Source organism: Bradyrhizobium sp. HKCCYLRH3099, from assembly GCF_051167855.1.
GTDB lineage: Bacteria > Pseudomonadota > Alphaproteobacteria > Rhizobiales > Xanthobacteraceae > Bradyrhizobium.
Window position 1 is genome coordinate 1 of record NZ_JBNPTW010000010.1, and the last position, 112,780, is coordinate 112,780.

Below are 112,780 nucleotides of genomic sequence, written 5' to 3' on the forward strand. Positions count from 1 at the left end.
GCGTCTCAAGCTCAAGCGCGCCGGTTGGAGCGATGACTTCTTTTTCGAACTCCTCAGTCACGTGCGATAGCCCTGCCGCAAGGGGGAGGGGAGCGCACCGATCGCATGGCGAGATCGTGGCTCAATCGGCCTAGTAAGCTATTGCGATCGTGGCCGTCTACGACTTCACCGGCGCCGGCGGCCCATATGCCTCGCGCTCTGCCGCTGGCGCCTTCTCCCGATCGCCCGCCAGCACGCGCTGCACCGAGACGAAGAACACCGGCACCATCAAGAGCGCCAGGATCACCACCGCGATCATGCCGCCCATCACGTTGGTGCCGAGCGCCTGCTGGCTAGCGCCGCCGGCGCCTGTGGCCATCGACATCGGCAGCACGCCGCAGACGAAGGCGAGGCCGGTCATGATGATCGGACGGAAGCGCAGCGAGCACGCCTCGACGGTCGCCTCGACCAGCGGCTTGCCATGGGCGCGCAGATCCTTGGCGAACTCGATGATCAGGATCGCGTCCTTGGCGGCGAGGCCGATGATCGTGATCAGCGCGACGGTGAAGTAGACGTCGTTCGAGAGCCCGCGCAGATTGGCCGCCACCACGGCGCCGAGAATGCCGAGCGGCACGGTCAGCAGCACGGCGAGCGGAATCGTCCAGCTCTCATACAGCGCGGCGAGGCAGAGGAACACGACCAGCGCCGACAGGCCGAGCAGTAGCGGCGCCTGCGAGCCCGACAGCTTCTCCTGCAGCGACTGTCCGGTCCATTCGTAGCCGAAGCCGCGCGGCAGCTTGGCGGCGAGACGCTCCATCTCGTTGAGGGCATCGCCCGAGGTGAAGCCCGGCTTCGCCTCGCCGGAGATGCGGATCGCCGGGTAATAGTTGAAGCCCGCGATCTGGGTCGGTCCCTTCGCCCACTGGATGGTCGCGAACGACGAGAACGGCACCAGCTGGCCCTTGGCGTTCTTGACGCTGTAGTTGAGGATGTCGTCCGCATTCATGCGGCTGATGCGGTCGGCCTGCACCACGACGCGCTGCATGCGGCCACGATTGGGGAAATCGTTCACGTAGTTCGAGCCGAGATTGGTCGAAATCGTGTTGTTGATATCCTCGAAGGTGACGCCGAACGCGCCGGCCTTCTCGCGGTCGATCATCAGGTTGACCTGCGGTCCCTGCGGCAGGCCCTCGACATAGACCTTCTGCAGCACCGGGCTGGCATTGGCTTCCGCGATCAGCTGATCCGCAGCCGCAACGAGCGCGGTGTAGCCCTTCTGCCCGCGGTCCTGCAGGCGGAAGCTGAAGCCGGAGGAGTTGCCGAGATTGTCGATCGGCGGCGGCTGCAGCGCGGTGATCTTGGCGTCGCGGAGCGAGGCGAGATCGCGGTTGATGTCGGCGACCAGCGCCGCGGCGCTGTCGTGCTTGCCGCGCTCGGACCAGTCCTTCAGCGAGATGAAGGCCTGCGCGGTGTTGACGCCCTGGCCGGCATAGCTGAAGCCGGTGAGGAAGGTGACGTCCTCGATGCCGTCGCGCTTGGCCAAGTACTTCTCGACCGCCTCGACGGCGGCTTGAGTCCGCGCGTAGGATGAATCCGCCGGCGTCTGCACGTCGGTGGTGATGAAGCCCTGGTCGTCGACCGGCAGGAAGCCGCCGGGCAACTGGATGAAGGCGTAGCTGAGACCGGCCAGGAAGATCGCGTAGATCAGCATCAGCCGTCCGGTCCGGCGCAGGCCGCCGCGCACCACGCCGACATAGCGGTTGCGGCTGCCATCCATGAAGCGGTTGAACCAGCCGAACACGCCGGTCTTGGCATGGCCGTGACCCGCCTGGACGGGCTTCAGCAGGGTCGCGCACAGCGCGGGGGTCAGCGACAGCGCCAGCAGCGCCGAGAAGCCGATCGCGGCGACCATGGTGACCGAGAACTGCCGGTAGATGATGCCGACGGAGCCGGGGAAGAACGCCATCGGCACGAACACCGCCATCAGCACCAGCGTGATGCCGATGATGGCGCCGGTGATCTGGCCCATCGCCTTGCGCGTCGCCTCCTTCGGCGACAGCCCCTCCTCGGTCATGATGCGCTCGACGTTCTCGACCACGACGATGGCGTCGTCGACGAGGATGCCGACCGCGAGCACCATGCCGAACATCGTCAGCATGTTGATGGAGTAGCCGACCAGCATTAGCGTCGCGCAGGTGCCGAGCAGCGCCACGGGCACGACGATGGTCGGGATGATGGTGTAGCGGATGTTCTGCAGGAACAGGAACATCACGACGAACACCAGCACGACCGCTTCGACCAGCGTCATCAGCACGCGCTTGATCGAGGCCTTCACGACGGGCGTGATGTCATAGGGGATCTCGTAGGCGATGTTCGAGGGGAAAAAGCGCGACAGCTCCTTCATCTTGGCCTCGACCGCATTGGCTGTCGCCAGCGCATTGCCGGTCGGCGACAGCAGCACCGAGAGACCCGCGGTCGGCTTGCCGTTGAGGCGGGTGTTGAACTGATAGCTGAGGCCGCCGATCTCGATGCGGGCGACGTCGCGCAGCCGCACGGTGGAGCCGTCGGCATTGGCGCGCAGGATGATCGCGCCGAACTCGTCCGGCGAATCGAGCTGGCCCTTGACCAGCACCAGCGCCGAGGTGCGCTGCACGGTCGTGGCCGGCTCGGCGCCGATGCTGCCGGAGGCGACCTGCGCGTTCTGCGCGCCGATCGCCTTGGTGACATCATCGGCTGTCAGGCCGTAGCCGATCAGCTTGGCCGGATCGAGCCAGACGCGCAGCGAGCGCTCGGTCGAATACAGCGTGGCGCGGCCGACGCCGGGGATACGGCGGATTTCACCGAGCACGTTGCGGATCATGAAGTCGCCGAGGCCGACCTCGTCGAGGCTGCCGTCGGTCGATTGCAGGGTGATGATCTGCAGCACCGCGGCCGAGGCCTCCTCGACCAGGATGCCCTGCTGGATCACGGCGCGCGGCAGCCGCGCCTCGACGCGCTTGAGGCGGTTCTGCACCTCGACCGAGGCGTCGTTGGTCGACGTGCCCGGCACGAAGTTCGCGGTGATCTCGACCTGCCCCAGCGAGTCGCTGGTCGATTCGAAGTTGAGGATGCCGGAGGCGCCGTTGAGCTCCTCCTCGATCAGCCGCGTCACGCTGTTGTAGAGATTCTCGGGCGAGGCGCCGGGATAGCTGGTCGAGATCGAGATCGAGGGCGGCGCGATGATCGGATATTGCGCCACCGCCAGCAGCGGGATCGCGATCGCGCCGATCAGGCAAATGAACAGCGCGACGACCCAGGCGAAGATCGGCCTGTCGATGAAGAAACTCGGCATCGGGACTTACCGCGACGCTGATTTGGTTTCGAGCTGCGTCGCCGTGCTGACCTCTGTCCAGGCCTGCGGCGTGACCTTGTCGCCGGCGGCAAACTTCTGGAAGCCGTCGACGACAACCTTGTCGCCGGCGCGCAGGCCGTCGGTGATCAGCACCAGGCCATCCTGCACCGGACCGGTGCGGATGGGCCGCGCGATCGCGCGGTTGTCGTCGCGGATCACATAGACCTCGGAGCCGCCGGCGGCATTGCGCTGCACGGCCTGCTGCGGCACGCCGACGGAATCGCTGTCGATGCCCTGCTCGATGCGGACGCGGACATACATGCCCGGCAACAGCTCACGCTTGGGATTGGCGAACTCGCCGCGCAAGGTGACCTGGCCGGTCGCGGCATCGACCTTGGCGTCGGAGAACAGCAGCTTGCCGGGGATCGAATAAGGGGTGCCGTCGTCGAGCACGAGGCGGACCTTGATCGCGTCGGGCGCGATCTGGTCGAGATCGCCGGATTCGAAGGCGCGCCGCAGACGGTTGAGCTCGCTCACCGACTGGGTGAAGTCGGCATAGATCGGATCGAGCTGCTGGATCGTCACCAGCGAGGTCTCGTTCTGGACCGCGATCGCGCCCTCGCTGAGCTGGGCGGCGCCGACGATGCCGTCGATCGGCGCACGGACGGTCGCGTAGTCGAGATTGAGCTGGGCGCGGGCGAGATCGGCCTTGCGCGCCTCGATGTCGGCCGCGGCCTCGCGCTCCGAAGAAATCGCCTTTTCGTTCTCGACGGCCGGCGCCGCCCGCTCCTTGAACAGTTGCGCAATCCGGTTCGCCTGCTGCACGGCGCGCTCATGCACGGCTTCCGCCTTGGCGAGCGCGGCGCGGCTCGACATGATCTCGACCTCGAACGGCTTTTGATCCAGGCGATACAGCGGATCGCCGGCCTTGACCTCGCTGCCCTGGCGGAACAGACGCTCGACGATGATGCCGGACACCCGCGGCCGCACATCGGAGACGCGGGTCGGCGCGATGCGGCCGGGCAGCTCGCGCACGATCGCCCGCGCCTTCTGCTCGACCGTGATGATGCCGACGTCGGGAACGGTGACCTGCTCGCTGGCGGACGCCTGGGCCGGCGTGGTTTCGTTGCAGCCGGCGAGCGGCATGGCCGCGACGAGGATCAATGCAGTGCCGAGCAGCGGCGCGCGAAAACGAGACATGGACGGTGGTGCCCCCTCGATCATGTTTGAAAACAGTCGACCGGATGACCGGGTGATGGCGCCATTCTGGTGCCGAGCGTGGCCGCACCATAAAAGCGCGCTGCTGCGACGCAATGCAGCAGTCGGGCGGCTGTATGTCACATCCGCTAAGGGACTGATTAACTGCGCGTTTTGACGACTCACTCAATTGTGAGCGCATTGTGGCGTGAGAGTTCCCACAGGTTCCGCAGAGCGAAACGCGAATCCCGCGCGGGGGCCGCTGGTTCCCCGATCAGGTCACCGGCTGCAGGCGGTAATGGCTGATGCCCCATTCGCGGCCTTCGTCGTGACCGAACAGGCCCGCGGTGGCGAGGAAGAACCAGCGCCAGCGACGCATCCACAAGGCGGTGTCATCGCCATAGACCGGCTGCAGCACCTCGAAGATGCGATCGCGGTCGGCGTCGAAATTGGCGAGCCAGTCCCTGGCCGTGCGCTGATAATGCGTACCGCTCCAGCGCCATTCCTTCTCGACCGCGAACAGATCGTCGAACTGCCGGATCAAGGTGTGGCTCGGCATGATGCCGCCGGTGAAGAAGTGCTGCGCGATCCAATCCTCGCGATCGTTGCGGTCGAACAGATAGGAGCCGGAGCGATGGGTGAAGATGTGCATGAACAGCCGCCCGTCAGACGCGAGCCATGAGCGAACGCGCGACAGCAGTTCGCGCCAGTTCATCATGTGCTCGAACATCTCGACCGAGACGACGCGATCAAACTGCGCATCGGGCGCGAACGCGTTCATGTCGGCGGTGATGATCCGCAGATTGAGCAGGCCGCGCTCGGCCGCCATCTCCTCGATGGCGCGGCGCTGCGAGTGCGAGTTCGACACCGCCGTGATCTTCGCATGCGGGAACTGCCGCGCCATGAACAGCGACAGCGAGCCCCAGCCGCAGCCGAGCTCGAGAATGCTCTGGCCGTCCTGCAGATCCGCATTGGCCACCGTCTGCCGCAGCGCCTCCTCCTCCGCCTCCTGGAGGGTTGAAACCGGCTCCTTGTAGAAGCAGCAGGAATATTTGCGGTTCGGCCCGAGCACGCGGGCGAAGAACGCCGCCGGCACCTCGTAGTGCTGGGCATTCGCCGCATCCGTATGCTCGGCGACCGGGCGCGTCGTCAGCAGACGGGCAAACTCCGCATCGCCCATCGCCTGCGGCCCTGCGAGCCGTGTGGCCGTGCGCGCGCAGAGTTCGTAGATCGCGGCGCGGATCACGGCGTCGGGGAGCGGCACGCGCTCGGCAGCGCCGATGATGGTCGAGATGAAGCTCATGCGGTGGCTCCGTTACTTGCCGGCGGGGTTCGGCGGGAGAGGAAAGAAGGCGCTGGTGCGCGCCTGATAGTCCCGGTAGCGGTCGCCGCGCGAACGCAGCATCTGTTCCTCCAGCGGCGGGATGCCGGTGACGTGGACCAGGATGTAGTACATCAGCAGCGGGGCCAGCAGGCTGGCGAGCCCCCAGGGGTTGTCAGGTGACAACGCAATGACGGGGTAAGCGAGCCAGCACATCCACTCGAAAAAGTAGTTGGGATGGCGCGACCAGCGCCACAGGCCGGCATCGCAGACCTTGCCCTTGTTGGCCGGATCGGTGCGGAACGCCTTCAATTGGGCGTCGGCCAGCCCCTCGCCGGCGATGCCGATGAACAGCACGAGGATGCCGAGATAGTCTTGCAAGCGCAGCTCGGGGGCCGGAGCATGGGCGGCGACGAACATCGCGAACACCAGGGGAATCGCGCCCAAGGCCTGCTGCTGCAGGAACACGAACATCCGCCGTGGCGCCGCCTCGCCCCATTGCCGGGCGAACTCCGCGTAGCGCGGATCGTCGGTGATGCCGCGGCTGCGCACCGCAACATGGCCACCCAGCCGCAGCGACCAGACCGCCACCAGGATCGCGACCAGCCATTGCCGCGCGTGGGGTGTCGCCCCGCCCGCCGGCCAGATGGCGCCGACAGCGCCCACCAATCCGACGGAAAATGTCCAGATCGTGTCAACCCAGCCGGAATTCCCGGTGCGCTGCTGCACCACCCAGGCCAGGCTCATCAGCACAGACATCGCCACGGCCATGGCCAGGAGCGCCAGCAGATAATCAACGACGGTCATGACAAAGCCAGGGCGTTCCCGCTAGATATGAACCACGGGACTAACTACGCCGCGGACGCCCGCCGGTTTCAGCCAAAGTTCCGCGCAGGGGACGGGGATTGCGCCGATCGCGGCTTTTCTCCCGCCGCTGCTGTGCCATAGTGGAATTTCGGGACCGGTCCCCCCGCAACGGATGTCATCGACAATGCCTCAAGGCTCCCCTTCCCGCTCCGCGATGGACGTCGAACCGACCAAACTGTCCACGCCCCGGATCTTCCTGGTGCGGATGCTGGTCTTCCTGGTGCTGTGCGCCCTGGTCGGCGTCGTGCTCTACAAGCAGATCATCATGGCGTTCTTCGCCAATCCCGGGCTGAACGCGCTGATCGGAGCCGTGCTGCTGATCGGCGTCATCCTGGCGTTCCGCCAGGTGATCCGGCTCTATCCGGAAGTCTCCTGGGTGAATAATTTCCGCATCGCCGATCCCGGCCTGGCGGTGCACCGCCACCCGACCCTGCTGGCCCCCATGGCCGCCATCCTCGGCCGCGAGCGCACCGGGCGGATGTCGATCTCGCAGCAGACCATGCGGCACCTGCTCGACTCGATCGCCACCCGCCTCGACGAGGCCCGCGACATCTCCCGTTACATGACCGGCCTGCTGGTCTTCCTCGGCCTGCTCGGCACCTTCTGGGGTCTGATCGAGACCGTGGGCTCGGTCGGCAAGGTCATTGACGGGCTGAAGGTCGGCGGCGACGCCGGCGCGCTGTTCGACACCCTGAAAGGCGGCTTGGCGGCGCCGCTCAGCGGCATGGGCATCTCGTTCTCGTCCTCGCTGTTCGGCCTCGCCGGCTCGCTGATCCTCGGCTTCCTCGATTTGCAGTCCAGCCAGGCGCAGAACCGCTTCTATACCGACCTGGAGGACTGGCTCGCCGGCACGGTGCGGGAATATGGCGGCACCGGAGACACAGGCGCCGATCTTTCCGTGGCCATCGAGCGGCTCCGCACCGCCATGGAGGAAGGCTCCAACCGCGGCGCCACCGCCGCCATGGCCAACCTCGCCGAGGCGATCCAGGGCCTGGTCGCGCACATGCGCACCGAGCAGCAGATGATCCGCGAATGGGCCGACGGCCAGGGCGAGCAGAACCGCGAGATCAAGCGGCTCTTGGAGCGGCTGGCCCGGCAGACGGAGAAGAGCTAGCGCGTCCGCCGCGCTGGCTTCGAGTGACTTGAGGAGACGCTGAATGGCGCTTGCCCGTACCCGCCGGGGCGACTCCGGCCTGAACTACTGGCCGGGCTTCGTCGACGCGCTGTCGACGCTCGTGCTGTCGATCGTGTTCCTGCTGACCGTCTTCCTGGTGGTGCAGTTCTTCCTGTCGCAGGAGGTCACGGGCAAGGACAAGGCGCTGGAGCAGCTCAACGCCAAGATCGCGCAGCTCAACGAGATGCTGTCCTTGGAGAAGCTCGGCAAGCTGTCACTGGACGACCAGGTCGCGCAGCTGCGCGCCGGGCTGTCCAGCGCCGAGGCCGAGCGCGACCGGGTCAAGAGCCTGTACGACGGCCTCGCTAACGCCGGCAGCAATGCCACCGGCCGTGCCAACGAGCTCAACCGGGCGCTGGACTCCGAGAAGCAGGTCACGGCGCGGGCGCTGGCGCAGATCGAGGTGCTGAACCAGCAGATCAGCGCGCTGCGCCGCCAGCTCGCCGCGCTGGAGGACGCACTCGACGCCTCCGAGAAGCGCGACAAGGAATCCCAGAACCGCATCGCCGACCTCGGCTCGCGGCTGAACGTTGCGCTGGCGCAGCGGGTGCAGGAGCTGACGCGCTACCGCTCCGAATTCTTCGGCCGGCTGCGCGCCATCCTCGGCAACCGCCCCGACATCCGCGTCGTCGGCGACCGCTTCGTGTTCCAGTCCGAGGTGTTCTTCGACACCGGCCAGGCGACGCTGTTGCCCGAGGGCCAGCAGGAGCTGAACTCGGTGGCCACCGCGCTGGTCGATCTCGACAAGCAGATCCCGGCCGAGATCTCCTGGGTGCTGCGCGTCGACGGCCACACCGACGTCAGGCCGATCAACAGCCCGGTGTTCAAGTCGAATTGGGAATTGTCGTCGGCGCGCGCGATCTCGGTCGTGCAATATCTGATTTCGCTCGGCGTCCCCGCCCAGCGCCTCGTCGCCGCCGGCTTCGCCGAATTCCAGCCGCTGGACGCGGCGAACACCGAGGATGCCTTCCGCCGCAACCGCCGCATCGAACTGAAGCTGACGGAGCGGTGACGTCGAGCTTCACCCTGCGGGCTTATCGCGCCGAGGACGAGGACGCGGCGATCGCGCTGTGGCAGCAGACGTGGCAGCTCGCCTACCCCGCGATCGACTTCGCCGCGCGGGTGCCGTGGTGGCGCGAGCGCTGGCGGAGCGAGCTGGTGCCGAAGGCCGAGGTGATCGTCGCCGAGGCGGAAGGCACGCTCGCCGGCTTCGTCACGATCGATGCGGCGGGCTATCTCGATCAGCTGGTCGTGTCACCGGAGCATTGGGGCTCGCCGCTGGCGACGCAATTAGTTGATGCCGCTAAGCGGCGATCCCCTGGCGGAATCACCCTGCTGGTGAACAAGGACAACACCCGCGCCATCCGCTTCTACCAGCGCAGCGGCTTCGTCGAGGCCGGCGAGGACGTCAATCCGACCTCCGGCCGGCCCGTGGTGCGCATGGCGTGGAGGCCGGAGGCCCGTTAGCCCGGCACGCAGCAACACCCACAACCGTCGTCCCGGACAACCGAGCGAAGCGAGGGCAGATCCGGGACCCATACTCCGCAGCAGAGGTGTTGCGAAGAACGACGTGGCGAGGTTCGTCGACCAAACATTCGACCGGGGTTATGGGTCCCGGCGTTCGCCGGGACGACACCGAGTGTGGGCCGAACTGCAACTACACGCCGCGAAACAGGACGCCGATGGTCAGCACCACGAAGGCGATCGCCAGCGCGTCGAAGGCGTGGGCGGCCGACAGCAGCGGCACCGAGGCGTGCATGTAGTGCGCGAGCATCGCGACGAGCGCGAGCACCAGCGCGATGGCGAAGATCACGAACGACGGGGGCGTGAGGGCAAAGCTGCCGCGGCGATAGGGCATGGTCATCATCCTGTGCGAGGGCGCCACAGCATGAGTAGCGCCGTGAAGTTTCGCGCAGGGAACGTACAAAGCCGGAGAAAGGTTGCAGGGGCTGCGGCGCAAATTCGCAGTGTTGCCGACGGCCCACAATGTTGCCGAAACTACACGCCCTCGAACTGCAGCCGCGCCAGACGCGCATAGAGTCCATTCGCCGCCACCAGCGATGTATGCGTGCCCTGCTCGACGATACGGCCGCGGTCCATGACCAGGATACGGTCGCAGGACAGCACGGTCGCGAGGCGATGCGCGATCACCAGCGTGGTGCGGTCCTTCATCAGGCCTTCGAGCGCGGTCTGCACCAGCGTCTCGCTTTCCGCGTCGAGCGCCGAGGTCGCCTCGTCGAGCAGCAGCAGCGGCGCATCGCGCAGGATGGCACGCGCGATCGCAATGCGCTGACGCTGACCGCCGGACAAGGTCACGCCGCGCTCGCCGAGCGGCGTCTCGAAGCCCTCGGGCAAACGGCGGATGAACTCGCTGGCATGGGCGAGATCGGCGGCGCGCTCAACCTCGGCATCGCTGGCCTCGGGCCGGCCGAAGCGGATGTTCTCGCGCGCGCTCGCCGCGAACACCACGGACTCCTGCGGCACCAGGGCCATGCGCTCGCGCACCTTGCGCGGATCGGCCGCGCGCACCGGCACGCCATCGACGGAGATCGATCCCGAGGCCGGATCGTAGAACCGCAGCAGCAAATGAAACAGCGTGCTCTTGCCGGCGCCGGACGGGCCGACGATCGCGACCTTCTCGCCGGCGCGGATGGAGAACGAGACCTCCTCGAGCACGCGGACGTCGGGACGGGTCGGATAGGCGAAACTGACATGATCGAAGCCGATGTCGCCGCGCGCCGGCTCCGGCAGCGCGAGGGGACGCGCCGGCGGCTTGATCTCGGGCTGCACGTGCAGCAACTCGAACAGGCGCTCGGCCGCGCCCGAAGCGGCGGAAACCTCGCCCCAGACTTCCGAGAGCTGGCCGAGGCCGGCGGCAGCGAACGCCGCGTACAGCACGAACTGGCCGAGCCGGCCGGCGCTGATATTGCCGGTCAGCACGTCGTGCGAGCCGACCCAGAGGATCGCGACGACGCTGGAGAACACGATGAAGATGATGATCGCGGTCAGCACGCCGCGCGCCTGGGTCGAGACGCGGGCGGCCTCATAGGCCTGCTCGACCTCACCGCCGAAACGCCCCGCCGCGAGCTTCTCGCTGGTATAGGCCTGCACCGTCCTGATCGCGCCGACCAGCTCCGAGGCATAGGCCGAGGCATCGGCGAGCGTGTCCTGCGCGTTGCGCGACAGCCGACGCACCCAGCGGCCGAAAGCGACCAGCGGCAGCACGATCAGCGGGATCGCCAGCAGCACGAACAGTGACAATTTCGGGCTGGTGAACACCATCATCCCGGTCGCACCGAGAAACAGCAGCAGATTGCGCAGCGCGATCGACACCGACGCGCCGGCCGCCGACTTGATCTGCGTGGTGTCGGCCGTCAGGCGCGAGACCAGCTCGCCGGAGCGCGCGGAATCGAAGAAGGACGGCGACAGCGACATCAGATGCGCGAACACGTCCCGGCGGATGTCGGCGACGATGCGCTCGCCGATCGTCATCACGAGGTAGTAGCGGGCGGCACTCGCCACCGCGAGCACGGCCACCACAGCGATCATGACGCTGAAGTAGCTGTTGATCAGCTCGATGCCCTTCGGCGTGAAGCCGAAGTCGATCATGCGGCGGACCGCAACCGGCACCAGCAGCGTGGTCAGCGCGGCAACCGTCAGCGCGATGAGCGCCAACACGGCGCGGCCGCGATAGCGCATGATATAGGGAGCGAGCGCAAGCAGCGGGCGCAGCTTGGAGCGGCGGACCGGGCTCGCCGGTTCGGCCAGCGCCTCCACGGCCGCGACGGCATCTCCGACCGGATCCTGCCCGGCAGCATCATGCCGATCGTCAAGCCGTTCCACTGCGCTCATGGGCCACCTGAGAATTCTTCCAAATACCGGTTCTTCGTCCAGATAGGCCTTCCGGGCCGGAGTTTGCAAATCCGGAAACGTACCAAGGTGCTCATCCATGAGCTTGGCTTGTTTTGGGCGGGACCTTGGGCTATAGAGCGCGCCAATTGTCCCCCTTCAGTGACGACAGGATCAGGCGCGGCCGCGCGAGGTCATGTCTTCGCATTGCCCTAGGATGAAGCCATGAAAGCCGACATTCACCCGAATTATCATACGATTACGGTCGTGATGACCGACGGCACCGAGTACCAGACCCGCTCGACCTGGGGCAAAGAGGGCGACAAGCTCAACCTCGACATCGACCCGAAGTCGCACCCGGCCTGGACCGGCGGCACCCAGCAGATCATGGACCGCGGCGGCCGCGTCTCGCGCTTCCAGAAGAAGTTCCAGGGCTTCCTCAAGAAGGATTGATCCTTGCGCCGTGGCGCCGGCCTTTGGCCCCCGCCCGACGGATGGCAGACAGCAAAACGCCCCCGGAAACGGGGGCGTTTTTGTTTCTGGTCCGCTGGCGGATCGGGAGGAGCGGCCCGGATCGACCAAGCCGCCCGGAGCCGGGCTTACTGCTCGAAAGCGGCCTTCAGCCGGTTCAGATGCGGCACCAGGGGATTGCCGATCGCGCTCTGGTCCGGCGGCGGCGAATGGATGGTCGAGTCCAGGCGGCGGACCCGGGTCTGCAGGCTCATCGAGCGGGCGATCAGGTCCTGCAGCTGCTGCGGCAGCTTCTCCAGCATATCGTCCGGGCCCGGATCGGCGGCGGTCAGCTTGACCTTGGTCTTTTCGCGGTTGGCCTGGCTCAGGGTCATCTCGCCCTCCTTCACCGCGCGGTGAAGAAGCAGCCATGAAGCGAGTTGCATCAGCCGCGTGGTGAGCCGCATGCTCTCCGTCGCGTAGGTCAGGCTGACGGCGCGGTCGAGCGCCTTGGCCTCGTTGCGGCCGTCACCGTCGAGATAGGCAGCGGTCTCCTCGACCAGATCCATGCCTTCCCGGAACAGCGCGCCGAATGCAGCTGAGTTGGTGAGCCGCTCATTGAACTGAACAAGAGCGCCATCGCCCAGCAAACGGTCCGACATGGTTAACGCCTCTTAAACGCGACTGGTTACGCAATCCGGCAACCGCGCCGGTATGATGAACAAATCATTGCGCGGCCGCTTTCGAGAGTCCAGCAGCAACGCCGTTTATGGTTTCCACGGCGTGGGACATGCCGTGCCCTCGTACCACTTGCAGCTGTGATGCGGCTGATCAGGCCGATTTGCTGCGCTTGCGCTATTAGCAGACATGATCGCGGCAATAGTTTGCGGTAACCGGACGATCCTCATCATCCACATTGCGCTGCACAGGATTGTTAGCTCGGTCCTTGCCGCGGCTCGCCCAAGCGACGTTCTTCAAGCACGGCGTCTGGGCATCGTTCCACGCGCGCCGGCCGAGCATCCGCGACGGGCCGATCGCGAGCGCGCAAAAAAAGAGCCGCCGTTGCCGGCGGCTTTGAAGTTGATAACAGGGAGGCGTCAAACAGAGTGGACAGGAGCCACTCGGTGTCCAAACGAGGACAGTTCCGGTTGTAAACCCGAAAGCTTAATCAACCGTAAATGGCGAAAATTTTTCAAACTTCGTTAGCCATGTCGGCCACTGGCCGACCGTGTTTCTACGTGGCGACTGCCTTACGATTTGAAGATGCTGGCGGCTGCGTCGCGCGAGGCACGCTTCCTGGCGACCGCCTGCTCGATCCGTTCGATCTCCCCGCGCAGCAGCGCCACCCGGCTGGTCAGTTCCTCGACCGAGAGCATCGACAGATCCTGCCCGATCTCGTGCGAAACGGCCTTTTTCGGCCGGTCGTCATCGTCATTTGCCATCTGGTCCTCTCCCGGTTGCCAGCCATGCCTCGGCTGGCTTAAGCACGCCGCAGCACCCTCTTCATCGCCTGCCGAGGATTTCTCATGGAACAGCTGCCTGCGCAAATGACCGTGGTCGCCATCAGCCAGCCCGGCGGACCCGAGGTGCTGAAGCCGGAGACGCGGCCGGTTCCGAAGCCCGGTCCCGGCGAGATCCTGATCAAGGTGAAGGCCGCCGGCGTGAACCGGCCCGACGTCGCGCAGCGCTCCGGCAGCTACCCGCCGCCGCCCGGCGCCAGCGACCTGCCGGGCCTGGAGGTCGCCGGTGAGGTGGTGGCGCTCGGCGAGGGCGCCGTCCGGCACAAGCTCGGCGACACCGTGATGTCGCTGGTCGCCGGCGGCGGCTACGCTGAATATTGCATCGCGCAGGACGCTCAGGCCATGGCGGTACCGCCGGCGCTGTCGATTCTGGAGGCCGGAGCCCTGCCCGAGACCCTGATGACGGTCTGGCACAACGTGTTCGAGCGCGGCGCGCTGAAGGACGGCGAGACCCTGCTCGTGCATGGCGGCTCCTCCGGCATCGGCACGATGGCGATCCAGCTCGCCAAGGCGTTCGGCGCCAAGGTGCTGGTCACCGTCGGATCGCAGGACAAGGCGGACGCCTGCGTCAAGCTCGGCGCCGACCGCGCCATCAACTACAAGACGGAAGACTTCGTCGCCGTGGTCAAGGAAGCCACCGGTGGCAAGGGCGCCAACGTCATCCTCGATATGGTCGGCGGCGACTACATCGAGCGCAACTACGACGCGGCTGCGACCGACGGCCGGATCGTGCAGATCGCCTTCCTCAGCAGTCCCAAGGCGACCGTCAACTTCGTCAAGTTGATGGTGAAACGTCTCACCCACACCGGCTCGACCCTGCGGCCGCGCAGCAATGCCGACAAGGCCGCAATGGTGGCGGCGATCGAGGCCAAGGTGATGCCGTTCCTGCGTGAAGGCCGCATCAGGCCGCTGATGGACTCGACCTTTCCACTGGTGGATGCAGCAAAAGCGCATGCACGCATGGAGACGAGCCAACATATTGGCAAAATTGTGTTGGAAATCTAGGCGCGGTCTAAACAGAGCGTGTTTGGAAACTCTTTGATTTTCCTCGCTTTCGTGCCAATGATCGCGCACATCTGAACCGTGCCTGGAACGGCTCCATTCGCCTGCGACGACGTCTTTCGAATTGGCTTGTTGCGCTCTGAGTTGGTGTCGAACGCGGAGATTTGACATTGCGTCTGATCAGGTGCCTTGCGTCACTGGCGCTGGGTCTCGTGATGTGTGGTGCCGTTACCGCCGCGCGGGCCGTTGACGCCGTCAGCGTTCGCAGCGACGCGCCTGCCATCGACCTCACCGGCATCCTCGATCATCAGCGCAGCGAAAACGACCGCATCCAGGTCTCGACCGCGCCGGGCACCGACGGCATCGTCCGCCGCATCGAGGTGCGCGCCCGCGAGGGCGGCCAGCACTGGATCGTGTTCGCGCTCGCCAACAATACCGACGACCAGCTCGACCGCCTGATCGTGGCGCCGCATTACCGCGTGGTCGGCTCCGGCGTGTTCTGGCCCGATCTCGGCCTGTCGCGCATCGCCACCATCACGCCCTCGATCGGCGACCTGCCGGAGCGGCAGGAGAGCCCGACCGCCGACGTCTTCCGCGTCACGCTCGATCCCGGCTCGGTCGTGACGTTCGTGGCCGAATTGCGCACCGACAAGCTGCCGCAGCTCTATCTGTGGGAGCCCGAGGCCTACAAGGACAAGGTCAACTCGTTCACCTTGTACCAGGGCATCGTGATCGGCATCTCCGGCCTTCTTGCCCTCGTGCTGACGATCCTGTTCGTGGTCAAGGGCAGCATCATGTTTCCAGCCGCCGCGGCGCTGGCCTGGGCGGTGCTGGTCTATATCGGCGTCGACTTCGGCTTCTGGGGCAAGGTCCTGGACATGTCGAACAATGCCGAGCGCGTCTGGCGCGCGGCGGGCGAGGCGATCCTCGCCGCGACCTTGCTGGTGTTTTTGTTCGCCTATTTGAACCTCTCGCGCTGGCACGTTCGCTACTCGCACATCACGCTGGGCTGGCTGTTCTTCTTAGGGTCGCTGGTCGCGGTCGCGCTGTTCGATCCGGCGGTGGCCTCGGGCATCGCGCGGATGTCGCTGCTCCTGATCGCCGTGCTCGGCTTCGCGCTGATCGTCTATCTCTCCAGCCACGGCTTCGATCGCGCGGTGCTGCTGATCCCGACCTGGTTCCTGCTGACGGTCTGGGTTGCGGCCGCCGGCATGACGGTCGCGGGCCAGGTCACCAACGACATCGTCGGCCCCGCTTTGCTCGGCGGCCTCGTGCTGATCGTGATGCTGATCGGCTTCACCGTGATGCAGCACGCCTTCGCCGGCGGCGGCGCCACCACCGGCATCGTCTCCGACGTCGAGCGCCGCGCGCTGGCGCTGGCCGGTTCCGGCGATTTGATCTGGGACTGGGACGTCTCCGCCGACAAGGTGTTCACCAGCCCCGAGACCGAGAGCCTGCTCGGCCTGAAGCGCGGCACGCTGGAAGGCCCGGCCGCCAAATGGCTCGAGGTGCTGCATCCGCTCGACCAGGACCGCTTCCGCGCCGCGCTCGACAGCGTGCTCGACCAGCGCCGCGGCCGCCTCGTCCAGGACTTCCGCCTGCGCACGCCCGACGGTCATTTCATGTGGTTCGCGCTGAAGGCGCGCCCGGTGGTCGGCTCCGACGGCGAGGTGTCGCGCGTCGTCGGCACGCTGACCGACGTGACCGAGTTCAAGAATGCCGAGGAGCGCCTGCTCCACGACAGCGTCCACGACAATCTGACCGGCCTGCCCAACCGCAAGCTGTTCATCGACCGCCTCGCCGCGGTGGCCAATTTCGCCAAGACGATGCCGACCCTGCGGCCGACCCTGATGGTGATCGATCTCGACCGCTTCAAGCAGGTCAACGATTCCGTCGGCATCGCGGTCGGCGACTCCATCCTGCTGACCCTGGCGCGGCGGCTGTCGCGCATCCTCAAGCCCCAGGACACGCTGGCGCGGCTCGCCGGCGATCAGTTCGGCCTGATCCTGCTGTCGGAGCAGGACCCCGCCCGCATCACGGCGTTTGCCGAGACCATCCGCAAGACCATCCGCGCGCCGATCGCCTTCAATGAGCGCGAGATCTTCCTGACCGCCTCGATCGGGCTCGCTTTGTCCGATCCGCAGACGCAACTGTCGGAGGACATCATCAAGGATGCCGAGCTTGCGATGTATCATTCCAAGCGCATCGGCGGCGACCGCATCGACGTCTACAAGCCGGCGATGCGCGCGCGCAAGAACGACCGGCTGACGCTCGAGAGCGAGCTGCGCCGCTCGATCGAGCGCCAGGAGATCACGATCCTGTATCAGCCGATCGTGCGTCTCGAGGATCGCTCGATCGCCGGCTTCGAGGCTTTGGCGCGCTGGGATCATCCGAAGCTCGGCCGGATGTCGCCGATCGAGTTCATCACCATCGCCGAGGAGATCGGCCTGATTGTCGATCTCGGCACCTTCGTGCTCGACCAGACCGCGCGGCAGCTCTCGGTATGGCAGCGCGCGACGCGGCTGCGCGAACCGATTTTTGCCAGCGTCAACGTCTCGTCGCGCCAGCTGCTCCGCCACGACCTGATCCACGACATCCGCTCGGTGCTGGCGCGCTCATCGGTGGCGCGCGGCTCGCTCAAGATCGAGCTGACGGAGTCACTGGTGATGGAGAACCCCGAGCACGCCGCGCAGATGCTGGCGCGCATCCGCGAGCTCGGCGTCGGCCTCTCGATCGACGATTTCGGCACCGGCCACTCGTCGCTCGCCTATCTGCAGCGTTTCCCGTTCGACACCTTGAAGATCGACCAGTCCTTCGTCCGCACCACCGCGCGCGGCACCCGGCCGGTGATCCTGAAGTCGATCATCGCGCTGGCGCACGATCTCGGCATGGACGTCGTGGCGGAAGGCGCGGAGTCGGACTCCGATGCCGTCGAGCTCTACCAGCTCGGTTGCGAATACGCCCAGGGCTACGCCTTCGGCGAGCCGATGGACGCCGACGCCGCCATGCGGCTGCTGACGGAAGAGCGGCTGGAAGCGGCGAGCTAATCCGCTCATCGGCCGCGGCCGGCGCGAGACAGGTCCGGCCGCCCGACATCCCCAGGATGTATCTTTTCTTTTCGATTGCTTGAGGTAGACTTACCGCAGTACCGCGTTCGCGTGCCGGCTGCGTGTGGCCGATGCGTCCTGGTGCGGCAGGAGGCTCACGGCAGTGCCATCCGCGACGAGTCTAGTCGGTTTCGAACCGCGACAGTGCCGCCAGCGCGCGGCGGTAGTTCTCCGCGCCGAGCCGCCGCGCCACCCGCTTCTCATGCGCGGCAACGGCCGCATTGGCCTTCTTCAGCATCATGCGGCCGTGCGGCGTCAGGCCGAGCGCATGGGCCCGGCGGTCGTGCTCGGAGCGCTCGCGCACGATCAGTCCGGCCCGCTGCAGGCTGTCGAGCAGCCCGACCATGCGCGCGCGCTCGATGCCGAGCGCCCCCGCGATCGCGATCTGCGTGGCGCCTCGGTTGGCGGCGATCGTCTCCAGGATCGAATAGCCGATCACATCGAGGTCGATCGCCGCCAGCGCTGCATTGACGTCGCGGAAGATCCAGTGCTGCAGGCGGCGGACGAAATAGCCGAGATGGTTCTCGAGCTCACCGAGACGGATTTCGGAGTCCTGCCTGGCTCCATCTTTGTGCGCTCCGGCACTCGCGCTCTTGGACATCAGGGGCTCGCTGACATGGGGCATTCCTGCGTAGACCGGTGCACTCTTGCGCACAAGCCGCCGCAATTGGTCACATCCACAATAATTGCAAACCACAACTATTCTGTTAGTCTCGCGTCCAACAAATACAGATGGGAGGGGAACGGTCATGCCGGCATCGATGGCGACGGCTGCCTGCATTGCGACGGCAATGCGGCGGCGCAATGCAGCTGATCGCGGCAGGGGCCGCGCCGCATCTCCCCTTGCCGTCGCGCGCTCTCCATGGATGACCGGCCGCCGCGCGGAGGTGCGCCATGGCTGAAGCCGAAGCGCGCCGCGCCGCCGCACCGGCGATGTTCGCGGCGCCATCGATCGAGGCGTTGAAACGCGACGACGGCGCGATCATCTTGCGCTCGCGCATGCCGCTGCTGCCGACGGTGCGCTGCACCGGCGAGTGGCTGGAGCATTGGGGCCGCCATTATCCCGACCGCACCTTCCTGGCCGAGCGCCGCGGCGACAGCTGGACCTGGATCACCTATGGCGAGACGCTCACGCAGGTGCGCGCGGCCGCGTCCTGGATGCTGACGCAGGGGCTCGGCCCCGACCGTCCGCTCGCGATCCTCTCCGACAACAGCATCGCGCATGCCGTGCTGGCGCTCGCCGCGCAGCATGTCGGCATTCCCGTCTGCGCGATCTCGCCGGCCTATTCGCTGATGTCGACGGATCACGAGAAGCTGCGCGCGATGATCCGGCTGCTCGATCCCGGCGCCATCTTCGTCGCGCAGCGCGAGCCGTTTGCCCGCGCGCTGGCGGCCATCGAGGGCCTGCATCACGCGCCGATCATCGCCGGCGGCGGCGGCGGGACGAGCGCTGTCGCGTTGCAGAGCGTGCTTGCGACGAAGCCGGGCCCCGAGGTGGAGAGCGCCTTTGCCGCGGTGACGCCCGACACGATCGCAAAGCTGCTGTTCACCTCGGGTTCGACCGGACAGCCCAAAGCCGTGATCAACACGCATCGGATGCTGACGATGAGCCAGCAGGCCAAGGGCCAGCTCTGGACCTTTCTGCGCGAGGTCGAAGGCGGCCCTGTCATCGTCGACTGGCTGCCCTGGAGCCACACCTTCGGCGCCAACCACAACTTCAACCTGGTGCTCGCCCATGGCGGCTCGATCTACATCGATGGCGGCAAGCCCGCGCCCGGCCTGTTCGAGACCTCGCTTGCGAATCTGCGCAGCATCGTGCCGACGATCTACTTCAACGTTCCGCGCGGCTTCGACATGCTGATCACGGCGCTCAGGGCGGACGACACGCTGCGGCAGAAATTCTTCTCCGGCGTGCGCTGCATCCTCTATGCCGCGGCGGCGCTGCCGCAAAATCTCTGGGACGCGCTCAACGAGATGAGCCGGGCCACGATCGGCCGTCCCGCCCCGCTGGTCTCGGCCTGGGGCGCCACCGAGACCTCGCCGCTCGCGACCGACTGCCACTTCTTCGCCGAGCGCGCTGGCAATATCGGCGTGCCGATCCCCGGCACGGAACTCAAGCTGATGCCGGCGGGCGAAAAGCTCGAGGTCCGCATACGCGGATCGAACGTCATGCCGGGCTATTGGAAGGCGCCGGACATCACCGCCGCCGCCTTCGACGAAGAAGGCTTCTACAAGATCGGCGATGCCGTGAAGCTCGCCGATCCCGATCATCCCGAGCGTGGCCTATTCTTCGACGGCCGCATCACCGAGGATTTCAAGCTCAGCTCCGGCACCTGGGTCAATGTCGGCGCGCTGCGTGTCGCCGGCATCTCGGCACTGGCGCCGCTGGCGCAGGACATCGTCATCGCCGGACACGGCACCGACGAAGTCCATTTCCTGATCGTGCCCAACATCGCCGCCTGTCGTACCCACGCCGGCCTTACAGACAGCGCGACAGCCGGCGATATCCTGGGACACGCGTCGGTGCGCGAAGCCGTCGCACAGGGGCTTGCCAAACTACGCGCCGAGGCAGTCGGCTCGTCACGCTATGCCGCGCGTGCGCTGCTGATGGCCGAGCCACCCTCCCTCGATGCCGGCGAGATCACCGACAAGGGTTATATCAATCAGCGCGCCGTGCTGACGCGCCGCGCTCATCTCGTGGCAAGGCTGCAGGACGACGCCGCGCCCGAAGTCATCAGGCCAACGCCCAATTGAGAGAACAGCGCCGCGTCGCGCATCCATCCCGCAACCCGTCGGGTCGGCCTGAAATTCCGTAGAACTACGTGCCGGACAACCTCCGTTCGGCATGATGCTACCATGCGCACTTAACCGGGCATCAACCGCGATTCCTTAAAGTCGTTCGCAATCAGCCCTCCTCTCGCGCCCCGGTATCTCCATGGCTCAGCCGCGTTTCTCTCTTGCGCTTCGCATCTACGCGATCATCGGCCTGTCCTTTTGTGGACTCCTCGGGCTCGCGGCCACGCAGACGCAGAATCTCGAAAGCTCCCTGAAGGAGCAGCGGCAGAGCGAGCTGGTCCATCTGACGCAGACCGCCCTCAGCATCGCCCGCGAGGAACATGATGCGATCGCGCGCGACAAGGTGGCGCCCGAGCTTGCACAGAAGAAGGCAGCGGAGCGGATCGGCAAGCTGCGCTACGGCAGCGGCGACTACTTCTGGATCAACGACATGACTCCGAAGATGGTCATGCATCCGATCAAGCCGGAGCTGAACGGGCAGAGCCTTGCCGACAACAAGGATCCGACCGGCAAGCGGCTGTTCATGGAGATGGTCGATGTCGTCAAGCGCCAGGGCGCCGGCGTCGTCGACTACATGTGGCCGAAGCCCGGCAAGGACGCGCCGCAGCCGAAGATGTCCTATGTCGCCGGCTTCGAGCCGTGGGGCTGGATCATCGGCACCGGTGTCTATGTCGACGATCTCGAAGCGCAGATGTGGGAGAGCAAGCGCGGCGTCTTCATCACGGCCTTGCTGGTGATGCTGGTCATCGGGTCGATCACGCTGATCATCGCCCGCCGGATGTCCGCGGCATTGGCCTCGATGGGCGCTGCGTTGAACGAGCTGGGTCACGGCAATTTCGATATCAAGCTGCCGGGCCTCAATCGCAGCGATGAGCTCGGCGACATGGCGCGTTCGATCGAACAGTTCCGGCTGAAGACGGAGGAAAAGGCACGGCAGACCGCGATGCTCGAGGACGAGCAGCGCCAGGTCGCCGAGCGCGTCAAGAGCAAGGCGCTGCAGGAAATGGCCGAAGCGGTCGAGCTGGCGGCGAGCACGGCGGTCGGCGAGGTTGCCGACGGCACCGGCCACATGGCCAAGAACGCGAAATCGATGACGGAGAGCGCACTGACGCTGGAGCGCAATTCGAGCAGCGTCGCCGCTGCCGCCGAACAGGCGCTCGCGACCACGCAGACCGTCGCCAAGGCGTCCTCGCAACTCGCGGCCTCGATCTCGCAAATCTCGGCCCAGGTCAGTTCCTCGCGTGAGCTGACCCGCAAGGCGGTCGCGACCTCGTCCGAGGCGCAGGCGACGATCGCCAAACTGTCGGAAGCCGCCGACAAGGTGGGAGCCGTCACCAGCCTGATCAGCGAGATCGCGGGGCAGACCAACCTGCTCGCGCTGAACGCGACGATCGAAGCGGCGCGCGCCGGTGACGCCGGGCGTGGCTTCGCGGTGGTCGCCTCCGAGGTGAAGTCGCTCGCCGAGCAGACCGCCAAGGCCACCAGCGAGATCGCGCAGCAGATCGCCGAGATCCAGGAGTCGACACGCGCGTCGGTGACCTCGATCGGCGCGATCGGCGAGGTCATCCGCAACGTCGAGGCGGTGTCGTCCGGGATCGCCGACGCCATCCAGGCGCAGAACAGCGTGACCATGGAGATCTCGCGCACCGTCGAGGAGACCTCGGCGGCGGCCCGCGAGGTCGCCAGCCAGATCGCCGAGGTCTCGCGCGAAGCCAGCGAGGCCGGCCGTCGTTCGACCGACATTCGCGACGGATCGAGCACCGTCGCCGAAAAGGTCCAGCGCCTGCGCACCGAGCTGGTCCGGGTGATCCGGACCTCGACCTCCGATGTCGACCGCCGCCTGTCGACGCGGCTCAACATCAACCGTCCCGGCACGCTTCAGGTGAATGGCGAGGCGATCGGCATCACAGTACGGAACCTGTCGCTCGGCGGCGCGCTGCTCGAGCAGATCCCGGTGCGGCTGTCGGTCAACACGCCGGTGACGCTTGCGATCACGGGCATGGTGTCGGATCTGCCGGGCACGGTGACCCGCGTCGGCGATCGCACCGCGCTGGTGCAGTTCACGCTCAACGCCGAGCAGTCGGCGCGGCTGACAGGCATCATCTCCGAACGCCAGGCGGCGTGACGCCAAGGCGATGACAAACGCCGCGATCTCGGTGCCAGCCTCCCCTGAAGGGGAGGGCTATCGCATATGGAAATGCGGAGCCTTACCAACGAGCAATCCTGCCAACTAGTTACTCCGTCATGCCCGGGCTTGTCCCGGGCATCCACGTCGTTCTCAACATGCCGACCGACGTGGATGGCCGGGACAAGCCCGGCCATGACGGCGCGGAAAGAGAATGCGAATTAATGGAACGCTTCGTTCCTCTGGCTCAACGGAAATGGCAGGCGACGAGATGGCCCTCGTCGCTGGCCTTGAGCGGCGGCACTTCCTTGCTGCAGACGTCCTTGGCGATCGGGCAGCGGGTGTGGAAGTGGCAGCCGGACGGCGGATTGATCGGGCTCGGCACCTCGCCCTTCAAACGGACGCGCTTGCGCTTCACGCTCGGATCGGGGATCGGCACCGCCGACAGCAGCGCCTCGGTGTAGGGATGCTTCGGCGTCGAATAGAGCTGGCGTGACGGCGCGGTCTCGACGATGCGGCCGAGATACATCACGGCGACGCGGCGGCTGATGTGCTCGACCACCGAGAGGTCGTGCGCGACGAACAGATAGGCGATGCCGAACTTCTGCTGCAAATCCTCGAGCAGATTGATGACCTGGGCCTGGATCGAGACGTCGAGCGCCGACACCGGCTCGTCGCAGATGATCAGCTTCGGCTCGACCGCGATGGCGCGCGCGATGCCGATGCGCTGGCGCTGGCCGCCGGAGAATTCGTGCGGATAGCGCGTCATGTGATCGGCCTGCAGGCCGACGGTCTCCAGCAGATGAACGATGCGCTCTTCGTATTGCTGGCGTGAGGACGCCAGCCCGTGGATCGTCAGCGCCTCGCCGATGATGGCGCCGATGGTCATGCGCGGGTTGAGCGAGGCGTAAGGGTCCTGGAAGATGATCTGGATGTCGCGGCGCAGCGCCCGCAGGCTCTCGCCCGAGAGCGAGATGACGTCCTTGCCCTCGAAGGTCAACTCGCCCGAGCTCGGCTCGATCAACCGAAGCACGCAGCGCCCGGTGGTCGACTTGCCGCAGCCGGATTCGCCGACCAGGCCGAATGTCTCGCTCGGCTCGATGTGGAAGTTGACGCCGTCGACCGCGCGGACGCTGCCGATCTGGCGCTTCAAGAGCCCGCCCTTGATCGGGAACGCCTTCGTGAGGTTGCGCACTGTGAGCAGCGGCGCCGATGCGGCAACGGGAGCAGTGACAGCTTCGGTCATCACGACAACGTCTCTTCGGCGCGGATGCACGCCACCTTGTGGCCGGGCTCGATCTCGCGCAGCGGCGGCTGCGCAAGCTTGCACTCGGGAATGACGAAGCGGCAGCGCGATGCGAAGCGGCAGCCTTGCGGCGGATTGACCAGCTTCGGCACGCTGCCGGGAATGCTCTCCAGCCGGCTCTTCTTGACCGCCGCGAGATCGATGCGCGGGATCGAACGGATCAGGCCCTGGGTGTAGGGATGGCGGGGATTTGCGAACAGCCGGTCGACCGGCGCCTCCTCGGCCACGCGGCCCGCATACATCACGACCACGCGCTCGGCGACCTCGGCCACGACGCCCATGGCATGCGTGATCAGCATGATCGACATGCCGAGCCGCTCCTTCATGTCGAGCAGCAGGTCGAGGATCTGGGCCTGGATCGTCACGTCGAGCGCGGTGGTCGGCTCGTCGGCGATCAGGAGTTTTGGATTACACGACAGCGCCATCGCGATCATCACGCGCTGGCGCATGCCGCCGGAGAAGTGATGCGGATAGTCGTGCACGCGGCGCTGCGGATTGGGAATCTGCACCAGCGCCAGCATCTCCGCCGCGCGATCCATCGCCGCCTTCTTCGACAGGCCCTGATGCAGCCGGATCACCTCGGCGATCTGGTCGCCGACGGTATAGACCGGGTTGAGCGAGGTCATCGGCTCCTGGAACACGATCGCGATCTCGCTGGCGCGGATGCGATTGAGTTCGGAGGTCGGCAGCGGGACGAGGTCCCGCCCCTGCCACAGGATCTGACCGCCGGCGATGCGCCCTGGCGGCATCGCGATCAGCTTCAGCACCGACATCGCGGTGACGGTCTTGCCGGAGCCGGACTCGCCGACCACGCACAGCGTCTCGCCACGATTGATGGAGATGTCGACGCCGTCGACGGCCTGGACCTGGCCGTCGTCGGTGTTGAAATAGGTCTTGAGCCCCTTGATCTCGAGGAGCGGCGCGGCGTTGGAGAGCACTTGCGCGTCCATCACATCACCTTCCGCGGATCGAGCGCATCGCGCAGGCCGTCGCCGATGAAGTTGATCGCGATGACCGTGAGGAAGATCGCGCCGCCGGCGAACAGCGCCCAATGCGGCGCGATGTCGAGATAATCCTTGGCGTCGAACAGCAGCCGGCCCCAGGTCGGAATGTCCGGCGGGAAGCCGAGGCCGAGGAACGACAAGGTCGATTCCGCGATGATCGCGGCGGCCACGTCGATCGTGCCGGCCACGATCACCGGCCCGAGCGCGTTCGGCAGGATGTGGCGGACGATGAGACGCAGATTCGACGCGCCGAGCGCGCGCGCCGCCTCGACGAATTCCTTTTCCCGCAGCGACAGGAACTGGGCGCGTACCAGGCGCGCCACCGGCATCCAGCGGAAGCCGCCGATGACGAGCACGATCAGCACGAACACGCCGCCTTCAGGGCCAAGCCAGCCTTTGAGGAAGTCGCGGAACAGATAGATGATCAGCAGCAGCAGCGGCAGTTGCGGCAGCGACAGGAACAGGTCTGTCAGCCACATCAGCGCGGCATCAACCGGCCCCTTCGCGGTGCCGGCGAGTGCGCCGACGACGATGCCGACCAGCAGCGCCACGCCCATCGCCGCGAAGCCGACGGCGAGCGAGATGCGGCCGCCATAGATCATGCGCGCCAGGAGATCCTGGCCGAGATCGTCTGTGCCGAACGGATGCTCCCAGGACGGCGGTGCGAGGCGCGCGGTGAAATCGATCTCGTTGATCGGAATCCGCCACAGGAACGGGCCGAGCACGATCGACAGCGCGAGCAGCAGCAGCACGACAATGCTGGCCGCCGCGAGGCGGTGACGGAGGAAGCGGCGGAGCGCGTCGCGGCCCGGCGAGAACCGCCGTTTGGGCGATGCGGCGACCGGCGCCGTCTCAACGGAAGGAGATGCGTGGGTCAAGCCAGCCATACAGGATGTCTGCGATGAGGTTGAAGAGGACGACGAGGCAGGCGAACACGAAGGTCACGGCCATGATGACCGGCGTATCATTGGCGAGGATCGCGCTGATCAGCAGCGAGCCGATGCCGGGAATGCGGAAGATCTGCTCGGTGACGATGGCTCCGCCGAACACCGTCGGCATCTGCAGCGCCACCAGCGTGACCACCGGGATCAGCGCGTTGCGCACGACGTGCTTGACGATGACCTTGCGCTCGTCGAGGCCCTTGGAGCGCGCGGTCGTGACGTAGTCGAGCTTGATCACGTCGAGCACGGCCGAGCGGACGTACCGGGTGTAGGACGCCGCCTGATAGAGGCCGAGCACCGTGATCGGCATGATCGCCTGCTTGATGCTCTCCCACCACCATTGCCATCCCGTGGCCTGCAGATCGGCGCGATAGACGAACGGCAGCCAGCCGAGATTGACGCTGAAGATCAGGATCAGCAGCAGGCCGGTGAAGAAGGTCGGCAGCGAGAAACCGATGAAGGCGAAGGTGTTGGCGATCTGGTCGAAGATCGAATAGGGCCGCCGCGCCGCCAGCACGCCGACCGGCAGCGCCACCGCGAGCGCGAGGATCTGCGCGGTGCCGACCACATAGAGCGTGGTCGGAATCCGCTGCAGAATCAAGGTGTCGACATTGACACGGCTGGCGAAGGAGAAGCCCCAATCGCCCTGGAACATGGCGAGCAGCCAGCGCACGTAGCGCACCAGCACGGGATCGTTCATCCCGAACTTGATGCGCAAGGCCTCGCGCACCTCGGGCGGCACGTTCGGATTGCTCGCGAGCTCGCCGAACGGGTCGCCCGGCGCCAGCGCGAGCAGCACGAACAGGATGAGGCTGATGCCAAGCAGGCTCGGCAAAGCGACGATGAGGCGCCTGAGAAGGTAGTTTCCCATCGCTCCACCCCTACGATGTCTGGCTGGTCATGCGGGCCGCGCGTCAGCTCGCCCGATGCCAGGTCGCGATGAACGCGAGGTCGTTGTCCCAGCCGCTCTTGTACAGGACCATGCCGTTCTTGACGCCGATGACGTTGAGCCGGTTGATCTCGGGCAGCACGTAGTTGTCGCGCACGACGAGGTCGTTGAGCTTGATGAAGTGCGCGGCGCGCTTGACGGGATCGAGCTCGCTCTGGGCCAGCTTGTAGGTCTCGTCATAGTCCTTGTTCTGCCAGCGGCAGACGTTGCGGCCCTGCCACTTGTTCTCCTTGGTGGCGCACTCCCACGAGGTGAACTGGTTCATGAAGAACTGCGGATCGGCCTGCGGCATCGTCGTCTGGTACATCTGCATGTCGCAGTAGAAATGCGAGTAGGTGTCGGGGTTGGCGACATCAGAGGAGAAGAACACGGAGGCCACGACCGACTTCAGCTCGACGTCGATGCCGGCCTTCTGACAGGCCTGCTTGATGATCGCCTGGTTCTTCTGGCGCGGGCCGTTGATCGAGGTCTGGAACACGAATTTGAGCGGCTTGCCGTCCTTCTCGCGAATGCCGGAGGAGCCCTTCTTCCAGCCGGCCGCGTCGAGGATCTGGTTGGCCTTCTCGATCGAGAACTCGAACGTATTGTTCTTCGAGCGGAAGCGCTCGGGATTATTGAGGAAGTTCGGCGTCGCGACGCCGGCGCGGCCATAGATGAACTTCTGCACCGAGGCGCGGTCGATCAGCAGGTTGAGCGCCTTGCGCACCTCGGGATCGGAGAACAGCGGATGCTTGGTCTTGAGGCTGGCGCGCTCGCCATCGACCTCGGTGTTGGGATCGGTGACGTTGAGGCCGATATATTCGATGTGGCCCGTCAGCGTGAGATCGGCCTTGCCCTGGCCGCCGGCCTCGAGCTTCTGAAGGATCTCGTCCTCGACCTGCAGATTGTAGGCGTAGTCATACTCGCCGGTCTGCAGCACCGCGCGCGCCGCCGACACCGCGTCGCCGCCGCCCTTGATCTCGACCGTGTCGAAATAAGGCTGCGTCGGAACGTGATAGTCCGGGAAGCGCTTGCCGGCGACGGTGTCGCCCGGCTTGAAGTCCACGAACATATAGGGGCCGGTGCCGATCGGCTTCAGGTTCGCCGGCGCCTCGCGCGACTTGCTGCCGATGTAGTCCGCAAAGTGATGCTTGGGAATGATGCAGCCGAACGACGCCACGAAGCCGTCGGCCCAGAACGGCGTCGGCTGCGGGAAGATCAGCTTCACCGTGAGGTCGTCGATCTTCTCGATCGCCTTGATGTTCTTGTAGCTGCCGATCGAGACCGCCGAGGTCTCGGGATTGTTGGCGTATTCCCAGTTGAAGATCACGTCGTCGGCCGTGAACGGCTTGCCGTCGTGCCACTTCACGCCGGGCTTCAGCTTCCAGGTGACGGACAGACCGTCGGCGGCAAGACCGCCGTTCTCCTTGCTCGGGATTTCGGCCGCCAGAATCGGAACGAGATTGCCTTCCTTGTCCCAGCCCGCCAGCGGCTCGTAGAACAGGCGGCAGGCCTCCTGGTCCTTGGTGCCGATGGCGAAATGCGGGTTGAGCAGGGTCGGCGCCTGCCACAGCAGAAGCTTGAGCGGACCGCCGCCGCCGGCCTTGGTCGGCTTGTAGGGAATGGCGTCGGCGGCCACCGCGATGCCGGAATAGGAGAGCATGGCGCCGGCCATCGGCGCGGTCAGCCCCACGGCAATCATCCGCTGCACAAATTCGCGCCGCGACAGGCGTCCCGCTTTGACATCAGCGATCTGGTTACGGAGGTCACGCTCGTTCATTCAATCGGCTCCAAGCTGGTGCTGATGCCCAAAAAAACGCGCCCCGCGATGCATCGGCGCGGAGCTGCACAAAATTGGATCAGCCTTCGAAGCGACTGTCAAAGCAGAATCCGGGCCAATTTCGCAAGATGGAAAGGATCGATTGTCGCACCTTTGCGGTGCGACAATCTGCGCTGCACAGCACCCGGAAAATGGAACTACGCGGCGGAACTGTAGCGCTGCACCAGCGAGGCCAGATGCTGCAATCGCCGCGTGTGCTCAGCTCTCGCGATACCAGTTCGGCAGCTGCCAGAGATCGTTGTCCCAGCCCGAGGAGTGGGTCTGCAGACCCTTGCGGATGCCGCTGACGCGCGGACGGTTGAGCTCAGGCAGCACGTGACGGCCCGCGCAGACCAGATCGTTGAGCTTGATATAGAGCGCCGCGCGCTTCACCGGGTCGAGCTCACGCAGCAGCTCGTTGTAGAGGTCGTCATACTCCTTGTTCTGCCAGCGCGAGACGTTGCGGCCCTGCCATTTGTTGGCCTTGCTCGCCGCTTCCCAGGAGACGTACTGGCTCAGGAACGATTGCGGCTCCGGCGACGACATCGTCATCATCAGCATCTCCATGTCGCAATAGAAATGCGAGTAGGTGTCGGGATTGGCGACGTCAGAGGAGAAGAACACCGAGCCCACCACCGATTTCAGCTCGATCTCGATGCCGGCCTTCTGGCAGGCCTGCTTGATGATCGCCTGGTTCTTCTGCCGCGGCCCGTTGGTCGAGGTCTGGAACACGAATTTGAGCTGTTTGCCGTCCTTCTCGCGCAGCCCGCTCGCGCCCTTCTTCCAGCCGGCGTTCTCCAGGATCTGGTTGGCCTTCTCGATGTTGAACTCGAAGCTGGTGTTCTTGGAACGGTAGCGCTCGGGATTGTTGACGCAGTTCGCCGTGGCGATGCCGCCGCGCCCGTAGATGAACTTCTGGATCGAGGCGCGGTCGATCAAGAGGTTGATCGCCTCGCGCACCGCGGGATCGGAGAACAGCGGATGCTTGGTCTTGAGGCTCGCGCGCTCGCCGTCGACCTCGACATTGGGGTCGGTGGCGTTGAGCATGATGAATTCGAGATTGCCGGTCGCCACGATCTCGGCCACGCCGGTGCCGCCGGCCTCGAGCTTGACCAGGATCTCGTCCTCGACCTGCAGATTCCAGGCGTAGTCGTATTCCCCGGTCTGCAGCACCGCGCGCGCCGCCGACACGGCGTCGCCGCCGCCCTTGATCTCCAGCGTATCGAAGTACGGACGGTTGGCGACGTGATAGTTCGGGTTGAGCTTGGCGGTCAGCATGTCGCCCGGCTTGAAGTCGACGAAGAGATAGGCGCCGGTGCCGACGGGCTTGAGATTGTTCGGCGCCTCGCGCGACTTGGCGCCGACATAGTCGCCGAACAGATGCTTCGGAATGATCGCGCCGCGGCCGCCGACGAAGGCGGTGAACCATAGCGGTGTCGGCTTGGCGAACACGAGGCGAACCGTGTGGTCGTCGATCCGCTCGATCTCCTTGATCTCCTTGTAGTCAGCGATGGTGACCGCCGACGTGTCCGGATTGGTGGCGAACTGCCAGTTGAAGATCACGTCGTCGGCGGTGAACGGCTGGCCGTCGTGCCATTTGACGCCGGACTTGAGCTTCCAGATCACCCAGGTCCCGTCCGTGGCCACCGTGCCTTTCGCGACGCTGGGGATCTCGGCCGCGAGAACGGGCACGAGATTGCCGTCGGCATCCCATCCGGCCAGCGGCTCGTAGAACGCCCGCGCCGCTTCCTGATCCTTGGCGCCGATGGCGAAATGCGGGTTCAACAGCGTGGGTGCCTGCCAGAACAGGATCTTCAGCGGCCCGCCGCCGCCGGCCTTGGTCGGCTTGTAGGGAAATTCCTGCGCCGCCATCGCCACTCCCGAATGGGCCAGCATCATGCCGGCCAGCGGCGCGGTCAGCCCGAGCGCGAGCATCCGCTGCACGAAGTCGCGGCGCGACAGCCGCCCCGCCTTCACCGCAGCAATCTCGTGGCGCAGGTCCTGTTCGTTCATTTCAGTCTCTCCAGATCGTCGACAGCACCGGCGCTCGATCGCGCCGGACGGCTCAACCGACGCAGCGTCGCCGGTTCCCGCGCACGATAGGGACCAAACGTTACCGAGAAAAGGTATCTCCTTAGCGCTCGGCCTTCAGCCTGCGGAATCGGACGCCCTTGCCGTCAGGCATGCGGGTGGCGACATAGCCGGCCGCCAGACACGCTTCGCGCTGTGGCATCTTCTCCTGCGGGCTGCGCAGACTATCCCACCACGACGCCCGCTGCGCCGCGCGCGGCAAACTGTCGCCGATCAGCTCCTCGATCTCCTCGACGCTGAGCACGAGCTCGGGGCGGGTCTGCCGCTTGAGATAGTCGCGCAGCGCATCATAGTCCGGCAAGTCTCGACTCCATGCTTCTCGACGCCATGCTTCTCGACGCCATTCTTATCGATTCCATCTTCATCCGAAGCGGGCGCGGCGGCCGCGCGACCGTCGCAACCCCTCGTTAACCTAACATGCGTTACTCCCGGGTGACCCGTTACTCTACGGACGGGACTCCACGGGGGTGGGACCGATGCCACTGCAGCGCCGAACAGGCCGGGCAAAGCAGCCGTGGCGGCTATCGGCGCGCACGCTCATCACCTGCTCCATCTCGACCATCATCGGCTTCTCCGCCATCTGCGCCAGCGTCATGATCGACCTTCGCCGCGGCGAGGCGGTGCGCGCCCGGCAATCGCTGGAGAATCTCGCCGCCGGCATCGGCGCCGACATCAGCCGCAACATCGAGCTCTACGATCTCTCCTTACGCGCTGTCGCCGCCAACATGTTGCTGCCCGAAATCAACGAGGTCAGCAAGCCGGTCCGCCAGCTCATCCTGTTCGACCGCGCCTCCTCCGCGAAGAATTTCGGGGCCATCAAGGTATTCGACGCCAAGGGACGCCTGACCATCGACTCGTCGACGCTCGATCCGGCGCCTGACGATCGCAGCGACGCCGACTTCTTCCAGGTCCACCGCGATCGCAACGACGCCGGCCTTCAGGTCAGCCGGCCCGCCGAGGACCGCGGGCAATATTCCATCGTGCTGAGCCGGCGCATCTCCGCGCCCGACGGGCGCTTTCTCGGCGTCGTCGCCGGCACCATTCGCCTCACTTATTTCCGCGACCTGTTCAGCCGCCTGTCGCTCGCGTCGGGCGTCAGCCTGACCGTGCTCGGACGCGACGGCACCGTCATCGTGACGGCCCCGCTCGACGCCGGCGCGATCGGCCGCAACCTGGCCCGGGCGCCCGCGGTGACCCGTGCGCTCACCGAGCCGGCCGGCTGGCTCAGCAGCACCGGCGCCTTGGACGACGTGCCGCGGCTCTTGGTCTGGCGCAACGGCACCGAGCCGCTGGTGGTGATCGCCTCGAGGTCCTGGGACAGCGTCTACGCGGTCTGGCGCAACGAGGCCGCGGAGATCGGCGCGCTGATGCTGGCGCTGATCGTGTTCGTGCTCGCCGCAACCCAGGTCGCCGCGCGCGAAATCCAGCTCCGAGCCAAGGTCGAGCGGCGGCTGGAGCAGCTCGCGACCACGGACCCGCTGACCGGGCTGAAGAACCGGCGCAAGTTCGACGAGACCATCGAGATCGAATGGCGGCGGGCCCATCGCGCCGGCGCGCCGCTGGCCCTTCTGATGATCGATGCCGATCACTTCAAGTGCTACAACGACACGCACGGGCATCAAGCCGGCGACCAGATCCTGGTCGGCATCGCCGTGTGCATCTCCGACTCGGTGCGTCGCGCCGGCGATTGCGCCGCGCGCTATGGCGGCGAGGAATTCGCGGTGCTGCTGCCGGGGACCGCGGAAGCCGATGCGCTGCATGTCGCCGAGACGATCCGCTGCAAGGTCGCGCTGTGGGCGGGCGATGCCTGCAACACGTCGATCAGCATCGGCGTCGCCAGCGTCACGCCGTCTCGCACGACGCACTGGACCGGCCTGCTGCATGCCGCCGATACCGCGCTCTATGCCGCCAAGGCGGCCGGCCGCAACTGCTGCGCCACGGCGAGCGTGCCGCAACTCGCGACGACGCCCGTCCCGCCATCGCTGGCGGCGTGAGGCCGCCAGCTCTTAGCGCTATCCTTCGAGATACTTCTTCATGTCGGCGCGCAGGCCGTCGCGCAGGTCGGAACGCGCCATGGCGAAGGCGATGTTGGCCTTCAGGAAGCCGGACTTCGAACCGCAATCATGCCGCTCGCCGTCGAAATCGACGCCGTAGAACTTCTGCGTCTTCGACAGGCCGATCATCGCGTCGGTCAGCTGGATCTCGCCGCCGGCGCCGCGCTCCTGCGTCGCCAGGATCTTGAAGATCTCCGGCTGCAGGATGTAGCGCCCGGTGATCGAGAAGTTCGACGGCGCGGTGCCCTTGGCCGGCTTCTCGACCATGCCGTCGACCTCGAAGATCTTGCCGTCGCGCTTGCCTACGCCGCAGATGCCGTATTGATGGGTCTGGTCGGCCGGCACCTCCTGCACGGCGAGCACGTTGCTCTTCTCGGGCAGCTTGCTGGCGGCAGCAATCATCTGAGCCAGGCACCCGGGCGAGTTGAGCACCAGCTCGTCTGGCAGTACCACCGCGAACGGCTCGTCGCCGACGATGTCGCGCGCGCACCACACGGCATGACCGAGGCCGAGCGGCGCCTGCTGGCGGGTGAAGCTGACGGCGCCCGCCTCCGGCTGGTCGCGCGCCAGGATATCGATTTCGGTTTTCTTGCCGCGCGCCGCGAGCGTCGCGTCGAGCTCATACATCCGGTCGAAATGATCTTCGATCGAGGTCTTGTTGCGTCCGGTCACGAACACGAAATGCTCGATGCCGGCTTCCTTGGCCTCATCGAAGACATACTGGATGAGCGGCTTGTCGACGATCGTCAGCATCTCCTTCGGCATCGCCTTGGTGGCGGGAAGGACGCGGGTACCGAGGCCGGCGACCGGAAAAACGGCTTTGCGGATCTTCATGGCGACAGATTAAACCTTGTGACGATATGAATGCGAAATCGATCGCATCTTGGTAGCTCGTTTGCAGCCGAGAACAAAGGCGGATGTTGGTCGAGGGTTCCGGCCGACCCGCGTGCGACGGCTAAATTTCGCTGCGGAAATCATCAACCTTGTTAATCTCCTGTTAAGAAGCAACGCGCCTCCTGGGAGGCCTTGTTTCAGACGCTGCACGGATCGACGCATGGCAGAACGGGCCGAAATGGCGAGAATCATGAGAGCCGGTGTGCTGGCAGGCATGCTGGCGGCGGTGTCCGGTTCCGCATCGGCGCAGTCGAGCGGGGGTCCGCTGAACTTTCTCGACAGCCTGTTCACGGGCACGCTGAGCAAAGGCAATCCGGCCCCGAATCAGCCGGCCCAAACACCGTCGGGCAACGGCCCGCTGCCCTGGAGCGGCGAGGACGGCGCCTCCGGCCATCCGCTGATGACGGCGGCCGCGATCCGCGACGCCGCCGGCAATTTCGACGCCTGCGTCGCCGGCATGTGGCCAGATGCCGCAAGACGCAACATCACCCAGGACAATTTCCAGCGCTTCACCGCAGGGCTGTCGCCGGACCTGCGCATCATGGACCTGCTCGACGCCCAGCCCGAATTCACCAAGTCGATCTGGGACTATCTCGACATCCTGGTGAGCGACAATCGCCTGGCCAAGGGCCGCGAGGTGCTGGCGAAGTACAAGGCGCAGTTCGACGCCACCGAGCGCGCCTATGGCGTCGACCGCTACATCATCGCCTCGATCTGGGGCATCGAATCCAACTACTCGACGCAGATCGGCGATCGCAGCGTGCTGCAGTCGACCGCGACGCTCGCCTGCATCGGCCGCCGCCAGGCCTATTTCAAGGACGAGTTCCTCTCGGCGCTGGAGATCCTCAACCGTGGCGACCTCCGCCCCGAACAGTTGCGCGGCTCCTGGGCCGGCGCCTTCGGCCCGACCCAGTTCATGCCGACCGCGTTCAAGCGCTTCGCCGTCGATGCCGATGGCGACGGCCGCCGCGACGTCGTCGACAATCCCGCCGACCTGATCGCCTCGACCGCCAACAACCTCAAGAAGGACGGCTGGCAGAGCGGCCAAAGCTGGGGCTACGAGGTCGTGGTTCCCCAGGGTTTCAACTACATGCTCGCCGACCGCGCCAAGAGCATGAGTTTTGGCCAGTGGGAGCAGCTCGGACTCAAGCGCGCCAATGGCCAGCCGTTCCCGGCGACCAACGAGAAGGCCTACCTGCTGGCCCCGGCGGGCGCTCAGGGCCCCGGCTTCCTGATGCTGCAGAACTTCCGCGTCATCATGAAATACAACCCGGCCGAGGCCTATGCGCTGGCGATCGGCCATTTCGCCGACCGGCTGCGCGGCGCGCCGGCCTTCGTCCAGGCCTGGCCGCGCGAGGAACGCACGCTGTCGCGGGCGGAGCGGCTGGAACTGCAGCAGCTGCTGGCCGACCGCGGATATTACCGCGGAACCCCAGACGGCCAGTTCGGTGGCCAGACCCGGGAAGCGCTGCGGAACTTCCAGGCTTCGATCGGCGCCCCGGCGGACGGTTTTGCGACCTCCGAGGTGCTGGACCGGCTGCGCGGGCGCTGAAAGCCCGCATTTTCGGCCTGAGCGGTAACCTTTCGGGGCAATCGCGGGGCCGATCAACACCATCCGGTGAATGCCCGTTTGCGGCCTGATTCGGCTCCTATTATAAGGTTACGACGATTTCGCCGCGCGACGGGTGCGCATGTCAAAGCTGAAGTCCTTCCTCAAGCTGTTGAACGAGCCCGGCCCGCTGGTGGTGTTGGCGGTCGTCATTGCCATGCTCGTCGGCATTGCCGGTCCGGCCTCGGCCCAGTTCTTCAATTTCAACCCGTTCGCCTCGCCGCGGCCGGCGCCCCGCGGTGGCGGGGGCGGCGGTGGCTGGTTCGGCAACGACTTCTTCGCGCCCTACCCGCAGCAGCAGCCGAAGAAGGTGACGCAGGATTATTCCAAGGCGCCTCCACCCGAGAAGCGCGACAGCGCTCCGGAGCGCTACGTCCTGGTGCTTGGCGACGGCATGGCCGACTGGCTCGCCTACGGCCTCGAAGACGCCTATTCCGAGCAGCCTGACATGGGTGTCACGCGCAAGATCAAGACCAATTCCGGCCTGATCAAATACCAGCCGAAGGGTGACCCCGCCGACTGGGCCGCCGCCGCCAAGGGCATCCTGGCGACCGAGCGCGCCGACGCCATCGTCATCATGCTCGGCCTCAACGACCGCATCTCGCTGCGCGAGCCGGTGGTGGAGAAGACTGACAAGCCCGACGACAAGAAGGCGGCCGACAAGGCCAAGAAGGACGCGAAAGGCAAGCCAGGCGAGACCAAGCCCGGCGAGGCCAAACCGGACGGCAAGACAGACACGGCCGCCAAGCCCGACGACAAGCCGGCTGACAGCGACCTGCCGCAGGACGAGGCCGACAACGACACGCCGGCCGTCGCCGCGCCGGAGAAGGCCGCGCGCGCGCCGGGCGGCCTGTACGAATTCCGCGACGAGCGCTGGGCCGAACTCTACACCAAGAAGATCGAGGAGATGATCGCGGTCGCCAAGAGCAAGGGCGTGCCGGTGCTCTGGGTCGGTCTGCCCGCGGTGCGCGGCCCCAAGGGCACCGCCGACACGCTCTATCTCGACTCGCTCTATCGCGATGCCGCCGGCAAGGCCGGCATCACCTATGTCGACGTCTGGGACGGCTTCGTCGACGAGGCTGGCCGCTTCCTGCAGAAGGGCCCCGATTTCGAGGGCCAGATCCGCCAGCTGCGCTCCTATGATGGCGTCTATTTCACGAGGCCAGGCGCCCGCAAGCTCGCCCACTATGCCGAGCGAGAGATCAACCGCCTGCTCGCCGCACGCTCCGCGCCGTTGGAGCTGCCGAGTGAGCCGGCGACGCCCGACGCCAATGCGGTCCCGGGCCAGCCTGCGCCGCGGCCGGTCGCCGGCCCGATCCTGCCGCTGGTCGCCTCCTCGGTCGGCACCGACCAGTTGCTCGGCGGCCCCGGGTCGCGTCCGGCCAATGTCGATGCCCTGGCTGCGCGGACTCTGGTCAAGGGCGAGGCGCTGAGCCCGCCGGCCGGTCGCGCCGACGATTTTGTCTGGCCGCGCCGCGAGGTCGGCCGCGAACAGGCCAAGGAGCCGCCGAAGGAGCTCACCAAGCCGGATACGCCGGTCGCCGCGACGTCTCCGACCGAGGCCGCCCCGGCAGCCCCGGGCCAGCTTCCAGCACAGCAACGGCAGAAGCGCCTGACGACACCGGCCCCGCCCGCCCAGCAGCAGCCCTCTCAGGCCCAGCAGCCTAACCCCGGCATCCGCGACTTTTTCGGCTTCGGCGCGCCCCAGCCGCAACAGCAGCCGGCGAGGCCCCCGGCCGCGCGCAATCCGAACGCGCCGCCAAGGCCGCCGGGCTCAGTCGGCCGCGCGGCAGCGGTGCTTGAGGCGCCGCCGCGGTAGCGGCGATGCAATTCAGGTGAGACGCATGACGGTGCAGCGATATGGCTGCATCCGAGCGATCTGACGCGGGCGGCGACGCCGCCGCCCGTGCTGATCGCGCAGTCTCCACGACCTTTGCCTCAGCGATCTTCTCCGCTTGCACCGGTCTTTCCGCTCCCTCCCCCCTTGTGGGGGAGGGTTGGGGAGGGGGGTCGCCGCGGGCGCAGTCGACGAGAGCTTGGCAGACGGCATCAACACGCCCTCCAAACCCTCCGATGACTTCAAATCCGTCCGTTGCAAGCATTGCGTCGCGCTTGGCCCCATTGCTCGCTGACTTGGCGCCATCGGTTGCGCTGGCGGTGGCTGACTGCCGCGTACGGCGTCCTGAGCCACCCCCCTCCCTGCCCCTCCCCCACAAGGGGGGAGGGAACGGAAAGGCCGGTGGTTGTCGAAGTCTGAAATGGGATGCGAGTCCGTCAAGCTCCGGCGGCGTCGGCGGCACGTTCCGCAGGCCATGACGTAACGGACCGGACATAACGGATCGGCCCGCATTCGCGATCGAATGCGGGCCGACGGGGTTGTCGTCGCCTGAAGGTTCTACGGAAACTCAGTAGCGCCAGCGCTGGGGCTGCGGACGGCTCGACGGCCGCATCAGCATGGCCAGCAGGAAGCCGATGCCGCCGGCGACCAGGAGCGCGCCCATCGGGTTGTCCTGAACCCGCTTGGTGAGCGCCTGGGTGCCGTCGCGCAGCGACTCGGTGCTGTTGCCGAAGGTGTCCTTGGCGAAATCCATCGCAGCGTCGCTGGCCTCGCGCGCGGCGTCCTTGGCCTGGCCGTACATGTTCTGCACGACGCCGGACGCCTCACGAGCCCGCCCCGAGGCCTGCGTGCTCTTGTCACCCAGCATTTCGCCGATGCCGCCCTCAACCTTGCCTGCGACATCCTTGGCCGTACCGGTCAGCCGATCCTGATCCATTGCCGCTCTCCTTCTCTGCGCTGTGCGGGATTGCTGGCCTGCTAACCGGCCAGCACGGCGCAGGTTCCGGACGACTACAAAATCAGACCGCCATCGACCACGAGCGTCTGGCCGATGATGTAGGACGCCAGCGGAGATGCCAGGAACAAGGCCGCGCCCGCCATGTCCTGCGGCGTGCCCAGCCGCCGCAGCGGGATGCGCTGCAGCGCGCCCTCGAGACGCTGCGGATTGGCCGTGGTCACCTTGGTCATCTTGGTATCGACCAGGCCGGGCGCGATGCCGTTGACGCGAATGCCGTCCTCGGCCCAGGCCTCGGCCAGCGTCCGCGTCAGTCCGACCGCGCCGGTCTTGGAGGCATTGTAGGCCGGGTTGCCCATGGTCGAGTGATAGGCCGCCGTCGACGACACGATGATCAGCGATCCCTTGGCGTCGCGCAGCGCTCCGTGAAACTTCGTCGCACACGCCATCAGGCTCATGAGGTTGACCTCGACGACCTTGCGGAAGCCGTCCATCGCGAATTCGCCGCGCCGGTAGAGCACCGCGCCCTGCGCCAGGACCAGCACGTCGAGACGGTCGAGTTTCGGCGCGAACGCCTCGATCGCGCTCGGCGAACTCACATCGAGCTGATGATAGGTCAGACCCTGGAGATCGGAGCCCTCCTCCGCGGAATAATCCGCCGCGCTCGCGCGCGTGCCGCAAATATTGACCTGCGCCCCCTGCGCGCGAAAAGCCTGCGCGATGCCGTTGCCGATGCCGCTGGAGCCGCCGACCACCAGCACCGAGCGTCCCGTGAAATCGAGCGCGTTCATCTCCCTGCTCCCCTTGTTGTTGTTGGTCTGCCTGTGTGGGGACAGGCCTTGAGGCTGTCAACGCCTGGCGAAAAGCCAAGCGCCTCCGAATTCCGGCGGGCGGCAGCGCGTCACTTCATCGGCGTCAGGCGCAGCAGACGTCCCGGTGAATCATCCTCGATGATCCAGACCGCACCATCGGGAGCGACCGCGACATCGCGAATGCGATTGCCCATGTCCCAGCGCTCCGCCTCATCCGGCTGGCCGTCGGGCCGGAATGCGACGCGCACCAGCGCCTGGGCCCGCAAACCGCCAATCAAGGCCGAGCCTTTCCATTGCGGAAACATCGCGCCCTCATAGAAGGCAAGCCCGGCCGGCGCGATCACGGGATCCCAGTACAGCAGTGGCGCCTCGAGATTCGGCCGCGTCGCGTGACGCGGGATCGGCGTGCCGTCGTAATTGTCGCCGTTCGAAACCAACGGCCAGCCATAGTTCTTGCCCGGCACGATCAGGTTGAGTTCGTCGCCACCGCGCGGCCCCATCTCGTGCAGCCAGAGCCGCCCGTCGGACGCGAAGGCCAGGCCATAGGGATTGCGATGGCCGGTGGTCCAGGTCTGTGCTGGCACACCCTTGTCCTCCGCCTGCGGATTGTCCGACGGCGTCGAGCCGTCGAGATTGAGCCGCAGCACCTTGCCGCGCGCCTGGCGCGGGTCCTGGGCGCTGGTGGGCTGCATGCGATCGCCGACGGTCAGGAACAGATGCGTGCCTTGCGGATCGAATGCGATGATGCCGCCGGGCTGGCCGCCGCCGCCGGACGGCGTCTGACGCCAGATGACCTTGGGGTCGTTCAGCGTCACGCGATCATTCGCGAGCGACAGCTCGGCACGGGTGAGGACGAGCCGGCTACCCTCGGCGCTCGGCTCGGTGTAGGTGATGTAGACCTGCGAATTTGTCGCGAAGCCTGGCGAGATGGCGACGTCCAGCAGCCCGTTCTGACCACGCGCCGCGACCGCGGGCACGTTGCCGATGTCGCGCTTCTGGCCGCTCTGCGTGACCAGGAACATCCGGCCCGGCTTCTCCGTGATCAGCATGCGGCCATCGGGCAGAAACGCGATCGCCCAGGGTGTGTCGAACTCGGCGATGCTCTTGGCGTCGAACGGCCGCACCGCGCTCGGCTTGCGGCCGCCGGCATTGATGCTGTCGGCATGCGCGGTGGTGCCCGCAACGAGTCCCACCACAAAAGCCATGCATGCGAATGTCTTGGAGAACGCCATGATCACTCCAGTGTGTCGATCCCGATCGGATGCAACGTGCATTCGGCCATGCCGGATCGGTGCCTACCGAATGCGCCCGATCAGTGATAATGCCGAGAGCGCGTAAGCGATGCGCATATTTCCGTGAGCCGCAAATATGCAGGACCACAAGCAACTCAGCCGCTCGGTGGCGGGATTGACCGTGCTGATCACCGGCGCGGCCTCGGGCATGGGCCGCGCGACCGCGCGCGTGTTCGCCGACGAGGGCGCGAAAGTCGCCGTCACCGATGTCGATGCGGACGGCGCCCGCGCCGTGGCCGAGGCCATCACGACATCGGGCGGAACAGCGCAGGTCTGGCGGCTCGATCTCAGCGATCCCACGGCCATCACGACCGTCGTCGGCCAGGCCGCGGCGCATTTCGGCGGCCTCGACATCATCATCAACAATGCCGGCATTTCCGTGCGCGTCGCGATCGACGACGACGGCTATGACGAGGCCTGGGCCAGGGGACTCGCAGTGATGCTGACCGCGCAGCAGCGCGTCATCCGTGCCGCGCTGCCGCATCTGCGGCGCTCGACGAGCCCGCGCATCGTCAACATCGCCTCGACCGAGGCGCTTGGCGCGACCGCCATGCACAGCGCCTATTCCGCCGCCAAGGCCGGCGTGACCGGGTTGACGCGCTCGCTCGCCGTCGAGCTCGGGCGCGACGGCATCACCGTGAATTGCGTCTGCCCGGGACCGATCACGACGGCGATGACCGCGCGCATCCCCGACGAGCAGAAGGCGATCTATGCGCGGCGCCGCACCGCCCTCGGACGCTATGGCGATCCCGAGGAAGTCGCGCACATGACGTTGAGCCTGTGCCTGCCGGCCGCCTCGTTCATCACCGGCGCCGTCATTCCGGTCGACGGCGGGCTGATGGCGCGCAACGCCTGACCCTGACCGTCCGGCATGTCAGCCGTGCGCGGCGGCGCGCGGCCTATGAATTGACTTCGCACCTCGCGGGCGTAGCCTCAGGCATCAGAAGCGAACGTCAGTTCGCCATCATGAGGACACGCAAGGAGGACGCCATGGCCATCGCCATCCGGCAACTGCATCCGCATTTCGTCGGCGAGGTCTCCGGCGTCGACCTGCGCCAGCCGCTCACTCTCGACGAGATCGCGCAGTTGCAGGCCGCGATCGATCACTACGCGGTGCTGGTGCTCCATGACCAGGACATCACCGACGAACAGCAGCTCCGCTTTGCGCTCAGCTTTGGCGAACGCGAGCAGGCGCGCGGCGGCACGGTGACGAAGAAGGAGGACTACCGACTCTCGACCGGCCTCAACGACGTCTCCAATCTCGGCAAGGACGGCAAGCCGCTGCCGCGGGATCATCGCACGCATCTGTTCAATCTCGGCAACTGCCTGTGGCATTCCGACAGCTCGTTCCGGCCGATCCCGGCGAAGTACTCGATCCTGTCGGCGCGCGTCGTGAATCCGAAGGGCGGCAACACCGAGTTCGCCGACATGCGCGCGGCCTATGATGCGCTCGATAAGGAGACCAAGGCGGAGATCGAGGATCTCGTCTGCGAACATTCGCTGATGTATTCGCGCGGCTCGCTCGGCTTCCTCGACTACACCGAGGAGGAGAAGGAGATGTTCAAGCCAGTGAAGCAGCGGCTGGTGCGCACGCATCCGGGGCATGGCCGCAAGTCGCTGTATCTGTCATCGCATGCCGGCGCCGTCATCGGCATGAGCATGCCCGAGGGACGGCTGCTGCTCCGCGATCTCACCGAGCACGCCACGCAGCCAGAGTTCGTCTATGTCCATACATGGCGGCTGCACGATCTGATCATGTGGGACAATCGCCAGACCATGCACCGCGTCCGCCGCTACGACCAGTCCCAGCCCCGCGACATGCGCCGCGCGACGGTGGCCGGCACCGAGCCGACGATCGCGCAGCAGGCTGCGGAGTAGCTCGGCGCGGGAGCTCTGCCTTAACGTCATGGAGAGATGTTCGCAGAGCCTCAACAACACCGGTGTCGTCCCGGACAAGTCCGGCAACGCGCAAGCGTTGTCGGACGCCGATCCGGGACCCATACTCCGTGACATCTATTGTTAGGTCCGCTCGATCGGCACCGTGCGTCACCACACCCGCCTCCGCGTATGGGTCCCGGCTCGGAGGCCGGGACGACCCGGAGGAACAGCGGGTTCTAACCAAACCTGTTGTGAACTTCGAGAGCGGCAGGAGCGGTGCCACACCGCCTAAGCGTGCCCCGCGGCGTTCGACAGCATGCCCGGATCGATGCCGATCTTGCGCAGTGCCAGATCGTATTTGCTCTCGACATTGTCGCCGAAGATCAGCTCGGGATCGGCGTCGCAATGCAGCCAGCCATTGTCCTGGATCTCTTCCTCGAGCTGGCCGGCGCGCCAGCCGGCGTAGCCGAGCGCGAGGATGGCGTGCTTCGGGCCGTTGCCTTTGGCGATCGCCTTGAGGATGTCGATGGTCGTGGTCAGGCAGACGCCGTCATTGATCTTCAGCGTCGCGTTGGCGATGAAGTAGTCGCTGGAATGCAGCACGAAACCGCGTCCGGTGTCGACCGGACCACCGCTCAGCACCTTCATCGTTTCGGCGCTGTCCGGCAGATGGATCTGGTCGCTCTTCTCGATGATATTGAGTTGCATCAGGAGCTGCGGGAAATCGATGCTGCCCGCCGGCCGGTTCACCATGATACCCATGGCGCCTTCGGCCGAGTGCGCGCACAGATAGATCACCGAGCGCTCGAAGCGGGAATCGCCCATCACGGGCATCGCGACCAGCAGCTGGCCGTCGAGATATCCACCTTGCGAGGCGTGATCCCCGATCCCGGTCACTTTGCGGCGAATGTCGCCCAGCCTTTTTGCCTCAGGATTCATCCGCAAGGACTCTCATGATCGTTGATATCCTGATATTGGGATGCGCATCTGTCAATCAAGGTTCAGGGCACCGCGACGAAATCGACCTCACAAGCAATTCAATGGTTTGCGCCTGAAGCTCACTCTAAAGACGTCTCATGTCCGCCTTGGTTCCTCACCACTCCGCCACACTGTTCATCGTCTCCGTCCTGTCGTCCTGCCTGGCGTTCGGCGCGCAGGCGCAGGACTCCTCGCCCTGGCAGCGCGACACCCACTCCGCCGTACGCCTGCTTGCGGGCTCACGCAGCGGCCCTGTCATGCTCGGCGGCATCGCCATCCAACTGCAGCCGGGATGGAAGACCTACTGGCGCACGCCCGGCGATTCCGGTGTGCCGCCGCGGTTCGACTTTTCCAAGTCGGACAACGTCGAGGCAGTGACGGTTCTGTGGCCGGCGCCGACCAAGTTCGATGATGGCGCCGGCGGCCACTCGCTCGGCTATCACGACCAGGTCGTGCTGCCGCTGCGCATCGTCGCCAAGAGCGCGGACAAGCCGATGACGTTGCGCGCCGACATCAGCTACGCGGTCTGCGAGAAGATCTGCATTCCGGTGGAGGCCAAGGCGGAGCTCGCCTTCACCAGCGTCGCCAGTACCGAGGATGCCTCGTTGTCTGCGGCCCTCGATACCGTGCCGAAGCCGGCCAATATCGGCGATCCCATTCCGTTGACGATCCGCGACGTCAAGCGCGACGGCAAGAAGGACGTCATCGTCGACGTCGCCGTGCCCGACCCACGCGGCGTTCAGCTCTATGTCGAGGGCCCCACGCCCGACTGGGCGCTGCCGATCCCAGTCGTCCGCGACAGCGGCGCACCGGGCATCAAGCGCTTCGCGTTCGAACTCGACGGCGTCCCGCCGGGCGTCAAGCCGGATGGTGCCGCGCTGAAATTCACGCTGGTCGGTCCCGACAAGGCCTACGAATTCAACTTCAACCTGCCCTGACGGCGCCGCCGCGGCGCATCGCGTTGGCCCGAGGGCCCAACCGATTCTTAACGATGCGTTGATAGGAAGGTCACCATCGCCGCCATCGGTGCGGCCGTGGAGACTGGTCGCCGTGGCCGTGATGGACGCCCGCAACGAACGCGTATCGACCGGCCTCGTCGCCCGCCTGAAGGCGCGCCTGGCCGCGCTCGGCGGCAGTGGCGACGCGTCGCTGACGCGGCGGCTGGCCGGCACCATCTTCATCATTCGCGTACTCAGCGCCGGCCTTGCCTATCTCAGCCAGATCCTGCTGGCGCGCTGGATGGGCGGCTCCGACTACGGCACCTATGTCTATGTCTGGACCTGGGTGCTGCTGCTCGGCAGCATGCTCGATGTCGGCATCGCCTCCTCCGCGCAGAAGATCATTCCCGACTACCGCACGTCGAACCAGCAGGCGCTGCTGCGCGGCTTCCTCGCCGGCGGCCGCTGGCTGACCTTGGCGACCTCGACCGCCGCCGCGCTGCTGCTCGCCGGCCTGGTCGCGCTGCTGTCGCCGTGGATCGAGGCAGCCGAGCGCATGCCGCTCTACATCGGCTGCCTGACGTTACCGGCCTTCGTCGTTGCCAACACCCAGGACGGCATCGCGCGCTCGCATGACTGGATGACGCTCGGCCTGATGCCGCAATTCATCATCCGCCAGACCCTGATCATCGGCTTCACCGCGGGCGCCTTCGTGCTCGGCCTCGACCTCGGCGCCACCGCTGCGATGGCCGCGAGCGCCGCCGCGGTGTGGATCGCGATGTTCGGCCAGATGTGGGTGCTGAACCGCAGGCTCGATCGCCATATCGAACGCGGACCGAAGCAGTACGACCTCCGAGGCTGGCTCGCGATCTCGCTGCCCATCCTCCTGGTCGAGAGCTTCTATCTGCTCTTGTCCTACACCGACGTGCTGGTGCTGCAGCAGTTCCGCTCCTCCGAGGAGGTCGGCATCTATTTCGCGGTCGTCAAGACGCTCGCGCTGGTGTCGTTCATCCACTATGCGATGTCGGCGACGACGGCGCATCGTTTCGCCGAATACCACGCACTCGGCGACAAAGCCCGGCTGTCGGCCTATGTCGCCTACGCCATCAAATGGACGTTCTGGCCGTCGCTGGCCGCGACCCTGGTGCTGCTCGCGCTCGGCAAGCCGCTGCTCTATCTGTTCGGCGCGCAGTTCACCGCGGGCTACGACATCATGTTCATCGCCGCGATCGGCCTTGTCGTGCGCGCTGCGATCGGTCCGGTCGAGCGGCTCCTGAACATGCTGGGCCAGCAGCGCGCCTGCGCGATGGCCTATGCGGCGGCCTTCGTCATGAATCTCGTGCTGTGCATCCTGCTGGTGCCGCAGTTCGGCGGCCATGGTGCCGCCGCCGCGACCTCGCTGTCTCTGGCGTTCGAGACCGTGCTGCTGTTCCGCATCGTCAAGCAGCGCCTTGGCCTGCACGTTCTCGCCTTCGGCAAGGCAGCGTGAGGGAACTCAGCCGGCACGATCGTTGCGTCATCTTGTCCCTTCTCCGGCAGAACTAAGAGCGTTATCAGCACCCGGCCCTCACGCGGTGATCACGCAAGTGTTGAATGCAACGCCTTGATATTGGCGCGATGTTCCGGGCAGATCATTCGACCGCGCGTTGGGGGAGATCGAGATGTCGAGACTGGGGCTCGCGATGGTGCTGGCTGCACCGTTGCTGTTGGCAGGCTGCATGGAGGCGACGCTGTCGCCGACCACCGATGCCGCCTTGACGCCGCGCGACCGGCAACTGCTGGCGCGTGCGCCCTACGCCGAGGCGAAGATTCCCGACCAGTTCCAGCGCCACATCGTCGAATACACGCGGCAGGAACAGCCGGGCACGATCGTCGTCGATACCGATGCGCGCTTCCTCTATTACGTGCTGCCCGACCGCAAAGCGGTGCGCTACGGCGTCGCCGTCGGCGAGGAGGCGCAGGCCTTTTCCGGCGTCGCCACCGTCGGCAAGCTCGCGGAATGGCCGGACTGGGTTCCGACCGCCGACATCCAGGCGCGGCTCGGTCCCTATCCGAAGCGCGTCGCCGGCGGCCCGGCCAATCCGCTCGGTGCCCGCGCGATCTATCTCTACGAGGGCAACAAGGACACGCTGTACCGCATCCACGGCACCAATCAGCCCGAATATATCGGCCAGGCGATCTCGTCCGGCTGCATCCGCATGACCAACATCGACGTCGCCGATCTCTACAATCGCGTGCAGCTCGGATCGACCGTGGTCGTGCTGCCGCCCGGGCAAAGCGTCGCATCATCGACCACGAACGTGTTCGCGCGCCGCAGCTGAGGGCTGTGCCGTCTCGCGTTCAGGGCCGCGCGCTGAGGGTCAGGTAGTCCGGCGGGACGTGATCGGTGAGCCAGACACCATTGTCGGCGACATAGAACGCGATGCCGGCGCGATGCATGGCCGCAGCATCGATGCGAAAGATGGCCGGCTTGCCGTGACGGCGGCCGACATTGAGCGCGGCGGCCTCATCCAGCGACAGATGCACGTGCTGGCGCGACTGGGGCTTCAATCCCTGAGCCATGATCGACTCGACGAAGCGCGTCGCAGTCCCATGAAACAGCACGGCCGGCGGCTCGCTCGGCGCAAGTCCAAGCTCGACCGACACCGAATGTCCCTGCGCCGCGCGGATACGCAGCCCATCTTCCGAGATCGTGAAGCGCTTCTTGTCGCTGGTCGCGACCACCCGGTCCAGCTCGGCGCGGGTGAACGCGGTTCCTGCCGCGGCCGCCCGCGCGATCAGATCGTCGATGGCGGTCCAGCCCTGGACGTCGAGCTCGAGGCCGATCGCCTCCGGCTGATGCCGCAACACCAGGCTCAGGAACTTGCTCAGTCGAACGGTATCGAACGCCATGATGAGAGACCCTAGCCGTAGCGCAGCTTCAGGCCGAGGATCGCGGCGACCAGGCCCAGCGTGATGGCGTTGGCGACGACCAGCGGCAGGTCGCTGATCAGCGCGCCGTAGAGCAGCCACATCGAATTGCCGGTGGTCTGCAGCACGAACATGCCCATCGAGATGTCATGGGTCGAGCGCGAGCGCCAGGCCTTGATGACCTGGGGCAGGAACGAGCATGTGGTGCAGGTGGCGGCGCCGAGGCCGATGATCGTGGTCAGCAAGATGAAAAGTCCGTGCGCTGGTCGTGGAAACGCACGCTTGTAGAATGACCCGCGCCGAAGCGAAACCCGCTCCGGCGCGAAATTGCTTGCTGAGCGTGAGGCGGTGACCCCCACCAACACCCTCGGTCATTCCCCGCGAAGGCGGGGAATCCAGTACGCCGCGGCCCCTCGATCGATCACTGCCGTCTCTGGAATACTGGATCGTCCGCCTGCGCGGACGATGACGGTGTGGGTGAAGCAGGCTCCGCCCCCATCAAACAAAGCTACGCCGCGGTCCAACCGCCGTCGATCGACAGGTTGGTGCCGGTGATCTGCGCGGCTTCGTCGCTGCACAGGAACAGCGCGAGGGCGGCGACCTGGTCGACGGTGACGAACTCCTTGGTCGGCTGCGCGGCCAGCAGCACGTCGTTGATGACCTGCTCCTTGGTGAGGTTGCGCGCCTTCATCGTATCGGGGATCTGCTTCTCGACCAGCGGCGTCCAGACATAGCCCGGCGAGATGCAGTTGCAGGTGATCTTGTGGGTCGCAAGCTCCAGCGCCACCGTCTTGGTGAGACCGGCGATGCCATGCTTGGCCGAGACATAGGCCGACTTGAACGGCGAGGCGACCAGCGAGTGCGCGGACGCCGTGTTGATGATGCGGCCCCAGCCGCGCTTCTTCATGCCGGGCACGGCGGCGTGAATGCCGTAGAACGCCGAGGACAGGTTGATCGCGATGATCTGCTCCCACTTCTCCGGCGGAAACTCCTCGACCGGCGAGACGAACTGGATGCCGGCATTGTTGACGAGGACATCGACCGAGCCGAACGTGCTCTCGCCGAGCGCGATCATGCCGGCGATCTCGGCCGGCTTGCTCATGTCGGCCGGCGAATGCACGGCCTTCACCTTGAACTCGCTCTCGATCGCCGCGCGCTCCTTCTCGATATCGGCGGCAGCGCCGAAGCCGTTGAGCACGATGTTGGCACCGGCGCTTGCGAAACCGCGGGCGATCGCAAGCCCGATGCCGCTGGTCGAACCGGTGACCACCGCGGTCTTGCCCTTCAAATTCGTCGTCATAACTTCACTCCTTCTTGGCGGCGGCAAGGTTGCCGTCCTGCGTGAGATCGTAGGTCACCATGGTTTCGCCGGACTGCGGCCGCTCCAGCCAGTCCTTGTGGCGCATCGACGAATGCACGTCGCGCACGCCCGCCTCCCAATGCTCGACCATCGCGACATGGGAAAAATCGTAGTCCTTGGAGGACGTCTCGTAGTTCTTGCTGCGATAGATCAGATGCACGACCGTGACCGTGTTCTCCTGCGCCGCCTTGCACAGGATCTCCAGCGACGGATCGTTGCGCAGCTCGTCAGGCAGCTTGGCATAGAGCTCGCGGAACGCCTTGCGGGTGTTGTGGATCATGCGGTTCTTGTCGGTGTTCATCCGCGTCCGGCTGGAATAGCGGATGTCCTTTTCGCGTTCGGCGGCCTCCAACAAGGTGCGCGGCAGGTCACCGCGCGCGGAGAACAGATCGACCTGGAAGATCAAGAGATCACGGTCCGCCCCGATGTCGAGCACGTAGTCGAGCGGCGTGTTGGAGGCGATGCCGCCGTCCCAGTAGTGCTCGCCGTCGATCTCGACCGGCGGGAAGCCCGGCGGCAGCGCGCCAGAAGCCATGATGTGCTCCGGGCCGATGCGCTTGCCCTGCTTCTTGAACTCGACATTGTCGAAATAGGTGAAGTTGCCGGTGGTGACGCCGACGGCGCCGACCGACAGCCGCGTCCTGCAATCGTTGATGCGATCGAAATCGACCAGCCGCTCCAGCGTCTTCTTCAGCGGCGCGGTGTCGTAATAGCTCACCGATTGCGGCGTGCCGGCCGGCCACAGCGGCGCCGGTGGGAAACGCGGCGTGAAGAAGCCGGGCACGCCGAACGCCGCGATCAGCGCGGCGCTCGCCTCGTTGAAGGCCGAGCGGTGATGATCGCCGTTGAGCAGCGGCTTCCACGGCACCGGCGAGGATACCATGTGCCAGAATTCCTTGAGGCGCTCGATGCGCTTCTCGCGCTCGTTGCCGGCGATGATCGCGGAATTGATCGCGCCGATCGAGATGCCGGCGACCCATTCGGGCTCGAAATCGAAATGGCACAGCGCCTGATAGGCACCGGCCTGATAGGAGCCGAGCGCGCCGCCGCCCTGCAGGACGAGCACGCGCTTGGCATCAGAGGGAGTTGTCGGCGGAGCCGGCAGCGAATGATGATTCATGTCAATCGATCGGTTATCAGCAGTGGCGCCAGCGTGGCGTGACTTGCTGATAACGTCAAATCAACCTCCGGCATAGGTCGCCTCCGGCCAGCCATGGGGCCAAACCGGACAGGTCACCGCCCATGCAGGGAGCAGCGGCGTGCCTGTCAGGACGGCTTCTTGCCGTCGGGAGCGGCGAGGATCATGGTCCAGAAGACCTTGTATTTCGTATTCGGAGCATAGCTCGCGGCGATGCCTATTTTTGTGACACCGTTCTTCAGCATGTTGGCGCGGTGAGGCGGCGAATCGCGCCAGCCAGAAAAGGCTTCCGCCAGGGTATGATAGCCCGCCGACACGTTCTCGACCGCGACGACGGCATCATAGCCCGCGCCGGTCAGGCGCTTGGCCAGTGGCGCGCGCACGTCGTGATCGAGCTTGTTCTTGTCGGCCATCGCCTGCGACTGCGACTCCGCAAGCCGCATCAGCTCGGGATCGACCTCGACGGTGCCGAGCCCGTTGTTCTGACGATATTGTGAGATCATCGTCGCCGCGGCGACCGCATCGAGCCTCGCCCCCGCGACCGCCATGTCGGCGTACATGGTCGGCGCCTGCACGACAGCCGGCGTATCAGCCGCGCAGCCGGCGAGCAGGAAAGCGATGGGAAGAGCGATAGCCAGACGCGTCAATGAACCGGTCCCTATGCGAAGACGAGAGGCGGGTTGTTGCACATCAACCGTGGCTGAAAGGTGAATCGACGGTAAGTTCCATCGGTGCAATTGCATCCGTTTCGGCCGGGTAAGGGTTGGTCAACCATAAGCACGCTTCGGTCAAGCCAAAGACGACGCCACATTCCCGCTGTCGTCCCGGCCTCCGAGCCGGGACCCATACGCCGCGGCGGATGTGGCGAGACGCGATGCCGCTCCAGCCTGCCTCAAACAGACGTCACGGAGTATGGGTCCCGGATCGGCGCCCGCCAACGCTGACGCGTTGCCGGGCTTGTCCGGGACGACAGCGAATGTTTTTCTCGCAGACTTGGACTAACGACCTGCCGGTAGAAGCCGAGCTCGACCGGCCCTACCCGCCAGCAAAGATCCGATAATGCCGCGGCTTCAGGCCGATGCGGTCGCCGATGCGGAGTTCGCGGTCGCGGGGGGCATCGATCTCGATGGTGGAGCCTTCGGTCAGCGCGATCTCGGCGCGTTGCACCGGGCCGAAGCTGCGGACGTGGGTCACCGCGCCATGCAGGGTGCCGCTGTCCGCCGGGCCGATCAGCATGTCGTGACGCCGCACGAACAAGGTGGAGGCGCCCGCGGCGGCGCCCTCCGCGGCAATGTCGAGCGGCCGGCCGTTGAGATGCACCGCGCCCCCGGTGACCTCGACCGGCAGCATGATCGACTCGCCGATGAAGCCGTGCACGAAGGCCGTCGCGGGGCTGTCATAGACGTCGTTCGGCGAGCCGACCTGCTCGATGCGGCCCTTGTCCATCACCACGACGCGATGCGCGACCTCGAGCGCCTCCTCCTGATCGTGCGTGACGAAGATCGAGGTGACGTTGATCGAATGATGCAGGGTGCGCAGCCATTGCCGCAGCTCCTTGCGCACCTTGGCGTCGAGCGCGCCGAACGGCTCGTCGAGCAAGAGGATGCGCGGCTCGATCGCGAGCGCGCGCGCCAGCGCAATGCGCTGGCGCTGGCCGCCGGAGAGCTGGCTCGGATAGCGGTCGGCGAGCCAGTCGAGCTGCACGAGATCGAGCAGCTCCTTGACGCGCGCGCGGATCTGCGCCTCGCTCTTGCGGATGCTGCGCGGCTGCACGCGCAGGCCGAAGGCGACGTTCTCGAACACGCTCATGTGCCGGAACAGCGCGTAGTGCTGGAACACGAAGCCGACATGACGCTCGCGCGCGCCACGATCCAGCGCGTTCTCGCCGTCGAACAGGATCTCGCCGGCATCGGGCCATTCGAGACCGGCGATGATGCGCAGCAAGGTCGTCTTGCCCGAGCCGGACGGACCGAGCAGCGCCAGCAGCTCGCCATTGGCGACCTTCAAGTCGACCCCGTCGAGCGCCTTGAACGCGCCGAAGGTCTTGACGACGCCCCTCGCTTCAATGGTCATGAGGCATGTCCTCGTCGATATTGCGTTCGAGAATGGTCTTGGCGATCAGCGTAATCAGCGCGAGCATGGCGAGCAGCGAGGCGATCGCGAACGAGGCCACCATCTGGTATTCGTTGTAGAGGATCTCGACCAGCAGCGGCATCGTGTTGGTCTCGCCGCGGATGTGGCCCGACACCACCGACACCGCGCCGAACTCGCCCATCGCGCGCGCGTTGCACAGCAGGACGCCGTACAGCACGCCCCATTTGATGTTGGGCAGGGTGACGCGGAAGAAGGTCTGCAGGCCCGACGCACCGAGCGAGATCGCCGCCTCCTCCTCCTGCGTGCCCTGCTCCTGCATCAGCGGGATCAGCGCGCGCGCCACGAACGGGAAGGTCACAAAGATGGTGGCGAGCGTGATGCCGGGGAAGGCGAACAGGATCTGCAGGCCATGGCTCTGCAGCCAGGGGCCGAAGAAGCCCTGCGCGCCGAACAGCAGCACGAAGACCAGGCCGGAGATGACGGGGCTGACCGAGAACGGCAGGTCGATCAAGGTGATCAGGAAGGTCTTGCCGGGAAACTCGAACTTCGCGATCGCCCAGGCGGCGGCGAGGCCGAACACCAGGTTGGTGCCCACCGACACCGCCGCGACACCCAGCGTCAGGCGAATGGCGGACCAGGCCTCGGGGTCGGCCAGGGCGGAAAAATAGGCCGTAATACCCTTGCCGAACGCCTCGACGAACACGACGACCAGCGGCAGCACGACGAAGATCGACAGGAACCCGATAGCAAGCGTGATGATCGCGATGCGCACGAAGCGCGGCTCGGCGCGCGGATCGCGCCGGGCGGCCGTTGCGGCATGGCTGTGCGCTGCCGTGGCGTCGCGCGTCTGTTGCAGGGTCATTTCGATGCTCATGCCGCGGCCCTCACGTTGACGGCGCCTGGGCCTGGGCCCAGCGCTGCAGGCGATTCACCGCAAAGATGATCACGAATGCTACCACAAGCATGACCACTGCAATGGCCGTGGCGTCGGCATAGCGGAACTCCGACAGGCGGATGACGATGAGAAGCGGCGCGATCTCGGACACGTTCGGCAGGTTGCCGGCGATGAAGATCACGGAACCGTACTCGCCGACCGCGCGGGCGAAGGCGAGCGCGAATCCGGTCAGCAAGGCCGGCGTCAGGCTCGGCAGGATGACCTTGGTGACGATGTGCCAGCGGCTGGCGCCGAGGCTCGCCGCCGCCTCCTCAATCTCCGGATCCAGATCGATCAGCACCGGCTGCACGGTGCGGACCACGAAGGGGATGCCGATGAAGATCATCGCGATGAAGATGCCGAGCGGCGTGAACGCCACCTTGATGCCGAGCTCGGCCAGCGGCGCGCCGAGCCAGCCCTTCTGCGCGAACAGCGCCGTGAGCGCCACGCCGGCGACCGCCGTCGGCAGCGCGAACGGCACGTCGACGATAGCGTCGAACAGCCGCCGGCCGGGGAAGCGGTAGCGCACCAGCGCCCAGACCACGATCGTGCCCATCACGAGATTGACGCAGGCCGCCGCGAACGACAGCCCGAACGAGATCTTCAGCGCGCTGAGCGTGCGCCGGCTGGTGACGATGTCCCAGAACTGCGCCAGGCTGAGATCCGTCGAGCGCACGAACAGCCCGGCGAGGGGAATGAGGACGATCAGGGACAGCCAGGTCAGCGTCAGTCCCATGGTGAGACCGAAGCCCGGCAAGGTGCTGCGTCGTGGTGCAAGTACGCTCAATTAGCCACCCGGCTCATTCCAGCTCTGACGTCCGACCGGACAATCAGTTCTTGTAGATCTGATCGAAAATCCCGCCTTCGCCGAAATGCTCCTTCTGAGCCTTGGTCCAGCCGCCGAACACATCATCGATCGTGAACAGGTCGACCTTGGCAAACGACTCGGCGTACTTCTTGGCGACGTCGGAATCACGCGGACGATAGAAGTTGCGTGCGGCGATTTCCTGGCCGTCCTTCGTATACCAGTACTTCAGATAGGCTTCGGCGGCCGCCTGCGTGCCCTTCTTGGCCACGACCGTGTCGACGACGGCAACTGGCGGTTCTGCCAGGATCGACAGCGACGGCGAGATGATCTCGAACTTTTCCTTACCGAACTCTTTCAGCGCCAGATAAGCTTCGTTCTCCCAGGCCAGCAGCACGTCGCCGACGCCGCGTTCCACGAAGGTGACGGTGGCGCCCCGGGCACCGGTGTCGAGCACAGGAACGTGCTTATAGAGGTCGGCCACGAACTGCTTGGCCTTGTCGGCCGAGCCGGTCTTCTTCAGCGCATAGCCCCAGGCGGCCAGATAGTTCCAGCGCGCGCCGCCGGAGGTCTTCGGGTTCGGGGTGATGACGTCGACGCCGGACTTCAGGAGATCGTCCCAGTCCTTGATGCCCTTCGGGTTGCCCTTGCGCACCAGGAACACGATGGTCGAGGTGTAGGGCGAGGCGTTCTGCGGCAGCCGCTTCTGCCACTCCTTGTCGAGCAGTCCCTTGTTGGCGATGGCGTCGATGTCGTAGGCCAGCGCCAAAGTGACGACGTCGGCCTGCAGGCCATCGATCACGCTGCGCGCCTGCGCGCCCGAGCCGCCATGCGACTGCTTGATCTCGACCGACTTGCCGGTTTCCTTCTGATAGCTCGCGGCAAACGCCTTGTTGAATTCGACATAGAGCTCACGCGTCGGATCGTAGGACACGTTGAGCAGGTTCACGTCAGCCGCATAGGCCGATCCCGCCCATGCGAGGCCCGCGACCACAGCCAGAACACGCCGCATCATCCAAGCTCTCCATTTCCAGGCCCGCGATGTTGCAGGCGCACGCACCTCAGATCGCCGGATGTGTACGTCAGAGTCAACGGAACCGGATTTTCTTGTTTCCGGCCGAGCATCAGCATTTTGCTTACGATGCGCCCGGCATTGGCATAGACGTTCTTTGCCGTGACACAATGTCGTCCTCGCAGCCGAACAACGGGCAACGATTGTTACGAGACCGCCGACGTCGCGACCGTGTGGATGCCGCATTCGGTCTTGCCGCGGCCGCGCCAGCGTCCGGCGCGCTCGTCCTCGCCGGTGTCCGAACGGCTGGTGCAGGGCATGCAGCCGATCGAGCGGAAGCCGGCGGCGACCAGGGGATGCTGCGGCAGGTTGGCAGATTGATAGATCGCCGCGATGTCCTCGCGGCTGGCGTTGGCGAACGGGTTGAACTTCACCCGCGCGCCGTCCTGCTCGACGACGGGAATCGCGGCGCGCAGGCCGCCCTGGAAACGCTTGCGGCCATTGATCCAGGCCGCGAACGGCGCCAGCGCGCGCGCCAGCGGCTCGACTTTGCGGATGCGGCAGCAGGCATCGGGATCTGAGAACCACAGATCGCTGTCGGCATCCTCGCGCGCCAGCGCGGCCGCATCGGGCTTGATCGAGCGGACGTCACGGAGGCCGAGGATCTCGATCAGTTGGTCGCGATAGGCCAGCGTCTCGGCGAACATGTGCCCGGTATCGAGGAAGATGACGGGAATGGCCGGATCGACATCAGCGGTCACTTTCAGCAGGGCCGCCGACTCCGAGCCGAAGGAGGAGACCACCGCAAGCCGCTCGCGGCCGATCTCTTGCAGCGCGGCAGCGACCACCTCGTGCGGCGTCGCATTGCGCAATGCGGCGTCGAGCGCCGCAACCGGCCTCTCTCCGTTCAAGGATGATGCGGCCAGCGTGCTCACAGCCCGGCGCGCTCCGAATGGCGCAGTTGCAGGCGCTGGTGCAGCGCGGAGATCCGGCCGTCGCCGGCCGGCTGGTAGAACACCGAATAGCGCTTCACGGTCTCGGTGAAGGCCTCGGCGTCCGCCTGCTTCTTGACGTCGAAGGCGTCGAAGCCGGCGCGCAGCATGAACACGAATTGATCGCGCAGCACCTGGCCGGTGGCGCGCAGCTCGCCGCGATAACCGTAGCGCTCGCGCAAGAGACGCGCCTGCGTATAGGCGCGGCCATCGCGAAAACTCGGGAACACCAGCGCGACCAGCGCGAGCCGGTCGAGATAGGGCACGAGATCGTCGACGTCGCGATTGTTCGGCCAGATCACGCCGAGCTTGCCACCGGCGCGGCTCACGAGCGCATCGGGACCGGCGAGAAAGCGCGTCTCGGAGACGAGGATCGCGCCTTGCGCCGGTAACTCGGCGTCGTCGGTGACGCGGACGAACTCGTCCGTAACGATGTGTCCGCCCTTAACGAGTGGCATAAACCCGCTCCCTGAATGGTTCGACCCCGAGCCGCTTCACCGTGTCGACGAACAGCTCCTCGGGGCGCGCGCGCAGCGCTAGATAGGCTTCGACGATGTCCTCGACGACATCGGCAACTTCGGCATAGGGCACCGCGGGACCGATCAGGGTGCCGAGTTCGGCGCCCTCGTCGGCGCGGCCGCCGATCGTGATCTGATAGAATTCCTCGTTGTTCTTCTCGACGCCGAGGATGCCGATGTGGCCGACGTGATGATGGCCGCAGGCATTGATGCAGCCGGAGATGTTGATGTGCAGCCGGCCGATCAGGTTGGCGGTGTCGTGGTTGGCGAAGCGCCGCGTGATCTCCTGCGCGATCGGGATCGAGCGCGCATTGGCCAGCGAGCAGTAGTCCAGCCCCGGGCACGCGATGATGTCGGAGACGAGGTTGACGTTGGGGATCGCGAGACCGGCGTCCTCGAGCGCCTTCCACACCGCCGGCAGATCGCGCTTGCGCACATGCGGAAGCGCCAAATTCTGCTCATGGCCGACGCGGATCTCGCCGAACGAATATTTGTCGGCGATGGCGGCGAGCGCATCCATCTGGTCGGCGGTCGCATCGCCCGGCGGCTTGCCGATCGGCTTCAACGACACGACGGCGATGGCATAGCCCTGCACCTTGTGCGGAAACACCGAGTTCTTGCGCCAAGCCTCGAACTTCGGATCAGCGGCGGCCTGCTTGAGCTCGTCCGGCATGTGCGGGAGCGTCTCGTAGGACGGATAGAAGAAGCGCGAACGGATGTCCTCGATGATCCCCTGGTCGAGCTTGAGCACGCCGTCGCGGATCTGCTGCCACTCCTCCTCGACCTCGGCGGCGAACTTCTCGATGCCGAGCTCGTGCACCAGGATCTTGATGCGCGCCTTGTAGATGTTGTCGCGGCGGCCGTACTGATTGTAGACGCGCAGGATCGCCTCGACATAGCTGAGAATGTCATGGCCGTGCACGAACGGCTTGATGGTCTTGGCGATGAAGGGCGAGCGTCCCAAGCCGCCGCCGACCAGCACCTCGAAGCCGGTCTCGCCCTGCTCGTTCTTCTTCAGACGCAGGCCGATGTCGTGGATCTTGATCGCGGCGCGATCATGCTCGGACGCGGTGATCGCGATCTTGAACTTGCGCGGCAGGAACGAGAATTCCGGGTGAAGCGTCGTGAACTGGCGCAGCAGCTCGGCCCAGATGCGGGGATCCTCGACCTCGCCCGGCGCGACGCCAGCCCACTGGTCCGAGGTGACGTTGCGCATGTTGTTGCCGGAGGTCTGCATCGACTGGATGCCGACTTCGGCGAGATCAGCCATCGCGTCCGGCAGCTCGGCGAGCTTGATCCAGTTGAACTGGATGTTCTGACGGGTCGTGAAGTGGCCATAGCCGCGGTCGTAGCGGCGCGCGACATGCGCCAGCCGGCGCAGCTGGTCCGACGACAGCGTGCCGTAGGGAATGGCGATGCGGTACATGTAGGCGTGCAGCTGGAGATACACGCCGTTCTGCAACCGCAGCATCTTGAACTCGTCCTCGGACAGTTCGCCCGAGAGCCGCCGCTTCACCTGGTCGCGGAATTCGGCGACGCGCTCATTGACCAAAGTGCGGTCGATTTCGTCATAAGCATACATGAGAAGGCCTTCAGGCTTGAGCCGGGAGCGCGATGGTGGCGCCCGTCAGCCGGATGTGTTCGCGCATGTTGCCGGGCTTGACCGCGCCGTCGGCGGCGACCTCGACGGGAGCGATGTAGGAGCCGATCGCGTTGAGATCATCGGCGACCGCCTCCGTCAGCAGCGCGCGCGCCTCGTCGGCGGTGCGCACGATGGCAGCGTCCTTGAGCTCGTCCGACCAGCTTTTGGCGCCAGTGCGGTAGATGACGGCGCCGTCCCACGTGCGGTTCGCGGTGACGATCGAGGGACCGGTGATCTTGATCTTCTGTTGCAGCGGGGAGGTCATTCAGACGGGTTCCAGGAGTTTTGCAATCACGCCACTGAGATTCTGCTGACGCCACGGCGCCGAATGCGCCACGACGTCACCGATGATGAGGATGGCCGGGCCGCCATCGATCTTGGCGACGAGATCCGGCAATTGATCGAGCGTGCCGACCGCAGCCTGCGCGTCGGGCCGCGTCACGCGCGCGAACACGCCGACCGGCGTCTGCGGCGAGCGTCCCGCGGCGAGCAGGCCGGAGCGCACCGCCGGAGCCGCGGTCATGCCCATGTAGACGACCACCGTCATCTTGGTGTCGGTCAGCACCGACCAGTCGACCGCCTCGGCATCGCGCTCCTTGTGCGCGGTGAGGAAGGTGATGCGCAGCGCCTTGCTGCGGAACGTCAGGGGCACCTCGAACTGCGCGGCGGCGCCGATGCCGGCGGTGATGCCGGGCACGATCGTGTAGGACACGCCGGCGTTGCGCAGCGCGTCGACTTCCTCGCCGCCGCGGCCGAACACGTAAGCGTCGCCGCCCTTCAGGCGCACGGCGCGCTTGCCCTCCCGCGCGGCGTCGATCAGCAGCTTGTTCACCGCGTCCTGGCCGATGCCGGGCTTGCCGACGCGGCGGCCGACCGGCACGCGCGAGGCGTCGCGGCGGATGCGGTCGAGAATTTCGGGCGTCACCAGCTCGTCGTAGAACACGACGTCGGCATCCTGCAGCGCGCGCAGCGCCTTGATCGTGAGAAGATCGGGATCGCCGGGACCGGCGCCGACCAGGGTCACATGCCCCTCGCTGCGGCCGGCATGATCGGCGCCCGCGAACGCGGTGAGATCAGTGATGCCGTTCAGCGCCGCCTCGGCTTCCTGCTTGCGCCCAGCCAGAACCAGCGCGCCGATCGGGCCGTCGACGACGCGCTCCCAGAAGCGGCGGCGCAGCGGCATCTCGGCGATCAGCGGATTGATGATCTTGCGGAAGTCGCCGATGAAGCCCGCGAGCTCGCCAATCCGCGCCGGCAGCAGCGCCTCGATGCGCTCGCGCACGCGGCGCGCCACCACCGGCGACGAGCCGCCGGTGCCGATCGCCACCACGACGTCGCCGCGATCGACAATCGCGGGAAAGATGAAGCTGGAATGCGCGAGGTCATCCATCACGTTGACCGGCAGGCCGACGCTGCGCGCCCGCGCCGACATCGCGACGCCGACGTCGCCCGCGCCGGCGCACAGCACGGCGATGACACCCGAAAGATCCGTCGTCAGCGGGTCACCTTCGGCGCGCGTGATCTGGCCATGATCGTCGTGCAGACCGCCGAGATCGAAGTCGCCATCGGTCGCGAACCAGCGGATGCGGGCCCCCGCGGACAGCAAGACTCTCAGCTTGGCGCGCACGAGCTCGCCCGCGCCGATCAGCAGCACGGGGCCGGTCTTCAGATCGAGAAACACCGGCAGATATTGCATCGCGTTCTTCGGCTTCGACTCTTCGGGGTTGACTGGAATTATTTTCTATATAAGTGTCACGGCGCGGACGTAAAGAGAAAATTATTTCTTGGCTTCGCCATAGAATTTTCTCCCAAGCAGGCGATGGCTGACAGCATGCACATTCTCACCAACGACGTTTCCAGAGACCGGTTGCCCTCTTCCGAGCTGGATCAAGCATCTTCCATGCCGCGTGTCCTCGGCGCCGCGCCGACGATGGATCATCTCGACCAGCTGGAGGCGCAGAGCATTTACATTCTCCGCGAGGCCTTTGCACGGCTGAAGAAGCTCGCGCTGCTGTGGTCGCTGGGAAAAGATTCCAACGTGATGATCTGGCTGGCGCGCAAGGCCTTCTTCGGCCGGGTGCCGTTTCCGGCGATGCATGTCGATACCGGCAAGAAGTTTCCGGAGATGTACGCCTTCCGCGACACCTACGCGCAGGAATGGAGCCTCGATCTCCGCGTCGAACCGTGCCCGCCGATCGATGCCGTCGATCCGACCCTGCCGCCTGCCGCGCGCTCCGCCGCGCGCAAGACCGAGGGCCTGAAGATGGCGCTCGCCAAGCACGGTTTTGACGGCCTGATCGCCGGCATCCGCCGCGACGAGGAGGCGACCCGCGCCAAGGAGCGCGTGTTCTCGCCGCGCGGCGCCGAGGGCAATTGGGACGTGCGCGACCAGCCACCGGAGTTCTGGGACCATTTCAACGCCTCGCCGCCGCAGGGCGCGCATTTGCGCATCCATCCGATCCTGCATTGGACCGAGGCCGACATCTGGGCCTACACCGCGCGCGAGAACATTCCGATCATCCCGCTGTATCTGTCCAAGAACGGCAAGCGCTATCGCTCGCTCGGCGACCAGGACATCACCTTCCCCGTCGCCTCCAACGCCTCGAACATCGCGGAGATTCTCGCCGAGCTCGAAAGCACCAAAGTGCCGGAGCGCGCGGGCCGCGCGCTCGACCATGAGACCGAGGACGCCTTCGAGCGTCTGCGCGTCGCCGGCTATCTCTAGAGCGGAGCGCGAGGTCATGAACATGAGAGTCCCGGCCGCCGCCCCCGCCACGCCGAACGGCACCAGCCGCCCGCAGGTCTCAATCGTGATCGTCGGCCATGTCGATCACGGCAAGTCGACCCTGGTCGGCCGCCTGCTGCATGAGACCGGCAGCCTGCCGGACGGCAAGCTGGAAATGCTGCAGGCGGTCTCCGCCCGCCGCGGCATGCCGTTCGAATGGTCGTTCCTGCTCGACGCGCTGCAGACCGAGCGCGACCAGGGCATCACCATCGACACCACCCAGATCCGCTTCCGCACCAATGCGCGCGAGGTCGTGCTGATCGACGCGCCCGGCCACGCCGAGTTCCTGCGCAACATGATCACCGGCGCCTCGCAGGCGGACGGCGCGGTGCTGATCATCGACGCGCTCGAAGGCGTCCGCGACCAGACCCGCCGCCACGGCTATCTCTTGCATCTGCTCGGCGTGAAGCAGGTGGCGGTCGTCGTCAACAAGATGGACCGCGTCGATTTCGGCGAAGCGCGTTTCAACGACATCAAGGCCGAGATCTCGGCGCATCTCCAGGGCCTCGGCGTCAAGCCGGTCGCCGTGATCCCGATCTCCGCGCGCGACGGTGACGGTGTTGCCGAGCTGACCTCGCGGATCGGCTGGTACAAGGGCCCGACCGTGGTCGAGGCGCTCGACGGCCTGGAGCCGGCGAAGCCGCTGTCGAGCCTGCCGCTGCGCCTGCCGGTACAGGCGATCTACAAGTTCGACGACCGCCGCATCGTCGCCGGCCGCGTCGAGGCCGGTGAGCTGCGCACCGGCGACGAGATCGTGATCATGCCGGCCGGCAAGATCGCGAAGATCAAGACCGTTGAAGGCTGGCCGCAGACGCCGGTGACATCAGCGCAAGGCGCGGGCCGCTCGGTCGGCATCACGCTCGACCGCGAGCTGTTCATCGAGCGCGGCGATATCATCGCCCATGTCGGCCGCGAGCCGCAGGCGGCGCGCCGGCTGCATGCCCGCATCTTCTGGCTGCACGACCAGCCGCTTTCCAAGGGCGACAACATCCTGGTGCGGCTCGGCACCCGCGAAGCGCGCGGCAGCGTGGTCGCAATCGAGAAGGCGGTCGACCCCGGCTCGCTTTCGAACGAGGAAAACAACGCGATCGCGCGCAACCATGTCGGCGAGATCGAGATCGCGCTGACCCAGCCGGTCGCCGTCGATCCCTACACCGAAAATCCGCGCACCGGCCGCCTCGTCATCGAGGTGCAGGGCCGGATCGCCGGCGGTGGTCTCGTGCTGTCGATCGCAGCGGGCAAGCGCGCAGCACCGGTCGATATCATTCCGGTGGAATCGGCGCTGCAGCCGCAGGAGCGTGCCGACCGCTACCGCCACAAGGGCGCTGTCGTCTGGATGACCGGCCTGCCCGGCGCCGGCAAGTCGACGCTTGCCCGCGCGCTGGAGCGGCGGCTGTTCGGCCGCGGCGGCGCGCCCGTGCTGCTCGACGGCGACACCGTGCGCGCCGGCCTCAACAAGGATCTCGGCTTCACGCCGGAGGATCGCGCCGAGAATATCCGCCGCCTTGCCGAGGTCGCGACCCATCTCGCCCGCAACGGCCACATCGCGATCGTCGCCGCGGTGTCGCCCGCGCGCGAGGACCGCGCCGCCGCCCGGCGCATCGCCGGCGACCTGTTCCGCGAGGTCTACGTCGCCACGGCGGCCGAGATCTGCGAGAGCCGCGATCCCAAGGGCCACTATGCCAAGGCCCGCGCCGGCGCGCTGTCGAACTTCACCGGCATCGGCAACGACTACGAGCCGCCGCTGGACGCCGAGCTCGTGCTCGACACCGCCACCCGCGGCATCGCCGACGCCACCGACGAGCTCGAAGCGCTGCTCTCCCGGACTGGCGTGCTGTTCGACGACATCGCCGATCTCGGCGCGAATATCTGAGGCGAAGGCCGCTGTTGCCCCTCATGGTGAGGAGCGCCTTACTCCGCAGCCTCTCCGCGACAGCTGCCCAAGGCGGCGCGTTCAGGCGATGCTCCCGCATCGCCTTGAGAACCATGAGGCCCGCATCGGGGCCTCGCCCTTCGAGACGCCCGCCTCAGGGCGGGCTCCTCAGGGAGAGGGTTGAGGGTTCGCGCGGGTCGAGTTGCGAATGAGACCGCTCTAACGCGCGTCACAGCGCCCCCACATACGCCGTGAGATCATCGAGCTCGGCCTCGGTCGGCAGCCGCGATTCCATCTTCTTGGCGTAGAACTCCCACATCAGCTTCACCGCGTCGCGCAGCGAGGCCGTGCGGCCGTCATGGAAATACGGCGCGGTCGATGCGGCCGCGTGCAGGGTCGGCACCTTGAACTTGCCGCCGGTGCCGATGTCGTCCTTGCTCTTCTTGTCGAAGCTCGGGAGCTGATGGCAGGTGCCGCAGCCGCCGTCGCCGACATAGAGCTCGAAGCCGCGCTTCACCGCTGGGCTGGCATCCTCGCGCGGCGTGCCGTCCTCCCTGACCTGCCAGTTCGCCGGATAGTTCAGCGTCTTCACATAGGCGATGAGCGCCGCCAGGGTTTCCTTCGACGGCTCCGGCCCCTTCATGCGGTTGACGATGATGCCGCGGATGCTGTCCTCGAGCGTCGCGGCCTGGCCCTGCCAGCCGAACACCGAGCGTTCGCCGACTCCCCACAGGGTCGGCGTGTTGCGGCCGTTGGGATCGCCGTCCGCAACCACGTCGAGGCCGACATAGGTCTTGTTGTTGGTGTGGCCGGTCGAGAAGTGACAGGTGGCGCAGGACGCCTTGCTGCCGCCCGACAGGCTCGCATCGTTGAACAGCGCGAGGCCCTTGGCGGCGAGGTCGGCCTCGGAGAGTTGCGCTGGAGAGGTCATCGCCGCGCCGACGGTCGTGGACAACGCCGGCGTCTCCGCCGCCGCAGCGGCAGGCGGAGCCTTGCTCTTCTTGGCCACGCTGGCGACATGACGAGGCGCGGCCTTGTGTGCGGGCTCGGCCGTCCGCACCGGCTTGGGTCGCAGCGCCGACGCCAGCCGCTGCAGCAGGCTCGGCTTCTCCGGCACCACGGAGAGATACGGCGTCACCGACTTGTCGGCCGCGAGCGCGGGCAAGGTGAGTAGTCCGAGACACAGGACGACCGACCGCAGCCCAGTGAACGCCATGACACCACTCCCCGCACCCCACCAGATGCGAGTCGTTATCGAAAGTTTTTAAGTCCGAAGTAGGACTGCGCGGCGGCATTGAATCGGCGCGGGTGCGCCGGCCGCCGCACAACCGCCGTGCCTCGCCCCGCATGAGTTGCTGTTGTTGGCTCCGGCGTTCGAGGGATCAAACGCGGCCTCACCCCATTGCGTGATCCGCGTCACGGTCGGCGCAGCCCGCGATTTCTAAACGTGAGCGTATCGCTGACGGCGGCGCTGTCGAGCCGCGCGCAGCGACAGCCCCGGCTGAGCGGCAATCACCGGCCGCATGCGTTGTACTCACGGAGGGACCCATGGGACGTTTCGGCACCACCAACATCGTCTTGGTTGTCATGCTGCTGTCGATGTCCGTGCTGAGCGGGATGACCCACACCCAGGCGGGCCGCCTCTATCCGCCGGACGGCTGCAAGGCCGGCTTCGTCTGGCGCCAGGCCTATCCCGGCGACCGCACCTGCGTGACCTATGATCAGCGCAGCCGCGCCGCGAACGACAATCGCCAGGCGCCCAACCGCATCAACTACGCCGACCGCAGCAACGGCCCCAAGGCCTGCATCCCCGGCTATGTCTGGCGCGAGGCCTATGCCGGCGACATCGTCTGCGTCACCCCCGAGCAGCGCGCCCGCGTCAAATACGACAACGAGCATGCCAATGAGCGAAGGCGGGTGGTGGCGGTGACGGGCAGTTGATGCGGAAGACGGAAGCGTGGTCCGCCGATGCGCATGCAACCGTGCCGTAGGGTGGGCAAAGCGACGCCGGAGGCAGCGCGTGCCCACCGTTTCACGCCGAGAAAGCATGCGGTGGGCACGCCGCTCCCGCGCGACGCGCAGGCCCGGCTTTGCCCACCCTACGCTCTCCCTTTGTCGATCATCTCTCGGGCGTGCTGGGCTGCGCGTTGCAGCTTGATGCGCTCCTTACCTTGGCCGATCTGGTTTCGATAGTCCGCGAAGCTCTGAATCTCTACCGCCGTCAAAGCCATCGGCCGCCCCCCACGGGGCACGTCGAAGCTTGCGACGGTGTGGTCGTCGACGAGGATCGTGTAGACGTCTTCGCACTGCTCGGGGATCAATTTCAACACATGATAGATCGATCCGCTCGGGCAGACGCGGTCGAGCTGGCCCAATAGCTCGGCACGATACGCATCTTCCGGCAGCAGAAGATCAAATTGATCTCGGTCAGTCAGACGAGCCATCGATGTACGCTCCGAATACGATGTCAGACGGGCAGCTTCTCGTCGCGAGAGCCCATGTTAGGCATGCCGCTGATTCGCGATGCGCCTTCGCTTGGCTCACCCTGAGCACTGGTCAGGTCTGTAGAACGACCTTACTCAACCCAGGATCTTCAATCCGTGCTTTTGAACAACAGTGAGCAACTTTAGCGCCATGCCGCTCGGTCGCTTGGCACCGCTCTCCCATTTCTCGACGGTGCTTTCGCTCGTATTGAGGTAGCGGGCGAATACGGGCTGGCTGACCTTGTTCGCCTCGCGGATCTTCTTGATCTGGGCAGGCTTCAGCTCGTCGGCGACAACCAAATGTCGGGCATCGAAGTCTCTCATCGTCGCCTTGTCGAGCGCGCCAACCTTGTGCAGCGCTGCCGCAGACGAATGCAGCGCCTCCGAGAGGTCGGACCGGAACCTATTCTTCTTCACGACAGATCTCCATCAGGTCTCCGTCCGCCAGAAGCTGAGCGAGTTGTATGTTGTCCAAAGCGGCATAGCCCTTTGCGAGCATTCGGAAGTCCTCCAGCTCATCATCCCCGATGTTCGCCCTGTCCTTCTTCGCAAAGAGGTACGCGTAGATCCACCGGCGGCCACTCTTTGCCAGGATGATGCTCCGATGCAAATTTTTGTTCAGACGCTTTTTGAAGACGCCCCCTCCGAGATCGTCAGCCTGCCCCAGCATGACCTCCCGGATGGCCTCACAAAGCTCATCATCCCTGATGCGCGCCTTGCGCGCTGCTTTCGAGAACCATGCTGTCTTGAAAACGGGCATAGCAGATCAACCTTAGTGTAGCACTAGGTGCTACACTTTTCAACACCGATAGCCAATGCGTCAAAACAGAATTTCTGAACCGCATCAACCTGATTTGCCCTGTCCAGTCCCGTGGCGAAAAATATTCTTCTTTCTTTTTTTCGGAAATCATGTTTATCTCTGCCCATCCCGTCCCACACGAGGGACAGTTCGCGGCCGTCACGGACGTCGGGTGCGGGATGCGGTGGGCGCTTTGGGCTGCGGCGTGAGCAATCATGTCGACGGACAGTCCCGGGGCGCACGGCCAAGCCGTGGGGTCCTGGCATCCCGATGCTGATGCCACGTCTGCGAAGCGCCAACGCGCTGCGTGGGCAACGGTGACCAGAAAGCCCGGCGCACCGGGGAGACCACGGAGCAACCGTCAATCCATCGCGCAGGGAAGGCCGGATGTCCGGCTCGTACCTGTGGTGACTGCCGCCTGCATTTTTTTCTGCAGGCGGGCCATGGGTGCAGCCTGCACCCGGCCTTCCCTGCGCCTCTCGTGATCGAGGGGCGAGCAAAAGCAAAGCTCGGACGCGATCTGGCGCCGCGAGGATGGGTTCGCATGAGTTATGATTTCGATGAGCGACCATCCCCGTGAGTGCGCCGCCGCATCCCCACCCACAGCCGTCATCGCCCGGCTTGACCGGGCGATCCAGTATTCCAGAGTCGGCAGTGAGGCCCACGAGAGGTCGCGGCGTACTGGATCACCCGCTTTCGCGGGTGATGACAGCGGAGATAATGGCGACAGTTCCGGCGTGGCGGCGGACCCGGGATGACAGCCGTGGAGGCGGCGGCAGGATCGCATGCGGCAGGCGCGGGTTGTTCCGGAAGCGCCCAGACCGACCCCGCCGCGCCCCTCCCCCGACCAACGGCGATACCCCCCTCCCCCCTTCCTTGGCCCCCGCTTTGGCGTTAAATGCACTGCACACGCCGCCCGTCGCAGGCGGCCATTTCAGCATGCCAGAACACGCGCAACGTCGCTTTGACCCGAGAGAAACGTCTCATCATGACCCGTATCGACGCCCATGGACTGAAGATCGCCCCGGTTCTGTTCGACTTCATCGCCAAGGAGGCGGCCCCCAAGACGGGAATTGATCCGGACGCGTTCTGGGCCGGGCTGGCCGCGCTCCTGCGCGATCTCGGCCCCAAAAACCGCGATCTGCTCAAAGTCCGCGACGCGCTGCAGGACAAGATCGACGCCTGGCACCTCGCCAACAAGGGCAAGGCGTTCGACCTCGGCGCCTACACGGCGTTCCTGAAGGAGATCGGCTACCTCCTGCCCGAGCCCGCGACCCACAAGGTCGAGACCGCCAATGTCGACGAAGAGATCGGCAAGATCTGCGGCCCGCAGCTGGTGGTGCCGCTGACCAATGCCCGCTATGCGCTGAACGCCGCCAATGCGCGCTGGGGCTCGCTGTACGACGCCTTCTACGGCACCGACGCCATCCCGCATGATCCGAGCGAGGGCGGCCGCGGCTACAACAAGGCCAGGGGCGACAAGGTGATCGCCAAGGCGAAGGCGTTCCTCGACGCCGCCGTGCCGCTCGCCACCGGCAGCCACACCGACGTCACCGCCTACAGCGTCATCGCCGGCCAGCTCGCAGCGAAGCTGAAGAGCGGCAATGCCACCGCGCTGAAGAATGCCGACCAGTTCGCCGGCTACCAGGGCTCGGCCGACGCACCGAGCGTCATCCTGCTCGCCAACAACGGCCTGCACATCGAGGTCGTGATCGACCGCAGCCACGTCATCGGCAAGGACGATCCGGCCGGCGTCTCCGACATGATCCTCGAGGCCGCGGTCTCGACCATCCTCGACATGGAGGACTCGGTCGCCGCCGTCGACGCCGAGGACAAGGTTCTGGTCTATCGCAACACGCTCGGCCTGATGAACGGCACGCTGTCGGCCGATTTCGAGAAGGGCGGCAAGACGCTGACCCGCGCCTTGAACAGCGACCGCAGCTACACGACGCCGTCCGGCGGCACGCTCACTCTGCACGGCCGCAGCCTGCTGCTGATCCGCAACTGCGGACACCACATGTTCACCGACGCCGTGCTCGGCACCGACGGCGAGGAGATTCCGGAAGGCATCCTCGATGCCGTCGTCACCGGCCTGCTGGCGATCCACGACCTCAAGGGCAACTCCAAGGTCAAGAACAGCCGCACCGGCTCGATCTACATCGTCAAGCCGAAGATGCACGGCCCGGACGAGGTCGCGCTGACGGTCGAATTGTTCGCGCGCGTCGAAAAGATGCTAGGCCTGCCGGAGAATTCCATGAAAGTCGGCATCATGGACGAGGAGCGCCGCACCACGGTGAACCTCAAGGCCTGCATCCAGCAGGCGTCCAAGCGCATCGTCTTCATCAACACCGGCTTCCTCGACCGCACCGGCGACGAGATCCACACCTCGATGGAAGCGGGTCCGATGATCCGCAAGAACGAGATGAAGGCGCAGCCCTGGATAAAGGCCTACGAAGACTGGAACGTCGACATGGGCCTGATCGACGGCCTGCCCGGCCATGCGCAGATCGGCAAGGGCATGTGGGCCGCGCCGGACAAGATGGCGGACATGCTGGCGCAGAAGATCGGCCACCCGCAGGCGGGCGCCACCACGGCCTGGGTGCCCTCGCCGACCGCAGCGACCTTGCATGCCCTGCACTATCACCAAGTCAACGTGAAGGCTCGCCAGGACGAGCTCACGAAGGGCGGGCCGCGCGCCAAGCTCGGCGACATCCTCACCATCCCCGTGTCGAACTCCAACTGGGCGCCGGATGACGTCCGCCAGGAGATCGACAACAACTGCCAGGGCATTCTCGGCTATGTCGTGCGCTGGATCGACCAGGGCGTCGGCTGCTCCAAGGTGCCCGACATCCACGATGTCGGCCTGATGGAAGACCGCGCGACCTTGCGCATCTCCAGCCAGCATCTCGCCAACTGGCTGCATCACGGCGTGGTCAGCAAGGACCAGGTGATGGACTCGCTGAAGCGCATGGCCGTCGTCGTCGACAAGCAGAACGCCGGCGATCCGCTGTATCAGCCGATGGCGCCGTCATTCGATGGCTTCGCGTTCAAGGCGGCGTGCGATCTCGTGTTCGAAGGCCGGACCCAGCCGAACGGCTACACCGAATACATCCTGACCGCGCGGCGGCGCGAGGCCAAGGCAGGCGAGAAGGCAAAGGCCTGACAACGAAAAGCCCCGGCGATCGGCCGGGGCTTTTTTTGTTCCAATGACGGTATCATGATCCGGGTCATATCACCGCGATGTACCTCAGCAGCGAGATCACGCCGAGCACGATGACCACGACGCGGCAGATCTGCTTGGCCCGGCCGTCGAGCGGCAACAGGTTGATCAGATAGAGAATGAGGATGACGACGAGAAAGGTGACGAGAGCACTGACGAGCATGAAGGGCCCCTGACAAGTGGTGGACGCGCTGGCGCTGGGGACCCAACCCGCTCGGAGGCGCGAGGTTCCGTGTCCGGAACCTCTGACCGCGCATTCAACCCCCGTAGTTTCACGGACCGAACAGTCATGCGGATCTTTACCGCTTTACGATCAGATGCGGTGAATCGGAGCTGAACATGCTGAACCGCCTGACTATTTCGTCGCTGCTGAAGACCGTGATCATGATGGCCGCGCTCGCCGTGATCGTGGTGTTCTCACTGAATGCATGGGCGTCCTGGAACAGGCTGCAAGCGGCTCAGCGGATTGCGCGCGTCGTTGATCTCTCCGCCGTGATGTTCAAGGCCATGAACAGCATGCGCAGCGACCGCTCGACCACGATCCGCGTCTTGAACGCCGATCAGGCCATGGATGCCGATACCGAGAAGTTTCTCCGCGCGGGCCGGGAGATCTACGTGCCGGCCCTGAGCCATGGCCTGGAGCTGCTACAGGTCATGAACTTCACCGGGGCGCCGAGCCTCGCTTCCGAGCTCGAGCGCCTCAACAAGACGCTGACCAACCAGCATTCCGAATTCTGGACCGAGATCGTCAAGCCGAAGCCGGCACGCCGCGCCGGCCTGGCCAAGGAGTATGGCGAGACGTTCGACGCTCTGCTGATCCTGCTCGACAAGGCCGCGACGAGTGCCGCGGCCAGCGTCAATCACCAGAGCGCGACCGTCGATCAGTTGCTGATCATCAAGCAGATGGCCTGGCTGATGCGCAACACCGCCGGCGAGGCGTCGTTGATCGTCAGCAACGGCCTGACGGCCGGCAAAGTGTCGCCGGAGTCAATGCTGGCCTACAACAAGCTCGTCGGCGGCATCGATGCAGGCTGGAAGGCCGTTCAGCTCGCGGCCTCAGGCATGGAGCTGTCGCCCGCGCTGTCCGCGGCGATGACGAATACCGAGAAGGCCTACTTCACCGCCGAATACACCGGATTGCGCGAACGCCTGCTGGGAGCACTGCAGAAGGGCGAGAAGCCTGAGATGACGCCCTATCAGTGGAGTCCGTTCTCGGTCGGCAAGATGAGCAGCGCGGTCACGCTCGCCGAAGCCGCGCTCGAGGCGGCGCGAGAATATTCCGGCGCGCAACATGGCGCCGCGATGGAGGCGCTGATCCTGCAGCTCACGATACTGCTGGTGTCCATCATCGCGGGCGGCGCTGCGATTGCCGCCGTCAACCGCCGCGTGATCCGGCCGCTGCGCCGGATGCGCGATGCGATGCTCGCAGTCGCCGACGGAGATCTCAGCGTCGATACCGGGTACACCGAGCGGCAGGACGAGATCGGCGCACTGGCGAATGCATTGGAGACGTTCAAGCAGCAGGCTCAGGACAAGCTCGCGATCGAGGCCCAGGAGCGTGAGCGCAATGCCGCCAGCGCCGCGCGCCAGCGCACGATCGAGAGCTATGTCGCCGAATTCGAGGGGCTCGTGCACGGGTCCTTGGAACAGCTCGGGCGGGCCTCGACCGACATGCAGGCGACGTCGGCGGGGCTGACCAACGTCTCGCGGCAGACGAATGCCCGCGCCGAGGTGGCCGAGAAGGCTTCGAACGATGCGTCGATGAGCGTGCAGACCGTCGCCTCGGCGGCCGAGGAACTGAACGCCTCGATCGCCGACATCAGCAAGCAAGCCTCGCATGCCGCGGGAATCGCCAGCCGCGCCGTCGAACAGGCGCGCATGACCGACGGCACGGTGCAGGGACTGTCGCAATCCGCGACCAGGATCGGCGAGGTCGTCGGGCTCATCAACAACATCGCCTCGCAGACCAACCTGCTGGCGCTGAATGCAACCATCGAAGCTGCCCGGGCCGGCGAGGCCGGCAAGGGGTTTGCCGTCGTCGCCTCCGAAGTGAAGACGCTCGCCAGCCAGACCGCCAAGGCGACCGACGAAATTTCCGAGCAGATCGCCGACATCCAGCGCGTCGCGAACGACGCGATCGATGCCATCCAGCGCATCGGCGGCATCATCGGCGAGGTCAACGAGGTCGCCACCGCGATTGCCGCCGCCGTGCAGCAGCAAGGCTCGGCGACGCAGGAGATTTCGCGCAGCACGCAGTTCGCGGCCGACGGCACCAGGAACGTCTCCGACAATATCGCCGGCGTGAAGTCGGACGCCGACGCTGCGGCCGCCGCGGCCGAGAACGTGCGCCACGCCTCGGAGACGCTGGAGCACCAGAGCAGCAGCCTGGGCCATCAGGTCACGGATTTTCTCCGCAAGATTCGCGCGGCTTGAGGAGACCATCGGGATGACGATCCTGCAGACGAACACGCGAAACGCCCTAGAGACTCGAGGATTCCATGCTTAGTCGCTTCACCGTCGCCGCGGTTCTCAAAACGGTGATCATGTTTTCTGCCCTGATCGTCATCGGCACCTTCGCCTGGAATTCCTGGGAATCATGGCGGCGGCTGCAGGTCACCGGCAACATCGTCAAGGTCACGGAGGCTTCCGCGTTCCTATTCACCGCGATGACCAATCTGCGCAGCGACCGATCGACCACGCCGCGTGCGATCAATGCCGACCAGGCGATGGAGCCGGCGGCCGAGAAATATGTGCGCTCGCTGCGCGACACCGAAATGCCCGCGCTGGGGCGCGCCCGCGAACTGCTGCCGGCGATCGAATTCGCACAGAGCCAGTCGCTCATTCCGGAGCTCGAACGGCTCGAAAAGGCCCTCCTGGCCTATCAGACCGAATTCTGGAGCGAGGTCGCCAAGCCGAAATCCTCCCGCCGGCTGGCGCTGGCCGACAACTACGTGCAAACGGTCACCACGCTGCTGACCACGCTCGACAAGATCAGCACGGCGCTGGTCACGAGCGTCAATCATCAGGACGCTGCCATCGATCAGCTGCTCTCGATCAAGCAGTTTGCCTGGCTGTTGCGCAGCGTCGCGGGCGAGGCATCGTCGATCGTCGGCAATGCGATCAACAGCGGCAGCATCTCGCCGGAGAACCAGCTCGCTTACCGGAAGCTGATGGGGGGCGCCGAGGCGAGCTGGACCGCGTTGCAGCTCTCGACGACCGGCATGGAGCTGCCGCCGGCCCTCTCGACGGCCCTTCAGGCCGCGCAGACCGCCTATTTCGAGCCGCAATATGTCGGGCTCGCCGACCGGCTCGTTGCAGCCGTCGCCAAGGGTGAGAAGCCGGAGATCACCACCACGCAATGGAGCCCCCTGGCGGTCGGCCGCATGGCCACCGCGATCACGGTCGCGGAAGCCGCCCTCGATGCGGCCAGACAGCAGGCCAGCACTCAGAATGCCGCAGCTCTGCGCTCGCTGCTGCTGCAATCTTCGCTGCTGATCCTGGCCACGATCGCCGCGGCTGCCGCCGTCATGGCCATCAGCCGGCACGTGATCATTCCTCTCCACACCATGCGCGACGCGATGCTGAAGGTGGCTTCCGGCGATCTCGCCGTCAACACCGGCTATACGCAGCGGCAGGACGAGATCGGCGCCTTGGCCCACGCGCTCGAAACCTTCAAGCAGCAGGCTCAGGACAAGCTTGCGATCGAGGCCCAGGAGCGCGAGCGCAATGCCGCCACCGCCACGCGCCAGCGGACGATCGAAGCCCATGTCGCCGCTTTCGAAGGGCAGGTGCGCCAATCACTGGAGCAGCTCGGCCGCGCCTCGACCGACATGCAGGCGACGTCGGCCGGCCTGACCAACGTCTCCCGGCAGACCAACGACCGCGCCGAGGTCGCCGAAAAGGCATCGAGCGATGCCTCGATGAGCGTGCAGACGGTGGCGTCGGCCGCCGAGGAGCTGAACGCCTCGATCGCCGATATCAGCAAGCAGGCCTCGCATGCCGCCGGCATTGCCAGCCGCGCCGTCGACCAGGCCCGCATGACCGACGGCACCGTTCAGGGCCTGTCGCAGTCGGCCAACCGGATCGGCGAGGTCGTCGGCCTGATCAACAGCATCGCCTCGCAGACCAATCTCCTGGCGCTGAACGCGACCATCGAGGCTGCGCGCGCCGGCGAGGCCGGCAAGGGCTTCGCCGTCGTCGCCTCGGAGGTCAAGACCCTGGCAAGCCAGACGGCGAAGGCGACCGACGAGATTTCCGAGCAGATCGCCGACATCCAGCGCGTCGCCAATGACGCGATCGATGCGATCCAGCGCATCGGCGGCATCATCGGAGAGGTCAACGAGGTCGCCACCGCCATCGCCGCCGCCGTGCAGGAGCAAGGCGCGGCGACGCAGGAGATTTCGCGCAGCACGCAGTTCGCCGCAGACGGCACCAGGAACGTCTCCGACAACATCGCCGGCGTGAAGTCGGACGCCGACGCCGCAGCGGCGGCGGCGGACAATGTGCGGCGCGCCTCGGAGACGCTCGAGCACCAAAGCAGGAGCCTCGGCCATCAGGTCACGGACTTCCTCGGCAAGATCCGCGCGGCCTGACGGCTACGCGGGCTCAGTCCGACGCCATCACCGGCGCGCGTTCGTACTTCGCGCGCAGCGCGGCCGGCGCTGGCGAGAAGTTCAGCTCGGCGCGCTTGCCGGAGCCGGTGCGGTTGGCGACCTTGAGGCCATCGTCGCTGGCGACGACGTCGCCCTTGCGCAGGGTCGGGTCGTTGTCGATCGACACCTTGGCGAGGCCGAAATGGTCCTTGCCGTTGCAGGTGCAGCCGTCGACGATCTCGGTGCGGTACTTGAAGGCGTTGGGCAGGGCCGAATACGACTTGCCGCCGTCGGTCTCGGCATTGTCGATCGCGCTGCCATAGACCACCTCGGTCTTGGACGCCGGGCAGAAGCTGTTGCACGCCGCTTCCTTGCTCTGGTCGCCGGTGGCGCCGAGCGGGAAGTAGCGGCCGTCGCAGGTGCGGACGCACCAGGCGACGCTGCTGCTGCCGCCGCTGCGATAGGTGACATCGCCGCGCGGCGCCGGACGCTGTACGGGCGCCTCGTCGGCGAACGGCATCCGAATGTAGGGCTGCGGCCGCGGCGGCGCGTTGAAGCCGCCGAACAGCTGCGAGAAGAAGTCCTGCGCGCCCGCGCTGGTGGGGCCGGCCAGCGCGCCTGCGCCGGCCAGGGTTGCGACCGCGATGGCGGCGAAGATCCGTCGATTGGTCATGGTCGCGGTCCTCGCTTAGTTGATGCTGGCAACAGGCAAAGACATCGCCTGCCGTCCCGACGACAACGACGTCACGCGGGGCGCGCCGGTGCGGGCCTGCAGCGAGCCGTTCTTCGGCAGCACAACGACCTTGGTGCCGACCTGGACGCGGCTGAACAGATCCGAGACGTCCTCATTGGTGAGGCGGATGCAGCCCGACGAGACGAACTTCCCGATCGTGGTCGGATCATTGGTGCCGTGGATGCGATACTCGCTGGAGCCGAGATACATCGCGCGCGCCCCCAGCGGGTTGCCGGGGCCGCCCGCCATGAACCGCGGCAAATAGGGCTGGCGGGCGATCATCTGCGCCGGCGGATGCCAATCCGGCCACTCCGCCTTGCGCGTCACCGTCTGCACGCCCGACCAGGTGAAGCCCTCGCGGCCGACCCCGACGCCATAGCGCAGCGCACGGCCGCCGCCCAGCACGTAGTAGAGATAGGTGTTGCCGGTATCGATGATGATGGTGCCCGGCGCCTCGCGGGTATCGAGATTGACGACCGTGCGACGCAGGCGGTCCGGCAGCTGGCTATCCTCATCCTGCGTCACTGCCGCCGCGTCAGTATCATCCGGCGGAAACGCCTGCTGCTCGACCGGCGCGTAGCCAAGACTCTGGGCATGCGAAGCCGAACCGGGCAGGAGCACGAGCGCAGCCGCGCCGAGCACGAGCGTCGCAGTCCTGCGCAGGCTGAACCGGCTGCCGGAAGAGATCTGTGTCATGGAATGCCCCTGTCAGACGAGCATCGCCGTGCGATGCGTGATTGCCTCCTCAAACGTCACATAGGTCGCCGTAGTTCCCGCGAGGGAGTGGTCGACCTGCGTCAGTCAAGCGCAATGATGCTCACGTTCTCGCGAGGGAACCGGCCGCGGGACCAGCTGTTATCCATTTCAATTCAGAACATGACATTGCGAGCTTTGCGCTCCATTCGCCGGGGAAACCATGGTGCGTGTCCTTCCCACCGAGCGACTCCTGGCGAGCGGGCACGAGGCCGCAGCCGTCGCGGAAAGCAGCCAGGAAGTACCTCCGGTCATCAAACGTGCCGAGGTCGTCGCGATCGCACTGGTCATTCTGGCGGCGATCTGCGTAACGGGCGTACTCTATGTCGCCAAGGCGTTCTTTCTTCCCATCGTGATGGCCTTCGTCGTCGGCACGATGCTGTCGCCCGCAGCCAACTTTCTCGAGCGCCACCATATTCCCCGAAGTGTCGGCGCCGTGCTGATCGTCATCGCCGTGGCCGCGGGGCTCGCCTTCATCATCGGTCTGATCTCGGCGCCGGTGCTCGACTGGACGAACCGGCTTCCCGAACTTGCGACGCAGATGAAGACGAAGCTGCACGTGTTCGACCGGCCGCTCGCGCTGTGGCACGAGATGCAGGCGGCAATCGGAGGCGGAAGCACGGCGGCGCCGGCCAGCCTGGAGCTTCCAAAGTTCGACTGGGTGCAGCCGACGATCGAATTTCTCTCCCCGACCTTCACCGAATTCCTGCTGTTCTTCGCAACGCTGGTGCTGTTCATCGCAAGCTGGCGCGATCTGCGGCGGACGCTGATCATGACCTTCGGCGATCACGAGGCGCGGCTGCGGACCTTGCGTATCCTCAATGAGCTCGAGCTGCACCTCGGCAACTACCTGCTGACCGTCACCTTCATCAACACCGGCGTCGGCATCGCCACCGGCCTCGCCTGCGCGCTGGCAGGAATGCCGAACCCGGCCGGCCTCGGAGCACTGGCCGCAACGCTGAACTTCATCCCGATCATCGGACCAATCGCGATGTTCGTGGTGCTCGTCGTGGTCGGCGCCATCGCGTTCCCGACTCTGGGCGCCGGCATGGTCGGCCCTCTGATCTTCGCCGTCATCACCTTCATGGAAGGGCACTTCGTCACCCCGACCATTATCGGCCGGCGGCTCGCGCTCAATGCTCTCGCCGTGTTCATCGCGCTGGCGTTCTGGACGTGGCTGTGGGGCCCGATGGGCGCCTTCCTGGCGTCGCCGCTGCTGATTGTCGGGATCATCATGAAAGAGCACCTGCTGCCTGACAATTCGCCGCAACTGCCGTCTGACTAATTGGTTTCAAGGCAGGAACTTCGGCCGGCACGCGGCGTTTCTGCAGCTGACACATATGAGCCTGGCCCCGGGAGCTTTCCATGCCACCGCCCGATGGTGAAATCAGCCTGAAAGATCTCACCGACAAAGCGAACTATGACCGCTTGCAGAAGGATGTTCACGCCGTGAAGAACGATATCGCAGCCCTCACCGAACAGATCACCGATGCCTTGAACGCCTTTGCCGGACAGGCCGGCAAGCAAGCCCGGAGCGGCTATCGTCAGGCCCGCGAGAACGTGGATCAGACCTTCGACGACATGTCCGAGCGTGGCGGTGCCATGTTCGGCGCCGCGCAGGACGCGGCAAACTCGCTCGAAGAGCGGCTGGAGGACGTGATCGCGCAGCGGCCGCTCGCAACTGTCGGCCTCGCGCTGGGCCTCGGATTCCTGATTGGCGCGGCCTGGCGTCGCTAGCTCAGTGAAGTGCGGCGAAGCAACGACCCGTCTTTCGGCGCCGGCATCGGCGCCGATTCAGTTTAGGGCCACAGGAATGAGCGAACACGGAGAATGATGACATGCTTCAGCGCCTGATCGCGGACGTCCAGGAATCGACCGGACATGCCGTTCGGCTGACGTCGCTGGCCATGGCCACAGCGGCGGGATTGTTCGTCACCACGAGCTTTCTATGTGCAGCCGCCTTCGTCGCCGTTTTCCAGCGCTACGGGCTGATCGCTGCGTGCCTCACGGGAGCAGCCATCTTCTTCGTGGTCACCTTGATCGCAGCGATCAGCTACATGGTGCGCAAACGTGCCATCAACAGGCGCGCCTCGCGGACGGCCGACACGGCACGCTCAGCCGCCCAGTCCGTCCTGGCCGACCCGATGCTGCTCGCCAGCGGGCTGCAGATCGTCCGTATGATCGGAGTAAAGCGACTAGTCCCAATTCTAGCTGTGGGCGGACTCGCGCTTGGAATCTTCGTCAGCCGGCAAGCCGGCGAGAGCCAATCACCGGCCGAGTGACATTCCACGGCTCGTCCAAAACGATCCGGACTCACAGGCCGCTCGGCGCCAGTCTCGCGCTGGCGGAGAGCGTCATCAAGTCAAGCAGCGGCCGGGCTGAAGTCGCTTGGCAATTTCGGTCAGGACGGACACCGACGGCTCACACGCGACTGGATGCTTCGTCGCCTGCTGCCGGCCGTCCGTGGTGATCAGCTGCGATCCCTGGGGCACCGAAGGAGCGACGCTCGCAGCAGGCGGGGCTACGGGAAGGCGCATCAGGAACGTTGTGTCGGCGAAGGCGGCGAGCTTGATCGATACGGTCTGCGTCGGCGCAGCGTCCGCAGCCGTCGCAGCCCGGTCGGATTTTGCGCTCCGATTGACGTGACTTGACGTTGCGACGACGCCCCTGTCGCTGGCGGAGACCCTGGCCGCGGCGTCGGTCGCCAGAGAGGCGAGATCGTGCCCCGACGCAAGTTGCATGGCGCCAACGAGCATAACCGAGGCGGCCAGCGAACTCAGAACGACAACTTTCGCGGTCTGCGACATATCTCTGCTCCCCTCGCCGTCAGGCGATCGGCATACCAACGTGGGTCGCACGAGCTGGGTTCGCGGACGGGCAAATCACTTAACCGTGTGTCAACACTTCCGTGATCCTCGACAGCTGATCGAAAAAATCTGTATCGCGGTGGGAACGACTTTCGGGGTGGCGCGTCATCTCGGCAGCCGGTTATTCCCCCTGCCCCATTGACCGGCGACGCGGGGCACCGCCGTGGTGATGCCGGCGGTGCCCCGCATCTTTTTGATCTCCCCCGTTTGCCCCGCTCTTTGCTGCCAACGGCCCTTGGCGGTATGGATTGACCGAGGATTTCGCGGCGGTAGCCGGCACGGGGGCTGGGATGCGATCAGGTTGGCTGCCTTGGGCGTCGGCTCGCGTGGCATTGGCGCTTGCGCTCCTGGGACCGGCAGAGGCGTTCGGCGGCACCAGGGACGAGTGGGTCAGAGATCTCGTCTTGCAGCTGAAAATGCATCGCCGCGTCCCTCCGGAGGCAAAGGACAAGGGCGGCAAGGCCAAGGTCGTATTCGAGATCGACCGAGACGGACGCTTGCGGTTTGCAGCCTTGCTCGAAAGCACGGGCGAGCCGGCGCTGGATCAGGAGGCGCTGGCCATGGTCGAACGCTCACAGCCGTTCGCCCCTCTACCGCGCGAATGGCCCGATGAAGAGCTGAGATTCACTTTGCCCGTCGTGTTTGTGCCGCTGCGGCCCTCCGGCGTCCTGTCTGACGAAATCACCGCAAACGATAAAGCCCTCAAGGCGAAGCTCAACACCATCTGCCGGGGCTGCTGAGCAAGACCTACACAACGAAGACGGCGCGCCCTTGCGGGGCGCGCCGTGGGTTGGGACCAATCTCGCTTCGCGTCAGGCCGCCGGCTTCGGCATCCGATTGCGCGAGTTGCGCTGGAAGAACAGCGCTTGGCTCGCCACCGCCGACACCATCGCCGGCTGGAACGGCTTGGAGATCAGGAACGCCGGCTCCGGCCGCTCGCCGGTCAGGAAGCGCTCGGGATAGGCGGTGATGAACACCACGGGAACCTCGAATGTCCGCAGCAGTTCGTTGACGGCATCGAGACCGGAAGAGCCGTCGGCGAGCTGAATGTCGGCCAGGATGAGGCCGGGCTTCTTGTTCTTCGCAAGCGCGACAGCATCCGCATGCGTGCGCGCCACACCGATGACGTTGTGGCCGAGATTCTTGACGAGGCTCTCGAGATCCATCGCGATGAAGGTCTCGTCCTCGATGATCAGCACGTCGGTCGCAATCTCGGCGGCGAGCTCGCGACCGGCCGCATCGGCGAGACGGCGGGTCTCTGCCACGTCGATATCCAGGATGAACGACACCTCCTCCTCCGGGAATCCTTCGAGGGAGAGCAGGAGGAAGGCTTGCCGCGGCAAGGGAGTAATGTTGGAGAGGCGCCGCTCGGGCGGCATCGGCAAGGTCGCGACCTCGGCATCGTCGTTGAGCGCGACCGAATTCCAGATCTGGGTAAACAGCCTGAAAAGACCGGCGCGCGCGCCATACCGCTCGTCCAGCAGCGCCGGATCCTGGATCAGAGCCTCCAGCATGGCGCCGACATAGGCGTCCCCGGACCCCTGGCTACCGGTGAGAGCACGTGCATACCGGCGCAACAGCGGCAAATGTTCAGCAACTAGCTGTGATCGGCTCATCCCCACTCCATTTGGTATTCCGGGCGGTCGGCCCGAGTTCCATGATGTGCTGATTACGCCCGACATTAAGAAAAGTTCCCCAAACGCGTGGAACTTTTCGCGCCCCGTTGCATTAGTTCCCGACAGACCCTCTCGGTGGCGAGAATAATTCTTGAAGCTTCAGGGACTTAACTCTCGGGGAAACGTGGAAAAGGTCATGAAAGATGTAAAGTCTCAAGCCAGCAAGAATGCGGCACCGCGCAAGCCCGGCGGACTCAACGCAGAGATCCAGTCGAGGATCGGTCATCAACTCCGCGCGATGTACGACGATGTCGTCCGCCAGGGGGTGCCGGATCGGTTTGCGGATTTGGTTCGCAAGCTTGATGGACCGGCAGCAAAGTCCCACGTGGAGAACGGCGGGGGATCCACCGACCAGAACGACGGGAGGGAGTGAATGCCTCTCACTGATTCCTTGAGGGACGATATCCTCGCGGCCGTCCCCAGCCTCCGCGCATTTGCGATTTCCTTGAGCGGTAATAGCGATCGCGCTGACGACCTGGTGCAGGAAACCCTGCTTCGGGCGCTGGCCAACATCGACTCGTTTCAACCCGGTTCCAATCTGCCGGCTTGGCTGTTCACCATTTTGCGCAACCTGTTCCGCTCCGACTATCGCAAACGCCGGCGCGAGGTTGAAGATGCCGAGGGCAACTACGCCAAGACGCTCAAGACGCATCCCTCGCAAGGCGCGCATCTCGAGTTCGAGGAGTTCCGTGCCGCCCTGGAGAAGCTTCCGCAGGACCAGCGCGAAGCCTTGATCCTGGTCGGTGCATCCGGCTTCTCCTACGAGGATGCCGCCGCGATCTGCGGCTGCGCCGTCGGCACGATCAAGAGCCGCGTCAACCGGGCGCGCTCGAAACTCGCGGCTCTGCTCTACGTCGAGGGAGCCGAGGATTTCGGTCCGGACGAAACCGTGCGGGCCGTGATCGGTGGCAGCGGCGGCTGACGCCGCTCGCAGCCCGACAGAACGGTTAAAGAGGCGGCCCCGTTTCCGGGAGCCGCCTCTTTGCATTGATGGCGAGACTTGTCAGTCCGACTATTTGGGCGGACGTACTGGCGCCGAGAATTGTTCGGTACGGTCGCGCTCCGTCATGTCGATGACGGTCTCCATCGGAGCGGTCAGCTCATACACGTAGCTCGCTTCGGTGAAGAAGCGCTTCGACGTTCCGCCAAGGGCTTCAGGCGCCACGCGATCGAGCAGGATCAATCCGAAATCGCTGTCCGGACGTCGCGTCGCTTCACTGGTGTTCAGCTCTTCCCAGCGGAAGTTGAAGACGGCGTTCGGCTCCTCGCCCGTCACCTCCCATCTCGCCGTGATGTGCGGGTGCTTGCCGACCAGCGACAAGCCTTCGTCGGAGTGCGAAGCGAGTTCGAAGAACAACAGAGAGAGGCTCTGGGCGGCGCGGGCGCTCACGGTGATATCCGGCCCGCTGACCGCGATGCGCTCGGCATGTGGGATCGCGCGCGCTTCGAACAGACCGCGCAGCTGAACGCCCTGCCACTGGCTTTCGCTGAGCAATGTCACCACGTTCGACATCGCGTGGATCCGCCCGATCAGCAGCTCGCGCGCGACATCGATGTCGCTGCCATGGCGCAGTGTGCGCGTCACGATGGATTGGATCACCGCCAGGATGTTCTTGACCCGATGATTCAGCTCGTCGATGACCGCCGTCAACCGGCGCTCGAAGCCGATCCGCACCTGGATTTCTCGGCTCAGCCGCAGATTGTTGTACGCGACGTAGCCGAACAGGCCGCAGATGATGCCGGTCAATGCAAGCCCGATCACGCCGACGATCGCTGCGGTCTGTTGCGCGCGCCGGACTGCGTTGCTCTTGGCGTAGTAGACCAGCGACCAATCGTGATTGCCGAACGCCACGGTGCGGGTGGAGGACGGCGCTGGATCGTCCATTCCGCGCGTTCTCATCGTGACGGCGCCCTGATCGTTAGCGACCAGTTCGTCGGACGCGTTGCGAGGGTCCTTCAACGCGACCGAGAACAATGAGAGATCATCGTTGGTGAGCAGCAGCGGCCCGATCTCGTAGGAAAATGTCACGAAGCCTGCCGGGCTGGTGGCTCCCTGCGGGACGACCGGGGCGGCCAGCACGATGCCCATAGGACCATCGCTCCGCAACAACGGGGTGGGATCCGAGGCGATCGGCTTGCCCTCCGCCATCGCCCGCGCCAGCATCGGCCCGACGATGGGCTGGCGGTCAAGCGCCCGGCCGGGAAGCCTGCTCGTTTCCGCGTTGCGCGGCTCCAGGTCCATCAGCACGTCGACCGGCTGGTCGACATTCGGCGCCAACGGCGTGTCGTCGTAGCTGCGAATGGTCGGGTTCGGGAAGCCCGCCTGCCGCAGCTCGGCCTGAGCGACCGGAAATTCGTTGGGGCGGAGGCGCGCGATCCAGGATGCAACCACGAAATCGGTCTTGAAGGCGTAGATCGACGAGCGCAGCGGCTCCAGCATGTTGGCCTTGATCACGGACGGCGCCCGAAACAGTCCGGATGCCACCCGCGCCAGCAGCTCGCGCTCCGTCAGGCGGTCCTGGACCAGGCTGGCGTGAACGTCGATGGCGCGCGCGAGCGCGATCCGGTCGATGGCCAATTCCTGGTCGTGAACGCGATAGGCAGCCAAGCCGGACAGCGCCGTCCCGACTAACGCAATCACGGCAATGATGATACCCAGCCGGAGCACTCGTCTACTCTGAGGTCGAGGGTTGGCGAAGGAGACCAGTCATCCAATAACCTGACCTGCAACTCAAGACGCACCTCGGGCGAGCGGACGTGATCGGAGCGATCGCGAAAGCAATCCCAGGGTACCGGCCGTCCACCAGCCGCCTGGGCGCCTTCGGGTAAGGCGCACCCCGGGGTGGAAGCAACAGCCGGCCTCGAAAGTTGTTCCGGTCGGGTACGGCTTTTTTGCGTCTGCCGGCCCTCCCCCACGAGCAGCAACGCCGCAGCGGGTCGGCAGGATCACCCCGTCAGGCGGAGGGCTGGAGCCCGCCCTTGGCCTCGATGAAGCCGATGATCCGGTCGAGCCCCTGGCTCTTCTTCAGGTTGGTCATGACGAACGGACGCTCCCCCCGCATGCGCTTGGCATCCGTCTCCATCTTCTCCAGCGAGGCACCGACATGGGGTGCGAGGTCGATCTTGTTGATGACCAGCAGGTCGGAGCGGGTGATGCCCGGACCGCCCTTGGAGGGTATCTTGTCGCCGGCCGCGACGTCGATGACGTAGATCGTGATGTCGGCGAGCTCCGGCGAGAAGGTCGCGGCGAGATTATCGCCGCCGGATTCGATCAGCACCAGATCAAGGCCCGGGAACTTGGCCCGCATATCGGCCACCGCGGCCAGGTTCATCGAGGCGTCCTCGCGGATCGCCGTGTGCGGACAGCCGCCGGTCTCGACGCCTGCGATGCGATCCGGCGTCAGCGAGCCCGAGCGAACCAGAAACTCGGCATCCCACTTGGTGTAGATGTCGTTGGTGATCGCTGCGATGTCGTAACGCTCCCGCATCGATTTGCAGAGCAGGTCCATCAATGCGGTCTTTCCGGATCCGACGGGACCGCCGACTCCGACGCGGAGCGGACCGTGAGACGATGCCATGTCAATTGTCCTTCTGCCGTCCCCGCGCGAGCGAGGATCGATAACACCAAAAAATCGTGGATGTCGCCCGCTGCGGCCCGATCGTTCGCGCGGCCGGCGCGATGGCGCCCATCGGCTGCACCGGTGTCGACAAATACGAACGGCTCACGAGCGGAACAACCTCGTATATTGCGTCTCGTGGCGCAGGCTGGCGAGGTCGGCGCGGAAGGTGGCGCTGCCGAGATCATCGAGCGACGCCACCAGCGCACGGTCCGCGGTCGCCGCGACCACCGGCTCGAGCGCAGCCAGCACGCGCTGGCTGTCGGTCTGCCCCAACGGAACGAGCCGGCTGCCGGCAGAAATCCAGTTCGAGGTCACAGCGTGCAGAAACCCGTGCAGCAAGGGCATCAGTGGCACATCGTGCAAGGCGCCGACAAGTCCGACGGCAACGGGATAAACCACCGTCTCACAACGTGCGACCGCATCGTCGAGATCCGGGCTGCTCCATGCCGAGCGGGCGATCTCGATGAAGGCCCGTCCCTGCGATGACGTCTCGAGTTGACGCTCGCGTGACGGCACGAAGGCGGCGGCGAGCCCGGCAATCTCGCCGAGCACCTCCATGTTTCCATGCTCCACCGCGCGATGCGTGTGTGCGAGAAACACGGCGTCACAGAAGCCGCCGCCATGGGTGAGCATGGTCGACAGCCAGTCGCGAAACGACGCGGCATCGGCGATGTCGCCGGCCTCGACAGCCCATTCGATGCCGCTGGAATAGGAGAAGCCGCCGATCGGAAACGCCGGCGACAGCCAGGTCAGCAGGCGATAAAGCGCGGCCGAATCCAGCTCGCGCATCTCCGTCAAGGCGCTCGCCCGCTCACTTGTGGTCATGAGCATGGGAATGCCCGTGATGATGATCGTGACCGCAATGCTCATCATGGACATGATGGTCATCATGGTGATGCGCATGGCCGTGATCATGGCCATGATGCCCATGATCATGCGCCCCGTGATCGTGATGATGACCGTGCCCGTGATGGTCGTGATCATCATGGGCATGAGCATGGCTGGGCTCGGCATAAGCGCCGCCCTCGGGATCGAACGGCGCCTCGATCTCGATGACGCGGGCCCCGAGGCCCTTCACCATCGCCTCGATCACATGGTCGCGGCGGATGCGCAGGCTCTTGGCCATGAGCTGGGTCGGCAGATGCCGGTTGCCGAGATGCCAGGCGAGCCGCACCAGATGCTGCGGATCGCTGGCGCGGATCTCGAGCAGTGGCTCGGCCGCCGCAACGACCTCGATCAGCCGGCCATCCTCGAGCACGAGCGCATCGCCACCGCGCAGCGCGGTGGCGTGCTCGAGGTCGAGCAGGAATTCCAGCCCGCGCGTGCCCGTCATCGCCATGCGGCGGCGGTGGCGGTCGTCGAAATCGAGCAGGACGGAATCGGCGGCCGCCTCTTTCCAACGATGCTGCCCGAGCACGCGCGTGGCGCGGATCATACTGACATCCTCATTCTCTCTTGCGCCCGATCAATTCCGCTCAGCGGACATCGACTTTCTCAGGCGTGATGATCTCGATCTTCGGCGGCGCCGCCATGCATTTCACGGCGACGCGCCCGAACGTCTTCATGTGCTCGGTCGCGCGATGCGGCACCAGCGCCTCGGCGTTTTCCCACTGCTCGACGAACACCATCCTGCTCGGATCGGTGACGCTTTCGTGCAGATCATAGGCGACATTGCCGGGTTCCTTGCGGGTCCCTTCGATGCAGGCAGTGGCAGCGGCAATGAACTCGGCACGCGTTTCGGGCTTGATGGTCAAAGTGGCGACGACATAGATCACGAAGCAGTCCTCCCGGTACGTTTCTGTTTCTGGGTACCGGGAGCAAGTTTAGAACATGAAGTAGCGCTGCGCCATGGGCAGCACCTCGGCGGGTTCGCAGGTCAGCAATTCGCCATCCGCGCGCACCTCATAGGTCTCCGGATCGACCTCGATGTTCGGCGTCGCATCGTTGTGGATCATGCTCTTCTTCGAGATCTTGCCGCGGGTGTTCTGCACAGCGTAGAGCTTCTTGGACAGGCCGAGCTTGCGGGCGAGGCCGCCCGCGACCGCCGCCTTCGAGGTGAAGATCACCGACGAGGCCGTCAATGACTTGCCGAAAGCGCCGAACATCGGCTGGTAATGCACCGGCTGCGGCGTCGGGATCGAGGCGTTCGGATCGCCCATCGGCGCCGCCACGATGGTGCCGCCCTTGATCACGCAGTCCGGCTTGACGCCGAAGAACGCCGGCGACCACAGCACGAGGTCGGCGAGCTTGCCCTTCTCGACCGAGCCGATCAGCTTCGACACGCCATGCGCGATGGCCGGGTTGATCGTGTATTTGGCGATGTAGCGCTTGACGCGGAAATTATCGTTGTCCTTGCCCTTGTCTTGCGGCAAGGCGCCGCGCTGCTTCTTCATCTTGTCGGCGGTCTGCCAGGTCCGGATGATGACCTCGCCGAGCCGGCCCATGGCCTGCGAGTCCGACGACATCATCGAGAGCGCGCCGAGATCGTGCAGGATGTCCTCGGCCGCGATCGTCTCCTTGCGAATGCGGCTCTCGGCAAAGGCGAGGTCCTCGGCGATCGACGGATCGAGATGGTGACACACCATCAGCATGTCCAGATGCTCGTCGATGGTGTTGCGCGTGAACGGCCGCGTCGGGTTGGTCGACGACGGCAGCACGTTCTTCAGGCCGGCGACCTTGATGATATCCGGCGCGTGACCGCCGCCGGCGCCCTCGGTGTGGAAGGCGTGGATGGTGCGGCCCTTGAAGGCCTTGATGGTGTCCTCGACGAAGCCGGACTCGTTCAGCGTATCCGAGTGCAGCATCACCTGGATGTCGTGATCGTCGGCGACCGAGAGACAGTTGTCGATGGCGGCGGGCGTAGTGCCCCAGTCCTCGTGCAGCTTCAGCGCGCAAGCGCCGGCCTTGATCATCTCGACCAGCGCGGCCGGGCGCGACGCATTGCCCTTGCCGGAGATGCCGAGATTGACCGGGAAGGCGTCGAACGACTGCATCATCCGGCCGATGTGCCACGGGCCCGGCGTACAGGTGGTCGCGAAAGTGCCGTGCGACGGCCCGGTGCCGCCGCCGAGCAGCGAGGTCACGCCCGACATCAGCGCGTGCTCGATCTGCTGCGGGCAGATGAAGTGGATGTGGCTGTCGAAGCCGCCGGCGGTGAGGATCTTGCCCTCGCCCGCGATCACGTCGGTACCGGGACCGATGACGATGGTCACGCCCGGCTGGATGTCGGGATTGCCGGCCTTGCCGATCGCACTGATCATCCCGTCCTTGATCGCGACGTCGGCCTTCACCACGCCCCAGTGATCGACGATCAGCGCATTGGTGATGACGGTGTCGGCAGCGCCCTGTTTGCTCGTCGCCTGCGACTGGCCCATGCCGTCGCGGATCACCTTGCCGCCGCCGAACTTCACCTCCTCGCCATAGGTGGTGAAGTCCTTCTCGACCTCGATGATGAGATCGGTGTCGGCCAGCCGGACCTTGTCACCGGTGGTCGGGCCGAACATGTCGGCATAGACGGAACGCTTGATCTTGACGGACATCGTTGGCCCCCAATCAGTTCGGTTTGTCGTGTTGTCGAGACACCGGCGATGCGCTCACAGCGTCCCTCGTGCATTCGTGACAGTCTCGTCGAACAGCGCGTCCAGCCGCGCATTGACGCCGCGGCAACCGGCGACGACCTGTTCGGCCCAGCCGACATATTCCATCAGTTCGAGCTGCTGCTCCAAGTCGGGCTCGAAGACGATGCGGGCGCGGATGTTGCTGATCTTGTCGGCGATCTTGATCTGCTTGGCGCCCGCGGACTTGGCCGGCGCCGCGATGACCTGGACGGCGCGCCGCTCGCTCTTGGGCAAGGTCATGTCGTCGGTGACTTCCTCGACGAAGCCTGCGACGCGCGTGCCGAATCGCTGCGCCAGTTCGTCGCGCGTGGTGTCGGTGTCCTCGATCGTGTCGTGCAGCCAGCCGGCCGCGACCAGCTCGGCGTCCTCGCCGTCAGTCGTTGCAGCGAGAATGTTCGCGACCTCGGCAAGATGATTGACGTACGGCTCCTCGTCGCGCCCCTTGCGCTGCTGGCCGGCATGGCGGCGCGCCGCCAGCTCGGCCGCTTCGGAGACGAGGCGCAGTCCGGTCAGCATCGGTCTACAGCTTGCCCATCACGTCGCCGCGGAAGCCATAGACCATGCGCTTGCCGGCGAGCGCCACCAGCTGGACGTCGCGGGTCTGACCGGGTTCGAAGCGCACCGCGGTGCCGGCGGCGATGTCGAGCCGCATTCCCCGTGCCTTCTTGCGATCGAACTTCAGCGCCGGGTTGGTCTCGAAGAAATGGTAGTGCGAGCCGACCTGGATCGGCCGGTCGCCGGTGTTGGCGACCGAGAGCGTCACGGTCTTGCGGCCGGCATTGAGCTCGATCTCGCCGTCCTGGATGAAGAGTTCGCCGGGGATCATGTGTTACCTCGCAGGTTTCCACTGCCTCATGGCCGGGCTTGACCCGGCCATCCACGTCTTTCCATTGAGATCGAAGAGCGTAGATGCCCGGGCCTTCGCCGCGCCGAAGCGGCTACGGCCGCGCAGGCGGGTCAAGCCCGGGCATGACGACCGAAAGAGTTGGGCTCGCCTCACCGGATCGGCTCGTGCACCGTGACCAGCTTGGTGCCGTCCGGAAACGTCGCTTCGACCTGGATGTCGTGGATCATCTCGGGGATGCCGGGCATCACCTGGTCGCGGGTCAGCACCTGGGCGCCTGACTGCATCAGCTCGGCCACGGTGCGGCCGTCGCGCGCGCCTTCCAGGATGAAATCGGAAATGATCGCGATCGCCTCGGGATGGTTCAGCTTGACGCCGCGCTCGAGCCTGCGGCGGGCCACGATGGCGGCCATCGAGATCAGGAGCTTGTCCTTTTCGCGGGGAGACAGGTTCATGCGGCTTCTCTGGTGATCGTCTTCTGGATAATCGCGGGTTGGTAAACGTCTAATTGAGCCACAGCCGCGGGAGCGGCACGGCCGAAGCACAGCCCAGCACCGACATCATGTCGGCGCGCAGGCTCGCGGCATCTTGGGCACAGAAGCGCGCCATTGCAAATCCATTCCAGGCCGACAGCCCGGCCTCGCCCCGGAAGGCCGGCAGGCTCTCCCGGATGCGCTCGATCAGCGCGGCATCGCCCGGCACGATCAGCGCCGTCCCGATGGCCGCCGCGCCCTTGGCGATCGCGGGCTGCGCCAGCTTGTCGCCGATATCGCCGTCGAGGCGGACGGTCTCCGCGAACACCAGCTTGCCGCCGCGCTTGAGCCGCCAGCGGTCGACGAACTCGCCCTCACGCATGCGCTCGCCCATCGCGGTGCGGCCGAACACGACGATCTCACACAGGAGCAGCGAAGCGGTCTCGGCAAGCTCGATGTCGATGCGGCGGTGGATGCGGGCGCGGTCGAACAGGATGGTCTCCTGCGGCAGCCACGAGATGTGCGCGCCGGCTTCGGCCTTCAGCGCAATGTCCAGCTCGGCCGGCGTCCCCGGAGCGCGATAGACCTTCTCGGCGGCGGCGCTCGACAGCGTGACGCGGCTGCCCTCGCCCGCCGCAACCTCGATCGCGAAGCGGTCGCCGCCGGCGATGCCGCCGGCCGTATTGACGAACATCGCCGAGAGGCCATCATCCTCCGGCGAGGGAAAGCGGACGCGCAGCGAGCCGGACTCATGCAGATGGTGACGCCGCGTCACGCCGTCCTGCAGTCGCACGTCGAAGCGCACCGCGCCACGGGCGCGGTTGGCCTCGAAGATGTCGGCGGCGGCGCCGGCGGGATCGGCCCGCATCGATCCCCTCCCCTGGGACCGGACGCGGCAAGGCCGCGCCCTGAGAGCTAGATGACGATCACAGCGCCATCTGGCGGCTGATCTCGGCCGGATCGAGGTTGGCGCGGGTGCAGGTGAACTTCACCGCGCCGCGATCCATCACGGCGAAGTTGTCGCCGAGTTCGCAGGCAAAGTCGAGATACTGCTCGACCAGCACGATGGCGATATTGCCGAGATTGCGCAGATAGGAGATGGCCCGGCCGATGTCCTTGATGATCGAGGGTTGGATGCCCTCGGTCGGCTCGTCCAGCAGCAGGACCTTCGGCCGCATCACCATGGCCCGCCCGATCGCGAGCTGCTGCTGCTGGCCGCCGGAGAGATCGCCGCCGCGGCGGCCGAGCATCGACTGCAGCACCGGAAACAGCGAGAACACGTCGTCCGGGATGCTGCGGTCGGCCCGCTTCAGCGGGCCGAAGCCGGTCTTGAGGTTCTCCTCGACCGTCAGCAGCGGGAAGATCTCGCGCCCCTGCGGCACGAACCCGATGCCCTTGCGCGCCCGCTCATAGGGCTTCAGGTGCGTGATGTCGGCGCCATCGAAGGTGATGCTGCCCGACGCCAGCGGATATTGCCCGACCAGCGCCCGCAGCAGCGACGTCTTGCCGACGCCGTTGCGGCCGAGCACGCAGGTGACCTTGCCGGGCTCCGCCGCGATCGAGACGCCGCGCAGCGCCTGGGCGGCGCCGTAATAGAGGTCGATGTCCTTGACGTCGAGCATTGGTCAGCGCCCCAGATACACTTCGATCACACGCTCGTTCGACGACACCTGGTCGATGGTGCCCTCGGCCAGCACCGTGCCTTCGTGCAGGCAGGTGACCTTGACGCCGAGTTCGCGCACGAAGGTCATGTCGTGCTCGACGACCATGACGGTGTGATCCCGATTGATTTCCTTGAGCAGCTCAGCCGTCTGATGCGTCTCGACATCGGTCATGCCGGCCACGGGCTCGTCGACCAGCAGCAGCTTCGGGTCCTGCGCCAGCAGCATGCCGATCTCCAGCCACTGCTTCTGGCCGTGCGAGAGGCTGCCGGCAAGCTTGCGCCGGACATCCTTGAGCCGAACCGTCTCCAGCACCTTGTCGATTTGCTCCGCCTCGCCCTTGGAGCCGCGCCAGAACAAGGTGCCCTTGACGCTGTGATCGACATTGAGCGCCAGCAGCAGATTGTCCTCCACCGACTGGCTCTCGAACACCGTCGGCTTCTGGAATTTGCGGCCGATGCCGAGCTCGGCGATGCGGGTCTCGTCCAGGCGCGTGAGATCCGTCTTGCCGTCGAACAGCACCGTGCCCTCGTCGGGCTTGGTCTTGCCGGTGATGATGTCCATCATCGTGGTCTTGCCGGCGCCGTTCGGGCCGATGATGGCGCGCATCTCGCCGGGCTCGAGCGTGAGCGAGAGATTGTTGATGGCGTGGAAGCCGTCGAAGGAGACGTGCACGCCGTCGAGATAGAGCAGCGCGGAGGTCGATCTGGTATCCATCACGTTCATGCCGCTCACTCCGCCATCTTGGGTTCGGTGACACCATCCTCGCGGGCGGCGCTGTCGGCATTCGGCCGCTTGGTGCCGAGCTGATCCCACCAGCTGTTGAAGGTGCCCACGATGCCCTTCGGCAGCAGCAGCGTCACCAGCACGAACAGCGCGCCGAGCATGAACAGCCAGTACGGGGCCAGCACGCCCGAGGTGAAGAACGTCTTGGCGTAGTTCACAACGACGGCGCCGAGCGCCGCGCCGACCAGCGTGCCGCGGCCGCCGACCGCGACCCAGATCACCGCCTCAATCGAGTTGCCGGGAGCAAACTCTGAGGGGTTGATGATGCCGACCTGCGGCACATAGAGCGCGCCGGCGACGCCGGCCATGCAGGCCGACAGCGTGAACACGAACAGCTTGTAGGACTCCACGCGATAGCCGAGGAAGCGCGTGCGCGACTCGGCGTCACGGATCGCGATCAGCACCTTGCCGAGCTTCGACGACACGACGGCACGGCAGATCAGGAATGCCAGGATCAACGCCAGGCAGCTCAGCGCGAACAGGGCCGCGCGCGTACCCTCCGCCTGCACGTTGAAGCCGAGAATGTCCTTGAAGTCGGTCAGGCCGTTGTTGCCGCCGAAGCCGAAATCGTTGCGGAAGAAGGCGAGCAGCAACGCATAGGTCATCGCCTGCGTGATGATCGAGAGGTACACGCCGGTGACGCGCGACCGGAAGGCGAGCCAGCCGAAGCCGAAGGCCAGCAGGCCGGGCACGACCAGCACCATCAGCGCGGCGAACCAGAACATGTCGAAGCCGTGCCAGTACCAGGGCAGCTTGGAATAGTTCAGGAACACCATGAAGTCCGGCAGGATTGGATTGCCGTAGACACCGCGGGTGCCGATCTGGCGCATCAGGTACATGCCCATCGCGTAGCCGCCGAGCGCGAAGAACGCGCCGTGGCCGAGCGAAAGGATGCCGCAATAACCCCAGATCAGGTCGATCGAGAGCGCCAGGATCGCGTAGCAGACATATTTGCCCCACAGCGCCACCAGATAGGTCGGCACTTGCAGCGCGGACCCCTCCGGCAGCAGCAGGTTCGACAGCGGGATGAGGATGCCGCAGGCGGCAACGATCAGAAGAAAGATCGACGCTCCGCGGTCCAGCGACCTCGTCAGCACATGCGCCATCATGCTTCCACCGCCCGGCCCTTGAGCGCGAACAACCCGCGCGGGCGCTTCTGAATGAACAGGATGATCAGCACCAGGATCGCGATCTTGCCGAGCACGGCGCCCGCAACCGGCTCCAGGAACTTGTTGGCGACACCGAGCGTGAAGGCGCCGACCAAGGTGCCCCAGAGATTGCCGACGCCGCCGAACACCACGACCATGAAGGAGTCGATGATGTAGCTCTGGCCGAGATTCGGGCTCACGTTGTCGATCTGCGACAGCGCCACGCCGGCGATGCCCGCGATGCCCGAGCCGAGGCCGAAGGTGAGCGCGTCGACGCGCGAGGTTGCGATGCCCATCGACGCCGCCATGCGCCGGTTCTGCGTGACGGCCCGCATCTCCAGGCCCAGCGCGGTGTAGCGCAGCATCGCCAGCAGGATCGCAAACACCGCCATCGTGAAGCAGAGGATCCAGAGCCGGTTGTAGGTGATCGTGATCTGCCCGAGCTCGAAGGCGCCGCTCATCCAAGAGGGATTGCCGACCTCGCGATTAGTGGGGCCGAACGCGGAGCGCACGGCCTGCTGCAGGATCAGCGACAGGCCCCAAGTGGCGAGCAGGGTCTCGAGCGGACGTCCGTAGAGAAAGCGGATGATGGTGCGCTCGATCACGACGCCGATCGCGCCGGCCACCAGGAAGGCGAGCGGCACCGCGATCAGCAGCGAATAGTCGAACAGCGCCGGGTAGCGCGTGCGGATCACTTCCTGCACCACGAAGGTGGTGTAGGCGCCGAGCATCACCATCTCGCCATGGGCCATGTTGATGACGCCCATCACGCCGAAGGTGATGGCAAGCCCGATCGCGGCCAGCAGCAGCACCGAGCCGAGCGACAGGCCGTACCAGGCGTTCTGCACGCCGGACCAGATCGCGAGCGTGCCCTGGATCGAGGAGATCGCGCTCGCCGCCGCCTTGGCGACATTCGCCGGCTGGTCGCCGCCGCTGATCTCGGTGAGCAGCGCCAGCGCCTCCTGGTCGCCGCGCGCCCTGATGGTCGCGACGGCCTCGAGCTTGTCGACCTCGCTGGCGTCGGACTTGAACAGCAGGATCGCGGCGCGGGCCTCGGCGAGCGCCTGCTTCACCGTACGATTGGTTTCCTTGGCGAGCGCCGACTCCACGGTCGGCAGCGTCGCCTCCTCGTGCGACTTGAACACGGACTTGGCCGCGGTCAGCCGGGTGTTGGTGTCGGGCGACAGCAGGGTCAGGCCGCCGAGCGCGGCATCGACGCTGCGGCGCAGCCGGTTATTGAGGCTCACGGCCGCGGCGCTGTCCGGCAGCTTGTCGACGGCGGCTCCCGTCGCGGCATCGATGATCTTGCCGTCAGCCTGCTTGATGAAGACCTTCTTGGTCTCGGCATCGAACATCAGCCGCTCGTCCTGCAGCGCGCTGATGATCGGAAAGGCCAGCGGGTTGCCGGACACCGCGATCTCGCCCACGGCGTCGTCGGTGTCGGAGAAGTCGTCATTGGCGAATTTGGCGACCGATTCTTCGAAGCTGGCGGCAAAAGCCGGAGCGGTCGCGACGATCAAGGCAATGGACAGAAGAAGGCCGCGCACAAGCGCGAGAACAATGGCAGGCACTGGACCACCCCGGCAGGAGGAAGAGAGAAGGCGGCGGAGGTCGCCGCCTTCTCCGGTCTTGATGACGTCGCAAGGCTCAGATCAGGTGCCCGAGCCCAGGCACTTGTTGGTCTTGGTATTGTAGTTGCCGCACTTCTTGCCGACCCAGTCGCCGATCAGGTCCTTGGAGCCCTCGAGCTCCTTCGACCAGGCGTCGCCCGGGACGAGATCCTTGGTCTTGTAGACGACGCTGAACTGGCCATCGCCCTTGATCTCGCCGATGAACACCGGCTTGGTGATGTGGTGGTTCGGCAGCATCTTCGACACGCCGCCGGTCAGGTTCGGCGCCTCGGTGCCCGGGAGCGCGTCGATGACCTTGTCGGCATCGGTCGACTTCACCTTCTCGACCGCCTTCACCCACATGTTGAAGCCGATCACATGCGCTTCCATCGGGTCGTTGGTCACGCGCTTCGGGTTCTTGGTGTAGGCCTGCCACTCCTTGATGAACTTCTCGTTCGCCGGAGTCTTGATCGACTGGAAGTAGTTCCAGGCGGCGAGATGGCCGACCAGCGGCTTGGTGTCGATGCCGGCGAGCTCTTCCTCACCCACCGAGAACGCGACGACCGGAATGTCCTTCGCCTTGATGCCCTGGTTGCCGAGCTCCTTGTAGAACGGAACGTTGGCGTCGCCATTGATGGTCGAGACCACGGCGGTCTTCTTGCCGGCCGAGCCGAACTTCTTGATGTCGGCGACGATCGTCTGCCAGTCGGAGTGACCGAACGGCGTGTAGTTGATCATGATGTCGTCCTGAGCCACGCCCTTCGACTTCAGGTAGGCTTCCAGGATCTTGTTGGTGGTGCGCGGATAGACGTAGTCGGTGCCGGCCAGCACCCAGCGCTTCACCTTCTCTTCCTTCATCAGGTAGTCGACCGCCGGGATCGCCTGCTGGTTCGGCGCCGCACCGGTGTAGAACACGTTGCGCTCGCTCTCCTCGCCCTCGTACTGGACGGGATAGAACAGGATGCTGTTGAGCTCCTTGAACACAGGGAGCACCGACTTGCGCGACACCGAGGTCCAGCAGCCGAACACGACCGAGACCTTGTTCTTGGTGATCAGCTCACGCGCCTTCTCGGCGAACAGCGGCCAGTTCGAGGCGGGGTCGACCACGACGGCCTCGAGCTTCTTGCCGAGCACGCCGCCCTTCTTGTTCTGTTCGTCGATCAGGAACAGGATCGTGTCCTTCAGCGTGGTCTCGCTGATGGCCATGGTGCCGGACAGAGAATGCAGGACGCCGACCTTGATGGTGTCGTCAGCGGCCATCGCCGGGCCGAAGCCGGCAGCGCCGAGAGCCAGGCCGGCAGCAGCAGCCAGCCAGCGACGGCGGCTGAACGGCGCCGTTAATTCCTGAGTGAGTCGAGTAAGCATGCGATAATATCTCCCTGACGCAGACGTGCTTCGCAGCCAAATCGGCCGGCGGTCTGCGGCGGAAGAATCGCAAGAAGCGTGCCATACCGTTCACATCTCGTAAGCCATTGAGCGAAATGTGGAACTCGGCGAATTCGCGGCGAAGGGTCGCATCCGTCTGCCGCCATTTTGGGCATGCAAACTGATCAATCAGCCATCAGACAGCACTAAATTTATGCACGATGTTTGAAATGGCTAATTTTGAAGCAGCCCATTACCGCTTTCGGCAGCATACCGGAGAGCAGCGGCCTTGAAACGCGCCTCCATTTGTTCCATATAACTGATAGATCGAGGCGAATCGGCCGGATCTTTGCGAGCCGCGTGTTCTTTAGCTCTGACAGAGCTTCTGGCTCCGCATTCTCAGCACTCCACAATAGGCGCTCCAAACACGCGGGTGTCTCCAATCACCCGCCCGCGTCCGGCACGCATGCCGACGAGGGCATATCCTCTTATGGAAAGCCCCATCTTTTGACCTCCTTTCAGGACTTCAACCTCGCCGACGCGCTGACGCGCGCGCTGAAGGAAGAGAACTACACCACCCCCACCCCGATCCAGGCCCAGACCATCCCGATCGCGCTGCAAGGCCGCGACGTGATCGGCATCGCGCAGACCGGAACCGGCAAGACCGCCTCGTTCGCGCTGCCGATCCTGCATCGGCTGCTGGAGAACCGCATCAAGCCGCAACCGAAGACCGCGCGCGTGCTGGTGCTGAGCCCGACCCGCGAGCTCTCGGGTCAGATCCTCGACAGCTTCAACACCTATGGCCGCCACATCCGCCTCAGCTCCACGCTGGCCATCGGCGGCGTCCCGATGGGACGCCAGGTGCGCGCGGTGATGCCGGGCGTCGACGTGCTGGTCGCCACCCCGGGCCGCCTGCTCGACCTCGTCCAGGGCAACGCTCTGAAACTGTCGCATGTCGAGTTCCTGGTGCTCGACGAAGCCGACCGCATGCTCGACATGGGCTTCATCAACGACATCCGGAAGATCGTGGCGAAGCTGCCGATCAAGCGGCAAACGCTGTTCTTCTCCGCGACCATGCCGAAGGACATCGCCGAGCTCGCCGATGCCATGCTGCGGGATCCGGCGCGGGTCGCGGTGACCCCGGTGTCCTCGACGGTCGAGCGCATCGCCCAGCGTGTGATCCAGGTCGATCACTCCGCCAAGCCGGGCCTGCTGGCCCAATTGCTCAAGGAGGAGCCGGTCAACCGCGCCCTGGTGTTCACCCGCACCAAGCACGGCGCCGACAAGGTCGTGAAGGGCCTGGAGAAGGCCGGCATCCCGGCCCAGGCCATTCATGGCAACAAGTCGCAGAACCACCGCGAGCGCACGCTGGCGGCGTTTCGCACCGGCGAGATCCGCACCCTGGTCGCCACTGACATCGCCGCGCGCGGCATCGACGTCGACGGCGTCAGCCATGTGGTGAATTTCGACCTGCCGAACGTGCCCGAGACCTATGTCCACCGCATCGGCCGCACCGCGCGCGCCGGCGCCGATGGCGTCGCGATCTCGCTGGTCGCCGGGCCGGACGAGATGTCCTATCTCCGCGACATCGAGCGGCTGACCAAGACCTCGCTGCCGCGCGAAGACCGCCGCACTCCTGGCCATCGCGAGGCGGCTCCGGCCGGCCAGCCGCAGCGCCAAGGCGCCCGTCAAGGCAATCATCAGGGAAGCCCCGGCGGCGGCCGTCCTGGCATGCAGAATGCGCGGACCAACGATGGGGGCAACGCCGCAAAAGGCCCTCGCCGACGTCGTCGTTCCAATGCTAAGGTGGCCTCTCTGCCAGGCAATCGTCAGGAGCCCCAGCGTCCGCCGCAAGGCGGCGGCAAGGCCGGGTCGATTCAAGGCGTTGCATTCCTGCATCGCGAAGGCAGACCCAAAAACCACGCTCACAATCGCAACCAACGGCCAAACTAGACGTCTATCGATCTGGAGAAAGACATGGCTAAGGAAGAGCTGATCCAGTTCGAAGGGCTGGTCACCGAAATCCTTCCCGACGCACGCTATCGGGTACAACTCGACGCGGGGCACGAGATCGTCGCCTACACCGCGGGCAAGATGAAAAAGAATCGCATCAAGACGCTGGCGGGCGACCGCGTGACCGTCGAGATGTCGCCCTATGACCTGGAAAAGGGCCGGCTGATCTTCCGCCACAAGGACGAACGGCCGAGCACGCCGGGCGGCCCCCCGCGCGGCGCACCGCAGCGTGGCGGCCAGTTCCGCCGGCGCTAAGGCTTGGGGCGGAACGCCGTTCCGCCACGTCTCCAGCTTGATGAACTCTTGCGCAATCAGCCGCAATTCAGCGTGCCGGCCTCAAGCCGGCGCGTCAAAAAATCCTGCGCCCTCGCGCAGCTCAGGATTGTTTTGCGGGGCCAATTCCAATAATATATCCCGCAATCGATTTTCGGCCGGACGAGATTAGCTATTACCGGTACAGCCGGTTCAGACGCTGACGACCCTTCCAAAAATTCGATCTAACCAGCCCAGGAATCTGGGTTACGCATTTGATATCTGAGAAGGGAACTACCCCGTGAGCATGGGAACCGTGAAGTGGTTTAACGCAACCAAGGGCTATGGCTTCATTCAGCCGGACGACGGCGGCAACGACGTGTTCGTGCACATCAGCGCCGTCGAGCGCGCTGGTCTCGGCACGCTGCGCGAAGGCCAGAAGATCTCCTACGAGATCGTCGCTGACCGTCGCTCGGGCAAGTCGTCGGCCGACAATCTCCGCGCCGCCAACTGAGCGAACCGCGCCAGGGCGATCTCACGATCGCCCACCACTGACGAAAGGCCGCCTCGTGCGGCCTTTTTTATTTTCGACTGTCTTGTTTTCGGCTGTCTATACGGTCGGTTCGCGCGCAACGAGGCGTTCGCGGTGAGGATCGTCGTCCGAGACGGTCCTCGAAGCCCGGACAAGCGAACCGCTTCGTTCCCTCAGCAGGACGTCGCCGGGCTGTAATAGACACAGGTCGACTGCCGCGGGCGGGTGTAGGCGACGTCGCTGAGATTGATTCCGGTCTTGCCCATCACGTAGCCCACGGTGGGAACGTATTGGTAGTTGACCTCGCTGAAGATCAGATAGGTGCCGCTGACCAGCAGATCGGCGGGGATGCCGACGGTGGTGCCGGCGGTGCGCGGCGCCGATCCCTTGCTCCACTTCACGGTCGCCTGCTTCGATGTCGGGTCGACATAGAGCTCGGTGATGGTCGCGTTCACCGGCGTCGTCGAATACGGATACATGATGCCGGTGGAGGCGGCGAAGAAGTTCGACATGTCGCTGTCGCCGACCGAGGTCGATTGCGAGGTCAGGTCGGACAGCGTGCGCGCCATCAGGGTGACCTTTCGGTCGACCGCGATGGCCGAGCAGAACTCGACCGTGCCGAAGAACATCACCAGCATGAGCGGCACGATGAAGGCGAACTCCGTGGCCGCGACACCGCGACAATCCGCCGTGAAAACATCGAGGCGACGCCGCAAGGCAAGGCTCAAAGACATGGCCGGCACTCTTCCAAACAGCAGGTGAAGTCCTGGGATCCGATTGTGAAAACTCGGGAGTCGCTCGCGAACGTCATGAATAAGGCTCGTTCTTGAACGCCGCCGTGCCGACCAGCAGCCGCTTGCTGCCGGACAGATTGGCGATGTTGTAGCCGAGGCCGGTCACGTAGATAGGCCACTGGTAGAACAGCCTGACGACGACGATATCTCCGGCCGCGCCCGGGCTGTACGTCATGTTGTTGATGAAGTTGCCGGTGTTGTCGATCTGGTTGGCGATCGTGACGTTCCCGAACGAGGAGTAGCTCTTCACGTCGATATAGATCTTGTTGCAGTCGAACAGCGCGGGCACCTGGGTGCAGACATAGCTCGCGAACTGCGACTGGGTGTACGACCCCTGCTGGGCCTGCCCGGTCAGGATCATGCGGGCGGAGTCCTGCGTGATGGTCTCGAGGACCTGCCCGGCAAAGAACATCAGCGCCGTTTCGATGATCGCGAACAGCAGCGCAAAGAAGATCGGGGCAACCAGCGCGAATTCCAGCGCGGCCGATGCTCGCCGGTTGCGTCGAAACCGGCGCAGCAGCCGGCGCATCGATGCGGTCGAGGAAACGTTGGCTTGCATGGGGTCATCCAGATTGGAAAGGCACATCAACCTGGGTGAAAGAAATAATGCAAACTTCTTGGGAAAGGGTTTCCTATCATCCGGACAGGATGGCCGCGATGATCAACCGCTCACTAACCATGCTCCATGGCGGGCGTAACCCAATACAGCTACAACGGAAATTGCAGCCATCCCGACCGGCCCTCGCGTACCGGCGTCCGGCCTTGGCAGGCAGCACGCGTCGATCAGGCCGGGGCCCGATCGGCGCGTCGAAAGCAGGTGTATTTGCTCAGTTGGTCTTGGCCGCCGCGGCGCTGCCGCTGGCCGTGCTCGACATCGTGCCGGCCTGATCGAGCACCGACTTGAAGTAGTTGTCACCGTCGCCCAGGGTCACCCGGCGCTGGCAGATCGGCATGCAGCTATAGGTCTCGCGATCGACGCCGCGATACACGGTGACGAGCCGATCGGTCGGCCCGGCGACCTGGATCTGCCGGTCGATCAGCACCTGTCCACCGCGATCCATCGCGATGAAATTGGTGGCGCCGTAGCTCTTGCCGGTGACCACGATGATGCCGCCGCTCTGCAGGGTCACGTCGGCGATCATCGGATTTCCGACGACGAGCGTGGCGACCCGGTCGGGCAGCTTGACCAGCTTGGCCTGGTCGACGTTCACGGCGATGGCCGGATCAGGATCCGCCGAGGCGGCGGCCGGCCACAGCAGCATCGCGGCGACGGCCGCCCGCAGCGCGAGAGAAACAACAGGACGACACGACACACTCATCGACATACTCAACCCCGGGGCATTGACGAGCCGTCTCAAGCGATACGCAGCGGTGACGGCGCCCGACGCGGCAAATCTGCGCTCAATTGGTGAACGATCCGCAAACGCCGCCACCTGATGGCAGCCGTCCGGATCAACGCCGTCAGCGGCGGAACGGGAATGCCAACTGGCCACCGAACTCTCCGGGCATCGTCGCCTCGTCCTTGCCGTAGGTCTCGGGCAACTGCCCCTCCGGCATCCGGAAGGTGCCGAACAGGATATCCCAGATCGGGAACGTGCCGGCGAAATTGGTGTTGCCGCCCTCTTCCATCGGGGTGTGATGCCACCGGTGGAAGACGGGCGTGGCCAGGACATATTTGAACGGGCCGAGCGTCCAGTTGAGATTGGCGTGTACGAAGGCCGAATGGAAGGTCGTGAATGGACCGACCCAGATCATCACATTTGGCGAAATGCCGGCCGTCAGCAGGATGACGTCGACGGCGATCGTGCCGAGGATCAGATTGACCGGATGGAAGCGCGCTGCCGAAATCCACTCCAGATCCTCCGAGGAATGGTGGACCGCGTGGTACTTCCAGAACTCGCCACCGTGGAACAGGCGGTGGGTCCAATACAGCATGAAGTCGGAGAGCACGAGGAACAGCAGCCCCTGCAGCCATTCGGGCAACTGCGCCAACGGGCCATGGCCGTTCTCATAGAAGGCGATCAGCTCATCGGCATCGTGGATCTTGAAGATCACGCCAGCGCCCAGCACCAGCAGGCCGATGCGCAGCACCCGCGCGAACACCGGCACGAAGAACCAGTAAACGACGTCGGTGACGAGCTCGCGCTTCTGCCACCACGGCTTTCCCGGGTTGCAGGCCCAGAAATAGCTGAGCACCGAGAAGACCGCCGCCAGCACCAACGTGATCGGCAGCACCTTTTCGATGGTCTGGCCGAGCATCAACGCGACTTCCCATGGCAGACCAGACATCACATCCCTCATCACAAGATCTGTTCCGAGGGGTACTCCTTGGCGCTTAAGGAGCCGTGAACCTCCATGGCCCCGCCGGGGCAGCAGCTTCGCGTATCGCAGTGGCATGTCGGCACGCGCGACAGGATCTCACGCGTGTGACGGCGCAGGACTCTTCTTCATATGGAGGCGGCCGCGGGAGCGTCGGCCGACCAGGCGGGCGCGGCTGTCCGCTGCACTCAATAGGTGTGAATTTGTCGCCTCGGGGAATTGTTTCGAAACTGAGCGGCGCGCTTAAATCAACGTTTACTGTGCACAAGAACAGCCATTTGTCGCCGTGTTTCGCCGATCGAATTAACTACGCCGAAATTCCTGCCCCCTAGGGTGTCCGCATGGTCACGGTGCTGAGAACGCCGCAACGACCAGAATTTGTTCGACCAGCCACGTGTACATGGAGTTACCCTATGAAGAATCTTCTTGCTCGTTTCGTGAAGGATGAGTCCGGCGCCACCGCGATCGAATACGGCCTGATCGCCGCCGGCATCTCGCTCGCGATCATTGCGGCGGTGAACGGTCTCGGCTCCAGCCTGAGCTCCAAGTTCTCGTCGATCAATACCTCGCTGAAGTAAGCGGTCATCACGACCGAGCAAAGAAGGCCCCGGCACTCCCGGGGCCTTTATCATTTCGACCTTCAGCTCCGCGGCGTTCAGTGATGCGTAACCACGTTTTGTCCACTGCCGCTCCCCGGCGTGCGCTCGCGCAGAGCGAAGCCGCGATCGGCTGGGTCTGTCTGGCCCTCGGTCTCTCCATCGTCGCGCTCGCACTCCGCGTCCTCAGCGTCTGGTGAAGCCCGCCGCTTGTCCGGCCATTTCCCGATCATTTATCTCTTCCGGCTAGCTTGTCGCAGCCGCGCATTCCGTGCCGCCTCGATGCCGCTGTGAGCCCATGACCCTCGATCTCGCACGCCTTCTGCTGTTCCCGGCCCTGATGGCGTTTGCCGCCGCGAGCGACCTGTTCACGATGACGATTTCGAACCGGGTCTCTTTCGCACTGATCGCGGGTTTCCTGGTGCTGGCGCCGCTCAGCGGCATGGGCATGACCGACATGCTGTTGCACCTCGGTGCCGGCGCAACGCTGCTGGTGATTGCCTTCGCCTGCTTCGCATTCGGCTGGATCGGTGGCGGAGATGCCAAGGTGGCTTCCGCCGCAGCCCTGTGGTTCGGCTTCGCGCATCTGATGAACTATTTGCTCTACGCCTCGATCTTCGGCGGTGTGCTGACGCTCGTCATCATGCAGTTCCGGCAATGGCCCCTGCCCTACATGCTCGCTGGGCAACCCTGGCTTGCGCGTCTGCACGCCAGGGAGAGCGGCGTTCCCTACGGCATCGCGCTCGCGCTGGGCGCGCTGATGGTCTATCCGGAGACCGAATGGGTGAAGGCGATCGACGCCGCGCGTCTCGCATTGCTCTGAAGGCACCGTGTCAACACGGTGTTAAGGCGATTTAGATACGCCTCATTAACCATGCTTTGACGAATAACTGCTCAACTCCCATTACGGCGGCGGAAGCGTCGCGGCGTAATGTGGAAAGTGAAGCGTATGAATACCGCACGCATCGTGGTTCTGACCATCGCTGTCGGCGCTGGCGGCGTGGCCGCATATCTCGCGAGCGGGTCCGATCGGCCGGCTGAAGTCGCCGCACCGGCGCCTCAGGTGCCCACCGTCGACGTCCTTGTCGCCAAAGCAGACATCAACCTCGGTCAGTCGATCAAGCCGGAAAACCTGCAGTGGCAGAGCTGGCCAGCCGCCACAACGAGTTCCAGCTTCATCCGGCGCAACGAGCGGCCCGAAGGTCAGAACGAGGTCACCGGCGCGATCGCGCGCGCCCCCTTCATCGCCGGCGAGCCGATCCGCGAGCAGAAGCTGGTCAAGGCCGACGGCTCCGGCTTCATGGCCGCGATCCTGCCCGCAGGCATGCGCGCGGTCTCGACGGAGATCTCGCCGGAGACCGGCGCTGGCGGCTTCATCCTGCCGAACGACCGCGTCGACGTGATCCTGTCGAAGCGTGAGCGCAACAACGATCAGCCCAATGCCGGAGATGTCATCAGCTCCGAGATCATCCTGTCCAACATCCGGGTGCTGGCGATCGACCAGGCGCCCAAGGAAAAAGACGGCCAGACCACGGTGGTCGGCAAGACGGTCACGCTCGAGCTGAAGCCGGAGCAGGCCGAGACGCTCGCCCGCGCCCGCCAGACCGGAACGCTGTCGCTGGCGCTGCGCAGCATCGCCGACGTCAACGTTGCCGACAACCGCACCGACGAGACCAGCCGCAGGCGCGGCGACAGTGTTGCCGTCATCCGCTTCGGCATTCCCAGCACGATGACGACGCAGAAGTGAGCAAGAGGACCACCACGATGACTTGCAGCGAAAATCAGCGGAAACTGCGGACCATGATGGTTCGCGCGCTGTCGTTTTCGGCCGCCGCTGCGCTGACCCTCAATCCGGCGCTGACGCCGGTGATCGCGGCTGACTACCGCCCGGCCGCCGCCACGGCGGCGACGGCCTCGGCCGCCCCCGAAGGCCAGATCAACGCGCGCTTCCTGTCGCTCGGCATCGGCAAGTCCGTCGTCATCGACCTGCCGCGCGACATCAAGGACGTGCTCGTCGCCGATCCGAAGATCGCCAATGCCGTGGTGCGCTCGTCGCAGCGCGCCTACATCATCGGCGCCACGGTGGGCCAGACCAACATCGTCTTCTTCGACGCCAATGGGCAGCAGATCGCGGCCTATGACATCGCGGTCAAGCGCGACCTGAACGGCGCCCGCGCCGCCCTCAAGCAGATGCTGCCCAACGCCGAGATCCAGATCGACGGCCTCGGCGACGGCGTGGTGCTGACCGGGTCGGTGGCAAGCCAGATGGAGGCGCAGCAGGCAGGTGAACTCGCGGCCCGGCTCGCGGGCGGCGCCGACAAGGTCGTCAACTCCATCACCGTGCGCGGCCGCGACCAGGTCATGCTGAAGGTGACGGTCGCCGAGGTGCAGCGTTCGGTGGTCAAGCAGCTCGGCATCGACCTCTCAGGCCAGCTCAACTACGGCACCGCCGTGGTCAAGTTCGCCAACTCCAATCCGTTCACGGCCTATGGCAGCAACCTGGTCTCCAACAACGCCGTCAGTGCCGCCTTCGGCTCGACGCCATCGGTCCAGGCCACGCTGCGCGCGATGGAAAATGCGGGCGTGATCCGGACCCTGGCCGAGCCGAACCTGACCGCGATTTCCGGTGAGTCCGCGACCTTCATCGCCGGTGGCGAGTTTCCGGTGCCCGCCGGCTACTCCTGCGATCCGACGACACATGTCTGTACCACCCAGATCAGCTTCAAGAAGTTCGGCATCTCGCTCAACTTCACGCCGGTCGTGCTCAGCGAGGGCAAGATCTCGATGCGCGTGATGACCGAGGTCTCGGAGCTCTCCAACGAGAACTCGATCACCCTGTCGCAGGCGGTGAGTTCGACGACCACGAACTCGCTGACCGTCCCGTCGATCAAGACCCGCCGCGCCGAAACCACGCTCGAGATCCCCTCCGGCGGCGCCATGGCGATGGCCGGCCTGATCCAGCAGCAGACCAAGCAGGCGATCAGCGGAATGCCCGGCCTGATGCAGCTGCCGGTGCTCGGCGCCCTGTTCCGCAGCCGCGACTACGTCAACAACCAGACCGAGCTGATGGTGCTGGTGACCCCGTTCGTGGTGCGCGCCGTCTCGCAGAAGGATCTCTCGCGACCGGACGACGGCTTCGCCGCCGCCTCCGACCCGCAGGCCGATCTGCTCGGCAGCATCAACCGCATCTATGGCGTACCCGGCCGGACCGAAACCGGTCGCGGCTTGCGCGGCGCCTATGGCTTCATCACGGACTGAGCCGGGACCTGAGGACTTGCACCCATGACGATGAAATCCAGCTCAGCTCGATACCGCAGATTGCAGCTTGCCGTCGCGCTAGCCGGGACCGCGGTCCTGCTCGGCGCCTGCAATTTCCGCAGAGACCCTGCGGTCACCGCCAGCATTCCCGATGACTATCGGCTGCGTCACCCGATCGCGGTGCAGGAAGCCCCGGATTCCCTGGTCGTGTTCGTCGGCCAGGGCCGCGGCGGCCTGACGGCCGAGCAGCGCGCCGAGGTGATGGGACTGGCGAACAGCTGGATGCGCCAGGGCACCGGCGCGATCAGCGCCGACGTGCCGAGCGGGACGCCGAACGCCCGGGCGGCCGCCGATTCCATGCGCGAGATCCAGTCGCTGTTCGCAGCCGCCGGCGTGCCGCCGCACGGCCTCACCGTGCGCAATTACCAGCCGAAGGATCCGCGCCAGATGGCCGCGATCCGCCTCAGCTATCCCAAATTGTCGGCCACGGCCGGTCCGTGCGGACTCTGGCCGGACGATCTCGGGCCGTCGATCAAGAACAAGAACTGGTACGACAACAAGCCCGACTGGAACTTCGGCTGCGCCTATCAGCGCAACATGGCGGCGATGGTCGCCAACCCCGCCGATCTGGTGCAGCCGCGCTCCGAGACACCGTCCTATACCACCCGGCGGACCGCGTTCTTCGAGAAATACCGCAAGGGAGCGTCAACCGCGATCGCGTATCCCGAGGCGGACAAGGCCAAACTGAGCGACACAGGCAAATGATCAGCTACGCCCGACAGACTCCAGAGGAGCAGCCCGACGTCGTGCCGCCGCCGGCCGACGATCACATCGCGCCCGCGCCGCGTGTCTCGGTGCAGGCGTTCTGCGAGACCGTGGAGACGGCTGCCACGGTCCAGGCCGCCGGCGAGGACCGGCGGCTCGGCAAGGCGCACCTAAAGGTCCAGATGGGCGGCATGGCGGCCGCTATCGAGGCCTACAAGTCCGCGCCGACGCCCAACGTCATCATCCTGGAAACGGACACCCGCACGGACATCCTGGCCGGCCTCGACCAGCTCGCCACGGTGTGCGATCCCGGCACCCGCGTCGTCGTGATCGGCCGCGTCAACGACGTAACGCTATATCGTGAGCTCGTGCGCCGCGGCGTCAGCGACTACGTGTTGTCGCCGGTGACCCCGATCGACGTGGTGCGGTCGATCTGCAACCTGTTTTCGGCGCCGGAGGCCAAGGCGGTCGGCCGGATCATCGCCGTCGTCGGCGCCAAGGGCGGCGTCGGCGCGTCCACGCTCGCCCACAATATCGCCTGGGCCATCGCGCGGGATCTGTCGATGGACTCCGTCGTGGCCGACCTCGATCTCGCCTTCGGTACGGCCGGTCTCGACTACAATCAGGACCCCGCCCAGGGGATCGCCGACGCGGTGTTCTCGCCGGACCGCATCGACATCGCCTTCATGGACCGGCTGCTGTCAAAATGCACCGATCATCTCAGCCTGCTGGCCGCGCCTGCGACGCTCGACCGCGTCTATGATTTCGGCGCGGAGGCGTTCGACGCGATCTTCGACACGCTGCGCGCGTCGATGCCGTGCATCGTGCTCGACGTACCGCATCAATGGGCGGGCTGGACCAAGCGGGCCCTGATCAGCGCCGACGACATCCTGATCGTGGCGGCGCCGGATCTCGCCTCGCTCCGCAACACCAAGAACATGTTCGACCTGCTCAAGGCCGCGCGGCCCAACGATCGCATGCCGCTGTACTGCCTAAACCAGGTCGGCGTGCCCAAGCGGCCGGAGATCAACGCCAGCGAGTTCGCCAAGGCGATCGAAAGCCCGCCGATCGCGACGATCCCGTTCGAGCCGCAGATCTTCGGCGCGGCAGCCAACAACGGTCAGATGATTGCGGAAATGTCCCCCAACCATCGGACCACCGAGATGTTTCTGCAGATCGCCCAGCGGCTGACCGGCCGCAGCGAGACCAAGAAGCCGAAAGGCTCCTTCCTGTCGCCTCTGCTGGAGAAGCTGAGGAAGTAAGCACGCGTGGAGTTCTAGGTCGTGTTTGGTAAGCGTAGCGGATTGGACGATAATACAAGGACGCTCAGGCCGGCCGCGCCGGCCCCTGAGCCGGCGCCGGCTGCGCCACGCGCAGCCTCTCCGGCCGTGGCGTCGCCTCCCCTCGCGCCGGCGCGGGCCGCGCCTCCTCCCCCGCCGCCGGCCGTCGAGACCCGGCGCTCGGACAATTACTACCAGGTCAAGGCGACGATCTTCGGCGCGCTGATCGAGGCCATCGACCTCGCCCAGCTCGCCAAGCTCGATGGCGAATCGGCGCGCGAGGAAATCCGCGACATCGTCAACGAGATCATCGCGATCAAGAACATCGTGATGTCGATCGCCGAGCAGGAGGAACTGCTCGACGACATCTGCAACGACGTGCTCGGCTATGGCCCGCTCGAGCCGCTGCTGTCGCGCGACGACATCGCCGACATCATGGTCAACGGCGCCGGCACGGTGTTCATCGAAGTCAACGGCAAGATCCAGCGCACCGGCATCCGCTTCCGCGACAATCAGCAATTGCTGAACATCTGCCAGCGCATCGTCAGCCAGGTCGGCCGCCGCGTCGACGAATCCTCGCCGATCTGCGACGCCCGTCTCGCCGACGGCTCCCGCGTCAACGCCATCGTGCCGCCGCTGGCGATCGACGGTCCCGCGCTCACCATTCGTAAGTTCAAGAAGGACAAGCTGACGCTCGATCAGCTGGTCAAGTTTGGCGCGATCTCGCCGGAGGGCGCCGAGATCCTGCAGATCATCGGCCGCGTCCGCTGCAACGTGCTGATCTCCGGCGGTACCGGCTCGGGCAAGACCACGCTGCTGAACTGCCTGACCAACTACATCGATCACGACGAGCGTGTCATCACCTGCGAGGACGCGGCCGAGCTTCAGCTGCAGCAGCCGCATGTGGTGCGTCTCGAAACCCGGCCGCCCAATATCGAGGGCGAAGGCCAGGTCACCATGCGCGAGCTGGTCAGAAACTGTCTGCGTATGCGTCCTGAACGCATCATCGTCGGCGAAGTCCGCGGACCTGAAGCGTTCGACCTGCTTCAGGCCATGAACACCGGTCACGACGGCTCGATGGGCACGCTGCACGCCAACAACCCGCGCGAAGCGCTGTCGCGCTGCGAATCCATGATCACGATGGGCGGCTTCTCGCTGCCGTCGCGCACCATCCGCGAGATGATCTGCGCCTCGATCGACGTCATCGTGCAGGCGGCCCGCCTGCGCGACGGCTCCCGCCGCATCACGCACATCACCGAGGTGATGGGCATGGAAGGCGACACCATCATCACCCAGGACATCTTCCTCTACGACATGGTCGGCGAGGATGCGAACGGCAAGATCATCGGCCGCCATCGCTCGACCGGCATCGGCCGGCCCCGCTTCTGGGAGCGCGCGCGCTACTATGGCGAAGAGAAGCGGCTGGCGGCGGCGCTCGATGCCGCCGAAATCGCCAGCAAGGAGTGAGGAGAGAACCGATGAAGTTCCAGGCTCTGGCTCTCGCCTTCCTTGCCGCTACCGCCATCGGCGGCATGGCCTGGGTGTTTCTTTATCCGATGCTGTCAGGCGAACGAAAGGCCGAGCAGCGGCGCAGCACGGTCGCCAAGGCCGAGCCGGTGGTTCGCCAGGCCGAGCGCAATCAGCGCTCGCGCCGCGAACAGGTCGAAACCTCGCTGAAGGACCTCGAGGCCAAGGCGCAGAAGCAGAGCAAGGTGCCGCTCAACATGCGCATCTCGCAGGCCGGACTCGACTGGACCGTTCAGAAGTTCTGGATCATCTCCGGCGTGCTCGGCTTCTTCGTCTGCGCGATCACTTTCTTCTCAGGCGGCGGCGCGCTCGGCGCGCTCGGCATGGGCTTCGCGGCGGGGTTCGGCCTGCCGCGCTGGATCCTGGGCTATCTCAAGAAGCGTCGCGAGAAGAAATTCCTGGCCGCACTGCCGGACGCGGTCGACGTCATCGTGCGCGGCATCAAGGCCGGCCTGCCGCTGTTCGAGTCGATCAAGGTCGTCGCCGCCGACGCGCCGGAGCCGCTGCGCAGCGAGTTTCTCGCGATCATCGAGACACAGGCGATCGGCATGCCGCTCGGCGAAGCCTGCGCCCGGCTTTATGAGCGCATGCCGCTGCCGGAAGCCAACTTCTTCGGCATCGTGGTCGCGATCCAGCAGAAGTCCGGCGGCAACCTCTCCGAGGCGCTGGGTAACCTGTCGAAGGTGCTGCGCGACCGCAAGAAGATGGCCGAGAAGATCCAGGCGATGTCGATGGAAGCCAAGGCCTCCGCCGGCATCATCGGATCGCTGCCGCCGATCGTGATGCTGCTGGTCTATCTGAGCACGCCCGACTACATCTCGCTGCTCTGGACCCACCCGACCGGCCAGCTCATGCTCGTCGGCTGCGTGATCTGGATGTCGATGGGCATCCTGGTCATGAAGAAGATGATCAATTTCGATTTCTGAGGGGTGGACCATGGTCGACTTTCTGGTCTCCAAGCTGCACGATCCGCACTTCATGACGATGTTCTTCGCCGCCATCGCGGCGAGTTTGACCGTCTACACGCTGGTCATGCCGCTGTTCGCGGGCGAGAACCTGAACAAGCGCATGAAGGCCGTCGCCAGCGAGCGCGAGCGGATCAAGCAGCGCGAGCGCGAGCGCCTCAATGCCGGCGAGAAGGTCTCGCTGCGGCAGACGCCCAAACAGCTGGTCTCCAGGGTCGTCGAGGATTTCAACCTCACGAAATGGCTGGCGCAGGAAGCCGCGCGCGAGAAGCTGATCATGGCCGGCTATCGCGGCCAGGCGCCCTACATCACCTTCCTGTTCGCGCGACTCGTGACGCCGCTGGTGCTGTTCGTCGGCTCCGTGCTCTACGTGTTCGTGATCGCGCATCTGGAGAAATCGATGCCGGTCAAGATCGGCATCTGCGTCGGCATGGCCTATCTCGGCCTGCAGGCGCCGATGCTGTTCCTCAGCAACGCGATCTCGAAGCGCCAGCTCTCGATCAAGCGCGCCTTCCCGGACGCGCTCGACCTGCTGCTGATCTGCATCGAGTCCGGCATGTCGATCGAGGCCGCGTTCCGCCGCGTGGCGATGGAAATCTCCAGCCAGTCGATCGCGCTGTCGGAGGAATTCACGCTGACCACCGCGGAGCTGTCCTATTTGCAGGACCGCAAGGTCGCCTACGAAAACCTCGCCCGCCGCACCGGCCTCGAAGGCGTCAAGTCGGTCTGTCTCGCGCTCCAGCAATCCGAGCGCTACGGCACGCCGCTTGGCCAATCGCTGCGCGTGATGGCGCAGGAAAATCGCGACATGCGCATGAACGAGGCCGAGAAAAAGGCCGCCGCGCTGCCGCCGAAGCTGACGGTGCCGATGATCCTGTTCTTCCTGCCGGTGCTGTTCGTGGTCATTCTGGGACCGACCGGCATCAAGGTCGCGGCCATGCAGTAGCCGACGGCCCGCACGGCGAAAAATCGCTTGCGGAGGCGGCGCCACTTTGAGAGGGAGGCGGAGCATTGATCAAGGTCTCCGCCTGATGTCCGACCAGTTCCGCCGCGCCGATGGCGCCCGCGTCCTCGCCGATCTGAACGCGCTGCGCGCCTACGGCACCTACAAGACCGGCGTCCACCGGCCGACCTTTTCCGAGGCGCATCGGCAGTCGCTGGATTGGCTCGCCGCGCGCCTGCCGGACGCGCAGCTTTCGGCTGAGATCGACGGGATCGGCAACGTGCTCGGCATGAGCGCGAAGCCGGGACCGAAGCTGCTGGCCGGATCGCATCTCGAGAGTCAGAACTACGCCGGCTGGCTCGATGGTCCGCTCGGCGTGATCTACGCGCTGGAAGCGGCGCGCGTGCTCAATCCCGATCCCGCCATCGCAGGTGCCGTCGAAGTCGCCTCCTGGTGTGACGAGGAGGGCCATTTCGGCGCCTTCCTCGGCAGCCGCTCCTATGTCGGCGATGTCAGCGAGGCCGACATCGACGCCGCCCGCGACCGCAGCAGCCCGCGCACGATGCGCGAGGCGCTCGCCGAAATGGGCCTCGCGGGGCGTCCTCGCCTGCAGGCCGAGCGCGGCCGCCACATCGGCTATCTCGAAGCCCATATCGAGCAGGGCGACACGCTGGAAAAGGGCGAGCTCAAAATCGGCGTTGTCACCTCGATCGTCGGCATCTGGCAGTACCGCATCGTCTTCACCGGCGAGCAGAACCACGCCGGCACGACGCGGATGGCGGTGCGCAAAGACGCGGGCCTCGCGCTCGCCAAATTCTGCGTCGACATCGATACGCGGTTTCCCTCTGCCTGCGGCCCGCGCACGGTGTGGACCACGGGGCGCGTCACGCTCGATCCGGGTGCGCCGAGCATCATCCCCGGCCAGGCCGAGATGCTGTTCCAGATCCGCGACGACAATGCCGCCGTGATCGACCGGCTCGAAGCATTGCTGCGCGAGATGGCCGCGCAGGTCTCCGCGGCCGGGCCGTGTCAGGTCGCCGTCGAGCGCATCCGCACCGGCGCGCCGGCGATGATGGACGGCGGCTTCCAGGATGCGATCGAGGCGGCGAGCGCCGCGCTGGCCGGCGGCAAGTCGCTGCGAATGCCGAGTGGCGCCGGGCACGACGCCCAGGTGCTGGCGACCATCATGCCGGCGGGGATGCTGTTCGTGCCGTCGATCGGCGGCATCAGCCATCACTGGACCGAGAACACCTCCGACGCAGATATCGTCACCGGCGCCGACGTGTTCGTCGAGACCTGCCGGCGCCTGCTGGCAGGCGCGTGACGAGCGTCAGTCCGGCTGGCTGAGCGAGGCCATCGGCGCGGCGTTCCGCGCCTTGCTTTTGCCCTGGCCTTCGCGCTGCCCCTGGATCATCTGCTTGAGGTACGCGACGTTCGCCGCGGCCTCGTCCGGCGGCAGGTCGGCGCGGGCGATCTGCTCGGCCTCGGCGAAGCGGCCCTGCAGGCCGACGACGAGCGCAAGGTTCTGCCGCACCCGGGCATCCGCCCGCTGCGAGCCATAGGCTTGGCGCAGCGCCTGCTCGGCGTTCGGCAGGTCGCGCGTCAGCATGTAGGACAGGCCGAGATTGGACAGCACCGAGGGCTCGCCGGGCACGATCTTCAGCGCGCTCTCGTAGTAGCGCCGCGCCTCGTCGTGGCGGCCCATCTGGTCCAGCGCGGTGCCCTGCACCGACAGCAGCTTCCAATCGGGATTGTCGGGCGAGTGCGCGCGCGACAGCACGTCGAAGGCCAGCTTGAAATTGCCGTTGTCGGCGAGCGCCCGGCCGTAGGCCGCAAGCACCGTCTTGTTGCCGGGATTGGCGAGAGTCGCCTGCTCGAGCACAGCGACCGCCTGCTCGCGCTGGCCGTTGGTGCGCAGCGCCTGGCCGTAGGCAACCGCCATCGCCGCATCCTTCGGATTGGCGCGATAGCGCTCGCCATAGACCTCGACCGCGCGCTGCGGCGTCGCGGGCGGCGGCGGCTCGGCGCTTCTGCCCAGCGAGCCCGTGACGTCGGACACGGTCTGGCAACCGCCGAGGCCGGCGGCGAGAAGCGCGGCGAAGGCGACCGACGCGAGGATGCGGCTGATGGCAGGCTGCTGACGCATTGTCACTGGACTCGAGGGACGTGCGAAATGAACGCGCCAGCAATAAACTGTTAACGCTAACAGCCGGTTAATGACCGGATGCGGGCATGGATGGCTGCTCTGCGCCGGTTTGCGGGCGATGCGGCCGGCACGATTGCAGCGATCCTCAAACTCTGCGAAGTCTGCGTGAGCAGCGCGTCCGTTCAGGAACCATTAGGCATGCCCTCGATCTTTGAAACCGCTCCGGCCTCCTCCGCCATTCCGATCACCTTCGTGACGAAGGCACGCTGGCCCGAGATTCGAGAGAGCCTGCCGGTCGAGGCCCGCACCTTCGCCGAGGCCAATGTCTACGCGGCCAAGCCCGGCAGCTGCCTGATTCTTCCCGGCGCGGACGGCCGTATCGCGCAGGTGCTGTTCGGCATCGAGGACGCCGACGCGAAGCACCGCGATCTGTTCCGCCCCGGCGCCCTGCCCGGCCTGCTGCCTGCCGGCACCTACCGCTTCGCCAATGCGCCGCATGACGCGCGCCTTGCCGCGCTCGCCTTCGCGCTCGGCAGCTATCGCTTCGGCCGCTACCGCAAGTCGGAGCCGCCGGAGGTCCGCCTCGTGCCGCCCGAGGGCGTCGATGCCGCCGAGCTCGACCGTCTCGCCGACGCCGCGACATTGGCGCGCGATCTCGTCAACACGCCGTCCAACGACATGGGGCCGGAGGAGCTCGAGGCTGCCGCGAAGCAGGTCGCCGAGCGTTTTGGCGCGCGCTTCAGCAGCATCGTCGGCGACGACCTGCTGGCGCGGAGTTTCCCGCTCGTGCACGCCGTCGGCCGCGCCTCGACGCGGGCGCCGCGGCTGATCGAGCTCAACTGGGGTGACGCATCGCATCCGAAGGTGACGCTGGTCGGCAAGGGTGTCTGCTTCGACACCGGCGGGCTCGATCTCAAGCCGTCCAGCAGCATGCTGCTGATGAAAAAGGACATGGGCGGCGCCGCCAACGTGCTGGCGCTGGCGCAGATGATCATGGATGCGAAGCTCAAGCTGCAGCTGCGCGTG

General features: G+C 65.6%; 106 protein-coding genes (1 of these 106 cut by a window edge). 42 read left to right on the forward strand and 64 right to left on the reverse strand.

Going from position 1 to position 112,780, the window contains the following annotated elements:
- Window positions 1-157: 157 nt before the first annotated feature.
- From ACQR1Y_RS19580 to ACQR1Y_RS19595, 4 genes are all read right to left on the reverse strand, one after another.
- A complete protein-coding gene (locus ACQR1Y_RS19580) occupies window positions 158-3,310 on the reverse strand; it encodes a multidrug efflux RND transporter permease subunit (RefSeq protein WP_434877955.1) in 3,153 nt (1,050 codons plus the stop codon).
- 6 nt (window positions 3,311-3,316) lie between these two features.
- Complete coding sequence (locus ACQR1Y_RS19585; protein WP_434877954.1) at window positions 3,317-4,510, reverse strand: efflux RND transporter periplasmic adaptor subunit; 1,194 nt, start codon at window positions 4,508-4,510, stop codon at window positions 3,317-3,319.
- 271 nt (window positions 4,511-4,781) lie between these two features.
- Window positions 4,782-5,810 (reverse strand): SAM-dependent methyltransferase, encoded by a 1,029-nt coding sequence (locus ACQR1Y_RS19590; protein ID WP_434877953.1) that lies wholly within the window; start codon window positions 5,808-5,810, stop codon window positions 4,782-4,784.
- Window positions 5,811-5,822: 12 nt separating this feature from the next.
- Window positions 5,823-6,635: a DUF1295 domain-containing protein gene (locus ACQR1Y_RS19595; RefSeq protein WP_434877952.1), complete on the reverse strand. Its 813-nt coding sequence runs from the start codon at window positions 6,633-6,635 to the stop codon at window positions 5,823-5,825.
- Window positions 6,636-6,819: 184 nt separating this feature from the next.
- Here ACQR1Y_RS19595 and ACQR1Y_RS19600 point away from each other — a divergent pair, with 184 nt between their 5' ends.
- From ACQR1Y_RS19600 to ACQR1Y_RS19610, 3 genes are read left to right on the forward strand one after another with little or no spacing between them, the layout of a single operon-like run.
- Window positions 6,820-7,809 (forward strand): flagellar motor protein MotA, encoded by a 990-nt coding sequence (locus tag ACQR1Y_RS19600; RefSeq protein ID WP_434856243.1) that lies wholly within the window; start codon window positions 6,820-6,822, stop codon window positions 7,807-7,809.
- A gap of 43 nt (window positions 7,810-7,852) precedes the next feature.
- Complete coding sequence (locus tag ACQR1Y_RS19605) at window positions 7,853-8,881, forward strand: peptidoglycan -binding protein (RefSeq protein ID WP_434877951.1); 1,029 nt, start codon at window positions 7,853-7,855, stop codon at window positions 8,879-8,881.
- Window positions 8,878-9,336 (forward strand): GNAT family N-acetyltransferase, encoded by a 459-nt coding sequence (locus ACQR1Y_RS19610; RefSeq protein ID WP_434877950.1) that lies wholly within the window; start codon window positions 8,878-8,880, stop codon window positions 9,334-9,336. The genes ACQR1Y_RS19605 and ACQR1Y_RS19610 overlap by 4 nt, the downstream gene beginning before the upstream one ends.
- Before the next feature lie 190 nt (window positions 9,337-9,526).
- Here the strand turns inward: ACQR1Y_RS19610 and ACQR1Y_RS19615 are convergent, their stop codons facing one another.
- Entirely contained in the window at window positions 9,527-9,727 is a 201-nt protein-coding gene (locus ACQR1Y_RS19615; RefSeq protein WP_006614616.1) for a hypothetical protein, read from the reverse strand.
- 140 nt (window positions 9,728-9,867) lie between these two features.
- Window positions 9,868-11,721, reverse strand: coding sequence for an ABC transporter ATP-binding protein/permease (locus ACQR1Y_RS19620; protein WP_434877949.1), 1,854 nt, complete (start codon window positions 11,719-11,721; stop codon window positions 9,868-9,870).
- Window positions 11,722-11,943: 222 nt separating this feature from the next.
- Here ACQR1Y_RS19620 and rpmE point away from each other — a divergent pair, with 222 nt between their 5' ends.
- Window positions 11,944-12,171, forward strand: coding sequence for a 50S ribosomal protein L31 (gene rpmE, locus ACQR1Y_RS19625; protein WP_012046762.1), 228 nt, complete (start codon window positions 11,944-11,946; stop codon window positions 12,169-12,171).
- Window positions 12,172-12,317: 146 nt separating this feature from the next.
- Here the strand turns inward: rpmE and ACQR1Y_RS19630 are convergent, their stop codons facing one another.
- Together ACQR1Y_RS19630 and ACQR1Y_RS19635 are read right to left on the reverse strand one after the other, a co-directional pair.
- Entirely contained in the window at window positions 12,318-12,830 is a 513-nt protein-coding gene (locus tag ACQR1Y_RS19630) for a DUF1465 family protein (protein WP_434856247.1), read from the reverse strand.
- Between the two features lie 588 nt (window positions 12,831-13,418).
- A complete protein-coding gene (locus tag ACQR1Y_RS19635) occupies window positions 13,419-13,610 on the reverse strand; it encodes a DUF1192 domain-containing protein (protein WP_434856249.1) in 192 nt (63 codons plus the stop codon).
- Window positions 13,611-13,694: 84 nt separating this feature from the next.
- On the opposite strand from ACQR1Y_RS19635, the gene ACQR1Y_RS19640 reads away from it, so the two are divergent.
- Together ACQR1Y_RS19640 and ACQR1Y_RS19645 are read left to right on the forward strand one after the other, a co-directional pair.
- Window positions 13,695-14,693 carry an NAD(P)H-quinone oxidoreductase gene (locus ACQR1Y_RS19640; protein WP_434877948.1) on the forward strand — a complete coding sequence of 333 codons (999 nt, stop codon included), beginning with the start codon at window positions 13,695-13,697 and terminating at the stop codon, window positions 14,691-14,693.
- Window positions 14,694-14,860: 167 nt separating this feature from the next.
- A complete protein-coding gene (locus tag ACQR1Y_RS19645; protein ID WP_434856251.1) occupies window positions 14,861-17,737 on the forward strand; it encodes an EAL domain-containing protein in 2,877 nt (958 codons plus the stop codon).
- A 181-nt stretch (window positions 17,738-17,918) separates the two neighbouring features.
- On the opposite strand, the gene ACQR1Y_RS19650 is transcribed toward ACQR1Y_RS19645, so the two are convergent.
- On the reverse strand, window positions 17,919-18,398 hold the full coding sequence (locus tag ACQR1Y_RS19650; protein WP_434877947.1) for a MarR family winged helix-turn-helix transcriptional regulator: 480 nt from the start codon (window positions 18,396-18,398) through the stop codon (window positions 17,919-17,921).
- Between the two features lie 293 nt (window positions 18,399-18,691).
- On the opposite strand from ACQR1Y_RS19650, the gene ACQR1Y_RS19655 reads away from it, so the two are divergent.
- Both ACQR1Y_RS19655 and ACQR1Y_RS19660 read left to right on the forward strand, forming a co-directional pair.
- A complete protein-coding gene (locus tag ACQR1Y_RS19655) occupies window positions 18,692-20,551 on the forward strand; it encodes a feruloyl-CoA synthase (protein WP_434877946.1) in 1,860 nt (619 codons plus the stop codon).
- 181 nt (window positions 20,552-20,732) lie between these two features.
- Window positions 20,733-22,718, forward strand: a complete 1,986-nt coding sequence (locus ACQR1Y_RS19660) for a cache domain-containing protein (protein WP_434877945.1) — start codon at window positions 20,733-20,735, stop codon at window positions 22,716-22,718.
- Between the two features lie 247 nt (window positions 22,719-22,965).
- Here the strand turns inward: ACQR1Y_RS19660 and ACQR1Y_RS19665 are convergent, their stop codons facing one another.
- From ACQR1Y_RS19665 to ACQR1Y_RS19695, 7 genes are all read right to left on the reverse strand, one after another.
- On the reverse strand, window positions 22,966-23,964 hold the full coding sequence (locus ACQR1Y_RS19665; RefSeq protein WP_434856255.1) for an ABC transporter ATP-binding protein: 999 nt from the start codon (window positions 23,962-23,964) through the stop codon (window positions 22,966-22,968).
- Complete coding sequence (locus ACQR1Y_RS19670) at window positions 23,964-24,974, reverse strand: ABC transporter ATP-binding protein (protein ID WP_434877944.1); 1,011 nt, start codon at window positions 24,972-24,974, stop codon at window positions 23,964-23,966. Before ACQR1Y_RS19670 ends, ACQR1Y_RS19665 begins: the two co-directional genes overlap by 1 nt.
- Window positions 24,974-25,915 carry an ABC transporter permease gene (locus ACQR1Y_RS19675; protein ID WP_434856257.1) on the reverse strand — a complete coding sequence of 314 codons (942 nt, stop codon included), beginning with the start codon at window positions 25,913-25,915 and terminating at the stop codon, window positions 24,974-24,976. The genes ACQR1Y_RS19670 and ACQR1Y_RS19675 overlap by 1 nt, the downstream gene beginning before the upstream one ends.
- On the reverse strand, window positions 25,881-26,840 hold the full coding sequence (locus tag ACQR1Y_RS19680) for an ABC transporter permease (RefSeq protein ID WP_434856258.1): 960 nt from the start codon (window positions 26,838-26,840) through the stop codon (window positions 25,881-25,883). Before ACQR1Y_RS19680 ends, ACQR1Y_RS19675 begins: the two co-directional genes overlap by 35 nt.
- A 43-nt stretch (window positions 26,841-26,883) precedes the next feature.
- Complete coding sequence (locus tag ACQR1Y_RS19685) at window positions 26,884-28,677, reverse strand: peptide ABC transporter substrate-binding protein (RefSeq protein WP_434856259.1); 1,794 nt, start codon at window positions 28,675-28,677, stop codon at window positions 26,884-26,886.
- Window positions 28,678-28,935: 258 nt separating this feature from the next.
- Window positions 28,936-30,729 carry a peptide ABC transporter substrate-binding protein gene (locus ACQR1Y_RS19690; protein ID WP_434877943.1) on the reverse strand — a complete coding sequence of 598 codons (1,794 nt, stop codon included), beginning with the start codon at window positions 30,727-30,729 and terminating at the stop codon, window positions 28,936-28,938.
- Window positions 30,730-30,850: 121 nt separating this feature from the next.
- A complete protein-coding gene (locus ACQR1Y_RS19695) occupies window positions 30,851-31,108 on the reverse strand; it encodes a DUF7662 domain-containing protein (RefSeq protein WP_434856261.1) in 258 nt (85 codons plus the stop codon).
- A gap of 175 nt (window positions 31,109-31,283) precedes the next feature.
- Here ACQR1Y_RS19695 and ACQR1Y_RS19700 point away from each other — a divergent pair, with 175 nt between their 5' ends.
- Window positions 31,284-32,801, forward strand: coding sequence for a sensor domain-containing diguanylate cyclase (locus ACQR1Y_RS19700; RefSeq protein WP_434877942.1), 1,518 nt, complete (start codon window positions 31,284-31,286; stop codon window positions 32,799-32,801).
- A gap of 18 nt (window positions 32,802-32,819) precedes the next feature.
- Here ACQR1Y_RS19700 and galU read toward each other — a convergent pair whose 3' ends face one another.
- Window positions 32,820-33,695 (reverse strand): UTP--glucose-1-phosphate uridylyltransferase GalU, encoded by an 876-nt coding sequence (gene galU, locus ACQR1Y_RS19705; RefSeq protein WP_434877941.1) that lies wholly within the window; start codon window positions 33,693-33,695, stop codon window positions 32,820-32,822.
- 250 nt (window positions 33,696-33,945) lie between these two features.
- Between galU and ACQR1Y_RS19710 the strand changes: the two genes are divergently transcribed.
- Entirely contained in the window at window positions 33,946-35,307 is a 1,362-nt protein-coding gene (locus ACQR1Y_RS19710) for a lytic murein transglycosylase (protein ID WP_434877940.1), read from the forward strand.
- Between the two features lie 139 nt (window positions 35,308-35,446).
- Complete coding sequence (locus ACQR1Y_RS19715) at window positions 35,447-37,183, forward strand: SGNH/GDSL hydrolase family protein (protein WP_434877939.1); 1,737 nt, start codon at window positions 35,447-35,449, stop codon at window positions 37,181-37,183.
- Between the two features lie 586 nt (window positions 37,184-37,769).
- On the opposite strand, the gene ACQR1Y_RS19720 is transcribed toward ACQR1Y_RS19715, so the two are convergent.
- From ACQR1Y_RS19720 to ACQR1Y_RS19730, 3 genes are all read right to left on the reverse strand, one after another.
- Window positions 37,770-38,138, reverse strand: coding sequence for a CsbD family protein (locus tag ACQR1Y_RS19720; RefSeq protein WP_434856266.1), 369 nt, complete (start codon window positions 38,136-38,138; stop codon window positions 37,770-37,772).
- Window positions 38,139-38,212: 74 nt separating this feature from the next.
- Complete coding sequence (locus ACQR1Y_RS19725; RefSeq protein WP_434877938.1) at window positions 38,213-38,947, reverse strand: SDR family NAD(P)-dependent oxidoreductase; 735 nt, start codon at window positions 38,945-38,947, stop codon at window positions 38,213-38,215.
- Between the two features lie 110 nt (window positions 38,948-39,057).
- Entirely contained in the window at window positions 39,058-40,173 is a 1,116-nt protein-coding gene (locus tag ACQR1Y_RS19730; protein ID WP_434877937.1) for a PQQ-dependent sugar dehydrogenase, read from the reverse strand.
- Window positions 40,174-40,336: 163 nt separating this feature from the next.
- Between ACQR1Y_RS19730 and ACQR1Y_RS19735 the strand changes: the two genes are divergently transcribed.
- The gene (locus ACQR1Y_RS19735; protein WP_434877936.1) at window positions 40,337-41,116 is read left to right on the forward strand and encodes an SDR family NAD(P)-dependent oxidoreductase; all 780 of its coding nucleotides are present in this window, start codon (window positions 40,337-40,339) and stop codon (window positions 41,114-41,116) included.
- Window positions 41,117-41,250: 134 nt separating this feature from the next.
- Complete coding sequence (locus ACQR1Y_RS19740) at window positions 41,251-42,138, forward strand: TauD/TfdA dioxygenase family protein (protein ID WP_434877935.1); 888 nt, start codon at window positions 41,251-41,253, stop codon at window positions 42,136-42,138.
- 288 nt (window positions 42,139-42,426) lie between these two features.
- Here ACQR1Y_RS19740 and ACQR1Y_RS19745 read toward each other — a convergent pair whose 3' ends face one another.
- Window positions 42,427-43,077: a YqgE/AlgH family protein gene (locus ACQR1Y_RS19745; protein ID WP_434877934.1), complete on the reverse strand. Its 651-nt coding sequence runs from the start codon at window positions 43,075-43,077 to the stop codon at window positions 42,427-42,429.
- Between the two features lie 137 nt (window positions 43,078-43,214).
- On the opposite strand from ACQR1Y_RS19745, the gene ACQR1Y_RS19750 reads away from it, so the two are divergent.
- The 3 genes from ACQR1Y_RS19750 (at window position 43,215) to ACQR1Y_RS19760 (ending at window position 46,375) form a co-directional block, all read left to right on the forward strand.
- Entirely contained in the window at window positions 43,215-44,054 is an 840-nt protein-coding gene (locus tag ACQR1Y_RS19750) for a protein-disulfide reductase DsbD domain-containing protein (protein WP_434877933.1), read from the forward strand.
- A gap of 112 nt (window positions 44,055-44,166) precedes the next feature.
- On the forward strand, window positions 44,167-45,543 hold the full coding sequence (locus tag ACQR1Y_RS19755) for a lipopolysaccharide biosynthesis protein (protein ID WP_434877932.1): 1,377 nt from the start codon (window positions 44,167-44,169) through the stop codon (window positions 45,541-45,543).
- Between the two features lie 172 nt (window positions 45,544-45,715).
- A complete protein-coding gene (locus tag ACQR1Y_RS19760; protein ID WP_434877931.1) occupies window positions 45,716-46,375 on the forward strand; it encodes a L,D-transpeptidase in 660 nt (219 codons plus the stop codon).
- Window positions 46,376-46,394: 19 nt separating this feature from the next.
- Here the strand turns inward: ACQR1Y_RS19760 and ACQR1Y_RS19765 are convergent, their stop codons facing one another.
- From ACQR1Y_RS19765 to cysG, 14 genes are all read right to left on the reverse strand, one after another.
- Entirely contained in the window at window positions 46,395-46,946 is a 552-nt protein-coding gene (locus ACQR1Y_RS19765; protein WP_434877930.1) for an RNA 2'-phosphotransferase, read from the reverse strand.
- Window positions 46,947-46,957: 11 nt separating this feature from the next.
- Window positions 46,958-47,209 (reverse strand): SemiSWEET transporter, encoded by a 252-nt coding sequence (locus ACQR1Y_RS19770; RefSeq protein ID WP_006614646.1) that lies wholly within the window; start codon window positions 47,207-47,209, stop codon window positions 46,958-46,960.
- A 263-nt stretch (window positions 47,210-47,472) separates the two neighbouring features.
- Window positions 47,473-48,264, reverse strand: a complete 792-nt coding sequence (locus ACQR1Y_RS19775) for a 3-hydroxybutyrate dehydrogenase (RefSeq protein ID WP_434877929.1) — start codon at window positions 48,262-48,264, stop codon at window positions 47,473-47,475.
- Window positions 48,265-48,268: 4 nt separating this feature from the next.
- Complete coding sequence (locus tag ACQR1Y_RS19780; RefSeq protein ID WP_434856277.1) at window positions 48,269-49,444, reverse strand: DUF3734 domain-containing protein; 1,176 nt, start codon at window positions 49,442-49,444, stop codon at window positions 48,269-48,271.
- A 146-nt stretch (window positions 49,445-49,590) separates the two neighbouring features.
- On the reverse strand, window positions 49,591-50,109 hold the full coding sequence (locus ACQR1Y_RS19785; protein ID WP_434877928.1) for a CAP domain-containing protein: 519 nt from the start codon (window positions 50,107-50,109) through the stop codon (window positions 49,591-49,593).
- A 388-nt stretch (window positions 50,110-50,497) separates the two neighbouring features.
- Window positions 50,498-51,535: a sulfate/molybdate ABC transporter ATP-binding protein gene (locus tag ACQR1Y_RS19790; protein ID WP_434856279.1), complete on the reverse strand. Its 1,038-nt coding sequence runs from the start codon at window positions 51,533-51,535 to the stop codon at window positions 50,498-50,500.
- On the reverse strand, window positions 51,525-52,430 hold the full coding sequence (gene cysW, locus ACQR1Y_RS19795; protein WP_434856280.1) for a sulfate ABC transporter permease subunit CysW: 906 nt from the start codon (window positions 52,428-52,430) through the stop codon (window positions 51,525-51,527). The genes ACQR1Y_RS19790 and cysW overlap by 11 nt, the downstream gene beginning before the upstream one ends.
- 10 nt (window positions 52,431-52,440) lie before the next feature.
- The gene (gene cysT, locus ACQR1Y_RS19800) at window positions 52,441-53,277 is read right to left on the reverse strand and encodes a sulfate ABC transporter permease subunit CysT (RefSeq protein WP_434856281.1); all 837 of its coding nucleotides are present in this window, start codon (window positions 53,275-53,277) and stop codon (window positions 52,441-52,443) included.
- Window positions 53,278-53,320: 43 nt separating this feature from the next.
- A complete protein-coding gene (locus tag ACQR1Y_RS19805) occupies window positions 53,321-54,310 on the reverse strand; it encodes a sulfate ABC transporter substrate-binding protein (protein ID WP_434856282.1) in 990 nt (329 codons plus the stop codon).
- A 203-nt stretch (window positions 54,311-54,513) separates the two neighbouring features.
- Window positions 54,514-55,242, reverse strand: coding sequence for a phosphoadenylyl-sulfate reductase (locus tag ACQR1Y_RS19810; RefSeq protein ID WP_434877927.1), 729 nt, complete (start codon window positions 55,240-55,242; stop codon window positions 54,514-54,516).
- The gene (locus ACQR1Y_RS19815) at window positions 55,239-55,757 is read right to left on the reverse strand and encodes a DUF934 domain-containing protein (RefSeq protein ID WP_434877926.1); all 519 of its coding nucleotides are present in this window, start codon (window positions 55,755-55,757) and stop codon (window positions 55,239-55,241) included. Before ACQR1Y_RS19815 ends, ACQR1Y_RS19810 begins: the two co-directional genes overlap by 4 nt.
- The gene (locus ACQR1Y_RS19820; protein WP_434877925.1) at window positions 55,744-57,399 is read right to left on the reverse strand and encodes a nitrite/sulfite reductase; all 1,656 of its coding nucleotides are present in this window, start codon (window positions 57,397-57,399) and stop codon (window positions 55,744-55,746) included. The genes ACQR1Y_RS19815 and ACQR1Y_RS19820 overlap by 14 nt, the downstream gene beginning before the upstream one ends.
- 10 nt (window positions 57,400-57,409) lie before the next feature.
- Window positions 57,410-57,724 carry a DUF2849 domain-containing protein gene (locus ACQR1Y_RS19825; RefSeq protein ID WP_434877924.1) on the reverse strand — a complete coding sequence of 105 codons (315 nt, stop codon included), beginning with the start codon at window positions 57,722-57,724 and terminating at the stop codon, window positions 57,410-57,412.
- Entirely contained in the window at window positions 57,725-59,155 is a 1,431-nt protein-coding gene (gene cysG / locus ACQR1Y_RS19830; RefSeq protein ID WP_434877923.1) for a siroheme synthase CysG, read from the reverse strand. It abuts the gene before it with no gap.
- Between the two features lie 234 nt (window positions 59,156-59,389).
- Here cysG and cysD point away from each other — a divergent pair, with 234 nt between their 5' ends.
- Both cysD and cysC read left to right on the forward strand, forming a co-directional pair.
- The gene (cysD, locus tag ACQR1Y_RS19835; protein WP_434877966.1) at window positions 59,390-60,184 is read left to right on the forward strand and encodes a sulfate adenylyltransferase subunit CysD; all 795 of its coding nucleotides are present in this window, start codon (window positions 59,390-59,392) and stop codon (window positions 60,182-60,184) included.
- A 16-nt stretch (window positions 60,185-60,200) separates the two neighbouring features.
- Window positions 60,201-62,117 (forward strand): adenylyl-sulfate kinase, encoded by a 1,917-nt coding sequence (cysC, locus tag ACQR1Y_RS19840; RefSeq protein WP_434877922.1) that lies wholly within the window; start codon window positions 60,201-60,203, stop codon window positions 62,115-62,117.
- Between the two features lie 229 nt (window positions 62,118-62,346).
- Here cysC and ACQR1Y_RS19845 read toward each other — a convergent pair whose 3' ends face one another.
- Window positions 62,347-63,333 carry a cytochrome-c peroxidase gene (locus ACQR1Y_RS19845; RefSeq protein ID WP_434877921.1) on the reverse strand — a complete coding sequence of 329 codons (987 nt, stop codon included), beginning with the start codon at window positions 63,331-63,333 and terminating at the stop codon, window positions 62,347-62,349.
- Window positions 63,334-63,665: 332 nt separating this feature from the next.
- Here ACQR1Y_RS19845 and ACQR1Y_RS19850 point away from each other — a divergent pair, with 332 nt between their 5' ends.
- On the forward strand, window positions 63,666-64,058 hold the full coding sequence (locus ACQR1Y_RS19850) for a hypothetical protein (RefSeq protein ID WP_434877920.1): 393 nt from the start codon (window positions 63,666-63,668) through the stop codon (window positions 64,056-64,058).
- A gap of 158 nt (window positions 64,059-64,216) precedes the next feature.
- Here the strand turns inward: ACQR1Y_RS19850 and ACQR1Y_RS19855 are convergent, their stop codons facing one another.
- From ACQR1Y_RS19855 to ACQR1Y_RS19865, 3 genes are all read right to left on the reverse strand, one after another.
- Window positions 64,217-64,561 carry a hypothetical protein gene (locus ACQR1Y_RS19855; protein ID WP_434877919.1) on the reverse strand — a complete coding sequence of 115 codons (345 nt, stop codon included), beginning with the start codon at window positions 64,559-64,561 and terminating at the stop codon, window positions 64,217-64,219.
- Window positions 64,562-64,696: 135 nt separating this feature from the next.
- Complete coding sequence (locus ACQR1Y_RS19860; RefSeq protein ID WP_434856292.1) at window positions 64,697-65,017, reverse strand: helix-turn-helix domain-containing protein; 321 nt, start codon at window positions 65,015-65,017, stop codon at window positions 64,697-64,699.
- Window positions 65,004-65,360 (reverse strand): type II toxin-antitoxin system RelE/ParE family toxin, encoded by a 357-nt coding sequence (locus tag ACQR1Y_RS19865; RefSeq protein WP_434856293.1) that lies wholly within the window; start codon window positions 65,358-65,360, stop codon window positions 65,004-65,006. Before ACQR1Y_RS19865 ends, ACQR1Y_RS19860 begins: the two co-directional genes overlap by 14 nt.
- Window positions 65,361-66,387: 1,027 nt before the next feature.
- On the opposite strand from ACQR1Y_RS19865, the gene ACQR1Y_RS19870 reads away from it, so the two are divergent.
- A complete protein-coding gene (locus ACQR1Y_RS19870; RefSeq protein ID WP_434877918.1) occupies window positions 66,388-68,562 on the forward strand; it encodes a malate synthase G in 2,175 nt (724 codons plus the stop codon).
- 64 nt (window positions 68,563-68,626) lie between these two features.
- On the opposite strand, the gene ACQR1Y_RS19875 is transcribed toward ACQR1Y_RS19870, so the two are convergent.
- A complete protein-coding gene (locus ACQR1Y_RS19875; protein ID WP_434856295.1) occupies window positions 68,627-68,782 on the reverse strand; it encodes a Thivi_2564 family membrane protein in 156 nt (51 codons plus the stop codon).
- A 176-nt stretch (window positions 68,783-68,958) separates the two neighbouring features.
- On the opposite strand from ACQR1Y_RS19875, the gene ACQR1Y_RS19880 reads away from it, so the two are divergent.
- Complete coding sequence (locus ACQR1Y_RS19880; protein ID WP_434877917.1) at window positions 68,959-71,052, forward strand: methyl-accepting chemotaxis protein; 2,094 nt, start codon at window positions 68,959-68,961, stop codon at window positions 71,050-71,052.
- A 65-nt stretch (window positions 71,053-71,117) separates the two neighbouring features.
- Window positions 71,118-73,211, forward strand: coding sequence for a methyl-accepting chemotaxis protein (locus ACQR1Y_RS19885; RefSeq protein ID WP_434877916.1), 2,094 nt, complete (start codon window positions 71,118-71,120; stop codon window positions 73,209-73,211).
- A 13-nt stretch (window positions 73,212-73,224) separates the two neighbouring features.
- Here ACQR1Y_RS19885 and ACQR1Y_RS19890 read toward each other — a convergent pair whose 3' ends face one another.
- Together ACQR1Y_RS19890 and ACQR1Y_RS19895 are read right to left on the reverse strand one after the other, a co-directional pair.
- Window positions 73,225-73,884: a DUF2865 domain-containing protein gene (locus tag ACQR1Y_RS19890; RefSeq protein ID WP_434877915.1), complete on the reverse strand. Its 660-nt coding sequence runs from the start codon at window positions 73,882-73,884 to the stop codon at window positions 73,225-73,227.
- A gap of 15 nt (window positions 73,885-73,899) precedes the next feature.
- A complete protein-coding gene (locus ACQR1Y_RS19895) occupies window positions 73,900-74,640 on the reverse strand; it encodes a L,D-transpeptidase (protein ID WP_434856299.1) in 741 nt (246 codons plus the stop codon).
- A gap of 223 nt (window positions 74,641-74,863) precedes the next feature.
- Here ACQR1Y_RS19895 and ACQR1Y_RS19900 point away from each other — a divergent pair, with 223 nt between their 5' ends.
- The 3 genes from ACQR1Y_RS19900 to ACQR1Y_RS19910 all read left to right on the forward strand — a co-directional run bounded on the left by ACQR1Y_RS19900 (window position 74,864) and on the right by ACQR1Y_RS19910 (window position 76,979).
- Window positions 74,864-75,982 (forward strand): AI-2E family transporter, encoded by a 1,119-nt coding sequence (locus ACQR1Y_RS19900; protein WP_434877914.1) that lies wholly within the window; start codon window positions 74,864-74,866, stop codon window positions 75,980-75,982.
- 80 nt (window positions 75,983-76,062) lie between these two features.
- Complete coding sequence (locus tag ACQR1Y_RS19905) at window positions 76,063-76,434, forward strand: DUF883 family protein (protein WP_434877913.1); 372 nt, start codon at window positions 76,063-76,065, stop codon at window positions 76,432-76,434.
- Between the two features lie 101 nt (window positions 76,435-76,535).
- Entirely contained in the window at window positions 76,536-76,979 is a 444-nt protein-coding gene (locus tag ACQR1Y_RS19910; protein WP_434877912.1) for a hypothetical protein, read from the forward strand.
- 75 nt (window positions 76,980-77,054) lie between these two features.
- On the opposite strand, the gene ACQR1Y_RS19915 is transcribed toward ACQR1Y_RS19910, so the two are convergent.
- Window positions 77,055-77,504 carry a hypothetical protein gene (locus ACQR1Y_RS19915; RefSeq protein ID WP_434877911.1) on the reverse strand — a complete coding sequence of 150 codons (450 nt, stop codon included), beginning with the start codon at window positions 77,502-77,504 and terminating at the stop codon, window positions 77,055-77,057.
- A 308-nt stretch (window positions 77,505-77,812) separates the two neighbouring features.
- On the opposite strand from ACQR1Y_RS19915, the gene ACQR1Y_RS19920 reads away from it, so the two are divergent.
- Window positions 77,813-78,304 carry an energy transducer TonB family protein gene (locus ACQR1Y_RS19920; RefSeq protein WP_434877910.1) on the forward strand — a complete coding sequence of 164 codons (492 nt, stop codon included), beginning with the start codon at window positions 77,813-77,815 and terminating at the stop codon, window positions 78,302-78,304.
- Between the two features lie 72 nt (window positions 78,305-78,376).
- Here ACQR1Y_RS19920 and ACQR1Y_RS19925 read toward each other — a convergent pair whose 3' ends face one another.
- The gene (locus ACQR1Y_RS19925) at window positions 78,377-79,180 is read right to left on the reverse strand and encodes a response regulator (RefSeq protein ID WP_434856305.1); all 804 of its coding nucleotides are present in this window, start codon (window positions 79,178-79,180) and stop codon (window positions 78,377-78,379) included.
- Between the two features lie 196 nt (window positions 79,181-79,376).
- Between ACQR1Y_RS19925 and ACQR1Y_RS19930 the strand changes: the two genes are divergently transcribed.
- Together ACQR1Y_RS19930 and ACQR1Y_RS19935 are read left to right on the forward strand one after the other, a co-directional pair.
- A complete protein-coding gene (locus tag ACQR1Y_RS19930) occupies window positions 79,377-79,613 on the forward strand; it encodes a NepR family anti-sigma factor (protein WP_434856306.1) in 237 nt (78 codons plus the stop codon).
- Window positions 79,614-80,162 (forward strand): sigma-70 family RNA polymerase sigma factor, encoded by a 549-nt coding sequence (locus tag ACQR1Y_RS19935; RefSeq protein ID WP_006612137.1) that lies wholly within the window; start codon window positions 79,614-79,616, stop codon window positions 80,160-80,162.
- Between the two features lie 90 nt (window positions 80,163-80,252).
- Here ACQR1Y_RS19935 and ACQR1Y_RS19940 read toward each other — a convergent pair whose 3' ends face one another.
- The 15 genes from ACQR1Y_RS19940 to urtA all read right to left on the reverse strand — a co-directional run bounded on the left by ACQR1Y_RS19940 (window position 80,253) and on the right by urtA (window position 94,364).
- Window positions 80,253-81,908: a CHASE domain-containing protein gene (locus tag ACQR1Y_RS19940; RefSeq protein WP_434877909.1), complete on the reverse strand. Its 1,656-nt coding sequence runs from the start codon at window positions 81,906-81,908 to the stop codon at window positions 80,253-80,255.
- A gap of 286 nt (window positions 81,909-82,194) precedes the next feature.
- Window positions 82,195-82,818, reverse strand: a complete 624-nt coding sequence (gene ureG / locus ACQR1Y_RS19945) for an urease accessory protein UreG (protein WP_434856308.1) — start codon at window positions 82,816-82,818, stop codon at window positions 82,195-82,197.
- A 144-nt stretch (window positions 82,819-82,962) separates the two neighbouring features.
- A complete protein-coding gene (locus ACQR1Y_RS19950) occupies window positions 82,963-83,685 on the reverse strand; it encodes an urease accessory protein UreF (RefSeq protein ID WP_434877965.1) in 723 nt (240 codons plus the stop codon).
- Window positions 83,672-84,295 (reverse strand): urease accessory protein UreE, encoded by a 624-nt coding sequence (gene ureE, locus ACQR1Y_RS19955; RefSeq protein WP_434856309.1) that lies wholly within the window; start codon window positions 84,293-84,295, stop codon window positions 83,672-83,674. Before ureE ends, ACQR1Y_RS19950 begins: the two co-directional genes overlap by 14 nt.
- Before the next feature lie 40 nt (window positions 84,296-84,335).
- Window positions 84,336-84,635, reverse strand: a complete 300-nt coding sequence (locus tag ACQR1Y_RS19960) for a putative quinol monooxygenase (protein WP_434877908.1) — start codon at window positions 84,633-84,635, stop codon at window positions 84,336-84,338.
- Between the two features lie 48 nt (window positions 84,636-84,683).
- A complete protein-coding gene (ureC, locus tag ACQR1Y_RS19965) occupies window positions 84,684-86,399 on the reverse strand; it encodes an urease subunit alpha (protein ID WP_434877907.1) in 1,716 nt (571 codons plus the stop codon).
- Between the two features lie 54 nt (window positions 86,400-86,453).
- Window positions 86,454-86,993: an HD domain-containing protein gene (locus ACQR1Y_RS19970; RefSeq protein WP_434877906.1), complete on the reverse strand. Its 540-nt coding sequence runs from the start codon at window positions 86,991-86,993 to the stop codon at window positions 86,454-86,456.
- Window positions 86,994-86,997: 4 nt separating this feature from the next.
- Window positions 86,998-87,303: an urease subunit beta gene (locus ACQR1Y_RS19975; RefSeq protein WP_006612145.1), complete on the reverse strand. Its 306-nt coding sequence runs from the start codon at window positions 87,301-87,303 to the stop codon at window positions 86,998-87,000.
- Window positions 87,304-87,473: 170 nt separating this feature from the next.
- On the reverse strand, window positions 87,474-87,776 hold the full coding sequence (locus ACQR1Y_RS19980) for an urease subunit gamma (protein ID WP_425112223.1): 303 nt from the start codon (window positions 87,774-87,776) through the stop codon (window positions 87,474-87,476).
- A gap of 49 nt (window positions 87,777-87,825) precedes the next feature.
- Window positions 87,826-88,662, reverse strand: coding sequence for an urease accessory protein UreD (locus tag ACQR1Y_RS19985; RefSeq protein ID WP_434856312.1), 837 nt, complete (start codon window positions 88,660-88,662; stop codon window positions 87,826-87,828).
- Window positions 88,663-88,720: 58 nt separating this feature from the next.
- Window positions 88,721-89,416, reverse strand: a complete 696-nt coding sequence (gene urtE / locus ACQR1Y_RS19990; protein ID WP_434877905.1) for an urea ABC transporter ATP-binding subunit UrtE — start codon at window positions 89,414-89,416, stop codon at window positions 88,721-88,723.
- Window positions 89,417-89,419: 3 nt separating this feature from the next.
- On the reverse strand, window positions 89,420-90,181 hold the full coding sequence (urtD, locus tag ACQR1Y_RS19995; RefSeq protein WP_434877904.1) for an urea ABC transporter ATP-binding protein UrtD: 762 nt from the start codon (window positions 90,179-90,181) through the stop codon (window positions 89,420-89,422).
- A gap of 5 nt (window positions 90,182-90,186) precedes the next feature.
- Window positions 90,187-91,350, reverse strand: coding sequence for an urea ABC transporter permease subunit UrtC (gene urtC / locus ACQR1Y_RS20000; RefSeq protein WP_434877903.1), 1,164 nt, complete (start codon window positions 91,348-91,350; stop codon window positions 90,187-90,189).
- A complete protein-coding gene (gene urtB, locus ACQR1Y_RS20005) occupies window positions 91,347-92,909 on the reverse strand; it encodes an urea ABC transporter permease subunit UrtB (RefSeq protein ID WP_434877964.1) in 1,563 nt (520 codons plus the stop codon). The genes urtC and urtB overlap by 4 nt, the downstream gene beginning before the upstream one ends.
- Before the next feature lie 132 nt (window positions 92,910-93,041).
- Window positions 93,042-94,364 carry an urea ABC transporter substrate-binding protein gene (gene urtA, locus ACQR1Y_RS20010; protein ID WP_434877902.1) on the reverse strand — a complete coding sequence of 441 codons (1,323 nt, stop codon included), beginning with the start codon at window positions 94,362-94,364 and terminating at the stop codon, window positions 93,042-93,044.
- Between the two features lie 507 nt (window positions 94,365-94,871).
- On the opposite strand from urtA, the gene ACQR1Y_RS20015 reads away from it, so the two are divergent.
- From ACQR1Y_RS20015 to ACQR1Y_RS20025, 3 genes are all read left to right on the forward strand, one after another.
- A complete protein-coding gene (locus ACQR1Y_RS20015) occupies window positions 94,872-96,317 on the forward strand; it encodes a DEAD/DEAH box helicase (RefSeq protein WP_434856563.1) in 1,446 nt (481 codons plus the stop codon).
- A gap of 24 nt (window positions 96,318-96,341) precedes the next feature.
- The gene (gene infA / locus ACQR1Y_RS20020; protein WP_008964724.1) at window positions 96,342-96,632 is read left to right on the forward strand and encodes a translation initiation factor IF-1; all 291 of its coding nucleotides are present in this window, start codon (window positions 96,342-96,344) and stop codon (window positions 96,630-96,632) included.
- Between the two features lie 298 nt (window positions 96,633-96,930).
- Window positions 96,931-97,143: a cold-shock protein gene (locus ACQR1Y_RS20025; protein WP_006612155.1), complete on the forward strand. Its 213-nt coding sequence runs from the start codon at window positions 96,931-96,933 to the stop codon at window positions 97,141-97,143.
- A gap of 191 nt (window positions 97,144-97,334) precedes the next feature.
- Here ACQR1Y_RS20025 and ACQR1Y_RS20030 read toward each other — a convergent pair whose 3' ends face one another.
- The 4 genes from ACQR1Y_RS20030 to ACQR1Y_RS20045 form a co-directional block, all read right to left on the reverse strand.
- The gene (locus tag ACQR1Y_RS20030) at window positions 97,335-97,895 is read right to left on the reverse strand and encodes a TadE/TadG family type IV pilus assembly protein (RefSeq protein ID WP_434856316.1); all 561 of its coding nucleotides are present in this window, start codon (window positions 97,893-97,895) and stop codon (window positions 97,335-97,337) included.
- Window positions 97,896-97,968: 73 nt separating this feature from the next.
- Window positions 97,969-98,514, reverse strand: coding sequence for a TadE/TadG family type IV pilus assembly protein (locus ACQR1Y_RS20035; RefSeq protein ID WP_434856317.1), 546 nt, complete (start codon window positions 98,512-98,514; stop codon window positions 97,969-97,971).
- A gap of 268 nt (window positions 98,515-98,782) precedes the next feature.
- Window positions 98,783-99,217 carry a pilus assembly protein N-terminal domain-containing protein gene (locus ACQR1Y_RS20040; protein WP_434856564.1) on the reverse strand — a complete coding sequence of 145 codons (435 nt, stop codon included), beginning with the start codon at window positions 99,215-99,217 and terminating at the stop codon, window positions 98,783-98,785.
- Between the two features lie 199 nt (window positions 99,218-99,416).
- Window positions 99,417-100,244, reverse strand: a complete 828-nt coding sequence (locus ACQR1Y_RS20045) for a sterol desaturase family protein (protein ID WP_434856318.1) — start codon at window positions 100,242-100,244, stop codon at window positions 99,417-99,419.
- Between the two features lie 443 nt (window positions 100,245-100,687).
- Between ACQR1Y_RS20045 and ACQR1Y_RS20050 the strand changes: the two genes are divergently transcribed.
- The 10 genes from ACQR1Y_RS20050 (at window position 100,688) to ACQR1Y_RS20095 (ending at window position 110,932) form a co-directional block, all read left to right on the forward strand.
- Window positions 100,688-100,852 (forward strand): Flp family type IVb pilin, encoded by a 165-nt coding sequence (locus ACQR1Y_RS20050; protein ID WP_008970183.1) that lies wholly within the window; start codon window positions 100,688-100,690, stop codon window positions 100,850-100,852.
- 316 nt (window positions 100,853-101,168) lie between these two features.
- A complete protein-coding gene (locus tag ACQR1Y_RS20055) occupies window positions 101,169-101,693 on the forward strand; it encodes an A24 family peptidase (RefSeq protein WP_434856319.1) in 525 nt (174 codons plus the stop codon).
- Window positions 101,694-101,819: 126 nt separating this feature from the next.
- Window positions 101,820-102,617, forward strand: a complete 798-nt coding sequence (gene cpaB, locus ACQR1Y_RS20060) for a Flp pilus assembly protein CpaB (RefSeq protein ID WP_434856320.1) — start codon at window positions 101,820-101,822, stop codon at window positions 102,615-102,617.
- 17 nt (window positions 102,618-102,634) lie between these two features.
- A complete protein-coding gene (locus ACQR1Y_RS20065; protein WP_434877901.1) occupies window positions 102,635-104,128 on the forward strand; it encodes a type II and III secretion system protein family protein in 1,494 nt (497 codons plus the stop codon).
- 24 nt (window positions 104,129-104,152) lie between these two features.
- Window positions 104,153-104,893, forward strand: a complete 741-nt coding sequence (locus ACQR1Y_RS20070) for a CpaD family pilus assembly protein (RefSeq protein ID WP_434877900.1) — start codon at window positions 104,153-104,155, stop codon at window positions 104,891-104,893.
- Complete coding sequence (locus ACQR1Y_RS20075) at window positions 104,890-106,155, forward strand: AAA family ATPase (RefSeq protein WP_434856323.1); 1,266 nt, start codon at window positions 104,890-104,892, stop codon at window positions 106,153-106,155. The genes ACQR1Y_RS20070 and ACQR1Y_RS20075 overlap by 4 nt, the downstream gene beginning before the upstream one ends.
- Before the next feature lie 21 nt (window positions 106,156-106,176).
- Window positions 106,177-107,640, forward strand: a complete 1,464-nt coding sequence (locus ACQR1Y_RS20080; protein ID WP_434877899.1) for a CpaF family protein — start codon at window positions 106,177-106,179, stop codon at window positions 107,638-107,640.
- Window positions 107,641-107,651: 11 nt separating this feature from the next.
- Window positions 107,652-108,626: a type II secretion system F family protein gene (locus ACQR1Y_RS20085; protein WP_434856325.1), complete on the forward strand. Its 975-nt coding sequence runs from the start codon at window positions 107,652-107,654 to the stop codon at window positions 108,624-108,626.
- 10 nt (window positions 108,627-108,636) lie between these two features.
- Window positions 108,637-109,611, forward strand: a complete 975-nt coding sequence (locus ACQR1Y_RS20090) for a type II secretion system F family protein (RefSeq protein WP_434856326.1) — start codon at window positions 108,637-108,639, stop codon at window positions 109,609-109,611.
- Window positions 109,612-109,696: 85 nt separating this feature from the next.
- Window positions 109,697-110,932, forward strand: a complete 1,236-nt coding sequence (locus tag ACQR1Y_RS20095; RefSeq protein WP_434877898.1) for a Zn-dependent hydrolase — start codon at window positions 109,697-109,699, stop codon at window positions 110,930-110,932.
- A gap of 6 nt (window positions 110,933-110,938) precedes the next feature.
- Here ACQR1Y_RS20095 and ACQR1Y_RS20100 read toward each other — a convergent pair whose 3' ends face one another.
- The gene (locus tag ACQR1Y_RS20100; protein ID WP_434877897.1) at window positions 110,939-111,754 is read right to left on the reverse strand and encodes a tetratricopeptide repeat protein; all 816 of its coding nucleotides are present in this window, start codon (window positions 111,752-111,754) and stop codon (window positions 110,939-110,941) included.
- A gap of 198 nt (window positions 111,755-111,952) precedes the next feature.
- Here ACQR1Y_RS20100 and ACQR1Y_RS20105 point away from each other — a divergent pair, with 198 nt between their 5' ends.
- On the forward strand, window positions 111,953-112,780 hold the 5' portion of the coding sequence (locus ACQR1Y_RS20105) for a leucyl aminopeptidase family protein (protein WP_434877896.1). It continues 555 nt past the right edge of the window; the window shows 828 of its 1,383 coding nt (coding positions 1-828); the start codon lies at window positions 111,953-111,955; its stop codon lies beyond the right edge, outside the window.

Bases quoted from the DNA above. Each gene is read 5' to 3' on its own strand.
- infA (WP_008964724.1), top strand. From the start codon at position 96,342: ATGGCTAAGGAAGAGCTGATCCAGTTCGAAGGGCTGGTCACCGAAATC.
- cysW (WP_434856280.1), bottom strand. From the start codon at position 52,430: ATGAGCATCGAAATGACCCTGCAACAGACGCGCGACGCCACGGCAGCG.
- ACQR1Y_RS20090 (WP_434856326.1), top strand. From the start codon at position 108,637: ATGGTCGACTTTCTGGTCTCCAAGCTGCACGATCCGCACTTCATGACG.
- ACQR1Y_RS20100 (WP_434877897.1), bottom strand. From the start codon at position 111,754: ATGCGTCAGCAGCCTGCCATCAGCCGCATCCTCGCGTCGGTCGCCTTC.
- ACQR1Y_RS20050 (WP_008970183.1), top strand. From the start codon at position 100,688: ATGAAGAATCTTCTTGCTCGTTTCGTGAAGGATGAGTCCGGCGCCACC.
- ACQR1Y_RS19735 (WP_434877936.1), top strand. From the start codon at position 40,337: ATGCAGGACCACAAGCAACTCAGCCGCTCGGTGGCGGGATTGACCGTG.
- ACQR1Y_RS20045 (WP_434856318.1), bottom strand. From the start codon at position 100,244: ATGTCTGGTCTGCCATGGGAAGTCGCGTTGATGCTCGGCCAGACCATC.
- ACQR1Y_RS19615 (WP_006614616.1), bottom strand. From the start codon at position 9,727: ATGCCCTATCGCCGCGGCAGCTTTGCCCTCACGCCCCCGTCGTTCGTG.
- urtE (WP_434877905.1), bottom strand. From the start codon at position 89,416: ATGCTCGACGTCAAGGACATCGACCTCTATTACGGCGCCGCCCAGGCG.
- ACQR1Y_RS19975 (WP_006612145.1), bottom strand. From the start codon at position 87,303: ATGATCCCCGGCGAACTCTTCATCCAGGACGGCGAGATCGAGCTCAAT.
- ACQR1Y_RS19665 (WP_434856255.1), bottom strand. From the start codon at position 23,964: ATGACCGAAGCTGTCACTGCTCCCGTTGCCGCATCGGCGCCGCTGCTC.
- ACQR1Y_RS19850 (WP_434877920.1), top strand. From the start codon at position 63,666: ATGGGACGTTTCGGCACCACCAACATCGTCTTGGTTGTCATGCTGCTG.
- ACQR1Y_RS19880 (WP_434877917.1), top strand. From the start codon at position 68,959: ATGCTGAACCGCCTGACTATTTCGTCGCTGCTGAAGACCGTGATCATG.
- ACQR1Y_RS19700 (WP_434877942.1), top strand. From the start codon at position 31,284: ATGCCACTGCAGCGCCGAACAGGCCGGGCAAAGCAGCCGTGGCGGCTA.
- ACQR1Y_RS19660 (WP_434877945.1), top strand. From the start codon at position 20,733: ATGGCTCAGCCGCGTTTCTCTCTTGCGCTTCGCATCTACGCGATCATC.
- ACQR1Y_RS19775 (WP_434877929.1), bottom strand. From the start codon at position 48,264: ATGACGACGAATTTGAAGGGCAAGACCGCGGTGGTCACCGGTTCGACC.
- ACQR1Y_RS19855 (WP_434877919.1), bottom strand. From the start codon at position 64,561: ATGGCTCGTCTGACTGACCGAGATCAATTTGATCTTCTGCTGCCGGAA.
- ACQR1Y_RS19600 (WP_434856243.1), top strand. From the start codon at position 6,820: ATGCCTCAAGGCTCCCCTTCCCGCTCCGCGATGGACGTCGAACCGACC.
- ACQR1Y_RS19970 (WP_434877906.1), bottom strand. From the start codon at position 86,993: ATGCTGACCGGACTGCGCCTCGTCTCCGAAGCGGCCGAGCTGGCGGCG.
- ACQR1Y_RS19980 (WP_425112223.1), bottom strand. From the start codon at position 87,776: ATGAACCTGTCTCCCCGCGAAAAGGACAAGCTCCTGATCTCGATGGCC.
- urtD (WP_434877904.1), bottom strand. From the start codon at position 90,181: ATGAACGTGATGGATACCAGATCGACCTCCGCGCTGCTCTATCTCGAC.
- ACQR1Y_RS20085 (WP_434856325.1), top strand. From the start codon at position 107,652: ATGAAGTTCCAGGCTCTGGCTCTCGCCTTCCTTGCCGCTACCGCCATC.
- ACQR1Y_RS19590 (WP_434877953.1), bottom strand. From the start codon at position 5,810: ATGAGCTTCATCTCGACCATCATCGGCGCTGCCGAGCGCGTGCCGCTC.
- urtA (WP_434877902.1), bottom strand. From the start codon at position 94,364: ATGCTTACTCGACTCACTCAGGAATTAACGGCGCCGTTCAGCCGCCGT.
- urtC (WP_434877903.1), bottom strand. From the start codon at position 91,350: ATGATGGCGCATGTGCTGACGAGGTCGCTGGACCGCGGAGCGTCGATC.
- ACQR1Y_RS20070 (WP_434877900.1), top strand. From the start codon at position 104,153: ATGACGATGAAATCCAGCTCAGCTCGATACCGCAGATTGCAGCTTGCC.
- ACQR1Y_RS19915 (WP_434877911.1), bottom strand. From the start codon at position 77,504: ATGTCGCAGACCGCGAAAGTTGTCGTTCTGAGTTCGCTGGCCGCCTCG.
- ACQR1Y_RS19640 (WP_434877948.1), top strand. From the start codon at position 13,695: ATGGAACAGCTGCCTGCGCAAATGACCGTGGTCGCCATCAGCCAGCCC.
- ACQR1Y_RS19720 (WP_434856266.1), bottom strand. From the start codon at position 38,138: ATGGATCAGGATCGGCTGACCGGTACGGCCAAGGATGTCGCAGGCAAG.
- ACQR1Y_RS19885 (WP_434877916.1), top strand. From the start codon at position 71,118: ATGCTTAGTCGCTTCACCGTCGCCGCGGTTCTCAAAACGGTGATCATG.
- ACQR1Y_RS19655 (WP_434877946.1), top strand. From the start codon at position 18,692: ATGGCTGAAGCCGAAGCGCGCCGCGCCGCCGCACCGGCGATGTTCGCG.
- ACQR1Y_RS20095 (WP_434877898.1), top strand. From the start codon at position 109,697: ATGTCCGACCAGTTCCGCCGCGCCGATGGCGCCCGCGTCCTCGCCGAT.
- ACQR1Y_RS19730 (WP_434877937.1), bottom strand. From the start codon at position 40,173: ATGGCTTTTGTGGTGGGACTCGTTGCGGGCACCACCGCGCATGCCGAC.
- ACQR1Y_RS19820 (WP_434877925.1), bottom strand. From the start codon at position 57,399: ATGTATGCTTATGACGAAATCGACCGCACTTTGGTCAATGAGCGCGTC.
- ACQR1Y_RS19650 (WP_434877947.1), bottom strand. From the start codon at position 18,398: ATGTCCAAGAGCGCGAGTGCCGGAGCGCACAAAGATGGAGCCAGGCAG.
- ACQR1Y_RS19595 (WP_434877952.1), bottom strand. From the start codon at position 6,635: ATGACCGTCGTTGATTATCTGCTGGCGCTCCTGGCCATGGCCGTGGCG.
- cysC (WP_434877922.1), top strand. From the start codon at position 60,201: ATGAACATGAGAGTCCCGGCCGCCGCCCCCGCCACGCCGAACGGCACC.
- cpaB (WP_434856320.1), top strand. From the start codon at position 101,820: ATGAATACCGCACGCATCGTGGTTCTGACCATCGCTGTCGGCGCTGGC.
- ACQR1Y_RS20065 (WP_434877901.1), top strand. From the start codon at position 102,635: ATGACTTGCAGCGAAAATCAGCGGAAACTGCGGACCATGATGGTTCGC.
- cysD (WP_434877966.1), top strand. From the start codon at position 59,390: ATGGATCATCTCGACCAGCTGGAGGCGCAGAGCATTTACATTCTCCGC.
- cysG (WP_434877923.1), bottom strand. From the start codon at position 59,155: ATGCAATATCTGCCGGTGTTTCTCGATCTGAAGACCGGCCCCGTGCTG.
- galU (WP_434877941.1), bottom strand. From the start codon at position 33,695: ATGAAGATCCGCAAAGCCGTTTTTCCGGTCGCCGGCCTCGGTACCCGC.
- ACQR1Y_RS19670 (WP_434877944.1), bottom strand. From the start codon at position 24,974: ATGGACGCGCAAGTGCTCTCCAACGCCGCGCCGCTCCTCGAGATCAAG.
- ACQR1Y_RS20040 (WP_434856564.1), bottom strand. From the start codon at position 99,217: ATGCTGCTGTGGCCGGCCGCCGCCTCGGCGGATCCTGATCCGGCCATC.
- ACQR1Y_RS20075 (WP_434856323.1), top strand. From the start codon at position 104,890: ATGATCAGCTACGCCCGACAGACTCCAGAGGAGCAGCCCGACGTCGTG.
- ACQR1Y_RS19690 (WP_434877943.1), bottom strand. From the start codon at position 30,729: ATGAACGAACAGGACCTGCGCCACGAGATTGCTGCGGTGAAGGCGGGG.
- ureG (WP_434856308.1), bottom strand. From the start codon at position 82,818: ATGGCATCGTCTCACGGTCCGCTCCGCGTCGGAGTCGGCGGTCCCGTC.
- ACQR1Y_RS19765 (WP_434877930.1), bottom strand. From the start codon at position 46,946: ATGGCGTTCGATACCGTTCGACTGAGCAAGTTCCTGAGCCTGGTGTTG.
- ACQR1Y_RS19890 (WP_434877915.1), bottom strand. From the start codon at position 73,884: ATGACCAATCGACGGATCTTCGCCGCCATCGCGGTCGCAACCCTGGCC.
- ACQR1Y_RS19925 (WP_434856305.1), bottom strand. From the start codon at position 79,180: ATGAGCCGATCACAGCTAGTTGCTGAACATTTGCCGCTGTTGCGCCGG.
- ACQR1Y_RS19715 (WP_434877939.1), top strand. From the start codon at position 35,447: ATGTCAAAGCTGAAGTCCTTCCTCAAGCTGTTGAACGAGCCCGGCCCG.
- ACQR1Y_RS19780 (WP_434856277.1), bottom strand. From the start codon at position 49,444: ATGAATCATCATTCGCTGCCGGCTCCGCCGACAACTCCCTCTGATGCC.
- ACQR1Y_RS19580 (WP_434877955.1), bottom strand. From the start codon at position 3,310: ATGCCGAGTTTCTTCATCGACAGGCCGATCTTCGCCTGGGTCGTCGCG.
- ACQR1Y_RS19585 (WP_434877954.1), bottom strand. From the start codon at position 4,510: ATGTCTCGTTTTCGCGCGCCGCTGCTCGGCACTGCATTGATCCTCGTC.
- ACQR1Y_RS19815 (WP_434877926.1), bottom strand. From the start codon at position 55,757: ATGCCACTCGTTAAGGGCGGACACATCGTTACGGACGAGTTCGTCCGC.
- ACQR1Y_RS19620 (WP_434877949.1), bottom strand. From the start codon at position 11,721: ATGAGCGCAGTGGAACGGCTTGACGATCGGCATGATGCTGCCGGGCAG.
- ACQR1Y_RS19630 (WP_434856247.1), bottom strand. From the start codon at position 12,830: ATGTCGGACCGTTTGCTGGGCGATGGCGCTCTTGTTCAGTTCAATGAG.
- ACQR1Y_RS19790 (WP_434856279.1), bottom strand. From the start codon at position 51,535: ATGACCATTGAAGCGAGGGGCGTCGTCAAGACCTTCGGCGCGTTCAAG.
- ACQR1Y_RS19875 (WP_434856295.1), bottom strand. From the start codon at position 68,782: ATGCTCGTCAGTGCTCTCGTCACCTTTCTCGTCGTCATCCTCATTCTC.
- ACQR1Y_RS19740 (WP_434877935.1), top strand. From the start codon at position 41,251: ATGGCCATCGCCATCCGGCAACTGCATCCGCATTTCGTCGGCGAGGTC.
- ACQR1Y_RS19685 (WP_434856259.1), bottom strand. From the start codon at position 28,677: ATGAACGAGCGTGACCTCCGTAACCAGATCGCTGATGTCAAAGCGGGA.
- ACQR1Y_RS19745 (WP_434877934.1), bottom strand. From the start codon at position 43,077: ATGAATCCTGAGGCAAAAAGGCTGGGCGACATTCGCCGCAAAGTGACC.
- ACQR1Y_RS20055 (WP_434856319.1), top strand. From the start codon at position 101,169: ATGACCCTCGATCTCGCACGCCTTCTGCTGTTCCCGGCCCTGATGGCG.
- ACQR1Y_RS19930 (WP_434856306.1), top strand. From the start codon at position 79,377: ATGAAAGATGTAAAGTCTCAAGCCAGCAAGAATGCGGCACCGCGCAAG.
- ACQR1Y_RS19935 (WP_006612137.1), top strand. From the start codon at position 79,614: ATGCCTCTCACTGATTCCTTGAGGGACGATATCCTCGCGGCCGTCCCC.
- rpmE (WP_012046762.1), top strand. From the start codon at position 11,944: ATGAAAGCCGACATTCACCCGAATTATCATACGATTACGGTCGTGATG.
- ureC (WP_434877907.1), bottom strand. From the start codon at position 86,399: ATGTCCGTCAAGATCAAGCGTTCCGTCTATGCCGACATGTTCGGCCCG.
- ACQR1Y_RS19985 (WP_434856312.1), bottom strand. From the start codon at position 88,662: ATGCGGGCCGATCCCGCCGGCGCCGCCGCCGACATCTTCGAGGCCAAC.
- ureE (WP_434856309.1), bottom strand. From the start codon at position 84,295: ATGATCCGCGCCACGCGCGTGCTCGGGCAGCATCGTTGGAAAGAGGCG.
- ACQR1Y_RS19680 (WP_434856258.1), bottom strand. From the start codon at position 26,840: ATGGGAAACTACCTTCTCAGGCGCCTCATCGTCGCTTTGCCGAGCCTG.
- ACQR1Y_RS19950 (WP_434877965.1), bottom strand. From the start codon at position 83,685: ATGACCACAAGTGAGCGGGCGAGCGCCTTGACGGAGATGCGCGAGCTG.
- ACQR1Y_RS20035 (WP_434856317.1), bottom strand. From the start codon at position 98,514: ATGCAAGCCAACGTTTCCTCGACCGCATCGATGCGCCGGCTGCTGCGC.
- ACQR1Y_RS19760 (WP_434877931.1), top strand. From the start codon at position 45,716: ATGTCGAGACTGGGGCTCGCGATGGTGCTGGCTGCACCGTTGCTGTTG.
- ACQR1Y_RS19725 (WP_434877938.1), bottom strand. From the start codon at position 38,947: ATGAACGCGCTCGATTTCACGGGACGCTCGGTGCTGGTGGTCGGCGGC.
- ACQR1Y_RS19675 (WP_434856257.1), bottom strand. From the start codon at position 25,915: ATGGCTGGCTTGACCCACGCATCTCCTTCCGTTGAGACGGCGCCGGTC.
- ACQR1Y_RS19865 (WP_434856293.1), bottom strand. From the start codon at position 65,360: ATGCCCGTTTTCAAGACAGCATGGTTCTCGAAAGCAGCGCGCAAGGCG.
- ACQR1Y_RS19870 (WP_434877918.1), top strand. From the start codon at position 66,388: ATGACCCGTATCGACGCCCATGGACTGAAGATCGCCCCGGTTCTGTTC.
- ACQR1Y_RS19905 (WP_434877913.1), top strand. From the start codon at position 76,063: ATGCCACCGCCCGATGGTGAAATCAGCCTGAAAGATCTCACCGACAAA.
- ACQR1Y_RS19845 (WP_434877921.1), bottom strand. From the start codon at position 63,333: ATGGCGTTCACTGGGCTGCGGTCGGTCGTCCTGTGTCTCGGACTACTC.
- ACQR1Y_RS19750 (WP_434877933.1), top strand. From the start codon at position 43,215: ATGTCCGCCTTGGTTCCTCACCACTCCGCCACACTGTTCATCGTCTCC.
- ACQR1Y_RS20030 (WP_434856316.1), bottom strand. From the start codon at position 97,895: ATGTCTTTGAGCCTTGCCTTGCGGCGTCGCCTCGATGTTTTCACGGCG.
- ACQR1Y_RS19910 (WP_434877912.1), top strand. From the start codon at position 76,536: ATGCTTCAGCGCCTGATCGCGGACGTCCAGGAATCGACCGGACATGCC.
- ACQR1Y_RS19825 (WP_434877924.1), bottom strand. From the start codon at position 57,724: ATGACCTCCCCGCTGCAACAGAAGATCAAGATCACCGGTCCCTCGATC.
- ACQR1Y_RS19635 (WP_434856249.1), bottom strand. From the start codon at position 13,610: ATGGCAAATGACGATGACGACCGGCCGAAAAAGGCCGTTTCGCACGAG.
- ACQR1Y_RS19895 (WP_434856299.1), bottom strand. From the start codon at position 74,640: ATGACACAGATCTCTTCCGGCAGCCGGTTCAGCCTGCGCAGGACTGCG.
- ACQR1Y_RS19710 (WP_434877940.1), top strand. From the start codon at position 33,946: ATGAGAGCCGGTGTGCTGGCAGGCATGCTGGCGGCGGTGTCCGGTTCC.
- ACQR1Y_RS19805 (WP_434856282.1), bottom strand. From the start codon at position 54,310: ATGATGCGGCGTGTTCTGGCTGTGGTCGCGGGCCTCGCATGGGCGGGA.
- ACQR1Y_RS19605 (WP_434877951.1), top strand. From the start codon at position 7,853: ATGGCGCTTGCCCGTACCCGCCGGGGCGACTCCGGCCTGAACTACTGG.